This window comes from Nocardia sp. NPDC058244 (genome assembly GCF_042882065.1).
GTDB lineage: Bacteria > Actinomycetota > Actinomycetes > Mycobacteriales > Mycobacteriaceae > Nocardia.
Genome location: NZ_JBHVWX010000004.1, coordinates 1 through 109,041, shown reverse-complemented (window position 1 = coordinate 109,041; position 109,041 = coordinate 1). Strand labels below are relative to the sequence as shown.

The 109,041-nt window shown below is 70.5% G+C and carries 113 protein-coding genes, 1 rRNA gene and 1 pseudogene (1 of these 115 only partly in view); 56 read left to right on the top strand and 59 right to left on the bottom strand.

The genetic code is table 11. From position 1 onward, the window contains the following. Positions 1–673: the 3' portion of a hypothetical protein gene (locus ACFVW6_RS13560; protein WP_378827973.1), read on the top strand. Its footprint begins 119 nt before the window's first position; only the last 673 of its 792 coding nucleotides appear in the window; its start codon lies off the left edge, out of view; it ends in the stop codon at positions 671–673. 21 nt (positions 674–694) lie between these two features. Here the strand turns inward: ACFVW6_RS13560 and ACFVW6_RS13555 are convergent, their stop codons facing one another. The 6 genes from ACFVW6_RS13555 to ACFVW6_RS13530 form a co-directional block, all read right to left on the bottom strand. Further along, positions 695–1,759, bottom strand: a complete 1,065-nt coding sequence (locus ACFVW6_RS13555; protein WP_378827975.1) for a zinc-binding dehydrogenase — start codon at positions 1,757–1,759, stop codon at positions 695–697. Positions 1,760–1,833: 74 nt separating this feature from the next. Next, positions 1,834–3,066: an MFS transporter gene (locus ACFVW6_RS13550; protein WP_378827977.1), complete on the bottom strand. Its 1,233-nt coding sequence runs from the start codon at positions 3,064–3,066 to the stop codon at positions 1,834–1,836. 155 nt (positions 3,067–3,221) lie between these two features. Continuing rightward, a complete protein-coding gene (locus ACFVW6_RS13545) occupies positions 3,222–4,106 on the bottom strand; it encodes an intradiol ring-cleavage dioxygenase (protein WP_378827978.1) in 885 nt (294 codons plus the stop codon). Continuing rightward, complete coding sequence (locus ACFVW6_RS13540) at positions 4,103–5,176, bottom strand: maleylacetate reductase (protein WP_378827980.1); 1,074 nt, start codon at positions 5,174–5,176, stop codon at positions 4,103–4,105. The genes ACFVW6_RS13545 and ACFVW6_RS13540 overlap by 4 nt, the downstream gene beginning before the upstream one ends. Next, complete coding sequence (locus tag ACFVW6_RS13535) at positions 5,176–5,580, bottom strand: nuclear transport factor 2 family protein (RefSeq protein ID WP_378827981.1); 405 nt, start codon at positions 5,578–5,580, stop codon at positions 5,176–5,178. Before ACFVW6_RS13535 ends, ACFVW6_RS13540 begins: the two co-directional genes overlap by 1 nt. Further along, positions 5,577–6,464, bottom strand: coding sequence for an NAD(P)-dependent oxidoreductase (locus tag ACFVW6_RS13530; RefSeq protein ID WP_378827982.1), 888 nt, complete (start codon positions 6,462–6,464; stop codon positions 5,577–5,579). Before ACFVW6_RS13530 ends, ACFVW6_RS13535 begins: the two co-directional genes overlap by 4 nt. Before the next feature lie 385 nt (positions 6,465–6,849). Here ACFVW6_RS13530 and ACFVW6_RS13525 point away from each other — a divergent pair, with 385 nt between their 5' ends. Further along, positions 6,850–7,593 (top strand): helix-turn-helix domain-containing protein, encoded by a 744-nt coding sequence (locus tag ACFVW6_RS13525; protein ID WP_378827983.1) that lies wholly within the window; start codon positions 6,850–6,852, stop codon positions 7,591–7,593. Positions 7,594–7,615: 22 nt separating this feature from the next. On the opposite strand, the gene ACFVW6_RS13520 is transcribed toward ACFVW6_RS13525, so the two are convergent. Both ACFVW6_RS13520 and ACFVW6_RS13515 read right to left on the bottom strand, forming a co-directional pair. After that, positions 7,616–8,824, bottom strand: coding sequence for an acetyl-CoA C-acetyltransferase (locus ACFVW6_RS13520; protein WP_378827984.1), 1,209 nt, complete (start codon positions 8,822–8,824; stop codon positions 7,616–7,618). Between the two features lie 18 nt (positions 8,825–8,842). Continuing rightward, entirely contained in the window at positions 8,843–9,622 is a 780-nt protein-coding gene (locus ACFVW6_RS13515) for an IclR family transcriptional regulator C-terminal domain-containing protein (RefSeq protein WP_378827985.1), read from the bottom strand. A 254-nt stretch (positions 9,623–9,876) separates the two neighbouring features. On the opposite strand from ACFVW6_RS13515, the gene ACFVW6_RS13510 reads away from it, so the two are divergent. Together ACFVW6_RS13510 and ACFVW6_RS13505 are read left to right on the top strand one after the other, a co-directional pair. Further along, positions 9,877–10,623: a CoA transferase subunit A gene (locus ACFVW6_RS13510; RefSeq protein WP_378827986.1), complete on the top strand. Its 747-nt coding sequence runs from the start codon at positions 9,877–9,879 to the stop codon at positions 10,621–10,623. Continuing rightward, on the top strand, positions 10,620–11,273 hold the full coding sequence (locus ACFVW6_RS13505) for a CoA transferase subunit B (protein ID WP_378827987.1): 654 nt from the start codon (positions 10,620–10,622) through the stop codon (positions 11,271–11,273). Before ACFVW6_RS13510 ends, ACFVW6_RS13505 begins: the two co-directional genes overlap by 4 nt. A 60-nt stretch (positions 11,274–11,333) precedes the next feature. On the opposite strand, the gene ACFVW6_RS13500 is transcribed toward ACFVW6_RS13505, so the two are convergent. Then, on the bottom strand, positions 11,334–12,194 hold the full coding sequence (locus ACFVW6_RS13500) for a hypothetical protein (RefSeq protein WP_378827988.1): 861 nt from the start codon (positions 12,192–12,194) through the stop codon (positions 11,334–11,336). Positions 12,195–12,477: 283 nt separating this feature from the next. Here ACFVW6_RS13500 and ACFVW6_RS13495 point away from each other — a divergent pair, with 283 nt between their 5' ends. Further along, positions 12,478–13,704, top strand: a complete 1,227-nt coding sequence (locus tag ACFVW6_RS13495; RefSeq protein ID WP_378827989.1) for a lipase family protein — start codon at positions 12,478–12,480, stop codon at positions 13,702–13,704. A gap of 2 nt (positions 13,705–13,706) precedes the next feature. Here the strand turns inward: ACFVW6_RS13495 and ACFVW6_RS13490 are convergent, their stop codons facing one another. Genes ACFVW6_RS13490 through ACFVW6_RS13440 form a run of 11 tightly spaced genes read right to left on the bottom strand, consistent with a single transcriptional unit; the run spans position 13,707 to position 23,680 of the window. Further along, positions 13,707–13,913, bottom strand: coding sequence for a hypothetical protein (locus ACFVW6_RS13490; RefSeq protein WP_378827991.1), 207 nt, complete (start codon positions 13,911–13,913; stop codon positions 13,707–13,709). A gap of 4 nt (positions 13,914–13,917) precedes the next feature. Next, a complete protein-coding gene (locus ACFVW6_RS13485) occupies positions 13,918–14,511 on the bottom strand; it encodes an SRPBCC family protein (protein ID WP_378827992.1) in 594 nt (197 codons plus the stop codon). Between the two features lie 5 nt (positions 14,512–14,516). Next, positions 14,517–15,074: a hypothetical protein gene (locus ACFVW6_RS13480; RefSeq protein ID WP_378827993.1), complete on the bottom strand. Its 558-nt coding sequence runs from the start codon at positions 15,072–15,074 to the stop codon at positions 14,517–14,519. 25 nt (positions 15,075–15,099) lie between these two features. Beyond that, positions 15,100–16,374: an MCE family protein gene (locus ACFVW6_RS13475; protein WP_378827994.1), complete on the bottom strand. Its 1,275-nt coding sequence runs from the start codon at positions 16,372–16,374 to the stop codon at positions 15,100–15,102. Further along, a complete protein-coding gene (locus ACFVW6_RS13470) occupies positions 16,371–17,453 on the bottom strand; it encodes an MCE family protein (protein ID WP_378827995.1) in 1,083 nt (360 codons plus the stop codon). The genes ACFVW6_RS13475 and ACFVW6_RS13470 overlap by 4 nt, the downstream gene beginning before the upstream one ends. Then, entirely contained in the window at positions 17,450–18,544 is a 1,095-nt protein-coding gene (locus ACFVW6_RS13465) for an MCE family protein (protein WP_378827996.1), read from the bottom strand. The genes ACFVW6_RS13470 and ACFVW6_RS13465 overlap by 4 nt, the downstream gene beginning before the upstream one ends. Continuing rightward, the gene (locus ACFVW6_RS13460) at positions 18,544–19,608 is read right to left on the bottom strand and encodes an MCE family protein (protein ID WP_378827997.1); all 1,065 of its coding nucleotides are present in this window, start codon (positions 19,606–19,608) and stop codon (positions 18,544–18,546) included. Before ACFVW6_RS13460 ends, ACFVW6_RS13465 begins: the two co-directional genes overlap by 1 nt. Further along, a complete protein-coding gene (locus ACFVW6_RS13455) occupies positions 19,608–20,633 on the bottom strand; it encodes an MCE family protein (RefSeq protein ID WP_378827998.1) in 1,026 nt (341 codons plus the stop codon). The genes ACFVW6_RS13460 and ACFVW6_RS13455 overlap by 1 nt, the downstream gene beginning before the upstream one ends. A gap of 1 nt (position 20,634) precedes the next feature. Beyond that, positions 20,635–21,999, bottom strand: a complete 1,365-nt coding sequence (locus tag ACFVW6_RS13450) for an MlaD family protein (protein ID WP_378827999.1) — start codon at positions 21,997–21,999, stop codon at positions 20,635–20,637. 9 nt (positions 22,000–22,008) lie between these two features. Beyond that, positions 22,009–22,872, bottom strand: coding sequence for an ABC transporter permease (locus ACFVW6_RS13445; protein ID WP_378828000.1), 864 nt, complete (start codon positions 22,870–22,872; stop codon positions 22,009–22,011). A gap of 1 nt (position 22,873) precedes the next feature. Next, positions 22,874–23,680: an ABC transporter permease gene (locus ACFVW6_RS13440; RefSeq protein WP_355277173.1), complete on the bottom strand. Its 807-nt coding sequence runs from the start codon at positions 23,678–23,680 to the stop codon at positions 22,874–22,876. A gap of 181 nt (positions 23,681–23,861) precedes the next feature. On the opposite strand from ACFVW6_RS13440, the gene ACFVW6_RS13435 reads away from it, so the two are divergent. Continuing rightward, entirely contained in the window at positions 23,862–24,572 is a 711-nt protein-coding gene (locus ACFVW6_RS13435; protein WP_378828001.1) for a TetR/AcrR family transcriptional regulator, read from the top strand. Here the strand turns inward: ACFVW6_RS13435 and ACFVW6_RS13430 are convergent. Further along, entirely contained in the window at positions 24,564–24,779 is a 216-nt protein-coding gene (locus tag ACFVW6_RS13430; RefSeq protein WP_355276739.1) for a hypothetical protein, read from the bottom strand. The two genes, ACFVW6_RS13435 and ACFVW6_RS13430, sit on opposite strands and share 9 nt — an antisense overlap. Before the next feature lie 11 nt (positions 24,780–24,790). Continuing rightward, on the bottom strand, positions 24,791–25,864 hold the full coding sequence (locus ACFVW6_RS13425; RefSeq protein WP_355277171.1) for an oxygenase MpaB family protein: 1,074 nt from the start codon (positions 25,862–25,864) through the stop codon (positions 24,791–24,793). A 364-nt stretch (positions 25,865–26,228) separates the two neighbouring features. Between ACFVW6_RS13425 and ACFVW6_RS13420 the strand changes: the two genes are divergently transcribed. Both ACFVW6_RS13420 and ACFVW6_RS13415 read left to right on the top strand, forming a co-directional pair. Beyond that, a complete protein-coding gene (locus ACFVW6_RS13420; protein ID WP_378828003.1) occupies positions 26,229–27,044 on the top strand; it encodes a DUF1684 domain-containing protein in 816 nt (271 codons plus the stop codon). Next, on the top strand, positions 27,041–28,063 hold the full coding sequence (locus ACFVW6_RS13415) for an LLM class flavin-dependent oxidoreductase (RefSeq protein ID WP_378828004.1): 1,023 nt from the start codon (positions 27,041–27,043) through the stop codon (positions 28,061–28,063). Before ACFVW6_RS13420 ends, ACFVW6_RS13415 begins: the two co-directional genes overlap by 4 nt. On the opposite strand, the gene ACFVW6_RS13410 is transcribed toward ACFVW6_RS13415, so the two are convergent. Then, positions 28,064–28,381: a GYD domain-containing protein gene (locus ACFVW6_RS13410; protein ID WP_357348338.1), complete on the bottom strand. Its 318-nt coding sequence runs from the start codon at positions 28,379–28,381 to the stop codon at positions 28,064–28,066. 127 nt (positions 28,382–28,508) lie between these two features. Continuing rightward, complete coding sequence (locus ACFVW6_RS13405; RefSeq protein ID WP_378828005.1) at positions 28,509–29,147, bottom strand: TetR/AcrR family transcriptional regulator; 639 nt, start codon at positions 29,145–29,147, stop codon at positions 28,509–28,511. A 183-nt stretch (positions 29,148–29,330) separates the two neighbouring features. On the opposite strand from ACFVW6_RS13405, the gene ACFVW6_RS13400 reads away from it, so the two are divergent. The 3 genes from ACFVW6_RS13400 (at position 29,331) to ACFVW6_RS13390 (ending at position 31,386) form a co-directional block, all read left to right on the top strand. Further along, positions 29,331–29,771, top strand: coding sequence for an anti-sigma factor (locus ACFVW6_RS13400; protein WP_378828007.1), 441 nt, complete (start codon positions 29,331–29,333; stop codon positions 29,769–29,771). Between the two features lie 94 nt (positions 29,772–29,865). Next, positions 29,866–30,666, top strand: coding sequence for a SigB/SigF/SigG family RNA polymerase sigma factor (locus ACFVW6_RS13395; RefSeq protein WP_378828009.1), 801 nt, complete (start codon positions 29,866–29,868; stop codon positions 30,664–30,666). Between the two features lie 111 nt (positions 30,667–30,777). Further along, entirely contained in the window at positions 30,778–31,386 is a 609-nt protein-coding gene (locus ACFVW6_RS13390) for a hypothetical protein (protein WP_378828011.1), read from the top strand. Positions 31,387–31,428: 42 nt separating this feature from the next. Here ACFVW6_RS13390 and fadD11 read toward each other — a convergent pair whose 3' ends face one another. The 7 genes from fadD11 to ACFVW6_RS13355 are packed head-to-tail and all read right to left on the bottom strand — an operon-like array spanning position 31,429 to position 40,032. Beyond that, positions 31,429–33,228, bottom strand: a complete 1,800-nt coding sequence (gene fadD11 / locus ACFVW6_RS13385) for a fatty acid--CoA ligase FadD11 (RefSeq protein ID WP_378828013.1) — start codon at positions 33,226–33,228, stop codon at positions 31,429–31,431. Between the two features lie 21 nt (positions 33,229–33,249). After that, a complete protein-coding gene (locus ACFVW6_RS13380; protein ID WP_378828015.1) occupies positions 33,250–34,182 on the bottom strand; it encodes an alpha/beta hydrolase in 933 nt (310 codons plus the stop codon). Next, positions 34,179–35,060: a short-chain dehydrogenase/reductase gene (locus ACFVW6_RS13375; protein WP_378828017.1), complete on the bottom strand. Its 882-nt coding sequence runs from the start codon at positions 35,058–35,060 to the stop codon at positions 34,179–34,181. Before ACFVW6_RS13375 ends, ACFVW6_RS13380 begins: the two co-directional genes overlap by 4 nt. Next, positions 35,060–36,520 (bottom strand): flavin-containing monooxygenase, encoded by a 1,461-nt coding sequence (locus ACFVW6_RS13370; RefSeq protein ID WP_378828019.1) that lies wholly within the window; start codon positions 36,518–36,520, stop codon positions 35,060–35,062. Before ACFVW6_RS13370 ends, ACFVW6_RS13375 begins: the two co-directional genes overlap by 1 nt. 2 nt (positions 36,521–36,522) lie before the next feature. Further along, a complete protein-coding gene (locus tag ACFVW6_RS13365) occupies positions 36,523–38,043 on the bottom strand; it encodes an aldehyde dehydrogenase family protein (RefSeq protein WP_378828021.1) in 1,521 nt (506 codons plus the stop codon). A 28-nt stretch (positions 38,044–38,071) separates the two neighbouring features. After that, a complete protein-coding gene (locus ACFVW6_RS13360) occupies positions 38,072–39,133 on the bottom strand; it encodes a PDR/VanB family oxidoreductase (RefSeq protein ID WP_378828023.1) in 1,062 nt (353 codons plus the stop codon). A 5-nt stretch (positions 39,134–39,138) separates the two neighbouring features. After that, positions 39,139–40,032: a metal-dependent hydrolase gene (locus ACFVW6_RS13355; RefSeq protein ID WP_378828025.1), complete on the bottom strand. Its 894-nt coding sequence runs from the start codon at positions 40,030–40,032 to the stop codon at positions 39,139–39,141. 97 nt (positions 40,033–40,129) lie between these two features. Here ACFVW6_RS13355 and ACFVW6_RS13350 point away from each other — a divergent pair, with 97 nt between their 5' ends. The 5 genes from ACFVW6_RS13350 (at position 40,130) to ACFVW6_RS13330 (ending at position 46,080) form a co-directional block, all read left to right on the top strand. Further along, positions 40,130–40,744: a TetR/AcrR family transcriptional regulator gene (locus tag ACFVW6_RS13350; protein ID WP_378828028.1), complete on the top strand. Its 615-nt coding sequence runs from the start codon at positions 40,130–40,132 to the stop codon at positions 40,742–40,744. A gap of 107 nt (positions 40,745–40,851) precedes the next feature. Next, positions 40,852–42,144, top strand: a complete 1,293-nt coding sequence (locus ACFVW6_RS13345) for a TetR/AcrR family transcriptional regulator (RefSeq protein WP_378828030.1) — start codon at positions 40,852–40,854, stop codon at positions 42,142–42,144. After that, positions 42,141–43,082 (top strand): SDR family NAD(P)-dependent oxidoreductase, encoded by a 942-nt coding sequence (locus ACFVW6_RS13340; RefSeq protein WP_378828032.1) that lies wholly within the window; start codon positions 42,141–42,143, stop codon positions 43,080–43,082. The genes ACFVW6_RS13345 and ACFVW6_RS13340 overlap by 4 nt, the downstream gene beginning before the upstream one ends. Beyond that, on the top strand, positions 43,072–44,712 hold the full coding sequence (locus ACFVW6_RS13335; RefSeq protein WP_378828035.1) for an AMP-binding protein: 1,641 nt from the start codon (positions 43,072–43,074) through the stop codon (positions 44,710–44,712). Before ACFVW6_RS13340 ends, ACFVW6_RS13335 begins: the two co-directional genes overlap by 11 nt. Positions 44,713–44,733: 21 nt before the next feature. Then, a complete protein-coding gene (locus ACFVW6_RS13330) occupies positions 44,734–46,080 on the top strand; it encodes a lipase family protein (RefSeq protein WP_378828037.1) in 1,347 nt (448 codons plus the stop codon). Positions 46,081–46,102: 22 nt separating this feature from the next. Here the strand turns inward: ACFVW6_RS13330 and ACFVW6_RS13325 are convergent, their stop codons facing one another. Then, positions 46,103–46,564 carry a VOC family protein gene (locus ACFVW6_RS13325; RefSeq protein WP_378828039.1) on the bottom strand — a complete coding sequence of 154 codons (462 nt, stop codon included), beginning with the start codon at positions 46,562–46,564 and terminating at the stop codon, positions 46,103–46,105. Between the two features lie 122 nt (positions 46,565–46,686). Between ACFVW6_RS13325 and ACFVW6_RS13320 the strand changes: the two genes are divergently transcribed. From ACFVW6_RS13320 to ACFVW6_RS13310, 3 genes are read left to right on the top strand one after another with little or no spacing between them, the layout of a single operon-like run. Beyond that, a complete protein-coding gene (locus ACFVW6_RS13320; RefSeq protein WP_378828041.1) occupies positions 46,687–47,661 on the top strand; it encodes a helix-turn-helix transcriptional regulator in 975 nt (324 codons plus the stop codon). Positions 47,662–47,695: 34 nt separating this feature from the next. Beyond that, positions 47,696–48,571, top strand: coding sequence for an alpha/beta fold hydrolase (locus ACFVW6_RS13315; RefSeq protein ID WP_378828043.1), 876 nt, complete (start codon positions 47,696–47,698; stop codon positions 48,569–48,571). Positions 48,572–48,585: 14 nt separating this feature from the next. Then, the gene (locus ACFVW6_RS13310; protein WP_378828045.1) at positions 48,586–49,344 is read left to right on the top strand and encodes a MerR family transcriptional regulator; all 759 of its coding nucleotides are present in this window, start codon (positions 48,586–48,588) and stop codon (positions 49,342–49,344) included. Between the two features lie 89 nt (positions 49,345–49,433). Here the strand turns inward: ACFVW6_RS13310 and ACFVW6_RS13305 are convergent, their stop codons facing one another. After that, positions 49,434–49,949, bottom strand: a complete 516-nt coding sequence (locus tag ACFVW6_RS13305) for a universal stress protein (RefSeq protein ID WP_378828047.1) — start codon at positions 49,947–49,949, stop codon at positions 49,434–49,436. Positions 49,950–50,104: 155 nt separating this feature from the next. Between ACFVW6_RS13305 and ACFVW6_RS13300 the strand changes: the two genes are divergently transcribed. Then, positions 50,105–50,992 (top strand): helix-turn-helix domain-containing protein, encoded by an 888-nt coding sequence (locus ACFVW6_RS13300; protein WP_378828049.1) that lies wholly within the window; start codon positions 50,105–50,107, stop codon positions 50,990–50,992. A gap of 67 nt (positions 50,993–51,059) precedes the next feature. Here the strand turns inward: ACFVW6_RS13300 and ACFVW6_RS13295 are convergent, their stop codons facing one another. Further along, a complete protein-coding gene (locus ACFVW6_RS13295; protein WP_378828051.1) occupies positions 51,060–51,977 on the bottom strand; it encodes an alpha/beta hydrolase in 918 nt (305 codons plus the stop codon). Positions 51,978–52,143: 166 nt separating this feature from the next. Between ACFVW6_RS13295 and ACFVW6_RS13290 the strand changes: the two genes are divergently transcribed. The 3 genes from ACFVW6_RS13290 to ACFVW6_RS13280 all read left to right on the top strand — a co-directional run bounded on the left by ACFVW6_RS13290 (position 52,144) and on the right by ACFVW6_RS13280 (position 54,437). Further along, positions 52,144–52,713, top strand: coding sequence for a TetR/AcrR family transcriptional regulator (locus ACFVW6_RS13290; RefSeq protein ID WP_355276692.1), 570 nt, complete (start codon positions 52,144–52,146; stop codon positions 52,711–52,713). A 73-nt stretch (positions 52,714–52,786) separates the two neighbouring features. Further along, positions 52,787–53,809, top strand: coding sequence for a medium chain dehydrogenase/reductase family protein (locus ACFVW6_RS13285; protein WP_378828055.1), 1,023 nt, complete (start codon positions 52,787–52,789; stop codon positions 53,807–53,809). 31 nt (positions 53,810–53,840) lie between these two features. Then, the gene (locus ACFVW6_RS13280) at positions 53,841–54,437 is read left to right on the top strand and encodes an ABC transporter permease (protein ID WP_378828057.1); all 597 of its coding nucleotides are present in this window, start codon (positions 53,841–53,843) and stop codon (positions 54,435–54,437) included. A gap of 50 nt (positions 54,438–54,487) precedes the next feature. Here ACFVW6_RS13280 and ACFVW6_RS13275 read toward each other — a convergent pair whose 3' ends face one another. Continuing rightward, on the bottom strand, positions 54,488–55,288 hold the full coding sequence (locus ACFVW6_RS13275; protein WP_378828059.1) for an alpha/beta fold hydrolase: 801 nt from the start codon (positions 55,286–55,288) through the stop codon (positions 54,488–54,490). Between the two features lie 146 nt (positions 55,289–55,434). Here ACFVW6_RS13275 and ACFVW6_RS13270 point away from each other — a divergent pair, with 146 nt between their 5' ends. Then, entirely contained in the window at positions 55,435–55,632 is a 198-nt protein-coding gene (locus tag ACFVW6_RS13270; RefSeq protein ID WP_355276684.1) for a three-helix bundle dimerization domain-containing protein, read from the top strand. An 80-nt stretch (positions 55,633–55,712) separates the two neighbouring features. After that, the gene (locus ACFVW6_RS13265) at positions 55,713–56,702 is read left to right on the top strand and encodes an Acg family FMN-binding oxidoreductase (RefSeq protein WP_378828062.1); all 990 of its coding nucleotides are present in this window, start codon (positions 55,713–55,715) and stop codon (positions 56,700–56,702) included. Between the two features lie 3 nt (positions 56,703–56,705). Here the strand turns inward: ACFVW6_RS13265 and ACFVW6_RS13260 are convergent, their stop codons facing one another. Then, a complete protein-coding gene (locus ACFVW6_RS13260) occupies positions 56,706–58,388 on the bottom strand; it encodes a SulP family inorganic anion transporter (protein WP_378828065.1) in 1,683 nt (560 codons plus the stop codon). Positions 58,389–58,597: 209 nt separating this feature from the next. Here ACFVW6_RS13260 and ACFVW6_RS13255 point away from each other — a divergent pair, with 209 nt between their 5' ends. The 3 genes from ACFVW6_RS13255 to ACFVW6_RS13245 all read left to right on the top strand — a co-directional run bounded on the left by ACFVW6_RS13255 (position 58,598) and on the right by ACFVW6_RS13245 (position 61,966). After that, positions 58,598–59,242 (top strand): response regulator transcription factor, encoded by a 645-nt coding sequence (locus tag ACFVW6_RS13255; protein ID WP_355276678.1) that lies wholly within the window; start codon positions 58,598–58,600, stop codon positions 59,240–59,242. Positions 59,243–59,281: 39 nt separating this feature from the next. Next, on the top strand, positions 59,282–61,021 hold the full coding sequence (locus ACFVW6_RS13250; RefSeq protein WP_378828068.1) for a GAF domain-containing sensor histidine kinase: 1,740 nt from the start codon (positions 59,282–59,284) through the stop codon (positions 61,019–61,021). 87 nt (positions 61,022–61,108) lie between these two features. Further along, positions 61,109–61,966, top strand: a complete 858-nt coding sequence (locus ACFVW6_RS13245) for a universal stress protein (RefSeq protein WP_378828070.1) — start codon at positions 61,109–61,111, stop codon at positions 61,964–61,966. A 6-nt stretch (positions 61,967–61,972) separates the two neighbouring features. On the opposite strand, the gene ACFVW6_RS13240 is transcribed toward ACFVW6_RS13245, so the two are convergent. After that, positions 61,973–62,680: a hypothetical protein gene (locus ACFVW6_RS13240; RefSeq protein ID WP_378828072.1), complete on the bottom strand. Its 708-nt coding sequence runs from the start codon at positions 62,678–62,680 to the stop codon at positions 61,973–61,975. A 309-nt stretch (positions 62,681–62,989) separates the two neighbouring features. On the opposite strand from ACFVW6_RS13240, the pseudogene ACFVW6_RS13235 reads away from it, so the two are divergent. Together ACFVW6_RS13235 and ACFVW6_RS13230 are read left to right on the top strand one after the other, a co-directional pair. Further along, positions 62,990–63,409, top strand: a pseudogene (locus ACFVW6_RS13235) (MgtC/SapB family protein); the annotation flags it as partial. 76 nt (positions 63,410–63,485) lie between these two features. Further along, positions 63,486–64,067, top strand: coding sequence for a TerD family protein (locus ACFVW6_RS13230; RefSeq protein ID WP_365015390.1), 582 nt, complete (start codon positions 63,486–63,488; stop codon positions 64,065–64,067). Here ACFVW6_RS13230 and ACFVW6_RS13225 read toward each other — a convergent pair whose 3' ends face one another. Then, complete coding sequence (locus tag ACFVW6_RS13225) at positions 64,068–64,922, bottom strand: AraC family transcriptional regulator (RefSeq protein WP_378828074.1); 855 nt, start codon at positions 64,920–64,922, stop codon at positions 64,068–64,070. It lies immediately after the preceding gene. 144 nt (positions 64,923–65,066) lie between these two features. On the opposite strand from ACFVW6_RS13225, the gene ACFVW6_RS13220 reads away from it, so the two are divergent. From ACFVW6_RS13220 to ACFVW6_RS13210, 3 genes are all read left to right on the top strand, one after another. Next, positions 65,067–65,603, top strand: coding sequence for a carboxymuconolactone decarboxylase family protein (locus tag ACFVW6_RS13220; RefSeq protein WP_378828077.1), 537 nt, complete (start codon positions 65,067–65,069; stop codon positions 65,601–65,603). A 120-nt stretch (positions 65,604–65,723) separates the two neighbouring features. Continuing rightward, the gene (locus ACFVW6_RS13215) at positions 65,724–66,059 is read left to right on the top strand and encodes a hypothetical protein (RefSeq protein ID WP_355276665.1); all 336 of its coding nucleotides are present in this window, start codon (positions 65,724–65,726) and stop codon (positions 66,057–66,059) included. Between the two features lie 28 nt (positions 66,060–66,087). After that, the gene (locus ACFVW6_RS13210; RefSeq protein WP_378828080.1) at positions 66,088–66,600 is read left to right on the top strand and encodes a DUF1990 family protein; all 513 of its coding nucleotides are present in this window, start codon (positions 66,088–66,090) and stop codon (positions 66,598–66,600) included. 7 nt (positions 66,601–66,607) lie between these two features. On the opposite strand, the gene ACFVW6_RS13205 is transcribed toward ACFVW6_RS13210, so the two are convergent. Then, positions 66,608–67,645, bottom strand: coding sequence for a beta-ketoacyl-ACP synthase 3 (locus tag ACFVW6_RS13205; protein WP_378828082.1), 1,038 nt, complete (start codon positions 67,643–67,645; stop codon positions 66,608–66,610). A gap of 89 nt (positions 67,646–67,734) precedes the next feature. Here ACFVW6_RS13205 and ACFVW6_RS13200 point away from each other — a divergent pair, with 89 nt between their 5' ends. Then, entirely contained in the window at positions 67,735–68,316 is a 582-nt protein-coding gene (locus ACFVW6_RS13200) for a TetR/AcrR family transcriptional regulator (RefSeq protein WP_355276659.1), read from the top strand. Here ACFVW6_RS13200 and ACFVW6_RS13195 read toward each other — a convergent pair. After that, on the bottom strand, positions 68,313–69,209 hold the full coding sequence (locus ACFVW6_RS13195) for an alpha/beta hydrolase fold domain-containing protein (protein WP_378828084.1): 897 nt from the start codon (positions 69,207–69,209) through the stop codon (positions 68,313–68,315). The two genes, ACFVW6_RS13200 and ACFVW6_RS13195, sit on opposite strands and share 4 nt — an antisense overlap. A 60-nt stretch (positions 69,210–69,269) precedes the next feature. Beyond that, entirely contained in the window at positions 69,270–69,818 is a 549-nt protein-coding gene (locus ACFVW6_RS13190; protein WP_355276655.1) for a YaeQ family protein, read from the bottom strand. 55 nt (positions 69,819–69,873) lie between these two features. On the opposite strand from ACFVW6_RS13190, the gene ACFVW6_RS13185 reads away from it, so the two are divergent. Continuing rightward, positions 69,874–70,308 (top strand): hypothetical protein, encoded by a 435-nt coding sequence (locus tag ACFVW6_RS13185; RefSeq protein ID WP_378828088.1) that lies wholly within the window; start codon positions 69,874–69,876, stop codon positions 70,306–70,308. Here ACFVW6_RS13185 and ACFVW6_RS13180 read toward each other — a convergent pair. From ACFVW6_RS13180 to ACFVW6_RS13155, 6 genes are all read right to left on the bottom strand, one after another. Beyond that, positions 70,302–70,643, bottom strand: a complete 342-nt coding sequence (locus ACFVW6_RS13180; protein WP_355276651.1) for an MmcQ/YjbR family DNA-binding protein — start codon at positions 70,641–70,643, stop codon at positions 70,302–70,304. The two genes, ACFVW6_RS13185 and ACFVW6_RS13180, sit on opposite strands and share 7 nt — an antisense overlap. A 40-nt stretch (positions 70,644–70,683) precedes the next feature. After that, complete coding sequence (locus tag ACFVW6_RS13175) at positions 70,684–71,202, bottom strand: hypothetical protein (protein WP_378828090.1); 519 nt, start codon at positions 71,200–71,202, stop codon at positions 70,684–70,686. A 110-nt stretch (positions 71,203–71,312) separates the two neighbouring features. After that, the gene (locus ACFVW6_RS13170) at positions 71,313–72,188 is read right to left on the bottom strand and encodes a metal ABC transporter permease (protein WP_378828092.1); all 876 of its coding nucleotides are present in this window, start codon (positions 72,186–72,188) and stop codon (positions 71,313–71,315) included. A gap of 10 nt (positions 72,189–72,198) precedes the next feature. Further along, positions 72,199–72,930, bottom strand: a complete 732-nt coding sequence (locus tag ACFVW6_RS13165; RefSeq protein WP_378828094.1) for a metal ABC transporter ATP-binding protein — start codon at positions 72,928–72,930, stop codon at positions 72,199–72,201. Next, complete coding sequence (locus ACFVW6_RS13160) at positions 72,927–73,871, bottom strand: metal ABC transporter substrate-binding protein (protein WP_378828096.1); 945 nt, start codon at positions 73,869–73,871, stop codon at positions 72,927–72,929. The genes ACFVW6_RS13165 and ACFVW6_RS13160 overlap by 4 nt, the downstream gene beginning before the upstream one ends. A gap of 67 nt (positions 73,872–73,938) precedes the next feature. After that, positions 73,939–74,313, bottom strand: a complete 375-nt coding sequence (locus ACFVW6_RS13155; protein ID WP_355276642.1) for a cupin domain-containing protein — start codon at positions 74,311–74,313, stop codon at positions 73,939–73,941. A gap of 58 nt (positions 74,314–74,371) precedes the next feature. On the opposite strand from ACFVW6_RS13155, the gene ACFVW6_RS13150 reads away from it, so the two are divergent. Together ACFVW6_RS13150 and ACFVW6_RS13145 are read left to right on the top strand one after the other, a co-directional pair. Continuing rightward, positions 74,372–74,848 carry a MarR family transcriptional regulator gene (locus ACFVW6_RS13150; RefSeq protein WP_355276640.1) on the top strand — a complete coding sequence of 159 codons (477 nt, stop codon included), beginning with the start codon at positions 74,372–74,374 and terminating at the stop codon, positions 74,846–74,848. A 187-nt stretch (positions 74,849–75,035) separates the two neighbouring features. Next, positions 75,036–75,266, top strand: coding sequence for a hypothetical protein (locus tag ACFVW6_RS13145; protein ID WP_355276638.1), 231 nt, complete (start codon positions 75,036–75,038; stop codon positions 75,264–75,266). Here the strand turns inward: ACFVW6_RS13145 and ACFVW6_RS13140 are convergent, their stop codons facing one another. Continuing rightward, the gene (locus ACFVW6_RS13140) at positions 75,267–76,691 is read right to left on the bottom strand and encodes an amidase (protein ID WP_378828100.1); all 1,425 of its coding nucleotides are present in this window, start codon (positions 76,689–76,691) and stop codon (positions 75,267–75,269) included. Between the two features lie 99 nt (positions 76,692–76,790). Then, positions 76,791–77,486, bottom strand: a complete 696-nt coding sequence (locus tag ACFVW6_RS13135) for a hypothetical protein (RefSeq protein ID WP_378828102.1) — start codon at positions 77,484–77,486, stop codon at positions 76,791–76,793. 106 nt (positions 77,487–77,592) lie between these two features. On the opposite strand from ACFVW6_RS13135, the gene ACFVW6_RS13130 reads away from it, so the two are divergent. From ACFVW6_RS13130 to ACFVW6_RS13085, 10 genes are all read left to right on the top strand, one after another. After that, positions 77,593–78,858 (top strand): ATP-grasp domain-containing protein, encoded by a 1,266-nt coding sequence (locus ACFVW6_RS13130; protein WP_378828104.1) that lies wholly within the window; start codon positions 77,593–77,595, stop codon positions 78,856–78,858. Then, a complete protein-coding gene (locus ACFVW6_RS13125) occupies positions 78,855–79,679 on the top strand; it encodes a hypothetical protein (RefSeq protein ID WP_378828106.1) in 825 nt (274 codons plus the stop codon). Before ACFVW6_RS13130 ends, ACFVW6_RS13125 begins: the two co-directional genes overlap by 4 nt. Beyond that, positions 79,676–80,767 carry a PLP-dependent cysteine synthase family protein gene (locus tag ACFVW6_RS13120; RefSeq protein WP_378828108.1) on the top strand — a complete coding sequence of 364 codons (1,092 nt, stop codon included), beginning with the start codon at positions 79,676–79,678 and terminating at the stop codon, positions 80,765–80,767. Before ACFVW6_RS13125 ends, ACFVW6_RS13120 begins: the two co-directional genes overlap by 4 nt. Continuing rightward, positions 80,764–82,074 (top strand): MFS transporter, encoded by a 1,311-nt coding sequence (locus ACFVW6_RS13115; protein ID WP_378828110.1) that lies wholly within the window; start codon positions 80,764–80,766, stop codon positions 82,072–82,074. The genes ACFVW6_RS13120 and ACFVW6_RS13115 overlap by 4 nt, the downstream gene beginning before the upstream one ends. After that, positions 82,064–83,005, top strand: a complete 942-nt coding sequence (locus tag ACFVW6_RS13110; protein WP_378828112.1) for a hypothetical protein — start codon at positions 82,064–82,066, stop codon at positions 83,003–83,005. Before ACFVW6_RS13115 ends, ACFVW6_RS13110 begins: the two co-directional genes overlap by 11 nt. Continuing rightward, positions 83,002–84,054: an ABC transporter ATP-binding protein gene (locus ACFVW6_RS13105; RefSeq protein WP_378828114.1), complete on the top strand. Its 1,053-nt coding sequence runs from the start codon at positions 83,002–83,004 to the stop codon at positions 84,052–84,054. Before ACFVW6_RS13110 ends, ACFVW6_RS13105 begins: the two co-directional genes overlap by 4 nt. Beyond that, positions 84,051–85,139 carry a FecCD family ABC transporter permease gene (locus ACFVW6_RS13100; RefSeq protein ID WP_378828116.1) on the top strand — a complete coding sequence of 363 codons (1,089 nt, stop codon included), beginning with the start codon at positions 84,051–84,053 and terminating at the stop codon, positions 85,137–85,139. Before ACFVW6_RS13105 ends, ACFVW6_RS13100 begins: the two co-directional genes overlap by 4 nt. Before the next feature lie 33 nt (positions 85,140–85,172). Further along, complete coding sequence (locus ACFVW6_RS13095; protein WP_378828118.1) at positions 85,173–86,150, top strand: ABC transporter substrate-binding protein; 978 nt, start codon at positions 85,173–85,175, stop codon at positions 86,148–86,150. Next, on the top strand, positions 86,147–86,701 hold the full coding sequence (locus ACFVW6_RS13090) for a GNAT family N-acetyltransferase (protein ID WP_378828120.1): 555 nt from the start codon (positions 86,147–86,149) through the stop codon (positions 86,699–86,701). Before ACFVW6_RS13095 ends, ACFVW6_RS13090 begins: the two co-directional genes overlap by 4 nt. A 96-nt stretch (positions 86,702–86,797) precedes the next feature. Beyond that, positions 86,798–88,201, top strand: a complete 1,404-nt coding sequence (locus tag ACFVW6_RS13085; RefSeq protein ID WP_378828122.1) for an AIM24 family protein — start codon at positions 86,798–86,800, stop codon at positions 88,199–88,201. Here ACFVW6_RS13085 and ACFVW6_RS13080 read toward each other — a convergent pair. Next, positions 88,177–89,460, bottom strand: coding sequence for a hypothetical protein (locus tag ACFVW6_RS13080; protein ID WP_378828124.1), 1,284 nt, complete (start codon positions 89,458–89,460; stop codon positions 88,177–88,179). The genes ACFVW6_RS13085 and ACFVW6_RS13080 overlap by 25 nt on opposite strands. Positions 89,461–89,524: 64 nt before the next feature. Then, on the bottom strand, positions 89,525–90,826 hold the full coding sequence (locus ACFVW6_RS13075) for a hypothetical protein (protein ID WP_355276612.1): 1,302 nt from the start codon (positions 90,824–90,826) through the stop codon (positions 89,525–89,527). Positions 90,827–91,245: 419 nt separating this feature from the next. On the opposite strand from ACFVW6_RS13075, the gene ACFVW6_RS13070 reads away from it, so the two are divergent. The 3 genes from ACFVW6_RS13070 to ACFVW6_RS13060 all read left to right on the top strand — a co-directional run bounded on the left by ACFVW6_RS13070 (position 91,246) and on the right by ACFVW6_RS13060 (position 94,702). Continuing rightward, the gene (locus ACFVW6_RS13070) at positions 91,246–92,391 is read left to right on the top strand and encodes an acyl-CoA dehydrogenase family protein (RefSeq protein ID WP_378828127.1); all 1,146 of its coding nucleotides are present in this window, start codon (positions 91,246–91,248) and stop codon (positions 92,389–92,391) included. A 234-nt stretch (positions 92,392–92,625) separates the two neighbouring features. Beyond that, positions 92,626–93,081, top strand: coding sequence for a DUF4254 domain-containing protein (locus ACFVW6_RS13065; protein ID WP_355276608.1), 456 nt, complete (start codon positions 92,626–92,628; stop codon positions 93,079–93,081). A gap of 244 nt (positions 93,082–93,325) precedes the next feature. Beyond that, positions 93,326–94,702 (top strand): metallophosphoesterase, encoded by a 1,377-nt coding sequence (locus tag ACFVW6_RS13060; protein WP_378828130.1) that lies wholly within the window; start codon positions 93,326–93,328, stop codon positions 94,700–94,702. A 1-nt stretch (position 94,703) separates the two neighbouring features. Here the strand turns inward: ACFVW6_RS13060 and ACFVW6_RS13055 are convergent, their stop codons facing one another. Then, positions 94,704–95,216 (bottom strand): Rv3235 family protein, encoded by a 513-nt coding sequence (locus ACFVW6_RS13055; protein ID WP_378828132.1) that lies wholly within the window; start codon positions 95,214–95,216, stop codon positions 94,704–94,706. 84 nt (positions 95,217–95,300) lie between these two features. Next, positions 95,301–96,143: a DUF72 domain-containing protein gene (locus ACFVW6_RS13050; protein WP_378828134.1), complete on the bottom strand. Its 843-nt coding sequence runs from the start codon at positions 96,141–96,143 to the stop codon at positions 95,301–95,303. 106 nt (positions 96,144–96,249) lie between these two features. Here ACFVW6_RS13050 and ACFVW6_RS13045 point away from each other — a divergent pair, with 106 nt between their 5' ends. The 5 genes from ACFVW6_RS13045 (at position 96,250) to ACFVW6_RS13025 (ending at position 101,145) form a co-directional block, all read left to right on the top strand. After that, entirely contained in the window at positions 96,250–97,503 is a 1,254-nt protein-coding gene (locus tag ACFVW6_RS13045) for an MFS transporter (protein WP_378828136.1), read from the top strand. Continuing rightward, positions 97,500–97,694, top strand: a complete 195-nt coding sequence (locus ACFVW6_RS13040) for a hypothetical protein (protein ID WP_378828138.1) — start codon at positions 97,500–97,502, stop codon at positions 97,692–97,694. The genes ACFVW6_RS13045 and ACFVW6_RS13040 overlap by 4 nt, the downstream gene beginning before the upstream one ends. Before the next feature lie 77 nt (positions 97,695–97,771). After that, positions 97,772–98,317 (top strand): YceI family protein, encoded by a 546-nt coding sequence (locus ACFVW6_RS13035; protein WP_378828140.1) that lies wholly within the window; start codon positions 97,772–97,774, stop codon positions 98,315–98,317. Between the two features lie 27 nt (positions 98,318–98,344). Then, positions 98,345–99,547 carry an Ig-like domain-containing protein gene (locus ACFVW6_RS13030; RefSeq protein ID WP_378828143.1) on the top strand — a complete coding sequence of 401 codons (1,203 nt, stop codon included), beginning with the start codon at positions 98,345–98,347 and terminating at the stop codon, positions 99,545–99,547. A gap of 134 nt (positions 99,548–99,681) precedes the next feature. Continuing rightward, the gene (locus ACFVW6_RS13025; RefSeq protein WP_378828196.1) at positions 99,682–101,145 is read left to right on the top strand and encodes an LCP family protein; all 1,464 of its coding nucleotides are present in this window, start codon (positions 99,682–99,684) and stop codon (positions 101,143–101,145) included. A 38-nt stretch (positions 101,146–101,183) separates the two neighbouring features. On the opposite strand, the gene fadD32 is transcribed toward ACFVW6_RS13025, so the two are convergent. Next, on the bottom strand, positions 101,184–103,067 hold the full coding sequence (fadD32, locus tag ACFVW6_RS13020) for a long-chain-fatty-acid--AMP ligase FadD32 (RefSeq protein WP_378828145.1): 1,884 nt from the start codon (positions 103,065–103,067) through the stop codon (positions 101,184–101,186). A 118-nt stretch (positions 103,068–103,185) separates the two neighbouring features. Continuing rightward, on the bottom strand, positions 103,186–104,406 hold the full coding sequence (locus ACFVW6_RS13015; protein ID WP_355276591.1) for a KasA/KasB family beta-ketoacyl-ACP synthase: 1,221 nt from the start codon (positions 104,404–104,406) through the stop codon (positions 103,186–103,188). 257 nt (positions 104,407–104,663) lie between these two features. Between ACFVW6_RS13015 and ACFVW6_RS13010 the strand changes: the two genes are divergently transcribed. Continuing rightward, positions 104,664–105,656 carry an acyl-ACP desaturase gene (locus ACFVW6_RS13010; RefSeq protein WP_378828148.1) on the top strand — a complete coding sequence of 331 codons (993 nt, stop codon included), beginning with the start codon at positions 104,664–104,666 and terminating at the stop codon, positions 105,654–105,656. Positions 105,657–105,681: 25 nt separating this feature from the next. Here the strand turns inward: ACFVW6_RS13010 and ACFVW6_RS13005 are convergent, their stop codons facing one another. The 4 genes from ACFVW6_RS13005 to rrf form a co-directional block, all read right to left on the bottom strand. Next, positions 105,682–106,962: a diguanylate cyclase domain-containing protein gene (locus ACFVW6_RS13005; protein WP_378828150.1), complete on the bottom strand. Its 1,281-nt coding sequence runs from the start codon at positions 106,960–106,962 to the stop codon at positions 105,682–105,684. A gap of 44 nt (positions 106,963–107,006) precedes the next feature. Then, entirely contained in the window at positions 107,007–107,816 is an 810-nt protein-coding gene (locus ACFVW6_RS13000; RefSeq protein ID WP_355276585.1) for an SAM-dependent methyltransferase, read from the bottom strand. 86 nt (positions 107,817–107,902) lie between these two features. Next, on the bottom strand, positions 107,903–108,547 hold the full coding sequence (locus tag ACFVW6_RS12995; RefSeq protein ID WP_378828153.1) for a YdcF family protein: 645 nt from the start codon (positions 108,545–108,547) through the stop codon (positions 107,903–107,905). Between the two features lie 196 nt (positions 108,548–108,743). Next, a 5S ribosomal RNA gene (gene rrf / locus ACFVW6_RS12990) occupies positions 108,744–108,860 on the bottom strand. Positions 108,861–109,041 lie beyond the last annotated feature (181 nt).

Genomic DNA, 109,041 nt, shown 5'->3' with positions numbered 1-109,041 from the left:
CGGCCGCTACGGGTTCGCCGAGGTGCTGCCGGAGCAGACCCTCGACGAAGTGCTCGCGAGCCCGCTCGACGCCCGCCGCGCGGCCCTCACCACCATGAAGACCAGACTCGGCCACGCGGGCGTCTACGCGATGGTCCGGCACGAACTCGCGTTGTCCGAACGCATGGCGCGCGTCGGCGTCGCGGCGAGCCGGGGCCGGACCAAGCACTCGGTGGTGCGGCTCGAAGTCCCCGGCCTGTCCGCCACGCGGTTCGCCACCTGGTTCGACAACCTCGTCGCCGACAACGCCGAGACCGCCATGGTCGACGCGCACCCGGACCACTACCTGCTGCGCAGGCTCGACAACGGCAACCAGGAGGTCGTCGAGACCACCGGTGGTTCCCCCGCCGCCTCCCGCTTCGTGGTCGACTACCACCGGACCGACTCGCTCACGATCCCGGTCGACCCCGAGTACCCCGTGCAGATCGCCGGTGTCGCCCTGCTCGACGACGGCCTGGCCATCGGTGGCGTCCGCCACCAATTCCGCGACCGTGACGGTGTCCTCGGCGCGAAGCTGACCGTGCAGTTCCCCGGCACCGTGCCCGGCAGGCTGATCACCCAGCACGAGTGGCACCTGGCCTGCGAGTTCAGCAACTGGATCATCGCGGCCGCCCCGTTCACCACCCTGTCGTGACGAACGGGGCGGGGGTCGCGGTCAAACTCCGGGATCGATGAGGATCTTGCCCTCCACCCGGCCGGTGGCCAGCCGGTCGAGCGCGGCGGCGAGCTGCGCGAGTCCCACCGGGGCTTCGGCGAATTCGGTGCCGAGCACCGGACGCTCGGCCAGGATGCGCAGCGCGGCGGGCAGATCGGTCTCGCAGACGTGCGCCAGCGTCGTGTCGAGCGTGATCTCCCGGAAGATCATCGAGTGCAGGTCGAGGGCGGGGTGCTCCTTGGGGATGCCGACGGCTTGGACGCGCCCGCCGTCGACGACCATGTCCAGCGCCGCCGCCAGCTGACCCGGCGCGCCACTGGCCTCGATGACGACATCGGGCTTGCGCCCGCCGAGCGCGTCGACGACATCGCTGCCGAGGGTCGGTGACGGGGTGAGCGTGCGGTCGGCGCCCAGCCGCATCGCCCGGTCGAGGCGGTGGCCGGGAAAGTCGACGACGGTGATGTCGACGTCACCGAGGTCCCGCAGACCCGCGAGGACGAACGAACCGATCGCGCCCGCGCCGATCACGACGACCCGGTCACCGTCGCGCGCACCGGCCCGGCGGGCCGCGTGGATGCCGACGGCCAGCGGCTGGGCGAGCCCGGCGTGGTCGAGCGGCAGCCCCGCGGGCAACGGCCGCAGCGTCTTCGACGGCACCGCGACGTATTCGGCCATGCCACCGTGGACATTGAGACCGAGCGTGCGGTACCGCGCGCACTGATTGGTGCGGCCTTCACGGCATCGGCCGCAGTCGCCACACCACACCCCGGCACCGCTGGCGACCAGGGTGCCCGCGGGCAGTTCGGATCGCGGGTCCGCGTCGACGATCTCGCCGACGAACTCGTGGCCGGGAATCAGCGGCCCGAGGTGACCGCTGTGCGGGTGACGGCGCTGCACGGGAAAGGTTTTCGGCCCGGCGGTCCACTCGGCGGCGTCGGTCCCGCAGATCCCCGACCGCAGTACTCGGACGAGGGCCTCCCCCTCGCCCGGGACGGGGATGCCGACTTCCTCGAGCCGGATGTCGCGGGGGCCGTAGTAGACGGCGGCTCGCATGGTCGATGGCACAGCGTGTCCTTCTGGTCGAGAGCGTGGATCGGAGGCGTGATCCGGGCCGGTCGACCGGCCCGGATCACGCGGTGTCACACCGTGGCGGGTGCGTCGTCGCGGGGATCGGTGATCGGCGGGGCGACGACCTCGTCGGTGACGGTCCCGGTGCGCGGCAGCAGCAGGGCCACCAGCGCCGCGAGGCCGAAGAAGCCGGCGCACACGATCAGCCCGCCCTGGAAGCCGATGCCGGTGGCCAGGCCGGCCAGGGCGAAGGGCGCCAGCGCGGAGATACCGCGGCCGACGTTGAAACAGAAGCCGGCGCCGGTGGCACGGGCTCTGGTCGGGAACAGTTCACCGAGGTAGGAGCCGAACAGGCCGAAGAAGGCGGTGAACGCGCCGAACAGCGGCCCCATCCACAGCAGGGCGGTCTCCTGGGTGGTGAGCGCGTAGATCGGCAGCGTCAGCGTGACGCCGAGCAGGGTGATGATGATCGTGCGGTGCCTGCCGATGTGGTCGGCGAGGTAGCCGAAACCGTTGTAGCCGGCGAACATTCCCAGATTCAGCATGGTGACGAACAGGGCGACCGAGGTCGACGGCAACCCGCGCTCGGTGGTCAGGTAGGTGGGCAACCAGGTCATCGCGCCCCAGTAGCCGAACAGCGCCAGGGCCGCCATGAGGGTGCCGAGCAGGGTGCGGCGGCGCAGCGAGGAGCCGAGCACATCACGCACCGAGACGACGTCGTCGGCGTTGCCGGCCTTCTGCGCCGCCCAGGTGGCGGACTCCTGGAAGAAGATCGCGACGACGGCGATCGGGAGGACGACCGCGCATCCCGAGACGAGGAACATCAACCGCCAGTCCGGCAGGAACCAGCCCGAGATCGTCGCGGCCATCGCACCGCCCGCGGGGAAGGCGCTGATCACGAAGGCCGCGGCGCGACCTCGATGCCGCTCGGGCCAGGTCTCGACCACATAGGCCGAGACCACGCTCCACACCGCGCCGAGCCCGATCCCGGCGAGGAACCGCAGCAGCAGGAACACCTCGTAGTTCGGGACGGCGTAGATCGCGGCGGTGAAGACACCGAAGATGCTCAGCGCCGCCAGCAGCGCCTTCTTGCGCCCGAAGTTGTCGGCCACATAGCCGCCGAGGACGCTGCTGACACCGATGCCGATCAGGGTCGCGGTGGCGAGCAGGCCGCCCTGGGTGATGGTGATGCCCAGGTCCTTGCGGATGGATGGTAGCGCCATGGAGAGCAGGACGATCTCCAGGGCGTCGAACAGGTAGGCGAGGAAACACCCGCCGAGCACGATCCAACGTGTACGTCGCATCGTTGTACCTCCAGTGTGAGCTGCTGGGGTCGTGCCCGGGCAGCGGTGATCTTCGAATCGCAGGGAGCAGGTGCTCGCTGCTGAGGGGTTCCGGCGCCGCGCGGCGGAACCGTTCGATCCGGACCGCGACGGGTCCGGACAGGTGTGACGAGGCGCTATCGGCCGTCGTGTGGGGCGAGCACCAGGTCGAAGGTGATGCTCGTCCAGCCGCCCTGCGGATGGGAACCGTCGGGGGCGGGGGTGTCGGGGTGATGCACGGCGTCGACGATCAGGTTCTCCTTCACGCCGAACACCGCGTCGCAGTCCAGGTAGGGGTCACCGGCGACGAAGATGTGGGTGATCAGCGACCGGAAACCCGGTGCGGTGACCATGAAGTGCAGATGCGCGGGCCGCATCGGTCCGCGGGCGGTGGCCGCCAGCAGATCGCCGACCGGACCGTCGTGCGGAATCGGGTAGGGCGCGGGCAGCACCGACCAGAACCGGTACTCGCCGTCCGCGCCCGACCGCAACCGGCCACGTCCGGCCGAGCGGCCGTCGGGGTATTGGACGTCGTAGAAGCCGTCGGCATCGGCCTCCCACACCTCGATCCGCGCGCCAACGATCGGCTCACCGCCGACCGAGCGCACCGTCCCCGAGACGTAGCAGGCGAGACCCGCCGCGCCACGGGCGATGTCACCGCCGAGCGGTACCTCGGGGGCGTCGTCGACGAAGAACGGGCCGAACACCGTCGATTCGGTGGCGCCGGGCGCGGCGGCTTCGTTGATGGCGACGGTGAGCATGGACAGGCCGAGCACGTCGGACAGCAGGATGAACTCCTGGCGCCGATCGTCGGTGAGATGACCTGCCCGGGTGAGGAATTCGATCGCGGTAGTCCACTCGGACTCGGTCAGCCGGATCTCGCGGGCGAAGGAGTGCAGGTGGCGCACGAGGCTGTGCAGTACGTCGCGCAGCCGGGGATCGGGGGTGGCGTCGAAGCTGGCCAGTACCTCCGCGGTGACGGCACCCTCCCGATCGGTGGCGACGACCTGGTCGCCGCTCATGACGCGAGCTCGGCCGGGTCGGATCCGGCCCACGCCCCGGACAGGATCGCGTGCACTCCGTCGGAGGTGACCGGCGTCGGGTTGTCGGCGGGGGCGATCGCCAGGATGTCCTCGATCACCAGCTCGAGGTCGGCTTCGTCCAGGCCGAGGGCGCGCAGTCCCGCGGGCACACCGAGGTCGGCGCCGAGGTCGCGCAGTGCCGTGACGACATCGGTGCGGCCGAGGGCCCGGCCGATCCGGTCGACGGCCTCGCCCGCTCCGGGAGCGTTGTAGGCCAGCACATACGGGAGGACGATCGCGTGCGTCTGCGCGTGCGGCAGATCGAACGCGCCGCCCAGCACATGGCAGATCTTGTGGTGCAGGCCCGAACCGGCCACGGCGAACGCCGATCCGGCGAGATAGGCGCCGAGCAGGAGCTCACCGCGAGCGGCCAGCCCGGTCGGGGCGGCACCGATCGTGGTGAGTCCGGCGATCAGGTGACGGATGCCGTCCTCGGCGACCGCGCTGGAGATCGGGCTGCGCCGGGGCGCCCAGAACGCTTCGACGCAGTGCGCCATGGCGTTCAGCCCGCTGGCGACCGAAAGGTCGACGGGCAGGGTGAGTGTCAGCTCCGGGTCGTAGATCACGGTGCGCGGCAGCACCCGGCGCTCGATGCCGGTGGTCTTGCGGCCACGCTCGGTCATCCCCCACACCGGCGTCACCTCGGAACCGGCATAGGTCGTCGGGACGGCGAGCACCGGCAGCCCGGTCGTCAGCGCGACGGCTTTGGCCGTGCCCGTGGTGGAACCGCCGCCCACCGACAGCACCAGATCCACGTCGGCTTCGGCGGCCGCCTTCCTGGCGAGTTCGGCGACCTCCACCGGAACATGCGGACGGACCTCGGTGAAGGTGGCCGCCACGCGGTCGGCGAACGGCGCGCACAGCGCGGTGGCGATCTCGGCTTCCGCACCGGAGGCGATGAGCAGGATGCGGTCGGCGCCCAGCAGATCGAGTTCACCGAGCAACCGGGTGCGGGCCACGCCCGCGCCGAACACGACCCGGCCGGGCAGGCCGTCATAGGTGAAGGCCATCAGCGGATCTCCCCCGGGATGACGGTCGGCCAGTAGGTCAGCAGCAGCCACCGCTCGCCCTCGCGCACCCACACCGCGACCGACCGATTGGCCAGTTGCTTGCGCACTCCGCCCGCGGTGATGTCGGCGCGCATCTCCCCGGCGACCACGACGGTGTCACCGACCACGACGATCCGGTCGACCGGATGGTCGATGCGGTGGTAGACGTAGTGTCCCGCACGGAGTTTGGCCAGGTAGCTGTCGAGCGTGTCGACCTCGGCGTTGGAGTGGGTGTAGAGCAGGCCGGGATGGGCGAGGGCGGCGAAGCCGTCGATGTCACCGGCCACCACGGCGGCGTAGCGGGCGTCTTCGAGCGAGCGGATCGTCGATTCGATCTCGACGGTGGCGAGGGTGTCGCCGGTCATGAGCGTGCTCCTGTCTGCGGTGGGGTGGAAAGGATTTCGCGCGGCACCACCTGGTTGCGCCGCAGCGCGGTGAGGACCTCGGCCATGTCCGCCTGGGCCAGCCCGCCCGCGACGGCGTCGTCGAGGACGGCCATGGCGGCCTCGGCGCCGGGCAGCGTCAGCTGTCGGCGGTGGGCCAGCGCCAGCGCCAGGCCGAGGTCCTTGCGGATGAGCGCGACCGGTGCGGCGACCGGAGTCGATGCCGGTGCGAGGAAGGCCTGCTGCTTGTAGCCGACGTAGGGCGCCCCGGCCGCGCTGTTGCGCAGGATGTCGTAGAACGTGGCCGGGTCGAGCTCACCGGCTTCGGCGAGCAGAACCCCTTCCGCGACAGCCTGACTCAGTCCGGCCAGGACCGCGTTGACCGCGAGCTTGGCCGTCGATCCCGCGCCGACCGGACCGGCGTGGAACTGCGCCGAGGTCATCGCGGCCAGCACGGGTCGCGCCCGCTCGAACTGTGCGGCGGTGGCGCCGACCATCGTGGTGATGGCGGCGGTCTCGGCCATCGACACGCTGCCCGAGACCGGTGCGTCGATCACCGCGACCCGTGGCAGGGCGGCGAGTTCGCGGACGACGTCCGGGCCGACGGTGCCCATCACGATGTGCAGGTGGCCGGGCGCGGCGGCGCGCAGGTCGTCGACGACCAGGGCGCGGGTGGAGTCGCCGTCGGGCAGCATGCTGATCGACAGCTCGGTCCCGGCCAGCGCGGCGGCGGTGTCGGCGCGGGTGACCCGCGCGAGCTCCGGCCCGGCCTGCGGGTCGTAGGCGAGAACGGTGTGCCCGGCCGCGGCCAGGTGCGCGGCCATCGGCCTGCCCATGCGGCCCAGGCCGGCGAATCCGATCAGCACGGCCGTGTCTCCCCCGCTGTGGCACTCGTCGCGCCGATCCGGCGAGCGGTCGCGGACAGTGGTGGCGGACAGATCGACCGTGGTCGCGCAATCGGGAATGACACGGGTCTCCTTCGTCGTCGGTGACGGGGAACGGGGCGAAAGCCACCGCGAATGTGTTCAGTATCATTAAACACTTGGCGAGTGATGTCAACCACTACGCAACAGGCCGCCCGATCGCCGCGCACGCGAGCCGACCTCGAAGATTACCGGCGACCTTGCCGGAATCGCCCGCCACCGGCACGATCTCACCGTTCACCGCAGCGGTCGGTAGTGTTCATAGAAAGTGAACACGTAGCGTTCACTGGTAGTTGATTTGTTTCGGCGAGTGGACAGAGGTGCGCTGATGCAGGACAGGATCGGGCCGGCGTTGAAACAGGCGCGCCTGGATCGGGGGCTGAGCCTGCGCGGGCTGGCGGCCGCGGCGGGGATTTCGGCCAGCCAGCTGTCCCAGATCGAGAACAACAAGTCCCAGCCGTCGGTGAGCACGCTGTACGCCCTCGTCAACCACCTCGAGGTCTCCCTCGACGACCTGCTGGGCATCCGGCACGGCCGCCTCGCGCCCACCGGCCAACCCGCCACCGGCTCGCCCGTGCACACCGGCCGGAGCGAGGTCGTGCAGCGCGCCGCCGACAACCCGGTCCTGGAGATGGCCAACGGAGTCCGGTGGGAGAAACTCGCCGTCGACCCGGACGCGGACACGGACGCACTGCTGGTCACCTATGAACCGGGTGCCGCGAGCTCGGTGGACCGAATGCCGATGCGGCACTCCGGAACCGAGTACGCCTACCTGTTCAGCGGGGAGTTGACGCTGCTGCTCGACTTCGACAGGTACACGATCGGCGCCGGTGACTCGCTGTGCTTCGACTCGACCCGGCCGCACATGTACGTCAACCAGGGCGACGAGCCCGCGCGCGGCGTGTGGTTCGTCGCGGGCCGCCACGAGTCCGGGCCGAGCCGGGCCTGGGTCGCCGCACAGCTCGGCGAACTCGACCCCGAGGCACCGGTCCGCGTGACGAATGCCGTCGACGCGCTGGATCTGCTCGGCGCCGCCGCGTCGCGACGGCCCCGGCGCGGCCGCGACAGCTAGTCGCGACCGGCCGTCGGATCGGTCAGAGGCGTTCGAAGACGGCGGCCAGCCCCTGGCCGCCGCCGATGCACATGGTCTCCAGCCCGTATCGGCCTTCCCGGCGGGACAGTTCCCGCAGCAATGTCGCCAGGATTCTGGCGCCGGTCGCCCCGACCGGATGACCGAGGGAGATCCCCGAACCGTTGGGATTGACGCGCGGGTCGTCGGGCTCGATCTTCCAGGTCCGCAGCACGGCGAGGGTCTGCGCGGCGAAGGCCTCGTTGAGTTCGATCACGGCCAGGTCGTCGAGCGTGAGATCCAGCCGGGCGAGTGCCTGCTCGGTCGCGGGCACCGGCCCGATGCCCATGGTGGCGGGCGGCACGCCGGCGACCGCCCACGACGCGAGCCGCGCCAGCGGGCGCAGCCCGAGAGCCAGCGCGCGCTGCGGTGTCGTCACGACGCACAGCGCGGCACCGTCGTTCTGACCGCTGGAATTGCCCGCGGTCACGGTGGATTCGGGATCGACCGCCGCCCGGATCGGGCGCAGCCTGGCCAGCGAGTCGAGGTCGGTGTCGGCGCGCGGATGCTCATCGGCATCGACCAACAGCGGTTCCCGCCTGCGTTGCGGCACGGCGACAGTCACCAGCTCGTCCGCGAAGCGGCCCGCGCGCTGCGCGGCGACGGCGCGCTGGTGCGACTGCACGGCGAGCGCGTCCTGATCGGCACGGCTGATGCAGTACTGGGCGCGCAGGTTCTCCGCGGTCTCGATCATGCCGCCGTCGACCCGGAAGTTCTTGCCACCCGCGGTGATCCGCGCGCGGGCGAGCCGATCGTGCAGCACTGGGCCGTCACCGCGGATACCCCAGCGGATGTCGTCAGCGTAGAACTCGGCGCGGCTCATGGACTCCACACCGCCGGCCAGCACGAGATCACTGCCGCCGGACTGCACCTGCATGCACGCCTGGAGCACGGCCTGCAAACCCGATCCGCACCGCCGGTCCACCTGGATGCCGGGCACGCCGATGCCGAGGCCCGCGTCCAGCGCGGCGACGCGACCGATCGCCGGCGCCTCGCCGTTGGGTGAGGCCTGACCGAGGATGACGTCGTCGACGGTCTCGGCGGCGAGTCCGGTGCGCGCGATCAGTTCGGTGATCACGGTCGCGGCGAGTTCCTGCGGGGCGATGTCTTTGAAGACACCGCCGAATCGGCCGACCGGGGTGCGCAGGGGTTCGCAGATAACAGCTTCGGGCATGGATCTTCCTCGTGGAGGTCAGGTGTTGGATCGGATCTGGGTCAGGTCGTGCTCGATCGCGGCGCTGGTCTCGAGCAGGGCGGGGATGAGCGAGGCGCGGACCTCGCCCAGGGTGTAGCGGGCGGCCTGGGTCGAGATGTTCACCGCGGCGACGACGGTCCCGTGCTGATCGCGAATGGGCGCCGCCATCGAGCGCAGCCCCTGTTCGAGCTCCTGATCGACGACGCAGTAGCCGTCGGCGCGCACCTGCGCCAGCTCGGCGCGCAGCTGCCGCTGCGTGGTGACGGTCGCGTCGGTGAGGGCGGTCAGCTCGACGGTCGCGAGGTAGTCGGCGAGCGCGTCGTCGTCGAGATCGGCGAGCAGGACCCGGCCCATCGAGGTGGCGAACGCGGGGAATCGGGTACCGATATTGATCGAGACGGTCATGATCCGGCTCACCGGAACACGGGCGACGTAGACGATGTCGGCCCCGTCCAGGATCGACACCGAGGTGGACTCGCGCACCTTCTCGGCCAGCGCCTCGAGGTGCGGGCCCGCCAGGTCGGGCAGGCTCAGGCTGGACAGGAAGCTGTAGCCGAGCTCGAGCACCCGTGGCGTGAGCCAGAACTGGTTTCCGTCGGTGCGCATGTAGCCGAGTTCGACCAGGGTGAGCAGGAAGCGCCGCGCGGTGGCGCGGGTCAGCTCGGTGGCGGCGGCGACCTCGCTGAGGGTGCGGCGGGGGTGCCCGGCGTCGAACGACCGGATGACGGCCAGGCCGCGCCCGAGGGACTGCACGTGATCCGGCGACGGTTCTGTCATGGCTGCCGTAACTCCTTCTCCCTGTCGGCCCGATGGCGTCCGCCCCGCGGCGGTCGTCGGTGCATCGGGCCGGGCCCGAGGCTACGTCGCGACGGTCCGATCGCAGGCTCGGCATGCACGAAGGACGGATGTTCACATTGCGAACGCATGTCCGCATATCGAACACGCTACGTCCATCGCTCCGCTCGCCGCAAGTGTTCGCTATACGAACATAGGTGCGCATAGCGAACATCTGGTCTAGCATCGCTCCTGTGATGGACAAAGTCATTGCGACGGCCGCGGAGGCCGTCGCCGATATTCACGACGGCGCGTCGTTCGCGGTCGGCGGATTCGGGTTGGTCGGTGTGCCCCAGGTCTTGATCGACGCCGTCCTCGCCCACGGCGCCACCGATCTCGAGGTCGTCAGCAACAACTGCGGCACCGCTGGCGTCGGGCTGGGAGTCCTGCTCGAGGCGCACCGGATCCGGCGCACCACCAGCTCCTATGTCGGCTCGAACGCCGAGTTCGCGCGCCAGTTCCTGGCCGGGGAACTCGAAGTGGAGCTGACGCCGCAGGGCACTCTCGCCGAGCGGATGCGGGCGGGTGGAGCCGGGATTCCGGCGTTCTACACCCCCGCGGGCGTCGGCACCCAGGTCGCCGACGGCGGGCTGCCGCTGCGCTACGACGGCGCGGGCGGCATCGCGCTGGCCAGTCCCGCGAAGGAGACGCGGGTCTTCGACGGCGTGCCCTACGTGCTCGAACACGCGATCGTCACCGACTTCGCGCTGGTCCACGCATGGAAGGGCGACCGCCACGGCAACCTCGTCTACCGGCGCAGCGCCCGCAACTTCAATCCACCGGCGGCCGCGGCAGGCCGCGTCACCATCGCCCAGGTCGAGAACCTGGTGGAACCCGGCGAGCTGGATCCCGACGAGGTGCACACCCCCGGCATCCACGTGCAGCGCGTGGTACACGTCGGCCGGATCGAGGTCGGCATCGAGAACAGGACGGTACGGCCATGACGTGGACACGCCAGGAACTCGCGGCCCGGGTGGCCGCCGAATTACGCGACGGCCAGTACGTGAACCTCGGCATCGGCATGCCGACCCTGGTGCCCAACTACCTGCCCGCCGACGTCACGGTCGTCCTGCATTCGGAGAACGGCGTGCTCGGGGTCGGCCCGTATCCGACCGAGGACGAGGTCGATCCCGAGCTGATCAACGCGGGCAAGGAGACGATCACCGTCCTGCCCGGCGCCTCGTACTTCGACTCGTCCCACTCGTTCGGGATGATCCGCGGCGGCTGCGTCGATGTCGCCGTGCTCGGCGCGATGCAGGTCAGCGCTCGCGGCGATCTGGCGAACTGGATGATCCCGGGCAAGATGGTCAAGGGCATGGGTGGCGCGATGGACCTGGTCCACGGCGCGAAACGGGTCATCGTGATGATGGAGCACCGGTCCCGCGGTGGCGAACCCAAGATCGTCGAGCGATGCACGCTGCCGCTGACCGGACTGAGCTGCGTGCACCGCATCATCACCGAGATGGCCGTGCTGGACGTCGGCCCCGACGGGTTGGTGCTGGTCGAGACCGCGCCCGGCGTCAGCGAAGCCGAGGTCCGGGCCGCCACCGGAGCGGATATCACGGTCGCGCTCGACGTCGCCACGGCGCGCTGACCGCCGGGGTCACCCTCGACGGCGCGGATGCGACGACGGTGGCCCGACGTGCCCGCGACGTCAGCGCAGGTACGCACCGATCCAGTTGCCGAACTCGCAGGCCAGGTGCCACTGATGTTCGGCGATGTAGAGCTCCGGCACCGCGGCCGGGAAAGCGACCTTGAGCTGCGCGCGGAACCCGCCACCCGGCTCGTCCCGGAATTGGTGGCAGACCCCGCCGATGACCTCGCCGTCGTCCACCGAGGCGATTCCCGCGACCGCGAGCGGATAGCCGGGATCGACCGGGACCATCACCCGGGCGGGATCGGTGTAGTCGACCAGGAATCGGCTGGCCAGCATCGCGCCACCGGTCACTTCGACGACCTCCTGACGGCCGTCGGGCAGGGTGGCGATGATGTAGTGGTCCGGGCACGCGTCGGTCCACACCGCCCGGTTGTCGCGCACCCGAGCCTGGTCGAACCAGTCCACGAAGCCCTGGGCGGTGCCCCGCTCACTGGCGATCTCGGTGGTCGCCACCACCCAGCGCCCACCGGAGGCCGCCAGCGCCGCCCTGGTCCCGGCCTCGGAGGCGACCAGCTCACCGGCCAGCAGTTCCCGCAATCCGTTCTCGCCGATCAGGATTCGTGCTCGCGCCAGCGCCACCCTGGCGGCGGGGATGTCGTCCACCTCGACCGCGAAGCGCGCGATGAGCGAGTCCAGCTCACCGGCCAGCAAACCCGCGTAGTCCTGGCGCAACCGCGCGGCGGCGACCGACAACCGCCGCCGTTCCCACTCGACCACTCGCGCCTGATCCACGACGGCACCATCGATGTAGGTGCGCACGACCCCCGCGGGTACGGCCGGCGCCGCGAGACTCCCGCCCGCGCCGACATAGGCCGCCGCCGCGGTCACCGCCGCCGTGGTCCCGGCCGCGCGAATCATGAAACTTCTCCTGGTCAGCATCGACCATTCCCTTCGGATACCCGCTGTCCGCGCCGCACCGCGGCCGCACGACAGCCCTTCAGTTAAAGCAAGGCAAACTTGCGTTAAGACAGCATCCGTTAGCTGGGCCACACTGTCAACAGCTAGCTATCGATAAACGCCACGAACATTTGCGTTTACCGAACCGGCATCGGCGAGGGCCTTTCCGCTACCGGGGCCCGTGACTCATCGAATGCACTACGCTCGCTCGAACTAGAACAGGTTCCAGGGGTGGGAGCGGGCGATGCGGGTAGTGGAGATCGCGGCGATGCGGGCGGCGGTCGCCGGTGCGGCGTTCGCGCTGATGGTCGTGTGGGCGGGCGGGGCCGCGGCAGTGCCACTGCCGGAACAGGATTCGTTCTATGCCGAGCCCGGTGGTCTCACGGAGGCTGCCAACGGGAAAGTGCTCGCGTCCCGGGTGATCGAACCGGAGTCGTTCGGGCAGCCGCTGCCCGCGCACGCGTGGCAGGTGCAGTACAAGACGGTCGACAATCATGGGGCGCCTCGCGCCTATATCGCGACGGTTCTCGTGCCGCAGCGTGAATGGACCGGAAGTGGTCCGCGTCCGCTGCTGTCGTACCAGGTCGCCGAAGACGGTGTCGGCGCGAAATGCACTCCCTCGTACGCGCTGCGCGGCGGGCTGAACCGCGTTCCGAGCAACGCGTACACCGAGACCGGCATGATCCGGTTCGCGCTGGAACAGGGGTGGGCCGTGGTCGTGCCGGACTTCCAGGGGCCCGACTCCGATCTGTTCGGCGCCGACGGGTACGCCCGCGGCGTGCTGGACGGCATCCGCGCCGCCATGGCGTTCACGCCCGCGGGGATCGATCCCGCGGCGCCGATCGGGCTGTGGGGATACTCCGGCGGGGCGCAGGCCGGCGCCATCGCGGCGCAAGCGCAGCGCACGTATGCCCCGGAGCTCCGGGTGACCGGGGTGGCGCTGGGCGGGACCGTCGCGGATCTCGAGGCCACCCTGTCCGGCTTCAGCGGTAGTGCCCTCGGCGGCGCCGTCGTGATCGGACTGGCGGGGTTGAACCGGTCCTACCCGGACGCCGATATCTCCCGGTACCTCAACGAATACGGCCGCGGCATCATGGCCGCCGTCGACGCGGAGTGCCTGACCGACGCCGCCGTCGCGTATCCCTTTCTCGACGCGGCGGCGCTGGAGGCGTGGCCCGGATCGATCACGAACAACCCCGAATTGAACGCGGTGGTGCGGCGTGCCAGCCCCCGGTACCGCCCGGGCGCACCCACCGCGCCGACCCTGATCTACCACGCCGTCGCCGACGAATTCGCCCCCGTGGCGGCGGCCCGGGCCCTGGCCGGGAACTACTGTGCCACCGGCATTCCCGTCCAGGTCGTCGAGCACCCGATCGGCGAGCACGGCACCGAAGCCATGGTCGGACTGCCGACGGCCCTGACCTACCTGGCCGACCGTTTCGCCGGCAAGCCGGCGGCGAGCACCTGCTGAGGTCAGGTCATCGTGGTCCGGTCGGACACTCCCCGCCAGCCACAGGGCAGACCGCAGGTAGCGACCACCTCGGTCACGATGTGGCCGTCGACGAAGGTGGCGACCACGTGGGCTTGCGCCGGGTATCCACAGGCGCCGCAGGTGCCGAAGTAGTTGAGGATCTCCTGGCTGACCCCGGCGGCGTAGTTCGGCACCGGATTCACGGTCACCCCCTCAGCGGTAGTAGTTCGCCCATCGCCCGAGGACGACCTGGACGAACGGACGGAGGAAGGGAGCGGTCCAGCTCAGCGGCACGAAGGCGAAGACAGCCGGACGGCCTGCGATCGTCCAGCGGAGAAGCGTTGCGCCGTCGGGTGTTTCGGTGAGCTGGAAATCCATGGTGTAGGACTCGACGAACAGCGGGATCGAGGTCTTGACGGCGGCCACGCTCAACCGGGTGTGCGGATCGCGGCGGGTGACCTGTTCCGCGGCGGCGAAGACGATGGCGTCGAGGGTGCGGACGGTGCCGGGACCACGCGCCTGGTCGCGGTAGCTGACGCCGTCGATCATCGGGATCCAGGTGAAGGCCCCGTCTTCGAGGGCGGACCACACCTCCCAGGGCATGGCGGGAAAGTACTGCTCGACCGTCATCTGGAAGGTCGGGCGCCGGGATTCCAGCAGCCGGATCGTCGGGTCGTCGACCGGCGCGATCTCGGTGGCGCGCAGGCGGACGGCACGGCGCTGCAGGACGAGGAGGACGACGAGACCGCCACCCGCGGCCACGAGGAGCGCGCCGAGCGCGGATCCGAGGAGAACGAGCCACATCACGGGTGTCACGGGGCGGGGCGCAGCAGGGGCGAGGAGACTTTGCTGGTCAGCCATCGGTCGCCGGACTTGGTCAGCGACAGGGTGATCGACAGCTGACCGCGCCGGGGCTGCTGTTGCGTCCCGACACTGGCGATGGACTGGTCGACGACGACGATCGCCTCGGCGGTGTCGGTGCCGCTGGTGGCGATCGCGCAGTCGACGGTGCCCGCCGTCGACTGCACCCGGCCCTGGACCAGCACCTCGCGCAGATCGGCACTGGTGGACTCGAATTCCTGTTTCCACCCGCCGGTGGCCCGATCGAGCACGGCGGCGAAGTAGGCATCGAGATCGGTGGCGTTGTAGGTCGACAGCACCGAGCCGTAGGCGCAGGCCGCCGCCCGCGCCTCGGTGCGCGCCCGGTCGAGTTCCCCGGCACGGTGGTGCTGCCAGCCGAAGTACCCGCCGGCGGCTGTGCCGCCGATGCCGAAGGCGACGGCCAGGGCGACCACGATCGAGGTGGTGCGCTTCCGGCTGCGCGATGGTGGTGCCGCGGCGGGGGCTGTCGATTCGTCGGTGTCGGTCATGGGGTTCCTTTCGGTAGCGGGGGCGTCAACGGCCGGGCAGCGGCGCGGACCGCTCGTCGCCGGTGCTGCCCGGCGGCGGTCCGGCGGTGTTGTCGGGCGTCGCGGGCCGTGGCGCGTTGGCCGACCCGCGTACCTGCTGCGCGGGATCGCTGGTGACGCAGTAGTTGTAGAGGCGGACGGTGCCGTCGGAGACGGTGGCAGGCGAGACCGGGATGGTGTCGTACTCGCAGAACGGTCGCGGCCAGATGTCCACCATCGTGTGGAAGGCGTTGTCGTGCGCGGGAACTCCGAGCAGCGCCGTGCCGGTGCGCAAGGCCGGGAACAGCGCCGTCAGCGCCGGTGTGCGCAGCCGGGCCGCCCGGGTGATGGCCCGCAGGTTGGTCACCAGGTTCGTGATCGGGTCGGTGGTCTCGGCGACCACGCCGCCCAGCGTCGCCAGCTGTCCGGGGCCGAGGTCGAGCAGGCGCCGCAGCTCCTGGTCGGCGGCGGCGAACTGCCCGAACAGCACGCCCGACCCTTCGACGAGCGTGCGCAGGTCCGGCTGGGCGTGCGAGGTCGTCTCCGCGATGACCGACAGCTTCTCGACGAGGTTGCGGGTCTGCGGAAGCAGTTCCGTCATCCCCACCATGGCCTGGCTGATCCCGCTGATCACGGTGCGCAACTGGTCCGGCCCACCGGCCAGCGCCCTGTCGAGTTCGGCGACGATGACGTTGAGCCGCTGTGGATTCAGGCCGCCGATGAAACCGGCCGTGTCGGTGAGGAACTCGTCGATGGTGACCGGTGTCGCGGTCCGGTCCCGCTCGACGATCGCGCCGTCGGACAGATACGGGGCGTCGTTGGAATCGGGCCGGAAATCGAGGTACTGCTCCCCCGCGGCCGACAATCGGGCGACGACGACAGCGCCGCCCGCGGGCACGTGATACCCGGCATCGATATCGACGACGGCGGTGACGCCGGTCCCGGACAACTCCAACGAACGCACCGTCCCGACCCGCACGCCACGGAAGGTGGCATCGGAATGCTCGAGCAGCCCACCGGAGCCGGCCAGTTCCACCCGGACGGTGAAGCTGTCCCGCCGCGGGTCGACCCGGATGACATCGACGAGCAGATATCCGCCGCTCACCAGCAACGTCAGCACCAGGCCCACCGCCGCGATGCCGTTGACGTGCTGTTTCGCCCAGCCTGCGGCCCGGAGCAGGTATTGCGCGGCGACCTCGAGTGCCACACCGGCGAACCAGATTCCGACGGTGAACACGAGCGCCAGCGTGAACCGGACGCTGCCACGGGGGTACTCGGTCATCGCCCACCACCCTGCAGCCGGCCGATCACCCGGGCGAGGACTTCGGCGAGGCTGCCGACGAAGGCGCCGGGGTCGGATCCGTCGGGCAACCTGCTGCCCTGCGGGTCGGTCAGGGCGCCGACGCTGAGATAGGAAATCGTCGCCGCGACCGCGAGGCTGGTGCCCTGGGTGGTCGCCAGCAGCGACGGGTGCAGCGCGTGCAGCTGGTCGAGCGCGCCGGCCAGGTTGTCGCCCATCTGGGTGAAGCCGGTCATCAAGGCCTGCACGCTGTCGAAGAGGCCGACGAAATCCGCGCTGCTGGTGGCCGTGAACTCACCGAGCGCGCCGAGGGTGGTCGAGACATCGGCGGTGAGCTCGGTGATGGCGCGATTGTTCTCGGTGAGCACCGAGATCAGCGGCGGGAAGGTGTCGGCGGCCTGGCCGAGCTCGGCTCTGCGCTGGTTGAGGGTGGAGCTGAGGGCGTCGAGACCGCGCAGGACGGCGTCGATCTGACCGGTTCGCTCGTTGAGCGCGGCGAGCGTGGCGGTCAGCTCGGTCAGCAGGTGCGCGAGCTGCGGACCGCGGCCCGCGAACATCGAGTTCGACTCGCTGGTGATCCGGGCCACCTGGCTGAGCGCGCCGCCATTGAGCAGCATCGACAGCGACATCATCAGTTCCTCGACCGAGGCGCCCGCCGAGGTGTGGTCCCGATCGATCACGTCGCCGTCGGCGAGCATCGGTGTGCCGGAACGGAGTTCGGGCAGCACGATCGCGACGTAGATGTCACCGAGCGGGGTCGGCTGGCGGAGCTCGGCCCGTGATCCGCGCGGCAGCCGGACATCCGCGCGGATCTCCAGGTCGACGGTGGCCACGAAATCGGTGGTGTCGAGGCCGGTGACGACGCCGATGTCGGTCCCGCCGGTCTTCACGTGCGCGCGATCGGGCAGGTTCAGCGCGTTGTCGAACAGCGCCCGCACCGTGTAGGTGGGGCCGTCGAGGCCGGGCTTGGGCAGCGGCATGGAGTCGACGGTCACCGTGCAGCCCGCGACCGAGCAGGCCGCCAGCGCCAGGATCACCGCGCGGGCGAGCCGGGGCCTCATCGGGTCAGTCCCAGCAGTGCGGCGAACAGTCCGAAGTCGGGCCCGAAGTCCTGGAGCTTGCCGGTCCGGCAGCCGTCGGCCCTGAGCTCGACCCGCTGGCAGAACAGCGCGAGCAACTCGTTGTCGAGCAGGCTCTTGTCCGTCAGCAGGTGCAGGCGCACCGCCTTGGCCTCGGGACTGACCGCGTTGCCGAGGTTGTCGAGGAACAGCGGTGCGATGTCGACGATCTCGGTGAGTCCGCGGGCATGGTCGCGCATCTGCGCGGTGATCGTGATCAGGCGCAGCAGCGCGTCGGTCAGCGGTTGCCGGTTCTCGCCGACGACGGCGCTGGTGTTGGCGACGAAGTCGTTGATCTGGGTGAGCACGGCCTGTAGTCCCGGGGACTGCTCACGCATCAGCGTGACCAGCTGGGTGAGCCGGGCGCTGAAGTCACGGACGGTCGCGTCGTTGTCGGCGAGGATCTGGGTGACGTCGTTGAGCCGGACGATCGCGTTGGCGATCTGGTCCTTGTTGGCCAGGGTCACGTCGAAGGCGCCGGCGAGCGCGTCCAGGGTTTCGCGAATGCGGTCACCGTTCCCGTCGAGCAGCGGGAACAGCACCCGGCTCGCCATCGGACCATCGGAGTTGTTGCCCGCCAGCGCCTTTCCGATGTCGTCGAAGTTGCGCAGGATGCGGTCCAGCTCGACCGGGGTCCTGGTGCGGGCGAACGGGATGTGGGCGCCGTCGGACAGGGTGGGGCCGCCGGTGTAGGCGGGGGTGAGTTCGATGTGCCGGTTGGTGATCATCTGCGGGGAGACCAGCGCCGCGATCACGTCGGCCGGCACGTCGACCTCGGGGTCGACGACCATGTGCACCTGCACGTACTCGCCTTGGGGGACCAGCGCGGTCACCCGGCCCACCGGCATGCCGAGGACGGAGACCTCGTTGCCGACGTACAGGCCCGCGACATTCTCGAAATCCGCCGTGATGGTCTTCTCGCGGCCGAGCAGCCGGTCCGGCAGCGAGGTCAGGCTGTGCGGCAGCGCCGAGCAGCCCGACAACAACAGGGCGACGGCGGCCACGACGGCCAGCCGGACGAATCTCGTGCGCATCAGCGGCACCCCTCCACGGCCTGAACGGCACACAGCCAGTTGTCGGGGAACATCCACGGCAGGTAGAGCTCCCCGTACGGGCCGTTGCCGAGGGAGTTGTTGAACTGCCGCAGCGTGACCGGCATGATCTGGAACAGGTTGTCCAGGTTGGCCTTGTTGTTCTGCAGGCCCGCCGACATCGTGTTCAGATCGGCGATCAACGGCGCGAGCTGTCCCCCGTTGTCGATCCCCATCGCCTGCAGGTCCTTCGAGACCGCGGCGATACTGTCGAGCAGCTGGGTGACCAGGGTCTGCCGCCGGGCGACCGCGTCGCCGATGGCCTGGCCGCGGGTCAGCAGCAGGAGAACGGCATTCTGGTTGTCGGAGACCACGCTGGAGACCTTGTCGATATTGCGCAGCAGCTGCTCGACCTCGTCCCGGCGCTCGCTGATCACCTGGGCCAGCGAACCCACCGAGTCCAGCGCCGCCGCGGTCAGCTGCGGCGAGTCGCCCATCTGCCGGGCGAGCGCGTCCAGTGATGCCCGCAGGGCCACGGGGTCCACCCGCTCGAGGTGCTCGAAGGAGTGGGTGTACTTGTCGTCGTTGACGACCTTGGCCAGGTTGTAGGGAACTTCGGTCCGGTCCAGGGGAATTCGCTTGCTTTCTGGTGCCGAGGGCGCGCCCGGATCGAGTTCGACGTGCATCCGGCCCAGGATGGTCGACATCTTGATCGCGGCCCTGGCGTCGTCGCCGACCCGGATGCCGTTGTCGATCGAGAGCGCGGCCTCGATCCGGTCGCCGGCCAGTCGCGTCGACTTCACCGTGCCGACTTCGATGCCCGCGATATCGACACTGTCGCCGGCCCGGAGCCCGGCGGTCTGGGCGAATTCGGCGTGCACGGTGCGGTTGCCGAGGTCGAATCGGGTGAGCGCGCTCGAGCCGAACAGCAGTACCAGCACCGCCGCGCCCGCGCCCAGGCCGAGCCACCAGTGGCGATTGTCCGCGAAGCTCGGTATCGCCTGCCACAGTCGCCGCGCCGTGGGCAGCAGCGCGCGCAGACGCTCGGATGGTCGGGTGAACGTCATTACCGGCATACCTCCGAATGGGAATTGCCACCGATCTGGGTCAACATCCCGGGCGGCAGCACCACACCCCACAGCGAGACGTCGAGACTGCAGACATAGGAGTTGATGTAGGTGCCGTTGCCGCTGATCCGGGCGAGGCCGGCCAGGACGAACGGCAGTTCGGCGGCGGTGATGTCGAGTCGCGCGCCGTTGGCGATCAGCAGGCGCACGCCCTCGTTCGCGGACTGCTGCGCCTGCGCGAGCCCGGGCCTGATCCGGGCGATGAGATCGGCGAGCTGCCTGGTCGACCCCGAGGCCTGCTCGACCGCGGACGCGAGCGTCGTGCCCTGCTCGTAGAGCTCGACGGTGAGGGTGCGCGACTGGGTGATCAGTGTCTCCAGCTCACCGCTGCGGTTGGCCAGACCCTCCACCACCCCACCGAGATTGGTGATCACCTGGCCGAGGATCTCGTCCCGGTCGCGGAAGGTACTCGCCAGCTGCGCGGCCTGGGTGACCAGCGCGCTCAGCGATACCCCGTCACCCTGGAGGGCCTGAATCAGGGTGTGCGACAACGAGTTGATGTCGTCGGGCTCCAGGGTCGCGAACAGTGGCTCGAAGCCCGCCAGCACCGTGGACACATCGAAGGACGATTCGGTGCGCTCGTAGGGAATGGTCCCGTCCGGCGGCAGCCGGTCCCCGCCACGGTCCCCGGCGGCCAGCGCGACGTACCGCTGCCCGATCAGGTTCTGGTAGCGGATCAGCGCCTTGGTCGTGGTGGTGAGCTGATGGCGTGACTGCACGCGCAGCACCACCGACGCGCGGCGGTCGGCGTCGAGTTCGATGGCATCCACTCGGCCGACACGGATTCCGGCCATGCGGACGTCGTCGCCCACCCGCAGACCGAGCACATTGCCGAACGTCGCGGTGTAGCGGACGGTGTCGCCGCTGACTCCGCGCTGCAAGGTCGAGAAGATCGTGTAACTGGCTACCAGGGCCAGCCCGACGAACAGCGTCAAGATCAGCAGGGCGGTGCGGGTTTTCATCATGTCAGTTCCCCCTCGGCGGTGCGTCGGCGTAGGTGACCTGGACTGCCCCGTCGGCCAGGACCGGCGTGAGCAGCACCAGTTGCGCGGCGTTCGGCGGTCGCCCGACGAGCGCCTCGATGGCTTCGACGCCGTGCAGCGACGCCGGTGCGGTGGCCGACGCCGGGGCGGCGGGGCCGGGGACGACCGCGTTCGGTGTCAGGCCGGGGATCGCCGGGACGCCGGGGAGCACGGGCGGTGGGCCCGCCGCTTCCAGCCTGCCCGGCAGCAGCTGGGTCGGAATGTGCTGCTCCGGCGCGGTATACGGCACCGTCGCTCCGCCGCAGCGCGGCCCGGCGAGACTGCCGTATCGGGGGCAGTCCGCCGCGGTGTACTGGGTGAACGGGGTGAAGCTGACGTCGACGACCCAGCGCATCTGCCGGTCGGGTCCCCAGTTGAAGACGGTCGCCAGCTTGCTCAGCGCGGTGTCGAGATTGGCGACCGCGGTGCCGATGGCACCGGAGTCGGCGGCCAGCGCGCCGAAGGTCTCGTGCAGCCCGCCGACCAGTTCGGGTCCTGCGTCCGGATTGCGCTCGAAGAGGGTGTTGGTGACACCGACCGCGCCGCGCGCGGCGGTCAGCAGCGCGATCAGGTTCGCGCGTTTCTCGGTGAGGGTGCGCGCCGCGGTCACCGACGAGACGAGGGTGTCGACCAGCTGCGGCGCGGACTCGTTGACCGCCGACGCGGCGGCGCCGAGATCGCCGAGCAGGTCGCCGATCCCCGGTGTCGCCCGGACCTGGGTGGTCCAGGTGTCGAGTCGTTCGATGGTGGAGCCGGGCATGCGGTAGCTGGGGTCGAGCGCGTCGGCCAGCGTGCCGAGGACGGTGGCCAGCCGGATCGGATCGATGGCGTCGAGCACGGTCCGCAGGGTGGTCAGGGTCGTCTGCAACTGGGCGCCGACCTCGCTGGTGTCCTGGGTGACGGTGGCGCCGTCGCGCAGCGGGTCCGGTGCTGGGCCGTTGTCGACGAGTTCGACCGCCGTGACGCCGAAGATGTTGTTCGGCACCACCCTGACGGTGACCGTGGCGGGAATGCGCTGGGCCAGTGCGGGTTCGATGCGCAACCGCACCTCCTGACGCTCGCCCCGCGCGGCGATGTCGGTGCCGGCGACCTGGCCGACCAGCACCCCGCGGAAGGTGACGTCGGCGCGCTGGGGGACGCCGTCGCCGGTGCTGGTCATCCGGGCGGTCACCTCGACGGTGTCGAGGAACTCGCCGTTGTAGCGCAGGCCGAGCAGGTAGACGACCGCGGCGAGGAGCACCGCGATGAGCACGCCGAACAGGCCGAGTCGCAGCGCACTCGGGCCGCGGCCACTGGGATCGAGGATCATGGCCGCCGCCTATCCCGTGATCCGGATGCCGGGGTCGATCCCCCAGATCGACAGGGAGAACAGGAGATTGACGAACACGACGGTCACGATGGTCATCCGGATCGCCCGGCCGGAGGCGACTCCGACCCCCTCGGGTCCGCCCGCCGCGGTGAAGCCGTAGTAGCACTGGATGAAGGTCGCCACCGCGGCGAAGACGATGATCTTGAGGATCGAATAGGCCACGTCCACCGGGTCGAGGAACTGGTGGAAGTAGTGGTCGTAGGTGCCCAGCGTCGTCCCGCCGAGGAAGGCCACGGTGAATCGCGTCGCGAGGTAGGCGACGGCCAGGCCCGCGGTGTAGAGCGGCACGATGGCGACGACCGCCGCCAGCATGCGCGTCGTGATCAGGTAGGGCAGCGGCCGGATGGCGATGGACTCCAGGGCGTCGATCTCCTCGGAGATCCGCATCGAGCCCAGCTGCGCGGTGAACCGGCAGCCGGCCTGGGCGCCGAACGCGAGGGTCGCCAGCAGCGGCGCCAGTTCCCGCGTGGTGGCGAATCCGGAGATCGCGCCGGTCAGCGGGCTCATGGTGAGCAGGTTCAGCGCGGTGTGCGACTCCATGCCGACGGTGATCCCGCCGAAACCGCAGAGGATGACCACGACGCCGATCACCCCGCCGCCGACGATCAACGAGCCGTTGCCGAAGCTCACGTCGGTGATCAGCCGCAGCAGCTCCTTCCGATAGTGCCTGAGCACGAAGGGAACAGCCGCGACCGCCTGCAGGAACACCAGTCCCTGATGGCCGAGCCGCACCGGCACGGTCGCCGGCGCGGTGGCGGCGGCGCGCAGCCGGGAGAGCGGCCGCAACAGTGGTGGAACGTAACCGGACGCCATCTCAGAGCACCTTCGACGGGAACACCGCGTTGTAGAGCTGGGTGAGGATGATGTTGGCCGCGAACAGGACGATCGCGGAGTTGACGACCGCGGAGTTCACCGCGTCGGCCACGCCCGCCGGTCCGCCCCGGGTGTGCAGCCCGGTGTCGCAGGCGATGATCGCCGCCAGCGCGCCGAAGACCGCGGCCTTGACCATCGCGACGACCAGATCGGCGGCCACCGCGAAGGAGGCGAAGGTGCCGACATAGGAGCCCGGCGTCCCGTCCTGGATGTAGACGTTGAACACGTAGCCGGTCGCGAAACCGACGAACACGACCAGCCCGCACAGCAGGGTGCTGATCACGACGGCCGCGGCCAGACGCGGGGCGACCAGGCGGCGCACCGGATCGACGCCCATCACGACCATGGCGTCGATCTCCTCCCGGATGGTGCGCGAACCGAGATCCGCGCAGATCGCCGACCCCACCGCGCCGGCGATCATCAGCGAGGTCACCAGCGGGGCGCCCTGGCGGATGATGCCGAGCCCGTTGACCGCGCCGATGAAGGTGGTCGCCCCGACCTGGCTGACGAGCGAGCCGACCTGGATCGACACCACGACGGCGATGGGAACGGCGACCAGCAGCGTCGGCGTCGCCGACACACTGGCCATGAACGCGCACTGCTTGACGAATTCCGTGGCCGGAAAGCGCCGGGTGACCAGCGCGCGGATCAGTTCGGCCAGCGCCCGCCCTGTCATCAGGACCTGGCGCCCGGCCGTCTCGACGGCCCGTTGCGGGTGGTCGCGCCAGTAGGTCAGCCCGAAGGTGATGACCTGATCACGGGCATCTTCGCCCGGTGGTGGAGCTGTAGTCGACGACTGCTGCACGATGGTTCACTCTCCGCGGACATTTTCTACGGTGAAGTAGTTAGGAATTACTACGCTAGAGTAGATATATGGACACTGACGGCGCCGACAACGCGGCACCCTGCCGGTGGGGGATCATTTCTCGATGAGCATCGAAGAGGACACCGACGGCGTCTGGCGGATCGCTCCGCCGCGCCCGGCCCGGCCGCGGCGCCGCAACGGACCGCGACTACCGCCGGAGGAACGCCGCGAGCAACTGCTCGACGCCGCCCGCGCGGTCGCGGGCCGGGACGGCTTGGCCGAGCTCACGATGCAGGCGGTGGCCAAGCAGGCCGGCGTCGCCAAGCCCGTGCTGTACGCGATCTACCCCACCGCACCCCAGCTGCTCGACGCCCTGCTGCGGCGCGAACACTCCCGGGGCATCGCCCAGGTCCTCGAGGCCCTGCCCGCCGGCTTCGACGACGCCGACCCGGACGTGGAATTCGAGGAGGCCGTCATCGCGTTCCTCACCGCCGTCCAGGACGATCCGGTGCGCTGGCGGTTGATCCTCATGCCCGCCGACGGCGCCCCCGCCTCCTACCGCGGCCTGCTCGCCGGCGCCAGGGAGAAGGTCGTCGCACGCTGCGCCCAGCTGCTCGAGACGGGCATCGCGCGGCGCGGTGGACCCAGGGACGTGGATGTCGAACTGGCCGGTCGCGTCATGCTGGGGTTCATCGAATCGCTCGGCCGACTGGTGCTGTCGAATCCGGAACTCGCTTCCCCCCAGGCACTCCGGCCCACCGTGCGGGCGCTGACCAGGACACTGCCCAAGGCCGAGAACGCGCGGACGCCACCCGAGCATCCGGCGTCACCGTAACCGGATGTCGGAGATCAGCAACGGCGGCCAGGCGATGATCTCGCCGATCGCCGAGAACAGCTTGTCGAAGCCGTGCAGTTCGGCGAGGTGCTCGTGGTGATAGCCCAGCCAGAACAGCCCGATCAGGAAGTACGGCACGCCGAAGGCGATGCCGAGGAAGATGAGCTGGCGCAGGCTGATCCGATAGCCGAGCAGTTCTTTGATCATCACCGCTCCCCTTACGCGATCTCGCCGAGCACGGCCTGCGACTCGATCAGCCCCTGGTCGTCCGGCGCTTCCCCGCGACCGAAGACCCTGGCCCGCTGCTTGTCCCGCAGTGCCTGATGGGCCTGTGCGGGAATGTCGTAGCCGTAGCGCTCCTGTGCCTGACGCGGGGTCATCGTGGTCGCGTTCACCGGCGGGATCTTCAGCAGTACCGGACCGGCCACCGGCACCGACATCGGCGAGATCAGCCGCAGCAGCTGAATCTGCAAGCGCGCGTTGAGACTCACCACCGTGAACGCGACGCTCATCGGCGTGGTGACGAGCGCGTCGAGCAGCCTGCCGGTCGGTAATCCGGCCATCTCCCGCATCCAGCGCGGCATGGTGGCCAGGGTGCCCCGGCGCAGGAAGGCGTAGACGATCTTGAAGATCGGCCGGAGCGGCAGCGGGATCTCCGGCATCATCACCTCCGCCCGCAGCAGGTGCCGCATCGCCTTGCGGGCGATGTCGGACCCGATCAGCTGCGGGCGCATCCGCTCGAAGTACTCGCTGATCCCGGCCCTGGTGCGCGGCACGTCCGCCGGGTCGCAGGTCTGGAGTTCCGCCGCCCGCGCGCACTCCGCCCAGTACTGCAGCTCGTCGGCCTCGCTGAGCCGGCCCGGCCCGTACTTCTCGTAGGCGACGAGGATGGAATGCCATGCCGTCAGGTGAATCCACAGCTGGGACTGCGGATCGTTCGCGTCGTAGGACCGCTGGGTGACGGGGTCGACGCCGATCCCCTTGGAGTGGATCTTCACCAGGATGTCGGCCGCGTGCGCGGTGGACCGGCTGTCGGCGAACATCACCATGGCGAAATACCGCAGGGTGCGGTCGTAGCGGGTACGCGGCCGGTCGTAGATGGCATGGGTGGCGTCCACCGAGGCGACCAGCGCCGGGTCCAGCTCCTCGATCACCACCGCCCGCTGGAAGCCGACCGTCAGGCTGGTCGGGTAGCTCCAGACCTGCCACGCGACCGACTCCGGACCGAAGAAACCGTAGTCCTCCGCGGGCGTCAGTGGGGGTATCGACAGCCACTCACGCAAGGACGCCATCGTTGCCATCGCGAGCTCCAATCCATTTACTACTCATGCGTAGAAGTATTACTACGCGTGAGTAGAAACGATAGACCCACGATGGACGCCCAGTCAACGGTTCGAGCGGAAAAAGTCACCTACTGACCCAGACAGCTACGGGACGTATGTACCACTAGAACATGCTGCACTAGGCCATAGTTGACCAAGTATCCGCTCAACCTCCCCCGGAGTCCGCCTGGAATTGCGGGGAGTCTTGCCTACCAACCCAGACAGATCGACTATCGACGGTCATACCGCGGCAGCGCAGGGCCGGTCGGTCGAATTGTGTTCGGGCTGAGTGGAATCCTGTCCGTCGGCCCCCGCATCGGATTCCATCGATGACATGGCTACCCAGGCGACCGAGACCGACGCGTTCACCAGCGAGTGGCAGGAGTGGCACCGCCGACAGGAGGCGCTCCTGTCCGATCGGCACGGATTCCTGGCCATCACGAGTCTGCACTGGCTCGGCGAGACTCCCGAACGGTTCGACGACGCCCCCGGCGCCTGGTCCACCGGCGCCGACGGCGTGGTGGTCGTCCTCGACGAAGGCGAAGAGCTCAGCATCGACGGCGAGACGGTGCGCGGCCGGTACGCGTTCGGCGTCATCCCCGAGCGCGGCGGCGTGAACGCCGCCTGGGGTGACGCGGTGATCGAGGTCGCCAAGCGAGGCGGCAACGACATCGTGCGGCCACGGCATCCGGACAACCCCCTGCGCACGGCTTTTCGTGGTACACCCGCCTTCGCGCCGGACCGCGCATGGGTGGTGACCGGCCGCTATGTGCTCTTCGACGCGCCACGGCCGACGACGGTCGGCGCGTCGGTGGAGGGGCTCGAGCACGTCTACGACGCACCCGGACAGGTCGAGTTCGAGATCGACGGTCAGCCATTGCGGCTGACCGCGTTCCCCGGCAAGAACCCCGGGGACCTGTCGGTGCTGTTCACCGACGCGACCTCCGGCGTCACCACCTACGCGGCGAACCGGGTCGTGCAGGTGCCGACGCCTGCGGCCGACGGCACGGTGGTGCTCGACTTCAACCGCGCGGTGAACCTGCCCTGCGCCTACACCGATCTGGCGACCTGCCCGCTGCCCCCGGCGGAGAACCGGCTGCCGATCGCGGTCGAAGCGGGCGAGCAGATCCCCTACGAGCGCCGGGGATGAGCACGCCGCGGATCAGCTCGCTGGCGTTTCTGACCCCGGGCAACTACCTCGACGAGGATCCGTACACCGGCCTCGAGGACACCCTGCGGCTGTTCGAGTACGGCGAGCGTCTGGGGTTCGACGGCGCGTGGGTCCGGCAGCGGCATCTCGAGCACGGGGTCGGTTCGGCGGCGGTGTTCCTGGCCGCGGCGGCCCAGCGCACCAGCCGGGTGGAGTTGGGCACGGCGGTCATTCCGATCGGATACGAGAGCCCGTTCCGGCTGGCCGAGGACCTGTCGCTGGCCGACGTACTGTCGCAGGGGCGCCTGCAGCCGGGGTTCAGCGCGGGGACACCGCCGCATGCCGACCTGATCGGCGATCTGGTCTTCGACGGCGACTGGCGCACCTTCGACCTGTCCTACGGCCGGGTCGCCCGGCTGGTCGAGAACCTGCGCGGCCACTACCTGGGCGACGCCGACACCGTCATCCACTCGCCGGGCAACACCCAGCGCCCCCGGCTCCAGCCGCACAGCCCCGGCCTCGCCGATCGCGTCTGGTACGGCGGCGGGAGCACCCGGTCGGTGCGCTGGGCCGCGGAGAACGGGCTGAATCTGCTCAGCGGCAATATCGTCTTCGGTGATCGCAGCGACAACTTCGCGACCGCCCAGCGGGGCCTGATCAGCGACTACCGCGAGCGGATCGATCCGGCGCGACCGGCGCGCGTCGCGGTCGGCCGGGTCGTGGTTCCGTTCGACAGCGCCGATCGCGCGACCCGCGAGCGGTACCGGGCCTACGCCGCGAGCCGCCACGAACGCACGCTCGGACCGCAGGGCGAGCGGCGGGTGCTGTTCGCCCCCGATGTCGTCGGGACCGCCGAGCAGATCCTCGACCAGCTGCGCGCCGATCCGGTGCTCGCGCTGACCACCGAACTGCGCCTGGAATTGCCGTACGAGTTCCATCGTGCGGACTACGAGCAGATCCTGCACGACACGGTCACTCTGATCGCTCCCGAGCTCGGGTGGAAACCCGCGCTCGGCTAGTTACTCCGGCGGTCGATAGGTGACATCCAGCCCCGTCGCGGCATCGATCTGCTCGGGGGTGAGCAGGCCGACGGTGTGCGAGACGGCGGCACCGGCGGCCGCGGTGCGGATCGCGAGCGCCGCGGCGGCCACCTCGTCGGGGACGTCACCGATCACGAACAGATCGTCGTCGCCGAAGGCGAAATAGCAGGCTTCCACCCGCCCGCCGACGCTCTCGACCATCTCGGTGATGGCCGCGCGGCGAGCGCTACCACCCTGTGCGAGGAGGCCGTTGGCCCCGTCTTGCAGATAGCTGACCCGCCACATGTACTTCGGCATACCTTCGAGCCTCCTCGGACTGGGACGCGATCTCGGCGTCAAAAGCCTAGGTCACGACGGGGCGCGACACGGAAAGGCGCGGCCGCAATGATGCGCCACCGTGACGATGGCGATACGCGTGTGAGCGCTAGTCCGCGCGGGCACCGGTGCCGTGCAGGGTGAGGGTGTCGTCGATGCAGCGCGCGATGAACGCGTCGTCGAGCGGCTCGTCGCCGACCAGCAACCGGAAATACAGTGGCGCGGACAGGGTCTCGAGCACATCGCGCGGCCGCACCGTCGCGGGCAGTTCTCCGCGCTCGACGGCCTTGGTGATCACCTGGGAGCTTCGTTCGAAACGATCGTTCCAGAACTTGCGGCGGGCGGCGTCGACCTCGGGATCGGCCGAGAGCGCGATGGTGGTCCCCACCAGCCGCGCGATGCCGGGGCGGGTGATCAGGTGGGAGATCTGCTCGGCGAGCACCAGCAAGTCGGTGCGCAGGGCGCCGGTGTCGGGCGCGGGGTTGCCGACGGCGGCGAGCTCGGTGACCGCCTCGGCGATCAAGGCGGTGCGGGTGCCCCAGCGGCGGTAGATCGTGGTCTCGGCGACCCCGGCGCGGGCGGCGACGTCACCGATGGTCAGACCCTCGATGCCGTGCTCGGCGACCTGCTCCAGGGTGGCCGTCAGCACGGCTTCACGCACCCGCGCCGAGCGTCCCCCGGTCCGCTTGCGCGGGCCCGGTACTGCCACCGGCTGCTCGTCGTCGGTCTCGGGTGCACGCTGCGCCATGCTCCCAGTTCTACTCGACGACGGCGGCGTGCGCGGCCACGGCCGCGTCGACGTGCGCCCCGATGATCCCGCGAATGCGTCTAGGCTCGGCGAACGGCGATTGGCCCGGCGTGGTGTGGGTACGCGCCGGGTGGAGCTCATCACACGGGAGTTCACCGGTCAGCGACGACGAAGGGAGGCGGCGTGCGGAACGGCAACCAGGACGGCGCGCCGCGATCGCGGGCCGTCGGCTTCACAGTTCCGGCCGAACTCGACCAGTTGGCCATGGCGCACGCTCTCGCCGAGACGATCCTGCTCATCGAGGGATTCGCCCTCGACGAGGTCACCGACCTGCTGCTGGCCCTGGACGAGGTGGTCACCGCGCTGGTGCTGGCCGCTGTCCCGGGTTCACACCTCGAGTGCGTGTTCACCGGGCGCGACGGCGCGCTCGGCGCACGTGCCTCCACCCTCGCGCGGACGCCCTCGGCGATCGACGAGAACGCCTTCGGCTGGCACGTGGCGGCGACGCTGACCGACGCGCTGGCTACGGAGTACGGCGAGTACGACCCGGCACGCGACGGCTACCCGACGACCATCGAATTCGGCTGGATTCGCCGAGCTCACAGGCCTGCGCTGCCCGAGTAGCCCGCCGCCGAGGCATAGCCACGGTGGTGCTGGGTACCCCATTGTCATCCAACTCCGCCCGGAAGCGAGGCACGTGGCGATGACAGTGGAAACGATGACGGCAGCCGAGACGGGTGTCCGGCGATCCCGGTCCAGCGGCGACAGCTACGACAACATCGAACCCTGGTTCGAGAAGCTGGGGGCGCTCCCCCCCGACGACGAACACCACGAGGCCCTGCGGGCCGAGGTGATCCGGCGGTGCCTACCGCTGGCCGACCACATCGCCCGCAAGTTCACCGGCCGTGGCGAGGCGTTCGACGATCTGGAGCAGACGGCCCGGGTCGGGCTCGTGCTCGCCGTCGACCGGTTCGACGTCACCCGGGGCTTCACCTTCCTGTCCTTCGCGATCCCCACCATCATGGGTGAGGTCCGCAGGCACTTCCGCGATCGCACCTGGGCCGTGCACGTCCCGCGCAGGCTCAAGGAGATCCAGCTGCGGATCGGTCCGGCCACCGAGGAACTGTCCCAGCGCCTCGGCCGGATGCCGAACGCGCCCGAGCTGGCCGCGGAACTCGAGGTCGAGCTGGACGAGGTCACCAGGGCGCTCGTGGCGAGCAACGGCTACCAGACCAACTCGATCGACGGGATCACCGACGACGATCGCGACAACCCGGCGCCGCCGATCGCCGACACCCTCGGCGCCGACGAACCCTGCTACGAGCTGACCGAGAACGCCATCGCGGTGGCGCCCCTGATCGCCGCACTGCCCGCGGAGAGCAAGCGGGTGCTGGTGATGCGGTTCTACGAGAACCTGACGCAGAGCCAGATCGCGGAACGCCTCGGGGTGTCCCAGATGCAGGTCTCACGCATCCTGGCCAAGACGCTGGGCGACCTGCGCGAACAGGCGCTGGGCTGACATCCCATAGCCACCGCACGGTGTGAGCGAGGCCGCTCACATCCCGGTAGCGCCTGGTCGTCCGACCACGATCTGCACGGTGACGGATGTGGACTCGGGAAGGACATCACGGTGGCTGGACGGCATCGAGCAGTGAGCAAGCGCGGCAAGGCCTTGCGCGGACTTCCCGTGGCGGTCGCGCTGCCCGCGGCGATCGCCTTCGGCATCGGGCCGGGCGCCGCCCAGGCCGCGCCGGTGGAGACCGTCTCCTACACCCCTGACCTGCCGGATTTCGCGGCCCCGCAGGCCGAGGAGGCCGCGTTCGAGACGGCGGCGACGGACCTCGAACACCGTGCCGCGCAGCCGATCTCCTTCGTCGATGACGAGCCGTACCTCGGTGCCGACACGGAAACGGTTGTTCCGCAGCAGAGCATGGACGCCCGGCCGATCGCGACGGCGGCCCCGATCGCGAGCCCGATCGAGAACGCCACCTTCCTCGGCTCGACGGCCGGGCAGGTGATCGGCGGCCTGGCCGGTGCCGGGCTCGGCGCGGCGGGCGGCGCGGCGCTGGCCACTCCGCTGGCGGTCCCCACCGCGGGCCTGGGCGTCCCGGTCGGCGCGGTCGCGGGCGGCATCGTCGGTGGTGTGGTCGGTACCTATGCCGGTTACTACGCCGGCGCCTACCTCGGCACCCTGGTCGCCCAGCAGGCACCGCAGATCATCCCCAACGTGCTGCCCTGACCGGCGTGCGGTGGCGGGCCCGGGTGGCCCGCCACCGGACGGCTATACCGGTTGCTGGACCTGGACGGGCGGGTTGTCGGCGTAGAGCTCGGCGATCTCGGCCGTGTATTTCTCGGCGATCACCTTCCGCTTCAGCTTCATGGTCAACGTCACCTCGTCACCACCGGCCTCCCAGAACACCGGCAGAATCCGGAAACGCTTCACCTGCTCGACCCGCGACAACTTCGCGTTGCCCGCCGCCACACCCGCCGCGATCTCCTTGACCACCTCGGGATTCACCGCCAACGCCGCAGCCGAGGCATCGGGCAGATTGTGCTGGGCCGCATACGGTTCCGCGCTCTCGGCATCGATGACGATCAACGCGGTGTTGTAGGCCCGACCATCACCGATCGTGGCCATCGCACCGATCAACGGAGTCGCCGCCTTGATCGCGTGCTCGATCGTCGTCGGCGACATGTTCTTACCGGACGCGTTGATGATCAGTTCCTTCTTCCGATCGACCACCCGCAGATACCCGTCGTCATCGACGGTCACCACATCACCGGTACTCAGCCAGCCCTCGGCGTCGACAGCCTCGGCCGTCTTCTCCGGTTCACCGCGATAGCCCTTCATCACCAGCGGGCCCTTCACGAGCAGTTCCCCGTCCTCGGCGATCCGCGATTCCATGCCCGCGAGCAGTCGCCCGACCGTCCCGAGCCGGGTCTCGCCCGGCGCGCTGACACTGCAAATGCACGACAGCTCCGACATGCCCCAGATCTCCGAGATCGGCACCCCGAGCCCGGCGAAGAAACCCAACGTCTGCGGCGGGATCGGCGCCGCGCCCGAGAGCGCGAAACGCAGCCGATCGAACCCCAGCTTCGCCCGCAGCTTCGACAACACCAGCTCGTCGGCCTTGGCCCACTCGGCGGCGACCTCGTCGGGAACCGGCTGTCCGGCCAGCTGATACCCACTGCGCTTGGCACCCACCGCCAGCGCCCACTGCATGCCCTGCTTGCGCGTCTCGTCGGGCTCGTTCGCGACGACGAATTCGATAGCGGCCTTGAGCTTTTCCCACACCCGCGGCACCGCGCCCCAGATGGTCGGGCGCAGATCCGCCAGCGCGGCCGCAATCAGCTTCGGGTCCGACACCGCGGTGACCTGGGTGCCGAACACCTCCTGGAGATACAGCGCGGTGAGCCGGTCGGCGATGTGCGCGCTGGGCATGAACGAGGTGATCGAATCACCGAACTCGAAACCGAGCACATCACCCAGGCCATAGGCCTGGAACATCAGGTTCGCGTGCGTGGTCTCCACACCCTTGGGGTTCCCGGTGGTGCCCGAGGTGTAGATCAACGTCGCCACATCACCGGGCTCGACCGCCCGCCAGGACGCGTCGAAGTCGAAATCCGCTGCGCCGCCTGCGATCATCTCGGCGACCGGCACCGTGCCCTCGACCGCGTCGTCGAGACAGACGATGTGGTCCAGCGGCACCCCGCTGTCACGCAGTCGCGGCACGTACTGCGGCTCGCAGATCACCACGCGCGCGCCCGCGTTGCCGAGGACATGGGCGAGTTGCTCGGCGGAGAGCGTGTTGTAGACCGAGAACGACGTCGCGCCCACATGCTGAGCACCGACCTCGAGCGGATAGAACTCGACGCGATTGCCCATCATCAACGCGACGGTGTCACCGCGCCGCACGCCCAGCGCCGCCAGACCCGCCGCCGCGGCACGCACACCGTCGGCGTACTCGCGCCAGGTTATGGTCTGCGCGTCACCCGGAGTACGCAACGCGACGGCGTCGGGATCGATGGTCGCGTTGTACTGGAAAGCGGCACAGAGGGTTTCGAAACGTGGTGTCGACATAGTGTGTGGTTCTTCCGTGTATCAGACCGCGGTCGCGGCCGGTGATTCGAGCAAGGAGGTGACGAAGCGACCCGCGGCGCCGAAGGCGAAGCGGGCCTCGGGAGCCAAGGCGGGCATGACCTGGAAGACGTGCATCTGGTCCGGCCACACCTGGAGTTCGCAGGCCCCGCCGACCTGCCGGAGGCGATCGGCCAGTTCGATCGCGTCGGCGGCGAAATACTCGGCCCCACCGGTCTGGATCAGCGTGGGCGGCAGCGTCATGCCCCGTTCCGGCCGCAGTTCGAGGCGATCGCTGGTGAAGTGCGCGACCGCCTTGACCGACAGCGCGTAGGAGATCACCCCGTCGCGATTCCGGTCGCCGGTATGGGCGATCCGCAGACCGAGGTCGGCCATCGGCGAGAACAGCACGAGGCCAGCGGGGCCGGGGATCCGCAGCCGGGCGTTGGCGAGGGCTAGATCGGCGGCGAGGAATCCCCCGGCCGAATCGCCCGCGACCACGATCCGGTCCGGCGCGAACCCACGGCGCAGCAGCCACCGGTACGCCCGCGCCACGTCGAGCTGGGCGCACGGGCTCGGATGTTCCGGCGCCAGCCGGTAGTCGGCGACGAACACCGGGGTGCGGGTCGTCGTCGACAGGCGCGACGCCACCCCGCGATACGCGGCGACCGAGCCGGCGACGAAGCCACCGCCGTGCACGTACAGGATCACCGCGTCGAGGCGATCGGTCTTGGGCCCGGTGACGAACTCACCGCGGACCGCGCCGTCGTCGACCCGGTGCACCGACGTGCCCGCCAGGCTCGGCCCCACCACCCGCATCGCCGCCTCGATCACGAATCGGGCCACCGGCAGGGTCGCGGTGTTGACCGGGAGCGCGGCGGCCAATGGCTTGACCGTGTGTTCGGCCACCAGCCGGGTTGCCCTGGTCCGCAACGAGCCCCGGTCCGGCGCGGTCACCGGCCGCTCCGCCGCTCGACCCGGTCGAGCAGGTCCTTGACCTTGCCGCTGCCCGCGAGCTGCGCGTCGAGTACCACGTTGACCAGGCCGCGCAGCAGCGCGTAGGGCTCCCACCCGCTGGGGGCGATGGTGCGGGCGGCGCGGCGCGCGATGCCGTCGGCGATCACGGTCGCCGCGTATGTCGCGCTGATCCGGACGTTCAGCGGCCACGGCAGCAGCTCGTCGAGTTCCCGGCCGAGATCGTCCTGGTCGAGCATCGCGTGGGTCATCTCGGTGTCGACGACGCCGAAGTAGGCGATGCCCGCGCTGGCGCCCGCCGCGGCGAGTTCCACCCGCAACGCGCGCCCGAACTGCTCGACCGCGGCCTTGCTCATCATGTACGGCGACCCGGCCATGCCCGGCGCGAACGACGCGCACGACGAGACGACGACCACGTGCCCCGCGGCGGCGACGATGTGGTCGAGGGCGGGATGCACGGTGTTGAAACAGCCTTCGAGATTGATCGCCATCACCCGGTCGAAATCCGCCGGGTCCATCGTGCGGACGGTGGCGGGCTTCGGCGTGACCCCGGCATTGGCGACGACGACATCCAGGCGGCCGAAATAGTCCACCGCGAGCTGTGTCGCGTCGGCCATCGCCCCGCGATCACGCACATCGGCCACGATTGCCAGCGCCCGGGAACCGAGACGCTGCGCGGCAGTCTTGACGGCGATCTCATCGATATCGACGAGCGCGACGAACGCCCCACGGTCGATGAGGATTTCGGCCAGCGCGAGCCCGATGCCCTGACCCGCGCCGGTGATCAGGACCACCTTGTCGCGGACATCGAAGGACCGGCGACCGAGCAGGTTCGACGGAGTGAGCGCGGTGATGTCCATCAGGCACTCACCTCGTAGGACGAGGCGTCGAACACGCTGGTGCGCTTGCGGTATTCGAAACTCCAGCTCGGGTAGAGCCCGGCGTTGCGACCGTCCGCGGTCGTGTAATAGCTGTCACAGCCACCGGTGAGCCACACCGTGGACGCGCTGCGCCGGTGCATCTCCTCGACGAAGCGGTCCTGGACGTCCTGGCGGACCTCCACCCGATGCGCGCCCTTGTCGTGCAGCGTCCGCAGCGCGTCGACGATGTAGGCGACCTGGGATTCGATCATGAACACCGCCGACTGGTTGCCCACCGCGCCGAACGGGCCCAGCGTCAGGAACAGGTTGGGGAATCCGGCGATGGCGGTGCCGAGATAGGTCCGGCGCTGCTTGCGCATGACGTCGCCGACCGACATCCCGTCACCATCCATGACCCGGTCGAAGAACGAGGGCGCCGGATCGAAGCCGGTGCCGTAGATGATGGTGTCGACCGGGATCTCGACCCCGGCGCGGGTGACGACGGAATGCGGCCGCACCTCGGCGATGCCGTCGGTCACCACCTCGACGTTGTCCCGGTCGAGCGAGGGCAGGTAGGCGTCGGAGAAGATCGCTCGCTTGCAGCCGATCATGTAGTCCGGCGTCAGCTTCGCCCGCAGCTCCGGATCGCGCACCTGACGGCGCAGCTGCCAGCGGCCCAGCAGCTCGTACGGGTGCCGGAAGCGGTTGTCGACGAAGCCGACCAGGCCGAATCCTTCGATCGCCGCGTACCAGGCGCTGCGAATCGCTCTGCGCGCCAGCGGCACCCGACGCAGGACGAAGCGCTCCAGATCCGGGATCGAGCGGTCCATTCGCGGGATGATCCACGGCGCCGAGCGCTGGAACACGGTCAGCGCCGCCACCTTCGGCTGGATCTCGGGCACGAACTGGACCGCCGAGGCGCCGGTGCCGATCACCGCGACCCGCTCGCCGGTGAGGTCGTGGTCGTGGTCCCAGTGCAGGGAATGAAAGGTCTTGCCCGCGAAGGTGTCCAGGCCCGGCAGCGTCGGGTACTTGGCCTCGGCGAAGATGCCGGTCGACGAGATCAGGTAGTCCGCGGTGAGCGCACCCCGCGAGGTCTCGAGGTGCCACAGCGAGCGATCCTCGTCCCAGCGGGCCTCGAGCAGTTCGGTGTTCAGCCGGATCCGTGGCACGACATCGAATCTCGTCGCCACGTCGCGCAGATAGGCGAGAATCTCCGACTGCTTGCCGTAGGTCCGTGACCAGTCGGGATTGGGCGCGAAGGAATAGCTGTAGAGCTGGGACGGCACATCGCAGGCGCAGCCCGGGTAGGTGTTGGCCTGCCAGGTTCCGCCCAGATCCGCGGCGCGTTCGAGGATCGTCAGATCGTCGAATCCGGCCTCGCGCAGTTTGATCGCGAGCGCGATGCCGCCGAATCCGGCACCGATCACGACGATGTGACGGTGTTCGGTTGCTGCCATGATTACCGATTCCTTCCGTGCAGCACGGTGACCAGGCGATCGACGAGGGCGTCGGTGGTCTCGCCGCGGGTGAACGTGGTCAGCGCGGGCGGCATCGCGAAGCGCTGACGGGTGGTCGCCTTGGCGTAGGTGAACTCCTTGAGTCCGTCCTCGCCGTGCACGCGGCCGAAGCCGGAGTCACCGACGCCGCCCAGCGGCAGGCGCGCGATGGTGGCATGGGCGACATAGGCGTTGATGGAGGTGCCGCCCGCGCGGATCCGGTCGGCGATCCGCCGGCCGTTGCGCCGGGAGAAGACGGTGCTGCCCAGCCCGTAGGGCCCGGCGTTGACCCGCTCGATCGCCTCGTCCATGTCCCGCACCCGGGTGACGGTGAGGGTGGGGCCGAAGGTCTCCTCGGTGACGGCGAGCGCGTCCTCGGGAACCCCGACCAGGATGGTGGGTTGCACGAACTGACCGTCGATCGCGTGGGCGCCCCCCAGCAGGGCCCGCGCGCCGCGTGCCAGCGCGTCCTCGATGTGGTGGCGGATGATCTCGATCTGCTTGGGCATGGTGATCGGGCCGATCTTCGCCGCGCCGGTGCCCGCCCGCAGATCCGTCGCGCGGTCGAGGAGTTCGGCGAGGAAGTCGTCGTAGACGTCGGTGTGCACGTACACCCGCTCCACCCCGAGACAGGTCTGGCCCGCGTTCGACATGCCGCCCCACACCGCGGCGTCGGCGGCCGCGGCCAGGTCGGCGTCGGCGTCGACCACGAGCGCGTCCTTGCCACCGAGTTCCATCAGCACCGGCGTGAGCGTCTCCGCGCACGCGGCCATGACCCGCTTGCCCGTGGCGGTCGAGCCGGTGAACCCGATCTTGCCCACCCCGGCCCGGCACAGGGCGGCGCCGGTCTCCCCGAGGCCCGTGATCACCTGGAACACCGGCTGTTCCGGCACCACCGCCGCGAAACGCTCGGCCAGCCAGTGCCCGACACCCGGGGTGTACTCGCTCGGCTTGAACACCACCGCGTTGCCCGCGGCGAGGGCGAACGACACCGAACCCAGCGGCGTGAACACCGGATAGTTCCACGGCCCGATCACACCGACCACCCCGAACGGGCGGTACTCGAGTGTGCATTCCTGATTCAGGGCGAGCAGCCCCGGGCGGACCGCGCGCGGGCCGAGCACCCGGCGCGCGTTGCCCGCCGCCCAGGCCAGATGTTCGAGCGCCATGGCGATCTCGAGCCGCGCGTCCGAGCGCGGCTTGCCCATCTCGGTGTGGATGAGCTCGGCGAGTTCGGCCCGCCCCCTGGTGATCTCGGACCGCCAGGCATCCAGTCGCCGGGCCCGCTCACGGAAGCCGATCCGCGACCACCAGTCCGCGGCCCGGCGCGCGTCGGCGACCGTGGCCGCGACGTCGGACGCGGTGTGGATCGGATACGTGCCGACGACCTCGCCGGTCGCCGGTGAGACGACGTCGAAGGTCGAGTCCTCCCGCGCGGTAACAGAATTCACAGATTCCGCGGAAGAGAGTGTTGTTCGCCCCATGGACGACCCTTTCTCGTTCATGCCCTGCTCAGAGATCGAGGACCAGGGATTCGCCTGCCGCGCGGGACACGCAGGTCAGCATGTGGTCGCCGCGCTCGGCGTCGAGGAGTTTGCGGTCGCGGTGGTCGACCTCGCCGGCCAGGACCGCGACCTTGCAGGTGCCGCAGAAGCCCTGCCTGCACGAGTACACGGCGTCCGGCTGGACCCGGGTGATGGCGGACAGGGCGGTCTCGTCCGCGCCCACCCGGACCGTGGCCCCCGATCGCGCCAGCGTGATCGCGAATTCCCGACCGTCGACCACCGGGGCCGCGGAGAACCGCTCGGTGTGCAGCGAACCCGTCGGGTTGACGGTGAAGGCGTGGCGGTGCGCGGCGTCGAGGACCGGCGGCGGACCGCAGACGTAGATCGCCGCACCGGGCGCGGCCCGGCCGAGCAGTTCGCCGACGTCCGGGGTGCCGAACTCGTCGTCGGGGCGGATGTCGATCCGGCGACCGCCGAGAACGGCCAGTTCGTCGAGGAACGGCATGGTCGCCCGCGAGCGCCCGAGGTAGATCAGCTGCCAGCGCGCCCCCGCGGGGGCCGCCGCCCGGACCATCGGCAGGATCGGTGTGATCCCGATCCCGGCCGCGACGAACAGGTACGACGGCGCGGCGATGAAGTCGAACGCGTTGCGCGGGCCGCGGATTCGCAGCGCGTCGCCCACGGCCAGCCGGTCGTGCACCTCGATCGATCCGCCCTCGCCGTCGGCGATGCGGCGCACCGCGATCCGGTAGCGATGGCGATCGTGCGGGTCACCGCACAGCGAGTACTGGCGTTGCTTGCCGGAGGGCAGCACGATGTCGAGGTGCGAGCCCGGCCGCCACGGGGGCAGCGGCGCGCCGGTCGGCGAGGTCAGGGTGAGACAGGTGACGTCGACCGCCACCGGCTCGATTCCCGCGACGGTCACCGGAATCTCGAAGCCGGTGTGCCGCACCGGGTTCGGTCGCGAAATGAGCGATGCCGCGCGCCCGGAGACGAACAGCTGCCGATAGCCGTCGGCGACGGCGCCGATCGCGCGCAGGGCGGCGGGCGGGGTGTACCGCTCGGTCATCGCCGTCACTGCTCGGCCGCCCGCGCCGCGGGCGAATGCGCGAGATAGCGCAGCGCGCGATCCATGGGCCCCAGCTGGGACGGATGGAAGCCCGGTCGCAGGTAGCGCGGGATCTCGGTGAGGAACAGACCGAAATTCGGCATGATGCCGCGAGCGGTCGCCCGCACCAGCTGCACCGGCCAGAACGGGCCCTTCTTCGGCGACGGGTCCTTGGCGTAGAGGTAGGCCGAGGACAGGATGAAGGTCGCGAGCAGACTGGTGCTGGCTGCCACCGCGGTGCGCGCCTTGCGCGCGTAGCCGCCGTCGACGTACATGTAGGCGTCGTAGACCACGCTGCGGTGCTCGACTTCCTCGGCGCCGTGCCAGCGGATCAGATCGAGCATGGTCGGGTCCATGCCGAGGTCTTCGAACTTGTCGTTCTCCAGCAGCCATTCGCCGATGACGGCGGTGTAGTGCTCCATCCCGGCGAACAGCGCGAGCCGCTCCTTGAGCCATTCCTCCTTCGCCCGGCCGGTCAGGCCGTGGTCGCCGAGGATGCGATCGACGAACCAGGCGAAGGTCTTGACCATCGAGTCGACGTCGAGGCCGATGGCCTGGAGGTGATCGCGCGCGCCGGCGTGACTGCTGGCGTGCATCGTCTCCTGGCCGACGAAGCCCTGCACCTCTTCGCGCAGCCGCTGGTCGTCGATGTAGGGCAGGGCCTCGGCGAGCGCCTGGGCCATCGCCCGTTCGCCTTCCGGCAGTACCAGGTGCATGACATTGATGACATGGGTCGCGAAGACCTCGCCCGGGATGTAGTGCATCGGCACATCACCGAAGTCGAAGTGCACGTCTCGCGCGTGGATCGCGTGCGCTTCCTCGCGGTGATGACGCCTCGTTGCGTCAGCGGAGTGAGCCATGCCTCAACCGTACGATGCAACACAAATGATTGCAATGTTGCAGCAACAAATTGTGTGGATATGTTGCACCGAGCCCCGAGTTGCTACCGTGGTTCCCATGACCGCGGCGTCCCCCACCTCGACGAACACCCCCGACACCGACGATTCCGCGGCGGCGCGCATCCTCGACGCGGCGCTGGTCCAGTTCGAGCAGGTGGGCGTCAAGAAGACGACGATCGAGGACATCGCCCGCCAGGCCGGCGTCGACCGGGCGACGGTGTACCGCCGGGTCGGCTCCCGCGACGACGTGGTCACCGCGGTGTTCGCACGGGAGGTCGCGCGGGTGCTGGCCGACCTGCGGAGCCTGCCGGGCAAACACGACAACCTCGACGACCTCGTCGCCGACATCCTCGTCACGGTCGTCGGCCGGTGGCGTGATCACCCACTCGTGCAGCGGCTGCTGGTCCTCGAACCGGACCGGGTGATGCCGCACCTCACCACCGACAGCGCGTCGACCTTCACCATGTCGATCCTGACCACCGAATCCATGCTGCGGGAAGCGATCTCGGCCGGGCTCCTGCCCGAGACACCGGACCTGCTCACCCGCGCCGAGGTGCTGTGCCGGGTGGTGCACTCGATGATTTTGGCCCCTTCCGGCCTGCTCCCCTTGCGGACCGACGAGGAACTCGACGCCTTCGCCCGCACCTATCTCGTGCCCATCGTCACCCGCTGACCCCCGCCGACTGACCCCACCGTCCGGCCGAACGGCCCGACGGCGCCTCGCGCCGGATCATTTCACTGGTCTATCAGTATTCAGATTCCAGTGGTATCTTGATTCGCATGGCACGGATGACCCGACCGGAAAGCCAGGCACGCACGCGCGAGGCGCTGGCCCGGACAGCTCGCGACCTGTTCATCACCGACGGATTGGCCAACACCTCACTGGCGCGCGTCGCCGAGGTCGCCGGCTATTCCAAGGGTGCGGTGTACTCCAACTTCCGCAACAAGAACGAGCTCTGCCTGGAAGTTCTCGAGCTGATCCACACCGACGTGCTGCGCGATCTGGAGGCCCTGCGGGCAGGGTCGAACTCGGCGCCCGAACTCCTCGCCGCGCTCGCCTCCTGGGCACGGGCGCGGATCGAGAACGTCGCGCTGACCCGCCTCGGCGTCGAGCTGGCGCTGGCGAGCCGCGACGACGCGCAGCTGCGCGACCAGCTCGCCGCCAAGCTCGCCGCGGTGCGCACACAGCTCGCCACCCTGCTCGCTCCGGTGACCGCGAACGCCGACCCCGACCTACTGCCCGCGCGCACACTGGCGGCGTTCAGCATGGTCACGGGCCTGAGCGTGCAGCGTACCGTCGACCCGACCATCTCCGCCGATCAGGTCGGCGACGTGCTGCCGAGCCTGTTCACGACGAAGTTGAAAGATGTTCAACTCGAAACCGGCGAACCAGAAGTTGAAAAAGTTTCAAAACGCGGCAAGCGTACCGATCGCAGCGACGATTCCCGCGCCGCGCTGCTGGACACCGCGATCGCCGTCTTCGGTGCCAAGCGATTCGACGAGGTCTCCACGACCGAGCTCGCACGGCAGGCGGGCGTGGCGATCGGCCTGATCAACTACCACTTCGGCGGCAAACGCGGCGTCTACCTGGCCGCGGTGGAGGCCGTGTACACCGACTTCTGGGACCGCCTGCAAGCGCTGCGCGGACCGGCGGTCTCCCGCCTCATCCAGGGCCTCGATCTCTACTTCGACCACGCCGAGCGCTACCAGGGCTCGCCGCTCGCACTCAGCGCGCGGGCCACCGATCCCGACCTCCAGGCCATTCACGACCAGCACTTCGACCGGCTCATCGTCGCCCTGCTGCAGGAGGTGTCCGGCGGGCCCGGCACCGCGCTGGTGCGCACCTCGGTGGCGGGCTGGCTCGCCTTCGTCGAGGGCGCCGTCGCCGATTGGCTGCGCACCGGCGACCTGAGCCGGGTGCAACTGCGGGAACTGCTGGTCGGCAATTTCTTCACCACCGCGCAGGCGGTGCTGTCGCTGGATCCCGGCACCCCACTGTCCTCCCGCGCGATCACCGCGCTGTTCGACCACGTCCAACCACTCGACGACGAGAAGACGGAGCACGACCGATGACCACCTCCCTCGACACCGGACCTACCAACCGGCTCGCCGCCGGGCCACTCGGCCGCGGCGTCGCCTGGCTGATCGGCCCACGCGGACTGAAGGATCCGGCCCGGCTGCGCCGCGCGGTGGCGGGCAGGGTCGCCGTCGTCACCGGCGCGTCCTACGGCCTGGGCGAGGCCACCGCCCGCATCCTCGCCGACGCCGGGGCGACCGTGGTGCTCGGTGCCCGCTCGGTGGATCAGCTGGAACTGATCGTGGGCGAGATCAAGGAAGCCGGTGGCACCGCCGTGGCCATCCCGCTCGACCTGGCCTCGGAGGATTCCGTCGCCGCCTTCGCCGAGCAGGTGCTCACCCAGTTCGGGCAGGTGGACTTCCTGGTGCACAACGCGGGTAAGTCGCTGCGCCGCTCGATCCACCTGTCCTACGACCGCCCCAAGGATCTCGCCACCACATCAACGGCGAACTACCTCGGCCCGATGCGCCTGACTCTGGCGCTGCTGCCCAGCATGCGCGAGCGTGGGTCCGGCCACATCGTCAACGTGTCGACGGTGGCGGTCATGTTCCCGGTTGCCCCGAAGTGGGGCTTCTACCTGTCCTCGAAGGCAGCGTTCGACATCTGGATGCGCGCGGTCGCGATGGAGGCGCGCACCGACGGCGTCACCCTGACCACGCTCTATGCCGGTGCGATGTTCACCAGGATGAGCGCGCCCAGCGGCTGGATCTCCGCGATGCCGGGGCATTCCGCCCGCGAGGCCGGCTACATCGTCGCGCGGGCGGTGGTGCGCAAGCCCCGGACGTTGACCCCCGCCTACGGGCGGCCGCTGGCCGTGGTGTCGGCACTGCTGCAGAACCCGCTCGAGATCGGCGCCGGGTTCCTGTACCGCTTCCTCGGCGACACCCCGGCGTCGCTGGCCGGCGCGGCGAAGGGCTCGGGCGATGTCGCCTGACCCGGCCGGATTCCGCTGGCGCGACGCCCTCGTGCCGCTCGCCGCCTCGGGCGCGCTGAGGCCCGTCGGGATCGGCACCGCGCTGCGTATCGGTGCCGCGTATCGGCAATACGGCCCGTCCCTCGCCACCGTGCTGGCGATCTCGGCGGCCCGCTACGCCGACCGCACGGCTGTCGTCGACGATCGGGGCGCGATCACCTATGGGGCGCTGCAACGCCGTACCGAGGCCATCGCCGCCGCGTTGCACGCGAGTCACCCCGGCGCGCGCACTCTCGCCGTGCTGTGCCGCAACCATCGCGGGTTCATCGAGGCCACCATCGCCGGGGCCCAATTGGGTTGTGAGCTGGTTTTTCTCAATACCGACCTGCCCGCCGCCCAGCTCACGCCGATCCTCGCACGGCACCGCCCCGACATCCTGATCCACGACGCCGAATACAGCCACGCCGTCGTCGCGGCCGGATTCGCGGGGGCGAGGGTGCTCGCGGACACCGAGGACGCCGACCTTCTTTCGCTGGATTCACTTGCGCACCAAGAGTATCCGGCCCCACCGCGAGTTCGCGACACGGTGAAGATCACCTTGCTCACCTCGGGCACCTCGGGGCTGGCCAAGGGTGTCTCGCGGCCGATCAGCCAGCGGGTGCTCGCCGAGATGGTCGCGACCTCGATGTCGGCGACCCGCTTCACCTCCCGCGACGTGATGGTGCTTGCGCCGCCGTTCTTCCACGGCTTCGGGCTCGCCGTGCTCACCGGCGCGCTGGCACTCGGCGCGACCGTGGTCACCCGTGCCCGGTTCGACCCGGAGCGGGCGCTGGCCGATATCGAACGTCATCGCGCGACGGTGTTCGTCGGTGTTCCGGTCATGATCCAGCGGTTGGTCGCCGTTCCGGACCAGCGGCGACGCGAATTCGACACCGGCTCCCTGCGATTGGCCGTCACCGGCGCCGCCCCGATCGCGCCGGCGACGATCAGCCGGTTTCTCGCCGCGTTCGGCCCGATCCTGGTGAACGGATACGGCTCGACCGAAGCCGGGGTGGTCTCCATCGCCACCGCCGAGGACCTGGCCGTCTCCCCCAAGACCGCGGGCAGGCCCGCCATCGGGGTGTCGGTCCGGATCCTGCGCGCGGACCGCACCGTCGCCGCGGCCGGTGAAACCGGCACGATCTTCGTGCGCGGCGGGCTCGGCTACCACGGCTACGTTCCCGACCCGAACGCGACGACGCCACGCAAGGAAGTGATCGACGGCTTCGTCAACACCGGCGACATGGGCCATCTCGACGCCGAGGGCAGGCTCTACGTCGACGGACGAGATGACGACATGATCGTCTCCGGCGGCGAGAACATCTATCCCAAGGAGGTCGAGGACGTCCTCGCCGATCATCCGGCGATCGGCGATGTCGTCGTACTCGGCGTGCCGAGTACGGAATTCGGCCAGGTGCTACGCGCTTACCTGGTGCCGGCGCCCGATCAGGTCGTGCCGGCGGACGACGAGCTCAAGTCGCATATCCGCGCCCGCCTCGAGCGCTACAAGGTACCCAAGGAATTCGTTGTGCTGGAACAGATTCCACGCAATCCCAGCGGCAAGATCCTGCGCCGCCTGCTGGCCGAACACCCCGGGCCCGGTTCCCGGTAGCTGTCGACAAGGAGTATCCCCATGCGTATTTCCGGCACATCGCGGTGCCTCGCCGTGCTCGTCGCGGCGGCCCTGTCCGTCGGCGGCTCCGTACTCACCGCGTCGCCCGCCGTCGCCGCGCCGTGGACGGGCGACTTCTACCTGCCACCCGACCCATTGCCCGATGCCGCCCCCGGCGACATCCTGCGCAGCGAACCGATCCAGTTGCCGCTGTCGCTGCCGATCGGCGGCGTCGTCACACCGGCGCGCGCCCAGCGGATCATGTACCGCAGCAACGACACCCACGGGAACCCGGTCGCGGTGACCGGCACCTACTTCGAGCCGAGCGCGCCGTGGACCGGGCCGGGCGACCGGCCGGTGGTCGCGGTCGCGCCGGGTACCCAGGGACAGGGCGACCAGTGCGCGCCGTCCAAGACCTTCGCCGAGCTGATCCACTACACCTTCCCGCTCGACCTCTGGGTCAACTACGAGGTCCTCACCGCCTACACCCTGCTCGCGCGCGGCATGTCCGTCGTGGTCACCGACTACTACGGGCTCGGTACGCCCGCGATGCACGACTGGATCAACCGCCGGTCGCAAGCGCACGCGGTGCTCGATGCCGCGCGCGCGGCCAAGAAGCTGCCGGGCACTTCGCTGACCGCCGGATCGCCGGTGGCGCTGGCGGGTTACTCCCAGGGTGGCAGCGGCGCGGCGGCAGCGGCGGAGCTGCAGCCGACCTACGCACCGGAACTCGAGGTGCGCGGCAGCGTGATCGGCGCGCCGCCCGCCGATCTCCTGGCCACCGTGCACTCGGCCACCATCGAGGGCGGGCCGCTCGGCAACGCCGCGCCCAGCGGGGCCGCGCTCGGCCTGTTCGGCTACATCGCCAACGGCATCGCGGCCGACTATCCCGAGGCCGTGCCGGAGATCGACCGCATCGTCAACGCCGACGGCAAACGCATGATGGCCGAGGTCGCCACCACCTGCGTCGCCGAGATGGGGCTGCGCTACATGTATCGCGGTTCCGCCATGTTCACCACCAGCGGGCGCACCCTCGTCGAGGACATCCTCGCGTCACCGACGCTGCTCGCCATCCTCGACGAGCAGCGCATCGGCCGCCTGACACCCGGTGCGCCCGTGCTGATCTCGAGCTCGACGGGCGACGACGTGATCCCCTATGCCCAGGTCAGGCAGCTGGCGGCCGACTGGTGCGGCAGCGGCGCGACCGTCCAGCTGTCGAAGGTCGACTGGCTGCCGCCGCTCCTGCCGAGCACCAATCTGGGACACGACCTGGGCATGCTCCCCTACCTCGTCGAGTCGGCCGGGTGGCTCGGCGATCGCTTCGCCGGCGTACCGGCCGCGTCGAACTGCGCGCGCCTGCCGGACTGACCGAGGGCCCGGTTCGGTCCGGTCAGTCGAGGCAGAATTCGTTGCCTTCGGGGTCGGCCATGACGAGGAAGCCGAAGCTCATCGGGGGCTCGGGTTCGAAGCGGCGCAGCCGGGTCGCGCCGAGGGCGACCAGTCGCGCGCATTCGGCTTCCAGGGCGGTCATCCGCTCCTCGCCCTGGAGGCCGGGAGCCGCGCGGACGTCGAGGTGGACGCGGTTCTTGGCGACCTTGCCCTCCGGCACCTGCTGGAAGAACACGCGCGGGCCGTCCCCCGCCGGGTCTTCGATGGCCGAGCGGGTGTTGCGCTGCTCCGCCGGAACGCCGAGCCGGGCGAGGAATTCGTCCCAGGCGGCGAGCGGGTCGGCGCCGTCCGCCAGCTCGACTCCGGGCGGGCCGGGATGCACATAGCCGAGCACCTCACGCCAGAAGGTCGACAGCGCCTTCGGATCGGCGGCGTCGAAGGTGACCTGGAATTGGCGGCTCATCGCGATTGCTTCCTCTCGTCGGTTCAGCGGATGGTCCCAGTCGAGGTCGACTGCGTCCCTGCGGACACTCTCGCACCAATAGCGGACAGATCAGGTCCGCTATCTCTGGCACGCTGAGAAACGTGAACAGCGACAGCGCGGAACGCGGCCAGACCGAGCGGGTCCTCACGCTGCTCGGTCTGCTGCAACAGCGGCAGGTGTGGACCGGTCCCGAGCTGGCCGAACGGCTCGGGATCACCACCCGCACGGTCCGCCGCGATGTCGACCGGCTGCGCGCTCTCGGCTATCCGGTCCAGGCCGGTCAGGGGGTCGGCGGCGGCTACCGGCTCGGTCCCGGTCAGGAGCTGCCGCCGCTGCTGCTCGACGATCAGGAGGCGATCGCCACCGCGGTCTCGCTGCTGGTCGGCGCGGGCGGGGCGGTCACCGGCGACGGCGCGCTGCGGGCACTGACCAAGCTCGACCGGGTGCTGCCGACCCGGCTCCGGCACGAGGTGCGCGCGCTGACCGGCTCGGTGGAGTCGTTCGGCACCGGGCACACGCCGGTCGACCCGGACGCGCTGATCACCCTGGCCAGGGCCTGTCGGGACGAGGTCGAGGCGGGGTTCGGCTATCCGTCCGCCGGCGCGACGCGACACAGGCGGGTCGAGCCCTATCGCCTGGTCGCCTCGGATCGGCGCTGGTATCTGTTCGCCTACGATCTCGACCGCGCCGACTGGCGCAGCTTCCGCGTCGACCGGATGACCGAGGTCGCCGCGCGCACCTGGCGGTTCCGGCCGCGCCCCGCACCCGACGCGGCGACCTACGTGCAGGAGGGCGTGGCGAGCCGGGTCTATCCGAAGCAGGCGCGCTTCCTCGTGCGCGCGGACGCCGACACCGTTCGCGCCCAGCTCCCCGGCTCGACCGCCGTGGTGCGCGAGCGCGACCGGACGTCGTGCGAAATCCTCAGCGGTGCCGCCGATCTCGACATCCTGCTGGTGCGGATACTGCTGCTCGGCCACGACTTCGCGGTGCTCGATCCCCCGGAGCTGGCGGCGCGCTGTCACGCGCTGGCGGACCGGCTGCGGGCGGCGGGCACCACGATCCCGGACGGAGCTTGACCTTGACCCTGCGTCAGGGTCACAGAGTGATCGCATGACGAATATCTGCGACCACGCCCCGCCGATCGGCGGGTTCCAGGAGATCGACGGCCGACGCCTCTTCGTGTTCCGGTCCGGTACCGGTGGGCCCGCGGTCGTCTTCCTGCCGGGCGCGAGCGCCGTCGGCCTGGACTATTTCGGTGTCCAGCAGCAGGTTTCGCAGTTCACCACCGCCGTCGTCTACGACCGTGGCGGCACCGGGTACAGCGCCGCGCTGCCACTACCGCGCACCGCGGCCGCGGTCGCCACCGAGCTGCGGGAACTGTTGCGGGTCCAGAACATTCCCGGCCCGTACGTGCTGGCGGCCCACTCCCTCGGCGGGTTCTACGCGCATCGGTTCGCGCAGCTGTACCCGGGCGAGGTCGCGGGGCTGGTCTGGCTCGACGCCCTGCACCGCGACTGGGACGACCACGTGCCGCCCGAGGCGCGCCTGGCCGCGACCGAGCAGCTGGGTCCCGACCTCGCCCAACTCGCCGAGCTGCGGCCTGCCATGCGCGCCATGCGGGCCGAGCTGCTCACCGGCTATCCGGCCGCGATCAGGGACGCGCTGCTCGACGCCAAGGGCAGCGACGCCTGGCTGCGCACCGGGATGGCCGAACGCCGCACTCTCGTACCGCTCGCCACCGAATTGCGGGAGGGGCCGGGGATTCCGGACGTGCCGGTGGTCGCGCTGACCGTGGTCTCCGACGATCCGGCCCAGCGCGACCTCGACGCCGCCAAGACGCGGATGGACGCGGCGCTGGTCGGTGCCGTCTCGCACGGCGAGCAGCGCGTGCTCACCGATACCTTCCACCACCGGCTCTGTTTCGACCGGCCGGACGCGGTGGTCCGGGCGATCCGGGACGTCGTCGACCGGGCGGCCCGCCCCTAGACTCGGCGGCGACGATGTTCGACGACCCGAGGGGACCGGTGCTCACGATCGGCCAGCTCGCGGCGACGGCCGGGGTGACCGTGCGCGCCGTGCGCCACTACCACCACGTCGGCCTGCTGCCCGAGCCGCAGCGCGACGCCTCGGGCTATCGCCGCTACGGCGCGCAGGCGGCGGTGGACCTCATCCGAATCCGCACCCTCGCCGACGCCGGGGTGCCGTTGTCGCGCATCGACGCGCTGCTGCACGCCGAGCCCGCCGAGTTCGCCGCCGCCGTCACCGCCATCGACGACGAGCTCCGACGCAGGATCGACCAGCTCACCGACTACCGCCGCCGGATCGCCGCGCTCGACAGCGGCGAGAGCCTGGTGCTGCCCGCCGAGGTGGTCGCCCTGCTGGACCGGATGCGCGCGCTCGGCATCGGCGAGCGCCGGATCCGCCTCGAACGCGACGCCTGGATCCTGTTGCAGGCCATCGACCCGCGCGCCCTCCCCCGCCGCGTGCGCGAGAAGAACGCCGACTTCGACGACCCGGCGACGACCCGGATGGTGCTGGCCTGCGACCGATCCGTCGACTGGGACCCGCGCGACCCACGCCTCGACCAGCTCATCGACGAGCTGGACGCCTGGGAGATCGCGCACGAGAGCGACACCGGCCGCCCGGCGAACCGCCTCGTCACCGCGCACATCGCCGAGGCGTCCCCAGCCTGGCAGCGCATCGTCGAAACGCTCGCCCACCGCGCCGAACAGCGTCGGACCTCGCCGCGCGACAGCTGATCCGGGCACGGTCGGGGCCGTGATCGGCGCTACATGCGCGGGCGACAGTGGGCGGACGACACAGGCGGTGCGGCGGTGGCCGACCGAACTCAGTCGCCGGGGCCTGCCGGGACCAGCAGGACCGGGCGGTGCGCGTGGTGGACGAGGTGGGCGGAGACCGACGCGCCGAGCAGGCGTTCGATGAGCGACGGGAGTCCGTGCCGGGGCGCGCCGATCACGATCATCGACGCGTCGTAGGTCTCGGCGAGGGCGTCCAGCAGGTGCGCCGGATTGCCGCGGCGCGCGTAGTAGGTCCAGTTGCCCGGCAGTTCGGCGAGCCGGGCGCACGCGGCGGCGCGTTCCCGCTCGACCGTTTCGGTGACGGCCCGCTCCCAGTCGGCGGCGTCGGGATCGGTGGGCAGATCGTCGGCGTCGATGACGTGGACGACGTGCAGGTGAGCGCCGAGCCGGGTGGCCAGTCCGATCGCGACACCGAGGGCCACGTCACTGGCCCGGTGCCGGTCGTAGCCAACCACCAGGTGCGTGGCCGCCGCCGTCGGACCGGCGGGACCGTCCACCCGCAGCACCTCGCTCCGGTCACCCGGTGGTTCGGAACCGTCGGTCATCGGTCCTCCTGAGAAGTCCGGCCGGGCCCACCGAGGCGGTCACCCGCTACCCACCCACCATCATGCGCTCCGCGGCCCGGCGGCCGGGTATCCGCGCCGGACGGGGGTACCGCCAGACCCTCCATCCCGCACGACAACCGCCCTAACCTGGAGGGATGGAGTTCGCCGAGGACATCAAGGAGTTCCTGACGACCCGCCGCGCCAAGATCGTGCCGGGACAGGTCGGGCTGCCGACCAGCGGGCGACGCCGGGTCGCCGGGTTGCGCAGGGAGGAGGTCGCGCTGCTGGCGGGGGTGAGCGCGGAGTACTACATCCGGATCGAGCGCGGGCGCGTGGACGGGGTCTCCGACGACGTGCTGCACGCGATCGCGAGTGCGCTGCGGCTCGACGAGGCCGAGACCGAGCACCTGTTCGATCTCGCCCGCGCCGCCACCACCCGGCCGGGGCGCAGGCGCGGCCAGGCGCCGAAACGCGAACAGGTGCCCGAGGGGATTCTGGCCCTGATGGATTCGATGACCGCGCCTGCGGTCGTGCAGAACGGCTGCCTCGATCTGCTCGGCGCCAACACACTCGGCCGCGTCCTGTACGGGCCGGTGTACGAACGGCAGACCGGCACCCCGAATCTCGCGCGGTTCCTGTTCCTCGACCCGCGCGCGAGCGAGGTCTTCCCGGAGTGGGAGCGCGCCATCGACGAGGTGGTCGCGCTGCTGCGGGTGGAGACGACGCGGGCGCCGCAGTCGACCGCGCTGACCGGGCTGATCGGCGAACTGGCCACCCGCAGTACCGAATTCCGCACCCGCTGGGCTGCCCATGACGTGCGGGTTCATCGCCGGGGCAGCAAGACGTTCCGGCATCCCGTCGTCGGCACGCTGCCACTGCGCTACGAGGCGCTCGAGATCGGCGGCACGGCGGGCCTGACCCTGATGGGTTTCACCGCGGTACCCGGCTCCACCGCCGACGAGGCGCTGCGGCTGCTGTCGAGCTGGGCGGCCACCGAGCAGACGGCCGCGACCACACCGGTGTCCCCGGCGATCGACGAGTAAGCCCTTCGACGACGCGAAAACAGCGCAGCGGCGGAGAATTCCGCCGCTGCGCTGTTTCGGTGTGCGCTCAGTTCCGCGCGGCCAGGTTCTCCTGGAAGAACGGCGTCGCCTCGGTGACGGCCCGCTCGACGTACTTCGGCACGTCGTAGAAGTCCATGTGCGCGGCACCGTCGACGACCACCAGCCGCTTGGGGCTGCGCACCCGCGAGTACAGCCCCGCCGAGGCCCACAGCGAGCCTGCCTCGCTGCCCGCGATGATCAGGATCGGCTGCGTGAGCAGGTCCTCCACCAGGTGGAACGCGTCGAAGCCGAAGATCTTCGAGATGCTCTTGGTGAACAGCTTCTTGTTCTGCGCGTTGGGGTGCTGCGCGCGCGGGGTCAGGTAGTAGTCGCTCGCCTCGACCAGGTCGCGCGGCGTGTTCTCGTCCGGCTGGGCGGGCACGTACGGGATGTAGGCGGGTTCGGCGCCCTGCGCCTCGGCGGTGCGCTGCCCGGCGACGGCGTCCAGGGTCGGCGCCGCGGCGGAATCGGGGTCGGTGCCCAGCCAGCCACGGCGGTAGGACGAGCCGATGTCGATGCCGCTGACGGTGGCCAGCGCCTTGATCCGGTGGTCGGTCTTGGTCGCGGCGACGGAGTAGCCGCCACCGGCGCAGATGCCGAACACGCCGACGCGCTCGGCGTCGATGTAGCCCAGCGACTGCAGGTAGTCGACCGCGGCGCGGACGTCCTCGACGCGGGCGCCCGGGTCCTCCAGGAAGTGCGGTTCGCCGCCGCTCTCGCCCTGATGCGACGCGTCGTAGGCCAGTGCGACGAAGCCCTGCTCGGCGAACTTGCTCGCGTAGAGCCCCGCGGTCTGTTCCTTCACGCCGCCACCCGGATGCACCGTGATGATCGCGGCGTAGCTGCCGGCCGGGTCGAAATCGGCGGGCAGGTGCAGGTTGCCCGCGATGTCGATCGGCCCACTGGGGAACTTGACGGATTCCATGAAAACTCCCTGCTCGAGACGGTGCTCGACCGATCGGTGCGAGCCTCGATCTCTACAGTGCCGCGCTGCGGACGGGCGCGGGAGAGCCGGTTTATAGGGGGTACCGGCTGTTCCCCCCACCGGTGGGAGTTGACGCTCCAGAAAGAGTGAGTGTACAGTCACTCACATGAGCAAGAGCGGAGCCACCCTCTCCAAGTCGGACGTGCGGCGCGATGCCGTGGTCGACGCCGCGATCGTCGAGTTCGCCAGGACCGGCTATCACGGCACGCCGATCAGCACGGTGGCGGCGACGGCTCAGATCTCGCCCGCGTACGTGTTCAAGCTGTTTCCCGGCAAGGTCGCCCTGTTCGTCGCGGCGCTCGAGCGGTGCTTCGACCGGATCGTGGCGGCCATGTCGAGCGGTGCGGCCAGGTCCACCGGCGAGAGTCCCGAACAGATCCTCTACGACATGGGCGGCGCCTATGCCGAGCTCATCGGCGACAAGAGCCTGCTCATGCTGCAGGTGCACGCCCAATCCGTCGCGGACGTGCCGGAGATCGGCGCGGCCCTGCGCGACGGGCTGGCCAGGGTGACCGAGCTGGCCAAACAGCGCTCGGGCGCCGCGGACGAATACGTCCAGCGCTTCATCGCCTTCGGCCAGCTCTGCCACCTGATCACCACCCTCGGCCTCGACGGCGACAACAGCGCCTGGGCGCAGATCGTCACCGCGGGCATCCGCCACCCGAAACCCCACTGACCGGCAATGCCCCGCCCGGGGCATTTTTTCGGACCATCGAGTGATTGACCAGTCACACACTAGGAGTATCGCCATGTCCACCACCGCCACCGAAATCGTCCTGCCCGGCCGCGTCGAACCAGCGGGCCTGCTGATCACCCGGCGCGAACTGCCCGCGCCCACCGCCGGCCAGGCGCTCGTCCGCGTCGAGGCCAGCGGCGTGTCCTTCGCCGAGCAGCAGATGCGGCGCGGCAAGTACTACGACCAGCCGCCGTTCCCGTTCGTGCCGGGCTACGACCTGATCGGGACCGTCACCGCGGTCGGGACCGACGTCGACCCGGCCCTGGTCGGCACGCGGGTCGCCGCGCTCACCAAGATCGGCGGCTGGGCCAGCCACGCCGTGCTCGAGGCGGCCGACCTGGTGCCGGTACCGGCCGCGCTCGACGCCGCCGAGGCCGAGACCTTCGTCGTCAACGGGATCACCGCCTGGCAGATGCTCTTCCGGACCGCGAAGGTCCGCGCGGGACAGACGATCCTGGTGCTCGGCGCCAACGGTGGCGTCGGCTCGACCCTCGTGCAACTGGCCCGCGCCAACGGAATCCACGTCATCGGGACCGCCTCGGCCCGCCATGCCGAGGCGGTGCGCGCCCTCGGCGCGACCTGGGTGGACTACCGCGGCGAGGTCGCGCGGCAGGTGCGGGCGCTCGCCCCCGGCGGGGTGGACGCCGTCTTCGACCATGTCGGCGGACCCGGGATCGCCGACTCGTTCGCGCTGCTCGCACCGCACGGCACGCTGGTCTCCTACGGCACCGCGGCCACCAAGAACGACGAGGGCGATTCCCGGCTGCCGGTGCTGAAGCTGTTCGCCCGGCTGCTGCTGTGGAACGCGTTGCCCAACAAGCGCAACGCGCACTTCTTCAACCTCTGGGCGGGCAAGCGGAACCGCGCCGGCTTCCGCGCCCGCATCGCCGCGGACCTGGGACAGGTCTTCGCGCTCGCCGTCCGTGGCGACCTGCGCGCCCAGGTCGCCGCCCGTATCCCGCTCACCGAGGCCGCCCGTGCCATGGAACTCGCCGAGTCCAGCACGGTCGTCGGCAAAGTCGTCGTCGTCGCCTGATCCGTTCCGTCCCGCACCCAGGAGATCTGTGATGTCCCAGCCCGTTTCGTCCGCCGAAGCCCGACCGTCCACCCTGCGCGTCCTGCTCGACAACCGGCCGTCCTACCTGAGTTTCGGCCTGGCCTGGCTGCTCGGCCACGGCGCCTACGCCCTGTCCCACGGCGCCGATCCGCTGCTGCGCCTGCCCGCGGCCGTGCCGACCGCGCTGCTGATCGCGGGGCTGCTGATCGCGATGGTGATCACCAGCGTCGTGACGATGCGGGCGCAGCGGGGCGCCACCGGCGCCGACGCGGTCGTCGGCAACCTGCTCGCGGTGTCCTGGCTGGTCGGATTCGGCGCGCTGTTCCTCGTGATCACCGCGCTGAGTTCGGCACTGGCCCAAGATGATCTGAAGATGCTGCTCTGGCCGACCGGTTCCGGTCTGATCGTCGGCCTGCTCTACCTCGCGGGCGGCGCCGCCTACCGTGACGTGCTGCAATACGCGCTCGGCGCCTGGCTGGCCCTGACCTCGACGGCCGCCCTGTTCCTCGACGGCGCGAGCCCGTACTGGGTGCTGGCCCTCGCGGGCGGCGGCAGCTATCTGACCGCCGCGGCCGTCGAACCCCGCCGACGGGCCATGGCCGCCTGACGTTTTCGCCCGATCGCCCGCCCGGACCCACCGGGCGGGCAATCGGTGGTTCAGCCCGCTGCGGCCTGCTCGACGACCTCGGCGACCACCTGCGGCTGCGCGACCAGGGACGCGTGCGACGCGGGGACCTCGCTGGTCCTCGCCCCGATCCGGCCCGCCATGAAGCGCTGGGACGCGGGCGGAATGACCCGGTCCTCGCCCGAGACCAGGTACCAGCTCGGCAGGTTCCGCCAGGCGGCGGGCCCGGACAGCTCGAGATTGGCGGCGACGGCGATCGAGCGCTGATGGGCGATCATGTCGGCGGCGGTCGCGTCGTCGACGTCCTGGGCGAACACCCGGTGGAACGACGCGGGATCGACATAGCCGTCGAGGCTCTTGCCCGCGAGGCCCTGCGGGTCGTCGACCAGTGCGAGTTGCAGGACCGGGGGCAGCAGCTGGCTGCCGGGGAAGCGGATCGGGTCGAGCAGGAGCTGGGTCGGCTCGCCCTGCGTCGGGGCGAAGGCCGCGATGTAGACCAGGGCGGTCACGTCGGGATCGTCGACATTGGTGATCACCGCGCCGCCGTAGGAGTGGCCGACCAGCACGATCGGCCCGTCGATGCCCGCGATGGCGCGTTCGACGGCCGCCGCGTCGTTGGCCGGGCCGCGCAGCGGGTTGTCCGGCACGACCACGCGATAGCCGTCGGCGCGCAGGGCGGCGGCGACACCGTCCCAGCTGGTGGTGTCGGCGAACGCGCCGTGCACCAGCACCACGGTCGGGTGCTCGGCGGCCAGGGCGGGCGCGGCGGTGAGCACGCAGGCGCTCAGCCCGGCGGCCAGCGCGAGGGCCGTGCTCGGTCGGATTCTGCTCATGATCGGTCTACCTCTCCCGGCGATCTCGGATTCAGATGACGTGCGGCACGGATCTCTCCTGTCCACCATCACCGCTGCGGCAACATCTGGCAAACAATCCGCGCGATCTGGTTGACCCTCGGTCGACCCCGGCTGACCATGAAGTCATGGCCACCGATGAAGCTCAACAGATCGACGAAGTCGTCGTCCGCCTCACGCAGCGATATCCCAGCATCGCCCCCGAGTTCATCTCCGACACCGTCCACACGGCCTACGACCGGTTCGCCGACGTGCACGTCCGCGACTTCGTCCCGCTCCTGGTCGAGCGCCGCGCCAGCCGCAGCCTGTCGACCCCGCCCACCTGAGCCGATGAGTGACTTCGGTCCCCCGCGAAAGTGCGCAAAGCCCGTTTCGGCCGTCCGGATCCCGGACCAGGCTGGATGACATGACCGAGCAAACGGTTCCTCCGATCCCCGACCACCCCACGGTGCGCGCGGCGATCCGGCTCGGGTGCCGGGCGCCGTCGGTGCACAACACCCAGCCGTGGCGCTGGGTCTTCGACGGCACCGCGCTGGAGCTGTGGCGCGACCCCACCCGCGTGCTCACCGAGGCCGACCCGACCGGACGGCAGGCCGTGATCAGCTGCGGTGCCGCGCTGCACCATGTGCGGACCGCGTTCGCCGCCGCCCACTGGCACACCGAGGTCACCCGGCTGCCCGATCCCGACCGCCCGGATCTGCTGGCCCGCATCGCGTTCGCGCCGTGGCCCGATCCGCCGATCGGCGAGCTGCGCCGCGCGGAGGCGATCGACCGCCGCTACACCGACCGGCTGCCGATGGCGGCGCCGATCGGCCTGTCCTCGGTGATGTCCACCGTCGGTGGACTCGTCGCGCCGCACGATCTCGACGTGGATGTGCTGCCGGAGGACACGCGTCCCCGGTTGACCACCGCGTCCGAGCAGGCCGACGCCCTGCGCACCTACGACATGCAATACCAGGCCGAACTGCGCTGGTGGGCGGGACATTCCGAGAAATCCGACGGCGTCCCGCCGACCGCGCTCGCCTCGGAATCCGAGCGGGCCAGGGTGGGTGTCGCACGCGCGTTCCCGGCACCGGGTCGCTCGGCGCGACGCGGCGAGCTCGACGACGATCACGCGCGCCTCGCCGTGCTGTCCACCGGTGCGGAAACGACGCTGGACTGGCTGCGGGCGGGCGAGGCGCTCTCGGCGGTGCTGCTCGAGTGCACCGCGTCGGGCCTGTCGACCTGCGCGCTGACACACATCACCGAACTCCCCGCGAACCGGCGCCTGCTGGCCGGCCTGGCCGGGCGGCCGGGCGCCCCGCAGGTCGTCGTCCGGATCGGCATCGCGCCCGGGGACGAACAGCATCCGCCCACCCCGCGGCGGCCGCTGACCGAGGTGCTCACCGAGAAGTAGCGGTCAGGCGTCGGCCCGGAAGGCCTCGATCGCGGTGGGCAGGGTGGGAAACAGCAGGCCGGGACCGATGCGCTCGGTGAGACCGGACGCGTCCAGATCGTCGCGCAGATCCTGTTTGACCCGCGCCATCGCGAAAACCACCCCGCGAGAGGTCAATTCGTCGCGGACCTGCTCCACGGCGTCGAGCGCGGTGAGGTCGACCTCGACATTGGCTTCGGCGTTGAGCACGAACCAGCGCACCGGTTCACCGCTGCGCTCGGCCCACCAGTCGACCGCGGCCAGCGCGCGCTTGCGGAAGTCCTCGGCGTTGGCGAAACACAGCGGCGCGTCGTAGCGGTACACCACCAGTCCGGCCAGGGGTGCCGCCTCGGGGTAGTCGTCCACGTCGTGCATGCCGTCGAGGCCGGGGACGAAGCCGAGGACGGCGTCGTGGCCGCGGGCGATCCGGCGCAGCAGGTCGAACACCGACAGCGCGATCGCGACGAGCACGCCGTAGAGGACGCCGAGCACCAGCACCGCGGCGACGGTGCCGAGCGCGATGAACAGCTCGCTGCGGCGGAACCGGGCGATCCGGCGGAACTCGCGCACGTCGATCAGCCGCAGCGCCGCGTAGACGACCAGCGCGCCCAGCGCCGCCGAGGGGAATTGGGCCAGCAGCCCGGTCGCGCCGAACAGCACGACCAGCACCGACACGAGGGTGACCAGGGCGTAGAGCTGAGTGCGCGCGCCCATCAGGTCGGCGATGGTGGTGCGGCTGCCGCTACAGCTCACCGGGAAACCGTGGGTGAACGCGGTGGCCACATTCGTCGCGCCGAGACCCGCCAGTTCGGCGTTGGCCTGCACGCGCTCGCCGTGCCGGGCGGCGAAGGCCCGCGCGGTCAGCGCGTTGTCGGAGAAACCGACGACGGCGATGCCGACCGCGGGCAGCAGCAGGGCCACCACATCATCGAAGGCGATGGCGGGCAGCCCCGGCACCGGCAGACCGGCGGGCACCTCCCCGACGACATCGATGCCGAAGCGCTGCAACGAGAACACCCCGACCGCCAGCGCCGCGGCCAGCACCGCGATCAGCGGGCCCGGCGCGCGTGGCGCCCACCGCGCCATGATCAGCAGGGCAGCCAGGACGGTACCGGCCAGGAGCGCGGTGGCCGGATGCCACTGCGCGAGGTTGGACACGAACGATCGCACCTGGTCCAGGACGGACTCCCCCTCGACCGGCACGCCGGTGACGGACTCCAGCTGACCGGCGATCATCAACCCGGCGGTGCCGGCCAGATACCCGACGAGGACCGGCCGGGACAGCAAATCGGCCAGTACCCCGAGCCGCGCCAGCGCCGCGACCAGGCACAGCACGCCGACCAGCAGCGCCAGCAGCGCGGCCAGCGCCGCGTAGCGGGACGGGTCGCCCGCGGCCAGCGGGGCCAGCGCGACCGCCGTCATCAGCGCGGTCGTCGACTCGGGGCCGACCGAGAGCTGTCGCGAGGTCGCCAGCAGCGCGTATACCGCCAGCGGCCCGATCGTGGCCCACAGCCCGACCACCGGCGGCAGCCCGGCGACCGTCGCGTAGGCCATCACCTGGGGGATCAGATAGGCGGCGACGGTCACGCCCGCGACCACGTCCGAACGCAGCCACGCGCGCCGATAGTTCCGGAACTGCCGCAGACCGGGCAGTGCGCGCTCCAACACAGTGCGAACATTGTGCGCCGTCGCGGCCGCGCGCGGCGCCGACGTCACCGGATCGGGACGCGAGTCCCACTCCCGGAGGACCTTCGGCCCTGCCCCCGGGCACCCACCGGGGGCAGGCTCGAAGCATGATCGGCTACCTGCGGTGTCCCCCGCCGGCGACCACGGCGGACAATGGAACGCGACGGTCGGTCTTCGAGAGAGGGTCAGCGATGATCACGGTGTTCCTGGTCGACGATCACGAGATCGTCCGGCGCGGCGTTGGTGACCTGATCGCGCTCGAATCCGATCTCGGGGTGGTCGGTGAGGCGGGTACCTGCGCGGAGGCGCTGGCCCGCATTCCCGCGCTGCGACCCGACGTCGTCGTGCTCGACGTGCGCCTGCCCGACGGCAACGGCATCGAGCTGTGCCGCGAACTGCTCTCCGCCGACCCGGCGCCGCGCTGCCTGATCCTCACCTCGTTCACCGACGAACAGGCCATGCTCGACGCGATCCTGGCCGGCGCCAGCGGCTACGTGGTCAAGGACATCCGCAGCCTGGAGCTGATCAATGCCGTGCGCGAGGTCGGCCACGGCAAATCGCTGCTGGACAACCGGGCCGCCGCCGCGCTGATGGCCAAGCTGCGCTCGGAGGCGGCGGAGAAGTCCGGACCGCTGGCGACGCTCACCGAACAGGAGCGCACGCTGCTGTCGCTGCTCGGCGAGGGCCTGACCAATCGGCAGATCGCCGCGCGCATGTTCCTGGCCGAAAAGACGGTCAAGAACTACGTCTCCCGGCTGCTGACCAAACTCGGCGTCGAGCGTCGCACCCAGGCCGCCGTCATGGCCGCCGACCTGGACCGACCGCCACGCGCATGACGTCGGCCACGGCGCCCCTGCCGTGGAAGAATGCCCGGCATGGACGACGAATCGGCGGCCGCGGGCCGGCCCCCGGTGACCGAGACCCTGTCCCAGCTGCGTCTGCGTGAACTGCTGACCGAGGTACAGGACCGGATCACCCAGATCGTCGACGTGCGCGACCGGATGGACCGGTTGATGGAGGCGATGCTCGTCGTCACGGCGGGCCTCGACCTGGACAACACCCTGCGTACCATCGTGCACACCGCGATCGAACTCGTCGACGCCCGCTACGGCGCGCTCGGCGTGCGTGAGACCGACAAGACCAGCAACCAGCTCGCCGAGTTCGTCTACGAGGGCATCGACGACCGCACCCGCGTGCTGATCGGCGACCTACCGCGCGGGCACGGCGTGCTCGGGCTGCTCATCGCCGAGCCCAAACCGATTCGGCTGACCAACCTTTCGGACCACCCGTCCTCGGTGGGGTTCCCCGATCGGCATCCGCCGATGCGCACGTTCCTCGGCGTTCCGGTGCAGGTGCGCGGCGAGGTGTTCGGCAACCTCTATCTCACCGAGAAGGCCGACGGGCTCGAGTTCACCGAGGACGACGAGGTGGTGGTGCAGGCGCTGGCCGCCGCCGCCGGCATCGCGATCGAGAACGCCCGCCTCTACGAGCAGTCGCGGGTCCGCCAGCAGTGGCTGGAGGCGATCCGGGACGTGGCCACCGAACTGCTGGCGGGCAGCCCGTCCGAGGACGTGCTCGAGCTGATCGCCGAACGTGGCCGCTCCCTGACGAATTCGGCGTGCACCTTCCTGGCCCTGCCCGAGGACCCCGATGTCCCGTCCGAGGAGATCACCGAGCTGAGGGTGGTCGCGGCGGCCGGTGCCGACGCCGGTGTCCTGGTCGGCAGGGCCATTCCGCTGACGGCGAGTTCGCCGGTGGCGGCGGCGTTCCGGTCGGGCCTGCCGGTCACCTCCGATGCCCCCGCCCACGATCCGGTCTTCGACTCGATCGCCGACTTCGGGCCGGCGCTCACCCTGCCGCTGCGGGCGAACGGCCTGGTCACCGGGGTCCTGACCACGGTGCTCCCGGCCGGGACCACCCCGCCCAGCGACGAGGACCAGGCGCTGATGACCACCTACGCCGACCAGGCGGCGGTGGCGCTGCAACTGGCCGCGACCCAGCGCCGGATGCGCGATCTGGACGTCTACGCCGACCGCGACCGGATCGCCCGTGGGCTGCACGATCACGTCATCCAGCGGCTGTTCGCGGTCGGCCTGTCGCTGCAGGGCACGATGCAGCGGGTCCGGACGCCGGAGGTGCGGACCCGCCTGGACGAGACCATCGACGACATCCAGGCGATCGTGCAGGACATCCGGTACTCGATCTTCGACCTGCAGTCCAACACCACCACCGACTCCTCGCAGTACCGAAAACGGCTGCACCACATCATCACCGAGATGACCGCCGAGACCGGGCTGCGCACCACGGTCCGGCTGGCCGGGCCGGTCACCGTGCTCGAGCCGCCGCTGTCCGATCACGTCGAGGCGGTGCTGCGCGAGGCGGTGAGCAATGTCGTGCGGCACGCGAAGGCGAACGCGGTCGCGGTGGAACTCGTGGTGCGCGACGAGGTGACGATCGAGGTCGCCGACGACGGCATCGGCATCGCGCCCGAGGTGACCCGGCGCAGCGGACTGGCCAATCTGGCCGCCAGGGCCGCGGCCGCGGGCGGCGTCTTCACCGCCACCGCGCGGCCCGAGGGCGGCACGCTGCTGCGCTGGTCGGCCCCGCTGGACTGAGGGACCAAAGTCCCTGCGGCCCAGGTCCTGCGACCCTGTCCCGGCCCGGCGTCCGGGGCGCAGGGTGGACTCGAGAGAGAGGCCGTCATGTCCCTTCCCGAGTACCCGGGCCGCCCGGTCGTCGCCGGTGTCGACGGTTCGGCGCAGTCGCTGATCGCGGTGCGCTGGGCCGCCGACTACGCCGTTCACCACGGAGCACCGCTGGAGCTCGTCTACGCCGTCGAGATCCCGATCGACTACGGGCCGGGACTCAGCGGGCCGCTCTTCGACGGTGCGGCGCTCTACGCGCACGGCGAGTCCGTGGTCGCGGAGGCGGCGGCGCTGGTCGCCACCGACCGGTTCACCGTCGGCACGTCCGTCGAGGTCGGGGACGCGCGCGCGGTGCTGCGGGACCGCAGCGAACGGGCCGGGCTGGTGGTCGTCGGCTGCCGGGGACTCGGTGCGGTGCGGCGCACGCTGCTCGGCTCGGTCAGCACCGCGATCGCCCGGCACGCCGCGTGCCAGGTCGCGGTGGTGCCGGAGGCACCGGTCACCGCCGGTGCGGTGGTCGTCGGTGTCGACGGTTCCGGGGTCAGCGCGGACGCGATCGCGGTCGCCTTCGACGAGGCGAGCAGGCGCGGGGTCCGGGTGATCGCGGTGCACGCCTGGTCGGAGTTCTTCCGCTACGAATCGCGGGCGACGATGCGGGCCGAGGCCGAGGCGGAGCTCTCGGCGAGCCTGGCGGGCTATCGCGAGAAGTATCCCGAGGTGTCCGTCGAGCGCATCGCCGTGGAGGACCGCCCCGCCAGAGCGATCCTCACCGCCGCCGCGGGCGCGCAGCTGATCGTGGTCGGCAGCCACGGCCGCGGCGGTTTCGCCGACGCCGCGCTCGGCTCGGTCGCCCAGGCCGTCCTCCACGGCACCACCTGCCCGCTGATCATCACCCGCCCGGAATCCCCGCGCTGATCGGGGTCACCGCGAGCCGGTGTGCGGCGGCGGCCGGTGCTCGTCCTGCGCCACCGCGCTGCCGAGGTCGGCGAGGAATGCCTTCCAGGTGTACAGCTCGACGCCGGCCCGGCGCGCCGCGTCGTGCGCGTCGGGGCCGAATCCCGTCGCCGCGGGGTTGCTCGACGCGATGGCGTCGATGGCGAGGGTGCGGTGTTCGGTCACCAGGCTGAGCACCTCCCCCGCGGTCAGCTCGTATTCCTTCGTGATCACGACCCGCCTGGTCCCGGCCGCGACGGCGCCGAGCACCACCTCGTAGGCCCGTTTCGCGATCCGCCCGAACCCCTCCACCCCCGCGTGCCGGGCCAGGCCGTTCTCGATGAAGATCCGCTCACTCGTGCGCGCGCTCGCCACGTCCGCGTGCCGCAGCGCGAACAGCAGGTCACCGAGCGAGCCGAGGCCGATGCCCAGCACGTCGGCACGGTGATAGGTCTGATGGGCGATCGGACTCGACCGGGTGCCCACCACGAAGTCGACCTCCGGGATCTGCGCGCAGACCGCGTCCAGATCCGCGGCGGTGAACTCGGCCCCCGACCGCTCCAGGCACACCACGATCGCGGGCCCGCACGTCGGCGTCCGCTCGACGATCAGGACCTGCTCACCCTCGGGCCGTGTCCGGTAGGTGGCGCCCCTCGACTCCTCCACCTTCTCGGCGATCCACTCGCGGGTGTCCATTCGCTTCCCTCCCGGCCATGGCTCCCCTGCGCCCACCCCTCGATTGTATGGCGCGAAACATGTTGGTAATCAAAAGAACTCGATCGTTACCGATATTCGGGTTGCGGAATCCGGTAACCGGGGGTTTACTGGGCCCCGATCGGCACCCGGCACCGCCGGGTGCGCGGGTACACGCCGTGAAGTGGGCGAAAGGAGGTGGTTGTCGTGTCCGACGGAAGTCATCGAACTGTGCTGTCCCTCGTTCACCCGGCGATCGTCTCCGCGACTGCGCGGTAGCGACGCCACCACCCGCCGAAAGGTGTGGTCGTCATGTCGACTCTGGAAATGCTGCTTCGTCTCGGCGCGGGCATCGGTCTCGGTGCGCTGATCGGGATCGAGCGGCAATATCGCGCCCGGATGGCCGGGCTGCGGACCAACGCGCTCGTCGCCGCGGGATCCGCCCTCTTCGTCCTGCTGTCCGCCAACGGTTTCCACGGCGCCGACGCCGACCCCACGCGGGTGGCGGCGCAGATCGTCTCCGGCATCGGGTTTCTCGGCGCCGGGGTGATCCTGCGCGACGGTGTCAATATCCGCGGGCTGAACACCGCGGCCACGCTGTGGTGCGCGGCGGCGGTGGGGGCGCTCGCCGGTGCGGGCATGTACGCCACCGCGGCGGCGGGCACGGTCGCCGTCGTGGTCACCAATGTCGCACTGCGGGCGGCGGGGCGCGCGGTGGACCGGCAGCCGGAGCCCGAGACGGCGGGTGAGCATGTCGGGTGAATTCTGTTGCCCTGCACCCCGCTCCGCGAGTCCGTAGCCTGGAATCGTGATTACGCTGAAGAAGGAAGACGGCGCGGCCGACCTCGCCGGCATCACCAAGATGAGCGTGGGGGTGAGCTGGGACCCGTCGGCCGGATCCAGCGGCGGCCTGCTCGGCATCGCCCGGCGCAAGCGCGGCGTCGACCTGGATCTGATCGCCATTCTGCTGCAGGGCGGGGAACCCGTCCGGTTCGCCGGGCTGGATTCGCTGAATCCGCTGGGCAACGGCGCGGTGGTGCACACCGGTGACGAGCAGACCGGCGCCGCCACGGGCGACGACGAGACCGTGCACGTCACCTTCGCCGAGGTCCCGCCCGGCATCGACGCGATCGTGTTCGTCGCCGCCGCCTTCAAGAAGGGCTCCTCGTTCGAGAAGGCCAACAACGTCTCGTTCAAGATCTACGACGCCACCGGCGCCGACAGCCAGCCGGTCGCCGACATCTGGCCCTCGCTGCTCGGCCAGGAGAACGCCAACGCGATCGCCAGGGCGTTCCGCAACGGCCCGGTCTGGCAGCTGGAAGTGCTCGACCGCAAGGGCAAGATCAAGCAGGGCGACCGTCAGGCCCTGCTCCGCTTCGCGATCCAGTAGTCAGTCGCCGAGCTCGGCCAGCCAGGCCGTCGGCGACCGGCCGATCCGCTGGGTGAAGACCCGTGACAGGGCCGAGCTGTTGGCGTAACCGAGCTCGGCGGCAACGGCTTTCACCGAGTGCCCGGCCTGCAGCCGCAGCTGGGCGAGCGCGAGTCGCCACGCGGTCAGATAGTCCAGCGGGGTCTGGCCGAGGACGGCCCGGAACCGCGCCGCGAAGGTGCTGCGCGACATCGCCGCGTGCCGGGCCATGCTCGCGAGCGTCCAGTCGCCGCCCGGCGCCTCGTGCAAGGCGAGCAGCGTGGGGGCGAGCTGTGGGTCGGCGATGCCGGTGAGCAGACCGGGTGGCATCGCGACGTCGTCGGGGTGATCGAGCAGCCAGCGCAGCAGTTGCAGGAGCACCACTTCGAAGAGGCGATCCGCGAGCACCCGGTGCCCGCACCGATGCCGGTCGATCTCACCGAACAGCAGTTCCAGCGCCTGATCGAGCCCGTCGACCCGCGCGAGGGGGACGACGATCACCGGCGGCAGCGCCCTGGCGAGCGGATGCTCGGCGCCGCCGTCGAAGTCCACGGTGGCACAGGCGAAATCGGTGTCGCCACAGGCGTCGGTATGGAAGACGTGCGCCAGCGGCCGCGGATAGAACACGACGCTCGGCTCGGCCACCTCCAGCCGGTGCGTCGCGCCGAGCGGATCGCGATGCTCGACGGTCAATCGCCCGGCGCGGATCAGATGCAGGAACCCCCGCCCCCGCTCGGCGCCGAATCGCGTGACGCCGCACAGCGGTCCGGTGTGCAGCACGTGCGCCCGCACCCGGAACTGTTCGAGCAGTGGGGACAGCCGATCGACCGAAGACATCCCCCAAAGTTAGACGATCCGGTAAGCATCACGGACTTTTGGTATCTTTTCGGCCGATGTCGACGACGAAGCTGGAGGCATGCCCAGGCATCCACCGGAGCCGATCGGTCCCGGTGGCAACCCCCGCACCACGGAGGAATCACCATGTCGCACGTCTCGCTCATCGCCCGGACCGACACCACGGGCGGCACTCGCGAGCTGCTCGATCAGATCGACGGCGCCTTCGGCACCACCCCGGCCATGTTCCGGGCGGTGGCGAATTCGCCCGCGGCACTGCGCAGTATGTGGGGGTCGTTCACCGCGCTCGGCGCGGGCACCTTCGGCCCGGCCCTGACCGAGCTGATCGCGGTGGCCGTGGCCAATCGCAACAGTTGCGAATACTGCCTGGCCGCGCACACCGGCCTCGGCCGCAAGGCCGGGCTGTCCGCCGACGCGCTGTCCGCGGCACAGGTCGGCGCCGCCGACGACCCCAAGACGGCCGTGCTGCTCGGGCTCGCGCTGGAGCTGGTCGAGCAGCGCGGACACGTCGGCGACGAGCACGTCGAGCGGGCGCGCGCACTGGGCTGGACCGACGCCGAGCTCGTCGAACTCATCGCGCATGTGGCGCTGAACCTGTTCACCAACTACGTGAACGTGGCGCTGCGCGTGCCGGTCGACTTCCCGGTGGTCGCCCTGCGGTAGCCCACCCGCGATCCGCCGGGCGGGCGACCCGCCCGGCGGATCGGAGTGACTTTGCGAAGTTTGGTCAAGGGCACTCGATTTCCGTGTTCCCTGAATAGTTGCTGAGTTACCGTTTCCCGCATGGACGACATCGAGTTGGATTTGCCGAGCGTCGCTTCTGCCCATAACGCCGGACGAATTCTGGAAATCGGCGCGGTCGGTCTGCGCAACCCACTGCCCGTCGACGGTGAGCGGACACACGCCTACGTGTCCTGCGTCGACGGCACCACCCTGCGCCTGCCGGATTCGCTGCAGAACTGGGCGATGCAGACCCTCGCGGCGAACTACGACCTACGCTCCACCGGCCTACCCTCGCTGTTCCCGTGCCGCTTCGAATTCGGCATCCGCGACGGCGCCGCCTACGCGATCCCGGTCACCGAGCGGCGCGCCAAGCGCACCCCGCAGCCCACCGCCTGACACCGCTCGGCGCTCTATCGTCGACGGTATGCCCGCGGCACTCACCTATCACCCGGCGGGGGCGACCCGCCCCGCCGAGGAATCCTGGACGGCGGAACTCCCCGGGTTCCGCCGGTTCGAGACCTCGGTGGTGATCGGCCACGGCGACCACGTCTGGACCGCCGCGACCGACACGATCCTGCGCTGGGGCATCAAGCGCCGCAGCGGGTTTCGCGTGGCGCCCGACACCCCGGTGGAGACCGACGCCGACTACCGGATCACCGCGGGCTTCGGCCCGATCGTCGTGCACGAGCCGGTACGGGTGGTGGCGGTCGTCGACACCGGCGACCGGTGCGGCTTCGCCTACGGCACCCTGCCCGGCCACCCGGTCACCGGCGAGGAGGCGTTCGTGGTGCATCGGCGCCCCGACGGTGCCGTTGTCCTCACCCTGCGCTCGCTGACCAGGCCCGCGCGGGCGGGCTGCTGGCGCGCGGCGTTCCCGATCCTGCTGCTCGCCCAGCGTGTCTACCGTCGCCGGTACCTGCGCGCGCTGGTGCGCTGAGCACCGCTCAGGCGATCGGCGGCAGATGCACCACCTGACCGGCGTAGGCCAAGCCCGCGCCGAACCCGAGCAGCAGCGCGGTGTCGCCCGGCTTCGCGCCGCCGGAGCGCAACAGCTGTTCCATCGCCATCGGGATCGAGGCGGCGCTGGTGTTGCCGGTCTCGATGATGTCGCGCGCGACGGCCACCGACTCGGGCAGCCCGAGGGTGCGCACCAGCGCGTCGGTGATGCGGATATTGGCCTGGTGCGGGACGAACGCGTCGAGGTCGGCCGCCGCGACACCGGCCTGATCGAGCGCGGCCCGGCACGCCTTCTCCAGGAACGTCACGGCCCAGCGGAACACCTCGGTCCCGTTCATCCGGATGTACGGGCGCACCGACGTGCCGCCGTTCGCCTCCGCCGCGGCGACCTCGGCGAAGTACTCGAGGAAGTCCTTGTCCTGCTTGATCGCCGAGGTCCGGCTGCCGTCCGAACCCCACGCGACCGGGCCGATCCCCTCCTGCTCGGCCGCGCCGACGACCACCGCGCCCGCGCCGTCGGCGAAGATGAACGCGCAGCTGCGGTCGGAGGTGTCGAGCAGATCCGACAGCCGCTCCACGCCGATCACCAGGACCTTGCGGGCCTGACCGGAACGCACCAGGTTCGCGGCGTCGCCCAGGGCGTAGCAGAAGCCCGCGCACCCGGCGGAGATGTCGTAGGCGGCGGTGTCGTCCATGCCGAGCTCGGTGGCGACGACCGCGCCCGCCGACGGGCCGAGCACCATCTGCGACGAGGTCGCGAGCACGACGACATCGATCTCCGCGGCCGCGACGCCCGCCGCCGTCAGCGCGTCGCGGGCGGCCGCGACGCTCATCCCGACGATGGTCTCGTCGGGCTCGGCCCAGTGCCGGGCGGCGATCCCCGAGCGGGTCTTGATCCACTCGTCGGAGGAATCGATGGCCTCGACGATCTCGGCGTTGGGCACAACCCGGCGCGGGCGATACACGCCGAGGCCGAGAATTCCCGTATGGGTGACCGGAACTGCGGTGGCGATGGGGGTGGGCATGGCATCCTCTCCATATGAACCGATCGGTTCACGCTGGAATAGGTCTAACATGGACCGATCGGTTCAATCAAGGGTTGGGAGGAGATCGGATGGCAGCCGGACCACGCGCCCGACTGATCGAACACACCATCAGCACCGTCCAGCAGCACGGCGTCCACGCGGCCGCGCTGAGTGAACTGCTCAAGCGCAGCAACACCTCACGCAACTCGCTGTACCAGCACTTCCCTTCGGGCAAGGGCGAATTGGTGCAGACCGCGGGCCGGATCGTCTCGCGCCTGGTCTACTCGCACGTGAGCACCATGGCCGACGCGTTGCAGACGGCGCCGTCGGTCCAGCAGTGGCTCACCGACCTGCTCGCCTTCTGGCGCATCCCGTTGGAGAAGTCCGACTACAGCGCCGGCTCGTTCATGATGGCCGCCGCGCTGGACGAACTCGACCCGGCCGTCCAGTCCATCGCGGGCCAGGCCTTCGCCGAGTGGACCGCGCGCCTGGCCGACGGCATCGTCGCGACCGGCATCGAACGCGCCACCGCCGTCTCACTGGCCGGGTTCCTGCTCACCACCATCGAGGGCACCATCGTGCACAGTCGCGCGCTCAAGTCCCCGCACCCGTTCGATCAGGCCGTCACCCAGCTCACCATCCTGCTCAACCTGCACCTGTCCCAGCGCTAGAGGTGGGCGCGCAGCGTCTCGACGATGGTGCGGCGGGCGGCGGCGCCCTCGGGGGTGGGGGTCAGCGGATAGACGTGGACCAGGCCGTCGGCCTCGTGGTAGTCGACCTCGACGCCCGCCGCGCGCGCCTTGTCCACCAGCAGCCGGGTGTCGGGGTTGAGGATGTCGTAGGTGCCGCTGAACACGGTGAGCGGGCCGAGGCCGGTGTGGTCGCCGAACAGCGGGCTGACCATCGGATCGGTCATCGGCAGCTCGCCGCTCCACAGTCGGCCGAAGACCAGGCCGCCGTCGCGGCCGAGCCAGGGATCGAGCGGCAGCACCTCGGTGATCTGCGGATTCTCCAGCGTGAGGTCGAGCGCGGGTGAGATCAGGATCGTCCGCGGCAGGGTGATCGACCGGGTGTCGCGCAGGTGCAGTGCCGTCGACAGGGCGATCTGGCCGCCCGCCGAGTCACCGGCAACGAAGGTGGTGCCATGCCGCTCGGCGCTGGCGGCGACGATCTCGGCGAAGCGCGGAATCACCTGGGCGGCGGTGCCCGCCGGGATCAGCGGGTAGATCGGCACCGTGACGGTCAGCCGCAACTGGGCGGCCAGCCGGGCCGCGAGCTGCCAGTGCTGCGGCGCGATCTCGCCGACCCAGCCACCACCGTGCGCGTAGACGAGCCCGCCGCGCGAGTCGCCGGTGGCCGGGGTCAGCGTGTAGACCGGCCAGCCGCGATCCTCGAGCTTCGACACCACGACGCCGCGCAACCGCTTGGGCGGGGCATAGTCCACCGGCGCCGCGCTCAGCTTGCGGACGTGCTCGCGCGCGGCCTCGGCGTCGATGTAGTTCCGGTTGCGCCGGGTGATCCGCAGGAAGGCGGGGAGCACGATCCGGCTCATCACACTGGGCACCGGCAAACCTCCTGGTCGATCGTGGCGAACCGAGGATAGGCCACCGCCCCGGATCGCGGGTCAGACCTGGCCGAGCCGATGCTCGGTGACCTCGCCGCGCAGGCTGGTCCCGTTGAGATCCAGGTACAGCACACCCTCGGTGACCGACAGGCTCAGGGTGTTGCGGCGATCGATCAGCGGCACGGCCTCGTCGATGAAGGCACGGTCGATGCCATAGAGGGGGATGTCCTCGGCGCGGTGGATCTTCTTGCCCGCGTACTGCGCCAGCACCTTCGCCGGATCGCGATGGGTGTAGACCGCCGCGCGACCGGCCAGCTTGCTGCCGCGATGCACGCGGTCGGCGTCCGGCGCGCCGACCTCGATCCAGGCGGTGACCCGGCCGGTGAGGTCGCGGATCTGCACGGCGGGTTCGTCGGTGGCCGAGATGCCGCCCTCGCTGAAGACGATGCCCTCCTCGTACTGCAGGCAGTAGGCGAGGATGCGGGTGAGCATGTACTCGAGGGTCTCCGAGGGATGACGGGCGACCCGCAGCTCGAGGTCCTCGTAGACGCCGCGGTCGACGTCGGCGAGCTGGACGGCGAAATGATGCAGGGTTGCGCTGAGTGCCATAGGAGTTCCGAGACTACCGCTTGCGCTCGTCCGCCCCGACGGCCAGCATCTCCGCATGCGAATCACTCATGTTTCAGCAATAGCCGCCACGTTCCTCGCCCTCGGCGCGGGAACCGCTGCGGCAGCACCGAATCCGGCCGATACTCCGCGCCAGGCCATCGCCCGCGCCTACATCGACGCGCTGGTCTCGCACGACGCGAGCGCGGTGCCGTTCACCCCCGACGCCACCCGGGTCGAGGTCGGCTTCCAGACCGGGTACTCGGGCCCGCAGCTGAGCGCGGATCTCGAGAACGGACCGCAGTACCGGGTGATCCAGGGCGTGCGCGAGCTCACCATGTCCGAGTCCGGCGACACCGTCACCACCCGCTACCTGCTCGACACCGGCATCGCGGGCGTGCGGCTGACCACCGTCGAGATCGTCGAGACCTTCGTCATCCCCGACGACGCCATCCGCACCATCGAGGCCGACATCAGGCCGGTCGGCTACTGATCGGCGGCCTCGAGCAGGGCCCGCGGTGCGGCCAGCCGCCACGAGTCGGTGACGATCGCCGTCAGTTCCGCGCGATCGTCGAGGGCGGCCAGCCGGACCCGGACCCACGGGTTGCCCGACTCGTGCGCGGCGATCCAGAACTTGTCCGGTTCCGCGACGACCAGTTCGTCGCGGTCCACGATCGGGCAGCGCACCGCCATCGAGGTCTCGTCCTCGGGCAGGGTAAGGAACAGCTTGCCCGCGACCTTGAAAATCGGCATGCCCCAGGCGAACTGCTCCACCGTCTCCGGTAGCGCGGCGACGATCGCCCGGACGTCCTCCCCAGTGGCCTTCATGACCGTCATCCTGCCAGCAGGCCCCGACATCTGGCCGGGCTCACCGCTCGGCCAGCAGCGCCTTCCACCGCGCCCCGACCGGCCGGGCGACCGGAACGGCCCAGGCCGGGAGCGTCGCCCGGCGGCAGAACGCCACCGGTTCCACGGTGGCGGACACCCCGAACCAGGCGGTGGACGCCGGCCGGTCCAGCAGCGTGACGACCGCGACCGACACCACCACGGCGGGCAGCGTGAGCAGGCCGAACAGTGCCACACCGGCGATCAGCGCCGCCCCGTACCAGCCCAGCGCGTGCACGTACCGGCTGCGGTTGGCGAATTCGCTCGTGAGCACCGCGAGCAGCACCGTGCCGATCGCGGCGGCGTAGGCGAAACCCTCGTAGCGCAGCAGCAGGGCATCGGCGGGCAGCAGTTCCGTGGCCGGAATGGTGACCAGCGCGAGGCCGGTGCAGTAGACGGCCTGCCACACCGCCAGTTGCTGGGCCCGCCGGACCTCGCGCGGACGCCCGTCGGGCGCGTCCAGCGAGAGGGCGACGGAATCGAGAATCCCGAGTCCGAACATCGAGCGACCTTTCCCGCGTGCCGCCACGGCCGACGGCCGGGGGCAACTGGAACACGTTCCAGGTCACATGGTGCGACGCGGCACGGTTCCGCGCGGTCGATTCGCCGAAATCAGGGCGCGACGGCCACTTTCGCGCGTGCCCGCGCGGCGGTCAGCCTGCGGCCGATGACGCCGTGCCGCGGCGCGAACAGGTAGACCAGCGAGAAGGCCACGCCCTGGGTGACCACCACCATGCCGCCCGCGGCGGTGTCGAGGTGGTAGCTGAGGTAGAGGCCGGTCACCGCGCACACCACCGACACCGTCGGCGCGATGATCAGCATCCGGGCGAACCGGTCGGTCAGCAGGTACGCGGTCGCGCCCGGGATGATCAGCATGGCCACCACCAGCACCACGCCGACGGCTTGCAGCGCCACCACCGAGGTCAGCGCGAGCAGCGCCAGCAGCGCGGTGCCGAGGATCCGGGGGTTCAGCCCGATGGCGTGCGCGTGGGTGGCGTCGAAGGCGTAGAGGGTGAAGTCGCGGCGCTTGAGCACCAGCGCGGTCAGCACGATCGCGGCCAGGATCATGATCTGGATCATCTCGCCGCGGCTGACACCGAGCAGGTTGCCGAACACGATGTGGTTCAGGTCGGTCTGGCTCGGTGTCACCGATACCAGGACCAGGCCGAAGGCGAACAGCGTCGTGAAGACGATGCCGATCGCGGCGTCCTCCTTCACCCGGCTGGTGTCGCGGACGACGCCGATCAGCGCGACCGCGAGGAAACCGAAGATCACCGCGCCGACCGCGAACGGCCAGCCGACGATGTAGGCCAGCACCACGCCGGGCAGCACCGCGTGCGAGACGGCGTCACCCATCAGCGACCAGCCGATCAGCACCAGCCAGCACGACAGCACCGCGCACACCACCGCCGCGGTGACAGTGGTCGCGAGCGCGCGCACCATGAACTCGTAGCGCAGCGGGTCGAGGAAGAATTCTTCGAGGCTCATCGGTACTTCCTCACGCGTCCACGTCGAGCCCGAAGGCCTTGGCCAGGTTCTCCGGTCGCAACACCACATCGGGGTCGCCGTGCTCGAGCACCCGGCGGTTGAGCAGCACCGCCTCGTCGGCCAGTGCCGGGAGGGCGTGCAGGTCGTGGGTGGAGACCAGGATCGTCGCGCCGTCGGCGGCGAGTTCGCGCAGCAGCGCGGTGATTGTGGCCTCCGAGCGCTTGTCGACGCCGGCGAACGGCTCGTCGAGCAGCAGGATCGTCGCCTCCTGGGCGATGCCGCGGGCCACGAAGGCGCGCTTCTTCTGGCCGCCGGAGAGCTGACCGATCTGACGGTCGGCCAGCTCGGTGAGCTCGACGCGGGCCAGCGCCTCGGCGACGGCGGCGCGATCGGCCCTGCTCGCCCGGCGGGTGAAGCCCATCTTCCCGTAGCGGCCGGTCAGCACGACATCGCGCACCGACAGCGGGAAGGTCCAGTCCACGTCCTCGGACTGCGGTACGTAGCCGAGGCTGCCGGCCTTGCGGGCCGCGACGGGCGCGCTGCCGTTGATCAGCACCCGGCCGCGGTCGGGGGTGACCAGGCCCATGATCGTCTTGAACAGCGTCGACTTGCCCGAGCCGTTCATGCCGATCAGGCCGCAGACCCGGCCGGATTTCAGGGTCAGTTCGACATTGTCGAGGGCGAGCACGTCACCGTAGTGAACGGTGACGTCCTGGATCTCGACGACGGGCGCGGTGGTCATTTCGGGGCTCCGGCGAGTGCGGTGGCGATGGTGTTCGCGTCGTGGCGGATCAGCTGGAGGTAGGTCGGCACCGGGCCGTCGGCCTCCGAGAGCGAGTCGACGTAGAGGGTGCCACCGAAGCGCGCGCCGGAGGCCTCGACCACCCGTTGCATCGGCGCGTCGGAGACGGTCGACTCGCAGAACACGGCGGGCACGCCGCGCTGGCGCACGAAATCGATGGCCGAGCCGATCTGCTGCGGGGTCGCCTGCTGTTCGGCGTTGACCGGCCAGATGTACTTCTCGGTGAGACCGGTGTCGCGGGCCAGGTAGGAGAACGCGCCCTCGCAGGTCACCAGGGCCCGCTGCCCGGCGGGCAGGGTGTTCACGGCGGCGACCAGGTCGGTGTGGACGGCGGCGAGCTGGGCCTTGTAGGCGGCGCCGTTGGCGCGGTACTCCGCGGCGTGACCGGGGTCGAGGTCGGCGAAGGCGCGGACCATGTTGTCGACGTAGATCTGCGCGTTCACCGGCGACATCCACGCGTGCGGATTCGGCTTGCCGCGGTAGGCGTCCTCGCCGATGTCCATCGGGGTCACGCCCTCGCTGACCACCGCGTGCGGCACCGTCAGATCGGCGACGAACTGGGCGAACCAGGCCTCCAGGTTGAGCCCGTTGTCCAGGATCAGATCGGCCTTGGCCGCCTTCTTGATGTCACCCGGCGTCGGCTCGTAGCCGTGGATCTCGGCGCCGACCTTGGTGATCGACTCGACCCGTAGGTGCTCGCCCGCGACATTGCGCGCCATGTCGGCGAGCACGGTGAAGGTGGTGAGCACCACCTTCTTCCCGTCGTCGGAGGCGGTGGCTCCACCGCACGCGGTCAGCGCGAACGCCATGACACTCAGCACACACGTCGCGACGACTCGACGCCGCGACGAACCCGGCGCGCGGTGAAACCCAACCTTCATTCCAGAATTATATTGTTCGGGTTACCGAACTTTCAAGTTCAACGCCTGGAACAGACGCTGTGACGGTTCAGGATGCCCAGGGCGGAACGAAAGTCGAGCCATCGGGCAGTTCCGCGGAGAACCCGACGCGCACCGTCACGAGCAGCACCGCGGGCTCGGCGGCCGCGTTGGTGAGGCCGATCATCGACCCGGCGGGCGCGACGGCGGCATCGCCCGGCCGCAGCGGCGCCGAGTCGCCGTCGATGGTGATCTCGACCTCGCCCGCGAGCAGGTAGAAGGCCTCCTCCCCCAGGATGCGGTGCGGCACGCCCACCGAATCGGGCGCGACCTCGGTCTGCCAGACGCAGAGTTCGGCACTGCCGGTGCCGGGGCGGATGAGCGAGGTGAAGCGGGCGTTGTGGATCTCGTGGACCTGAGCGTCTTCGGAACGGGTGACCGGCATGGGCGCCTCTTTCAGATAGTCAAGCAACTTGTCTATATGGTCAAGTAGATTGACCATCATGTCAAGTGCCAGAATGACGGCCGTGCACCGGAACCCGCCGCCCGCCACCGATCTCCCCCTGTTGCTGCTGGCGGCGGCGAGCGAGGTGAGCGCCGCGATCCAGGACGGAGTGACCGCCGCGGGCTTCACCGACATCCGCCCGGCGCACGGCTTCGCGTTCGTCCGGATGGCACCCGACGGCGCGACCGTCGGCGAGATCGCCGAGCACCTGGGCGTCACCAAGCAGGCCGCGAGCCAGCTGGTCGACGAGCTGGTCACCAAGGGTTACGCCGACCGCAATCCGCACCCGCGCGACGCGCGCGCCCGCCTGATCACCCTCACCGATCGCGGCTGGGCCTGCACCAGGGCGGCCGACGCGGCCGCCGCCGCCTTCGCCGCGCACTGGGTCGACACCCTCGGTCCGGCGATGTTCGCGCAGACCAGAAATGCCATCGCCAGGATGGTCACGCCCGGCCGGGTCCGCCCGTCGTGGTGATCATGACGAAGTGATGACGAGTAGCCGTTAATCCGAAGAACAGGATTTTCAAAAGAACCCGCGTACTGTCGCGTCGCGCGGCATACTCGGCAGCGAGCGGTGACGCGCCACCGCGGCATCCGGACCATCGGACCGGACGCGCCTCGTCACGTCAGTCACCGTTTCCCACCCTCCCGACAGGATCGTCATGTCAACCCTTGCCACCGTCGCCACGGTCGACACCATCACCCGCCACAAGTACGAGCGGCTGCAGTACACCGGCTCGGCGGGTGTCATCGACTCGCTCGAGGACCCGCGCCTGGTCGGCCGCTGGCACACCGAGTTCCCCGGCTGGCACGGCGAGCACTGGGCGTTCGAGGCGGGCACCGCCAGCCCGGGCCGGCTGCGCCCGATCAATGTCGCGGTGCGCCAGAGCTGATCAGGCCGCGCCCTCGGCCGCCGTCCGGTCGACGATGCGCGGGAACGGGCTCGCCGCCTCCAGCTGGTAGGCCAGGTCGAGCAGCGATCGCTCGTCGCCCCGCCGGGCGGCGAGCTGGATCGAGCCGGGCAGCCCGTGTGGGAGCAGCCCATGGGGCAGCGACACCGCGGGCCCGCCGCCCACATTGTTGAGCGGCGTGAAGCCCACGTAGTCGACCAGTTTCGTGAACAGCTCGTCGAAGGGCTGGCCCGGCGCCAGCTCGCCGATCCGCGGCGCCGGATGCGACAGCACGGGGGTGAGCAGCACGTCGACGTCGGTGAAATGCCGGTCGTAGGTGGCGGTTCCGGACCGCAGCCGCCAGGTGGACGCGGCGACACCGAGCGGATTGCGCTTGGCCAGCCCGATCAGACCGCTGGTGAACGGATCGAGTTTGCCCGCGTCGAAGTGGTCGCGGTGCCCGAACCGGAACGACAGCGTCATCGCGGCGGCCATCATCGCCCAGTACCGCTTGAAGTCCTCGACGAACCGCGGCTCCACGTCGAGCCGCATCTCGACGACCTCGTGGCCGAGGCCGGCCAGGATGGCCGCCGCCGAGGCGAGCACGGCGGCATTGTCGGGGTGTACCGGGCGGCCGAGCACGTCCTCGCTGATCAGCCCGATCCGCAGCCGCCGCGCACTCGGCCCCTCGACCAGGCCGATCGGCGCCAGCTTCGGATTCGCGCCGAATCGTTCGACGGCGGCCAGATAGTGCGCGGTATCGCGCACCGAGCGGGTCACCACACCCTCGGCGACCAGGTGCACCGGCAGTTGCCGAGCGCCCGGCTGGTCGAGCAACCGGTTGCGGGTGGGCTTCAGGCCGACCAGGCCGTTGGCCGCGGCCGGGATCCGGATCGAGCCGCCGCCGTCGTTGGCGTGCGCGATCGGCACGACGCCCGCCGCGACCAGTGCCGCCGAACCGCCCGAGGACGCGCCGGCGGAGTACTCGATGTTCCACGGATTGCGGGTCGGCGCCCGGCCGGTGAACTCGGTGCTGGCGGTGAGCCCGAACTCCGGCAGCGTCGACTTGCCGATGACGACCACGCCCGAATGCAGGAACTGCGCGCCGGGCCCGCTGGTCGCGGTGGCCGCGCGCGGCGTGAACGCGGCCGACCCGTGGCAGCTGGGCAGCCCGGCGATATCGGTGTTGTCCTTGACGAAGGCGGGCACGCCGGCGAACACGCCCGCGGTCTCCGGCGCCGACGCGGCCCGCTCGAAGCAGGCCACCTGCACCGCGTCCAGGCTCGGGTCCACCCGCCGGGTCCGCGCGATCGCGGCCTCGAGCACCTCCGCCCGGCCGACCTCCCCCGCCCGCAACGCCGCGGCGACCCCGACGGCATCCAGCGTGCCGAGGGCATCATCGGTGAATCCGTGGACGGTAGTGCTCATAGCCGCAGCGTAATGCGATCCGGTGGCCATTTGCGGCGGTAACGAATTTCCTCGAGAAACCCTTAGAGTCCCGTGACCAGCGAGCCACGGGACCCTCGCCTACTTGGCGGGTGGGGTGAAGGGCTGGTTGATCGTGGTGAAGTACTGGATCGCCGCGCCGAGCGCGACCGGTGCGGTCACGAAGATCTGTCCGGCGACGGTGCCGAGGGCGCCGATGGCCAGCACACCGCCGATACAGCCGACCGCGGCGGCGGGCAGGAACGGGCCGAACAGTCCCACGATGGTGGCCGAGGCGACGGTGGCGCCGATGATCCCGCCGAGGACGCAGCCGACGGCCGCGCCGCCGAGTCCGCCGACGAGGGTGCCGATCGAAGCACCCAGGGAGATGGTGCTGGTCATGCGGGACCAGGCGGCCTGTTCTCGGTCGTATTCGGACTTCCAGGGTGCCTTGTCCTCGAAGGGCAGCGCGACCGGCTTGTAGACGGCTTTGTCCATGTCCAGCTGCGGGGTGAGGGTGGCGGTGCGGCCGGTGATCTCGGCGGCGATCGGGAACTCGAAATCGTCGACCGCGAAGGTCAGCGGTGTCGCGGCTACGACGGTTCCTGCCAGGTCGCGCACCTGCAGCGCGCCGTCCGCGACCACCAGGCCGCCCTGCTCGACCTCGATGATCGACGCGGTCTCGGTGGCGTGGGCGGTGAACGCGACCGGCCGCTCCGGCGCCTGCGCCTGCGCGGTGCCGGTGGCCACCGTCAGGGCGGCCAGCGAAAGCACGGCGGGCACAACGAATTTCCTCATCAACATGCGATTTTCCTCATCATTTTCCGGTCGAGCGAGCGCTCGACTGTCGCAATCCTAACGATAATGGTTATCATTAGCACCTTGCTAGAGGCTGGGAGGCTACGTGGGACATCTGCTGATGGTGGAGAGTTGGGTCGGCTCGATGAGCACCCTGCTCCCGGCGGGAATCCGGGAATCCGGACACAGATTCAGCTTCCTGACCAGGGATCTCGCGCACTATCTCCGGCCGGGCACACCGTCGCCGCACCCCCTGCTGGCCGCGGACAACGTGTTCACCGCCGAGACCAACGACGAGGCCACGCTGCTGCCGTACGTGCGAAAACTGCACGAGGTCTTCGGTTTCGACGGCGTGCTCACCTCCTGCGACTACTACCTGCCGACGGTCGCCGCGATCGCCGCCGACCTCGGCCTGCCCGGCGCGGGCCGCACCGCGGTGGCCGACGCGTGCGACAAGGACCGGACCAGACAGATCTGCCGGGCCGCCGGTGTCGCCGGACCCGACTTCGCGGTCGCCCAGGAGTGGGACGAGATCATCGGCGCGGCAGCCGGTCTCGGCTATCCGCTGGTGGTGAAGCCGGTCGACCTGTGTGGCGGGATGTTCGTGCGCCGGGTCGAGGACGAGACCGAACTGCGGGCGGCGGTGGACCGGATCGCCGGTTTCCCGGTGAACGCGCGCGGACAGCGCCGCTCACCGCGGGTGCTGCTCGAAGAGTGCGTGGACGGACCGGAATTCAGTGTCGAGACGGTGACCGTGGGTGGCCGCACCACGGTGATCGGGGTGACCGACAAGCAGCTCACCGGCGCGCCCGCGTTCATCGAATCGGGGCACATGTTCCCCGCCGCGCTGCCTGCGGCCGAGACGGCGGCCGTGGTCGAGCTCGCGCTGGCGGCCGTCGCCGCGCTGGGTCTGGACGCGACCGTCGCGCACACGGAGATCAGACTCGGCGCGCGTGGCCCGCGGCTGATCGAGGTCAATCCGCGCCCGGCGGGCAACCGGATCACCGAACTCGTCCGGCGCGTCACCGGAATCGACTTGGCGGCAACGTATGCCGAGGTGGCCGCGGGTGGGACCCCGGATCTGACACCGCGTCCGAGCGACGTGGCGAGCGCGGCGGTCGCGTTCGCGGTGCCCACCGGGACCGGCGAGCTCGACGGCGTCGACGGCGCGGCGCACTGGGCCGACGACCCCCGGATCGTGGAGTACACCCTGGCCGCACCGGGGACGCGGGTGCGGCCCGCGACCGACAACAACAGCTACCTCGGTCATGTCATGGTCACCGACACGGAGCCCGGCGGCGCGGGCGCACTGGCCCGGACGCTGATCGGGGACCTGCGCTTCGCGCTCGCCACACCGGACGGTGCGGCATGACCGTCGCCGCCTGTCCCGCCTCGGTCGCCGAACTCACCGAGTGGGCGCGCACCGGGCTGCTCGGGCCCGACGCCGCGTCCCTGCACGCCTCGACCGCGTTTCGCACCACCTACGGCACCCGTCATCCGGGCCGGACCCGCGGTTACCGCAACGAGGTACTGAGCATCCGGCTCGGCGCGGCGGTCGGCTCGTGCGGGCTCGAACCCGGCACGGCCACCGCCGAACTCGTCGACGACTGCGTCGCGGCCCCGATCGCCGAGCTGCTCGCGCATCCGCGCGCCGAGGTCAGGATCGCCGCGCTGGACGCCTATCTGATGCACGCGCGTCCGCATCCGCACGCGGCGGGCGCGGCGGGCCGACCGGTGCGCATCGACGGGCCGACGTCGCTGACGAAATCCCGGCACCGGGCCGCCGCCGTGGTCGATCTGCTGCCCGCCGGGGTCGGCGAGGTCCTGGTCGTCGGGGTGGTCGGCTCGCTGCTCGCCGAACTGCGGGCGCGGGCGATCGGGTATCTGCCGTGCGATCTCGCTGGCGGCGTCACCGAGTGGGGCGAGCCCGTGTACGAGTCCGTCGCGGCGGCGCCGACCAGCTACGACGCCCTGCTGATCACCGGAATGACCCTGGGCAACGGCAGTTTCGACGCGCTGCGGGCCGTCGCCGTCGAGCGCGGGCTACCGCTGGTGATGTTCGCGCAGACCGGAAGCGCGGTGCTGCCGTGGTTTCTCGGCGCGGGCGTGCACGCCGTCTCGGCCGAGCCCTATCCGTTCTTCTCCCTCGACGGCGGACCCAGCACCGTCGTCACCTATCGAGAGCGCTCATGACGACACCGCAGCCAGCCCTGCTCCAGCTGATCGGCGGCACGCCCGTTGTGCCCGTGCCCACCGAAAACAGCTGGTACACCGCGAAACTCGAAGCCGCGAGCGTCGCGGGCATGAAGGCCCGCGCGGCCGCGTCGATGCTGCGGGGCGCCGCGGCGCGCGGCGAGCTCGCGCCAGGGGCGACCATCATCGAGTCCACCAGCGGCACCCTCGGCCTCGGCTTGGCGCTGGCGGGCAAGGCACTCGGGCATCCGGTCCTGCTCGTGGTCGACGACGAGCTGGAACCCGAACTGCGCTCGCTGTTCTCGGCCTACCGGATCGGGCTCGACGTCGTGCGCACGCCGCACCCGACCGGCGGCTGGCAGCGGGCCCGGCTGGACCGGCTCGCCGAACTGCTCGCCGCGACACCGGGCGCCTACTGGCCCGACCAGTACGACAACCCCGACAACGCGGGCGGCTATCAGGCCATGGGCGCGGAGATCCTCGACCAGGTCGACGCCGTCGACGTGCTCGTCGCCTCGATCGGCTCGGGCGGGCACTGCGCCGGACTCACCCGCGTGCTGCGCACCCGATGGCCCCACCTGCGGGTGATCGGGGTGGACGCGGTCGGCTCCCGCATCTTCGGCCAGCCCGACCGGCGCAGGCTCATGCGTGGTCTCGGCAGCAGCATCCTGCCCCGCAACGTGGCCTACGCCGACTTCGACGAGGTGCACTGGGTGGGGGCGCGCGAGGCGGTCGCGTCGTGCCGGGGGCTCGCGGCATCGACCGGGATCGCGGGCGGCTGGAGCACGGGGGCCGCCGCGCTGGTCGCGGGCTGGGCCGCCGAGCGCGCGCCGGCGGCCCGGGTGCTCACCGTGTTTCCCGACGGTCCGCACCGCTACCTGCGCACCATCTACGACGACGACTGGTGCCGGGCGAACGATCTGCTCGGCGAGTGCGCGCACGCACCGGCCGAGCTCGCCTCGCCCACCGGGTCCGAGGTCACCGGCTGGGGCCGCTGCGCGGTCGTGCGCGATCCCGCCGCGGAGGTGGCGCGAGTCGCCGACAGTGTCGCCGGCACACCGGATTTCGGGGCGAGGGCCGCCGGATGAGCGGGCTCGCCACCTTCCGCGCGATGCCGGGCGCGGTGCGACTGCTGCTGGTGAACCACCTCGTCGGGCATATCGGCTTCTACCTGCTCGTGCCGTTCCTGGCGGACTATCTCCTCGACGACCTCGCCCTCTCGGCCGCCGTCGTCGGTGTGGTGCTCGGGGTCCGCAATCTGAGTCAGCAGGGCCTGTTCCTGGTCGGTGGTTCGGCGGCGGATCGGCTCGGCGCGCGTGGCGTGATCATGACCGGGCTCGCCATCCGGGCGCTCGGCTTCGCGCTGTTCGCCGTCGGCGGGTCGCTGCCGGTGGTGCTGGCCGCGTCGGTGCTCACGGGTTTCGCGGGCGCGCTGTTCAATCCGGCGGTCCGCGCCTTCATCGCCCGCGACAGCGGTGCCCGCTCCGCGCAGGCGTTCGCGCTGTTCAACGTGTTCGGCAACGCGGGCTCCGCGATCGGCCCGGTGCTCGGCACCGTGTTGATCGCGGCGGGTTTCCGGCTGTCCGCGCTGGTCGCGGCGTCGATCTTCGCGGTGCTCGCGGTAGTGCAGTGGCTGTTGCTGCCCGCCCGTCCGGTGCCGCGGCACGACGGTGGGGTCGGGGCCGACTTCGCGACGGTGTTCACCGATCGGCGCTTCTGGGCGTTCACCCTCGCCCTGATGCCGATGTTCGCGTTGCAGAGCCAGATCTATTTCGTGTTCACCCTGCAGGCCCAGGACAGCGCGGGGCCGGGGCACGGTCCCGCCGCAGTGGCCGCGCTGTTCGTCGTGGAGACGATCGCGGTGGTGGCGTTGCAGGTGCGGGTCACCACGGTGCTGGCGCGCCGACCGCATCGTGGGCCCGCGATGACGCTCGGGATGGCGGTCATGGGGCTGTCGTTCCTGGTGCCGCCCGCCGTCGCGGGACTCGTCGCGACGGCCGGAGACGGCGTGGCGGGCACGGTGATCCGGGTCGCGCCCGTGGTGGCGGCCGCCGTGCTGCTCGCCCTCGGGGTGACGGCGGTGCAGCCGTTCGTGAACGAGGCGATCGGCCGCTTCGCCGGGAATCGGCTCACCGGAACCTATTTCGGCGCGTTCTATCTGGCGTCCGGGGTGTTCACGGTCGTGGGCACCTCGGTCACCGGCGCCGTCCTCGACCGGTCGGGCGGGTCGCTGGCCTGGCCGCCCGCCGTGCTCTGCGCCGCCGCCGGACTGCTGTCGGCGCTCGCCGTCCTGCGGCTGCACCGGCGCCGGGTGCTGCCCGGCCCCGGCGAGCCGACGGCGGAGCCCGCTGTCGACGACACCGCGGCGAAAGACGGTGCCGCCGATGTCCACTGACCTCACCGCCACCGGGATCGGCGTCGGGCGCGCCTACGGCAGCTGCGGGGAACTCCTGCAGGGCGTCACCGCGCGGGATCGGCACTTCCTGGTCACCCTGCCCATCCGGCGCGGGTCCGTGGCCGTCTTCGAACCGGGCGGCGACGACATCACCGTGGTGCCGGAACGGAAATCGAAGGCACGCGGGCTGGCGAGCGCGATGGTCGCCCGATCCCGCGTGCTGCGCGGCGGCCGGCTGACGCTGCACAGCGAGCTGCCCGAGGGCAAGGGACTGGCCAGCTCCACCGCCGACCTCGTCGCCACTGCCCGCGCGATCGCCGACGCCGAGGGCCGCACCGTGCCCGTCGACGAACTCGAGGCCGACCTGCGCGCCATCGAACCCTCCGACGGCGTCATGTACCCGGGCACCGTCGCCTACTTCCATCGCGAGGTCAGGCTGCTCGCCCGGCTCGGCACCCTGCCGCCGTTGACCATCGTCACCGGCGACGAGGGCGGCGCCGTCGACACCGTCGAATTCAACCGTGCCGGACCGTGTTTCGGCTCGGCCGCGAAACACGAGTACGACCGGCTGCTGAGCGAGCTCGGCGTCGCGGTCGCGCGCGGCGACCTCGCCGGGATCGGGGCCGTCGCCACCCGCAGCGCGGTGCTCAGCGCGACGCTGCGGGACCGGCCGCACCTGGACGCCACGATCGGCGCGGCGCGCGCGATCGGCGCGCTCGGCGTCGTCGTCGCGCACAGCGGCACCACCACGGGCATCCTGCTGGCCGACCGCGATCCCCGCCTGCGCGCGCAGGTCCTCGCCGCGCGGCGGATCTGCGACAGTTTCGCCTGCTCGGTCACGGTGCACCACTCGTGGCGGCCCACGGCCGACACGCCCCGCGACCGCGTCCATCCCTCGCCCCACCCCCGAGCAGAGAGCACTCCGCGATGATCACCGTCGACCAGATCCGCTTCACCTACGACGGCCGAACGACGCTCGACGGCATCACCTTCCAGGTCGAGCAGGGCAGCACGATCGGGCTGATCGGGCCCAACGGGTCCGGCAAGTCCACCCTGCTGCGGCTGATGTATCGCGCGCTGCGCCCGGCGGGCGGGACCGTCGTGATCGATACGACGCCGGTCGAACAGCTGCGCGGGCGGGCGCTCGCGAGCAGGCTCGCCGTGGTCGCCCAGGAAGCACCGCCGGATACGCCGGTCACCGTGGCCGAGACGGTATTGCTCGGCCGCTCGCCGTGGGTCGGTGCGTTCCAAGGGTATTCACGGGCCGACCGGGTCGCCGCCGCGGCCGCGCTCGAGCAGGTCGGGGCCCGCGCGCTGGCCGACCGCCGGTTCGCGACGCTGTCCGGCGGCGAACGTCAGCGCGTCCTGATCGCCAGGGCGCTGGCCCAGCAGGCCGATCACCTACTGCTCGACGAACCGACCAACCACCTCGACATCCGGTACCAGCACGAACTGCTCGGCCTGGTCCGCGGCCTCACCGCGACCACCACCATCGTCGTGCTGCACGAGCTGAACCTGGCCGCCCGCTACTGCGACCGACTCGTCCTGCTCGACAGCGGCCGCGTCGCCGCCGCGGGCACCGTGCCCGACGTCCTGACCCCGGATGTCCTCGAACCCGTCTACGGCATCCCGGTCCGCCGGACCACCGCGTTCGGCGCGATCCAACTCCTCTTCGGCCCGACCGACGAACCGCCAACCACCCCACCCGGCGAGTCGACCGCCACCCCAACTGACAGGCCGACCGCCGAATCGACCGACACACCGACCACCGAACCGACCGCCACCCCACCCGACACACCGACCGCCGAACCGGCGACCACCCCAGCCGACAGGTCGACCGCCACCCCGGCCGACGCTCACGCAGCCGTTCCGGCCGACAGATCGGCGCAGGTGCCAGGACCCGGCGCCGACCACTCCTTCCGCTCCGCACCCAGGGCTGACACACCGTCGCCCGCGACCCGAGAGGCGGCCGCGCGATGACCGCGACACTCACAGCGGCCCCGGCCGTCGACGATCTCGACCACACCCGGCATCGGGGCCGCGCGCTCCTGTTGGGTACGGGACTCGGCGTCGCACTCGTGGCGACCGTGCTGGTGGCCGCGGGGCTGGGGCCGGTGGCGGTGCCGCCGGGCACGGTCGCGCGGATCATCGGCCACCACACCATCGGGTATCCGGTGACCGCCGACTGGACCGCCGCGCAGGACTCCATCGTCTGGCTGGTGCGGGTACCCCGGGTGCTCCTCGGCGCGCTCGTCGGGGCGGCGCTGGCGATCACCGGCGCGGTCTTGCAGACCGTGGTGCGCAATGTGCTGGCCGATCCGCACATTCTCGGCGTCACCTCCGGTGCCTCGACCGGTGCCGCGGTGTACCTGCTGTTCGGGATCACCGCGGCGACCACGGCGACGGCCTTGGCGGCGAGCGCGTTCGCGGGCGCGCTGGCGGCCACGGCGCTGCTGTTCCTCCTCGCGCGGATCAACGGGCAGCTCACCTCACTGCGGCTGCTGCTCGGCGGCGTCACGATCGGCTACATCTTCTCCGCGGCGACCAGCTTCCTGATCTTCGCCTCCGACCGGCCCGAAGGCGCGCGGACCGTGCTGTTCTGGCTGCTCGGCTCGCTCGCGCCCGCCGCGTGGTCGTCGGTGGCCACCACGGTGGCCGTCGTCGCGGCCGCCACGGTGGCGGTGCTGCTGCTCGCGCCACGCCTGGACGCGCTGGCCGCGGGCGACGACACCGCGCGCACGCTCGGCGTCGCGCCGAACCGGATCCGGTTGCTGGCGTTGCTGATCGTCGCGCTGGCCGTGGGCGCGGTGGTGGCCGTCGCGGGGGCCATCGGCTTCGTCGGGTTGATCGTGCCGCACGTCGCCCGGCTCTGCGCGGGGGCGGCGCACCGGCAGCTGCTGGTGGTCAGCGGTCTGCTGGGTGCGTTGTTCCTGGTCGTCGCAGATGTGGCCGCGCGGACGGTGTTCGCGCCGCGCGAGCTGCCCATCGGCATCGTCACCGCGGCCGTCGGCGCGCCCCTGCTGCTCGTGCTCATCCGCCGCCTCCAGGCGCCCTCCGCTTCCTGAATTCTTCGCTCCACGAAAGGAAAACCGATCACCGTGTTCTCAGGTGTCCGTCCGTCGCACCGCGCGACGCTGCCCGTGCTCGCCCTGCTCACCAGTGCCGTCGTCGCCGGTTGCGGTACGCCCGCACCGGCCACCATCCCGGCCGCCGACGGCTTCCCGATGACGATCTCCAGCTGCGGCCGCGACGTCACCTTCGCCGCGCCACCGCAGCGCGTCGTCACCGTCGGGTCCATCGCCGCACCGCTGATCGCCGCGGCGGGCGCGGCCGACCGCATCGTCACCCGCACCTTCGAAGCCGCCGCCTTCCCCGGCGAATACGGCGAGCGGCTGCGGGGCATCGAGATCACCGCGCCCACCGCGGAACTCGCGCGCGAGGAGATCATCAGCCGCTCCCCCGACCTGGTGGTGAGCGTCGAGGGCCTGTCGGTGACCCCCGACGACCTCGCTCAGGTGAACATCCCGCTGATCGTGACCCGCGGCTACTGCCGCGACGCGGCGGGCACCTTCGAGGACGTGTTCGCCGATATCGCGCTCTACGGCAAGCTCTTCGGCACCGCGAGCGCCGCCGACGCCGAGGTCGCCGCGCTTCAACGCCGCGTCGACGCCGTCACCCAGCGGCATCCGGCGGCCGCCACCCGCACCCCCGCCGCCGCGCTGATCATCTCCCGCGACGGCGCCCAGCTGAAGGCCTACGGCGCCAAGAGCACCGTCGACGCCCAGATGAAGATCCTCGGCCTGGAGAACATCTACGGCGGCATCGACAAGCGCAACTTCGAAGCCAATACCGAGACCCTGATCGCCCGCGATCCGGCGGTGATCATCCTGCTCACCCAGGGCGACCAGACGCCCGACGCGATCCGCACCGCACTGCGCCAGCGCCCCGAACTCGCCGGACTGCGCGCGATCCGGGAGAACCGGATCATCGTGGCGCCCTTCGGGTACACCGGGCCGGGACCGGTCGCGGTCGAGGGGCTGGAAGTGCTCGACCGGGAACTGGCGGCGCTCCGATGACCAGCGCGACCACCACCGGCTACCTCGTCCGGCCCGCCGGACCCGCCGATCTGGCGGGCGCGCGCAGCGTCATGCTCGACACCTTCTATCGCGTGTTCGGCATCGGCTACCTGCCCGAATACCACCAGGACGTCATCGATCCGGAGACCGAGTACCTGCGCGATCCCCGCCATCGGCTCTGGGTCGCCGAGCACGACGGCGCGATCGTCGCGACGACGGCGATCCGGGCGCAGGGACCGGCGCACCCACCGCATCCGGCCGAGCTCGCCCTGGCCTATCCCGACGCGACCACCGCGCAGCTGTTCCGGGTCTACGTCCGGCCCGAACACCACCGGCGCGGCCTGGCCACCCGGCTGGTCGAGGCGGCGGTCGAGCACGTGCGGGCCACACCGTCGTTCGAGCGGCTGTACCTGCACACCGACGCGCGGACACCCGGCGCGCTGGAGTTCTGGCGCACCTTCGGCCGGGTCGTGCACGACGCGCGCGGCCCGCACGACGGCTTCCAGACCGTGCACCTGGAAATCCCGCTGGACCGGGAACAGCCGCGCTGACAGGGGCAGCTGGCGCGGCGGCGGCGCACACGGCACTATCGAGGCCGTGGAACGATTTCGAATCGGACAAACCACCCAGTCTTGGGTTGTGGTGTCGTGACCGCGCTGGCTCCCGGCGAGAACCGCCCCGCGCCCGGTGACGAACTGACCGTCACCGTGGCGAGCTCGGCCCCGGTCGACGTCTCGGCGCTGTTGCTCAACAGCGCGGGCGTCGTGCGTTCGGACGCCGATTTCGTCTTCTTCAATCAGCCGACCGGACCGGGCGTCGTCTACCGGCACGGCAACGGCGGACCGGACGTGGTGCAGGTACGGACCTCCGCGCTACCCGCCGACGTGGACAAGGTGGTGGTGACCGCGAGCCTGGACGGCCGCGGTCCCGCCACCTTCGCCGCCGTCGGCGAGCTGACCACCACGATCGGATCGTCCTCGGGCACACTGACTTTCCCGATCCCCCGGCTCACCACCGAGAGCGGCGTGGTGTGTGTCGAGATCTACCGGCGCGGTGACGCGTGGAAGGTCAGGGCGATCGGTCAGGGCTACGACGACGGGCTCGCCGGCATCGCCTCGGCGTTCGGCGTGAACCTCGACGACGAACCCGAACCGCCCGCACCCGCCCCACCGCCCGTTCATCCACAGAGCCCCCCACCCGCTTATCCCCAGAGCGCGCCGACCGTGGCGTTCCCGTCCGGTCAGCCGACGCCCGTCCCCCCTCCGCCGTATCCGGGAACACCCGCCCAGCAGTCCCCGTTCCCTTCCCAGCAAGGAGCCCCGCCCGTGCACAGCGACCTGTTCGACCCCTCGCACGCCGAGGTCAACGGCCTCGGGATCCAGAAGCAGGGCGGCAAGATGATCAAGGTCGGCCTCAACGGCGAGGTCATGGCCAGGGCCGGCTCGATGGTGGCCTACCAGGGCGACCTGCAGTTCCAGGCGCTCGGTTCCGGCGGCATCGGCCGCGCCATCCGCCAGCACCTCACCGGTGAGGGCGTGCCGCTGATGAAGGTGACCGGCCGCGGCGACCTGTTCGTCGCCAACAGCGCCGCCGACGTGCACATCATCGACCTCGACGGCTCCGACGGCCTCACCATCAACGGCGCCAATGTGCTCGCCTTCGACTCGACCCTGCGCTACGACATCGGCCGGGTCCAGGGCGCGGCCGGCTACGCGTCCAACGCGGGCCTGTTCAACTGCGTGTTCACCGGCCGGGGTCGCATCGCCATCACCACCCACGGCACCCCGGTCGTCCTCACCGTCGACCAGGCCACCTTCGCCGACCCGAACGCCGCGGTCGCGTGGTCGTCGAGCCTGCAGACCGGGATCAAGCGCAACGACTCGTTCGGTCTGGGCAGGCTGATGGGCCGCAGCACGGGTGAGGCGAGCACGCTCGCGTTCAGCGGGCGCGGCTTCGTCATCGTGCAGCCGTCGGAGCTGCCGCCGGGCGGCTTCGTCGGTGGTACCGGTGGTGGTCAGCAGGCGGGTCACTCGGGCGGCATCTTCGGCTGACCGCCGGGTCGGCCCGGGTCGGCGGCAGCGCGCAGCCGCCACCCGGCCAACGCCGCGCAGCCGAGGATCACCACGGTGGCCGCGGCCAGCGGTAGCTCGGTGCGGGTGGTGACCGCGTAGGTGTCGGGCGTGTACGCCGTCCAGCCCGGCTCGAGGTCGGACTGCCAGGTGGCCCGGCTGTTCTCGAAGAGCCGGGCCACCACGGGCAGCACCGACATCCCGATGACCGTCAGCGGCGAGACCGGCAGACAGGCGCCGACCGCGAACCCGATCGCGGCGGGCAGGACGAACCGGAACGCCAGTTCGGCGACCGCCGAGCCGCCCACCAGCGCGGACACCAGACCGCCCAGCGTCACCAGCGCGCACAGCCCGATCCCGGCGACCGGCACCCGCCACACCGTGCCTGCCAGCGCGCCCGCCGCCAGCACGCCGATCTGGATCGACAGCCCGATCCGGTCCGGCCCGACGCCGACCACGGGGTCGACGGCGATCGCGGCCGAGATCGCCAGGATCGTCAGCACGTAGACGGCCTCGGCCCGCGGCAGCCACCAGCTCACCGCGACCACCGCGGCGACCGCCACCACGGCGACGGTCACCGACGGATTGCCCGGCAGCACCCCCACCAGCCAGATCAACGCGCCCGCGCCCAGCGGGACACCGGCGCCGACGGCCACCGCGCGCCCTGCCGACACCGGCTCGATCCGCTCCCGGCCCACTACGAAACCCGCCGCCAGCAACGCGATCAGGGCGGCGACCAGCAGCGGCCAGCTGTCGGGCAGGTCGGGCACGGTGCGGGTGCTCAGATAGTCGGCGTAGCGCCGCGACAGCTCGACGCTGTCATCGATACGCGCCCCGTAGAGCACCGCGATCATGGACCCGACGACGAACCAGGTCTGCCCGCCGGGCCGCAGCACCGCGGCCGCGATCAGCAGACCGGCCCCGATACTGCCGAGAACCCATTGCTCGGACCAGGTTCCGGCGGACTGTAGCGCGGCGATCGCCACGACCATCGCCAGCCCGGCCATCCCCGCGGCCACCGCGACCAGATACCGCGCCCGGAACCGGCCGAGCAGCACGACGACGCCTACCGCGACGACGGCCGCGATCACCGCCGCCGACGCGGGCCCCGACCCGAACCAGCTCGCCCGCCCGTCCCGGACGACGACGGCGAAGTTCGTCCGCGTGTGGCCGATGACGTATCCGCTGAGGTAGCCGCACAGCAGACCGACCGCCCCGATGACGAACGCACGCCCGTTCATTCGCAGCACGATAGCCGCCGACCGTGCTCGGCGAGCACGAATCAGCGGCGCGATGCGCCGGTGGTCAGGACCCCGCGCGCTCCTTGCGGGCCTGGCGGCGGGCCTCCCGCATCGCGTTGAGTTCCTGTTCCAGGCTCTCCGCGATACGGAACTGGCCGGTGTCGTAGACGTTGACCGGCTCGATCGCCTCGTAGCCGAAGTTGGCTTCGGCGAAGGCCTTTTCGACGCGCGCCTCGATATCGGAGATGGTGCTCTTGCGGGCCGCCGGCACCGAATCGGTGGACTTCACCGGCTCCGCGGGCTTGACCGCCTCGACCGGCTCGGGCGCCACGACCGGGGCCTGCGAGACGGTCTTCTTGGCCGCGGCCTTGTCCGACCCCGGCTTGCCGATGCCGAACCGCTTGCGCTTCTCGGTGGGCTTGCCGTTGCCGTTGGCGATCGGCTCGGTGGGCGCCCAGGCGGGTTCGCGGGTGATCGGCGCGGTGGCGGCGGCCTGGTCGGCGGCGAACGCCTCGGCGCGGGCCTGACCGGTCATCGGCGGCTGATAGGTGAGCCGCACACCCTCGCTGGACTGCCGGTTGAGCATGCTCTCGGCCGGGTCGGGCATGTCCCTGACCTGGCTGGTCGCCCGGGTGATGGCGAGGCCGTACCTGGCGCTGGCGGCGTCGTGGATGAGCAGCGCGACACCGATCATCACCGGCGCGACGGCGTGCACCGCGGCGTCGTACCAACGACCGTCGCGCACATACGGATAGGTGTTGAGGGTGACGGTGAGCCCGAGCAGCGCGATCTCGGCCAGGGCGACCTGACGCCGGTTGTCGATGACGCCCCACTCGGCGACCTTGTTCGTGCCGACCATGATGATGATCAGACAGACGCTGATCATGGCCTCGAGCAGGTAACTGAACCAGTACAGCGGATCGCTGGGGCCGCCGGGGGCGATGTTGTGCTGCACGTTCACGGCCGACCACAACATGCCGGCGCCGACGACGCCCGCCAGCGCCTTGAGCGACCACGACCGATGCCGGTACAGCGAAGCCAGCTTCGCGTGCGGGCTCGATTCGCGCCGCTGGGCGGCCATCGCCTTCCTGGCGAGCAGCAGATCTCGCATGTCGGCCTTCTCGATCGCTTCGGTGGTGCTCCTGGCCCGGTCGGAGGCCTGCGCCATCGCTTGGGTGTGCTTCCAGCGCTGTTCGCGATCCTGTTCACGGATGCGTTCGGCGAGTTCCCGCTCCGCGCGCAGCTCGTCCTCGGACAGCGCGTCGGTCAGCGCGGGATCGAATTGGTAGGCGAGGCGCCCACGCGCCCGTTCCACTCGCTGGGCGAGCTGACTGACATCGTCCTCGACGGGAGACTCGATGGTCATGCCTGACCACCGCCCCGGCATCGCGAAGGCAGACGGGTGACCACACGTGTGAACGGCACACGCCATTAATAGTCCATACACCCTCCGGTGCGAAACCGATGCTCCGACACCGCTCCCCATTCCCGGCGCGCCGCGAGCGACACGCGCAGGCGATACCGGTCGGTAGCCCGACCCCGAAAGATAATCGCCGACTTCGGCGCGGACCACTGTTTTCGCACCTTCGGTGCCGATCCGTTGTCGAACAATGTTCGCGGACAACGCGAATCGGGCATGCGTTATACGCCGTCAAGGTACGGTTCCGATTCGGCCTCGCGCCGGAAAAAATTCATTATTGCCACTTCGCCAATAGTGGTCCACACTGTATCTGTAACCACTGGTCACCCCTGAGCCAGTGCTGTGCCGAGCCGTAAGGAGACTCGATGGCCGTGAACCGGTCCAGCTGGATGAACGAGGACCTGGACGCCCTGCGCGACCTCGCCCGTGCCTTCATGGCCAAGGAACTCGTCCCCAACATCGACAAGTACCGCGAGCAGCACCACGTGGACCGGGACCTGTGGAACAAGGCCGGTGAAGTGGGCCTGCTGTGCCTGTCGATCCCGGAGGAGTACGGCGGCGGTGGCGGCACCTTCGCGCACGAGGCCGTCCTCATGGAGGAGCAGGCCCGCGCGGTGGACACCTCGTGGGGCGTCAGCCTGCACAACGGCATCGTCGCCCACTACCTGCTCGCCTACGGCACCGAGGAGCAGAAGCAGCAGTGGCTGCCGAAGATGGCCAGCGGTGAGGTCGTCGGCGCGATCGCCATGACCGAGCCCGGCACCGGCTCCGACCTGCAGAGCGTCAAGGCCAAGGCCATCCGCGACGGCGACGAGTACGTCATCAACGGGTCCAAGACCTTCATCACCAACGGCGCCCAGGCCGATCTGATCATCCTGGTCGCCAAGACCGACCCCACCCAGGGCGCCTCGGGCGTCTCGCTGGTGCTGGTCGAGGCCGATCGCCCCGGTTTCCGCCGCGGCCGCGTGCTCGACAAGATCGGCCAGAAGGGCCAGGACACCTCCGAGCTGTTCTTCGAGGACGTGCGCGTCCCGGTGACCAACCTGCTCGGCACCCAGGAGGGCCAGGGCTTCATCCAGCTGATGCAGCAGCTGCCCCAGGAGCGGCTGATCGTCGCCCACGGCGCGGTCGCCGGCATGGAAGTGGCGCTGGAGCACACCCTGCGCTACACCAAGGAGCGCGAAGCGTTCGGCCGCCCGGTGTTCGGCTTCCAGAACACCAAGTTCAAGCTGGCCGAGGTCGCCACCGAAGCCCGCATCGCGCGCGTGTTCATCGACGACTGCATCGAGAAGCACCTGCGCGGTGAACTCGACATCCCCACCGTCGCCATGGCCAAGTGGTGGACCACCGACAAGGCGATGCAGATCGCCGACACCTGCCTGCAGCTGTTCGGCGGCTACGGCTACATGAACGAGTACCCGATCGCGCGGATGTGGGTCGACAACCGCGTCCAGCTGATCTACGCGGGCACCAACGAGATCATGAAGGAGATCATCGCCAGGAGCCTGTAATACTCCTGCGCACAGGTGGACTCGACCGGTCGCGACCGGCAGCGATACTGCTGCTCGCGGCCGGTTTTCGCCGTTGAGCTGCCATTTCGTGACCTATCCGGACCTGCGGCGGAGACGAATGTCCTTCGGAAGCGGTGCAAACGGGGCGACGAGGACGGTGCGGCGACAGTGGACACGGACGGCGGTTCATCGGGTGCTCCCGGACAGGAACCGGTACTGCCGGACCGTGCGCACATGATGCAGGCGGTGTGCGGGTTCGCCGGCGACGGCGATCCCGTCCTGCTCGCCGCGCACGAACTGGCCGGCCTGCACGAACGCCGCGAACAGCTCGTCCCCGGCGACACCAGCGAGATCGACTGGGCGCGGGCACGTCTGGTCTGCGAGATCGACCGGTGGGTGGTCATCCGCTCCCCGCGGCCCGACACGACGGCGCCGATGCACACCGAGAGCATCGGCGCCGTCGTCGATCGGATGGCCCACTTCGCCGCGCTCACCTATCGCGCGCTGGCCTGCGGCGCGGAGTCCGAACTGCGCGCCGCGCAGCTGCGCCTGCACGAACTGGCCTGCGGCTACGACGATCTCATCGTCGAGGTGGCCAACGGCGCGCGCAGGCTGCCCGACGGCCCCGACGGCGACGCACCGGAAAGCGGTGGCGCGCAACCAAGCCGGAACCGCCCGCGCACCGAATAACAGTCGGTGCGCTGCCCGAGACCGGCCACGGAACCGGCGCACCACAGCTCCACGGCCGCGCCCGGGTTCACACCCACCCTCCCCCAGGTCCGGCGCGGCAGACGGGCCCCGTTCTTCGGGCGGCGGGGACCGTTCCAGCTCCGGCGATTTCGCCACGACCGCGGTGGCTGACGGCCACATCGGCGTCCACGCGCGTTCAACCGGCACCCGTACCGTCCCCGGTAGACGGCGAACGGAGCTCGGCGTGGATCCTCGACTGCACACCGCATGGCTGGTCAACGCGGCTTCCGGCGCGGCGGCGGCCACCGTCCGCGCCCCGCTGGCCCGCCCGCGCGACGCGGTGCCGACGCGCGATCGCCTGGTCGCCACCGACCTCGAGGTCGTGACCGTCACCCACGACACGCTGATCCTCACCTGGACCACCCGGCGCCGCGACCGGTCCGGCATCCCGCGCCCGGCGGCCGCCGACACCGAGGTGCGGCTCGCCCCGGCCGAGGGCACCGCGGCACCGGTGCCGGTCTTCGCCGATCCCCGCCGCACCGCGTACCACTACGCCGAGGTGCGCGGGCTCGAACCCGGTCGCCGCTATCGCTTCACCGCCCACTCCGACGGTGTCCGCGCCGTCGCGGGCCGCACCTGGGTGACCCGCAGGCCCGGCACACCCGAGGTCACCGGGGTCGTGCGGACCGCGCCACCGCCGCCGGGACGGCTGCTGCGGACCATCGCGCTCGCCAACGACCTGCACTGGGGCGAGGACCGCAGCGGCCTGATCGTCGCCGGCCTGCCGCCCGGTCTGCGCCACGACGACGGCCACTACCCCGAGGTGATGGCCGACGCCCTGCTGCGCGATCTGCGGCGACCCGAACGCGCCGCCGACCACCTCGTCATCGCGGGCGATCTCACCGACAGCGGCACCGCCGAGCAGTCCGCGGGCATCCGCGCCCGCCTCGACGCCTGGGGCCGTCACGGCCGTGACTACCTCGTGTGCCGGGGCAATCACGATGTCGCGCGCGGCCGGGAGGACCACTGGGGCTGGGTCTTCCACGCCCACCAGCGCCCCACCTGCCACGAACTCGGCGGGCTGCGACTGATCGGGCTCGACACCACCCGCGGGCGCGGCGCGGGCGGCACGCTGCGCGCCCCGCAGCTGGCCCACCTGCGGGAGATCCTGGCCACCGCCCCCGACCAGCCGACGCTGATCTTCGGCCACCACCCGGTGACCCGCTATGCGGCACTGAGCAATCCGGGCGGCCCCGGCTTCGTCCTCGACCGCGCGAGCGCGCACGCCCTGCAGGCGATCTACCAGGCCGCGCCCGGCGTGTTCCTGCACCACAGCGGGCACACGCACCGGAACCGGATGAGCCGCCCCGATTCCGGCCTGGTCGAATTCCTCGAGGTCGCCGCGGTCAAGGAGTACCCGGGCGGCTACACCCTGCTGCGGATCTACGAGCACGGCTACACGGCGCACTTCCATCGCATCGCCGCGGCGGCCGCGCTGGCCTGGACCGACCGGACCCGCAGGCAGTACTTCGGCCTGCAACCCGACCACGCCCTCGGCACGCTCGCCGATCGCAATCACCGGGTGGCGCGCGACTTCTCGGGGATCGGCGCGCGCCGCTGACTCAGAACAGCCGCAACGCCACCAATCGCCACCGGTCCCGGACCGATTCGATCCGCCCCGCGACGGCGAAGGTCCGGTCGCCGCGCTGATAGGAGGCGAAGACCTCGGCGCCACCGGGATCGGCGGCGGTCACCCGCACCCGCGTCAGCGCGGCGGCCCCGAGTTCCCGGCCGGGCACCAGGTCCTGGGCGAGCATCGTGCGCACCGCGGCCAGCACCAGCGGATCGCTGACCGACCGCAGCTGGTCGACCTGCCTGCGCCGGTCGACCACCTCGAGCACGAGCCGCACCACCTGTTCGGCGAATCGCTCTGCCCCGGTACCGGATTCGACTCGGCCACGCCCGCCCTGCACGCAGGACGCGCGCACCGCCCGCCGCACCCCGTACGGCACCCCGCCGGAATGTCGGCGGCGCTGGACGGAAACCCGATGCGGCACACGCACATCCGCCCCCTGATCGGCGAGACCCGGCTCGCAATGCGGTGCCCGCGACAACGACAGTCGATCCGTAGACATCACTCGTCCCCTTCGAGTTCGCCCACCCACTCCCCAGTGCTGGCGCACAGCATGCCACGAGGGTCCGACAGGTGTGCGCGGAATTCAGAACAGGGTCATCGGCCCGTCGGGCGCCGGCGTCGGCTGTGGCGGCAGATCGGGCACGACGGCGCCGACCGCGTCGTGGAAGCGCCGGGCCAGGCCGCGCGCGGCGGCGTTGTCGGGGGTGTGCACGAAGACCGTCGGCGACCGGCCCTCGCGCAGCCACTGCGCGACGGTCTCGACCCACGGCGCCCAGCCCGCGACGGTGCGCTCCTCGTCGGCGCGACCGTGGTAGCGCACGATCGGGTACTCCGTCAGCGCCCGCATCCGCCGGGGCACCCGGGGCTTCTTCGCCCGCGCCTCGTCCTCCGACGGGTCGCCGGGCGGTCCGTCGAACAGCACCGTGGTGTCGAAGGGCACCCATTCGGCGCCGATCCGGCCCAGCACCCGTTCCAGCTGTACCGCCGCCCGCTCGTCGGTGAAGAACGCCGGATGCCGCACCTCCACCGCGCAGCGCAGGCCGCCGGGCAGCTCACGCTGGAACCGGGCCAGCGCGCCCAGGTCGGTGGGCCCGAAGGACGCGGGCAGCTGGATCCACAGCGCGTGCACCCGCGCCGCCAGCGGGGCCATCACGTCGAGGAAAGCCCACAGCTCGCCCTGCGCGTCGACGAGCCTGCGCTCGTGGGTGACGGCGCGCGGTGGCTTGAGCACGAACCGGAAATCGGGGGTCGTCTGGCGGACCCAGGACTCGACCGTCGCGGCCGACGGGGTCGCGTAGAAGGTGGTGTTGCCCTCGACGGCGCCGCAGTACCCGGCGTAGGTCCGCAGCCGCTCCCCGGGTGCGAGCTGGCGCTGCTGCCACTGTGGGTGCTGCCACATCGCACACCCGACCCGCAGCTCACGCACAGGCCGACCGTAGTACAGCGATCGGCCGCGCCTAAAATGAGACCGGTTGCCACCATTCGCCCCCGTGCGCGTCCCCCGGTGCGCGCAACGACGGAAAGGGCCTGTGATGGCGATTCTCACCAGTGAACGGCCCGGTGCTGTCACCGGCTCTCGCACCCGCGCCTGGCTCGGCGTTTCCGCGGCGATGGTCGCGATCGCCTGGGGCGGCAACGAGTTCACGCCGCTGCTGGTGATGTACAAGAGCCACGGCCTGCCGCTGACGGCGGTCGATCTGCTGCTGTTCTACTACGTCCTCGGCATCGTGCCCGCGCTGCTCATCGGCGGCCCGCTGTCGGACCGGTTCGGCCGTCGCCCGCTGATGCTGCCCGCCCCGCTGATCGCGGCCGCCGGGTCGCTGCTGCTCGCGGTGGGCGCCGCCTCGGTGCCGCTGCTGGCGGCGGGCCGGATGCTGTGCGGCGTCGCGCTCGGCCTGGCGATGGCCGTCGGCGGCAGCTGGCTCAAGGAGCTGTCCCAGCCGCCGTACGCCGCGGCGGCCGCCGGAGTCGGCGCGCGCCGCTCGGCGATGAGCCTGACCGCGGGTTTCGCCCTCGGCGCCGGGGTGGCCGGGGTGCTGGCGCAGTGGGGTCCGCTGCCCGATTCCACCGCCTATCTCGTCAACGCGGCGCTGTGCGTCGCCACCTCGGTCTGGCTGGCCAGGTCACCGGAAACGGTGACGCGGCAGCCGAACCCGGGCAGGCTGCGCGACGATCTGACGATCCCCGCCGCGGGCCATCGCCGATTCCTGCGGGTCGCGGTGCCGATCGCGCTGTGGCTGTTCACCGCCAACGCGACCGCCTACGCGGTGCTCCCGACGCTCATGCTGCCGCGCGTGCAGGGTGCCCCGATCGCCTTCTCCGCGCTGGTCACCATGGTGACGCTGGGCTGCGGATTCACGATCCAGTCGGTCGCGCGCAAGATCGACCGGCCCGGTACCGCGCGCGCCGGTGTCGTCGCCCTGGTGCTGCTCACCGCGGGCATGGTGCTGGCGTCGTGGACCGCGGCCACCCTGAGCATCCCGGTGACGCTGCTGACCGCCGTCGTGCTCGGCAGCGGCTACGGCATCGGCCTGGTGGCCGGGCTCCAGCAGATCGAGCGCATCGCGGGCCCGGGCGACCTGGCCGGGCTGAACGCGGTCTTCTACTCGGTGAGCTACCTCGGCTTCGGTGTGCCCGCCGTCCTGTCGGCCCTGCACGGCGGCTTCGGCTTCGGCTACCCGGCCATGTACCTCGTCGTCGCGCTGATCGCCGCGGCCAGCCTGGCGCTGGTCGCCGCGAACTACCGCGAGCCACGGGCGGCCGGGAGCGATACGGTCGAGCCGTGAGCGCCGACCCGATCGAGACCCTGCGGCGCTGGGCCGATTCCGGCGCGATCTGGCGGGTGGTGGCCCGGCGCGCCGACGCGGTGACCATCGGCCTGTTCGAGTGCACGGGCGGTCAGGAGGTCGACCGGTTCACCTCCACCGACCCGGCCTTGCTGCGCTTCCTCGGCGATCGCAGCAGCAGCGAGGACTGACGCGGGGTTAGGCTGGGTGCCGTCATCGCTTCACGTCACGACGGCCGTCCGGCCGGTCCGCTCAGTGAGGAGAGATCATGTCGACACCAACCACGGGATTGGCCGCGGGCACCTGGGTCATCGACCCGAGTCACTCGGCCCTGGAATTCGCCGTGCGACACCTGATGGTGAGCAAGGTGCGCGGGCGGTTCACGATCTTCTCCGGCACGCTCGTCATCCGCCCCGACGGTTCGGCCGACGCCGACGTCGAGATCCAGGTCGATTCGGTCACCACCGACAATCCGCAGCGCGACGACCACCTGGCCACCGCCGACTTCTTCGACGTGTCCCACTACCCGCTCGCCACCTTCACCGCCACCGGGTTCCGGCCCACCGGCACCGAATTCGACGTCACCGGCGATTTCACCATCCGTGGCACCACCCGCCCGGTCACCCTGGCCGTGGAGTTCCTCGGCGCGGGCCCCGGCATGACCGACGCGCCGGTCGCCGGTTTCACCGCGACCACCACCATCAACCGCCGTGATTTCGGGATCACCACCGAGATGCCGATGGCCAACGGCGGCGCCGTGATCGGCGACAAGATCACCATTTCGCTCGATGTCGAGGTCGGCCTCCAGGGCTGATCGGACACCGGGGCACAGGAGGGGCGAATGTCAGGACGTCGATTGCGGGCCGGGCTCGCCGCGGGGCTCGCGCTGCTTCTCGCGGCCTGTGGCTCCACCGATTCGGGAACCCAGTCCACCGCCCCACCCGACCCGGTCATCACCGTCGCGCCCGCGGCGGGCGCGACCGACGTCGACCCGCTGGCGCCGGTCCGGGTCAGCACCAGCGACGGCAAGCTGACCTCGGTCACCATGACCAACGAGCAGGGCCGCGCCGTCGAGGGCATCTTCACCCCCGATCAGACGGCCTGGAAGCCCGCCGAACCGCTCGGCTACGGCCACACCTACACCGTCGGCGCCGAAGCGCTCACCGTGATGGGCACCGTGGGACCGATCACCTCCTCGTTCTCGACCCTCGCGCCGAACAACCAGACGAAGGTGTACTTCCGCACCACCGGCGGCGCCGCGCTCGACCCCGCGGACAGCTACGGCGTCGGCACCGTCGTCGTCGCGCACTTCGACGAGGACGTCCCCGACCGGGCGACCGCGCAACAGCAGCTCAGCGTCACCACCGACCCACCGGTCACCGGCTCCTGGTACTGGCTCGACAACCGCAACGCGCACTGGCGCCCACAGAACTACTACACGCCCGGCACCAAGGTCACCCTGGCCGCCGACATCTACGGCAAGGATCTCGGCGGCGGCCTGTACGGCCAGGAGGACACCAGGACCAGCTTCACCATCGGCCCCTCGCACGTCTCGATCGTCGACGACAACGACAAGCAGGTGCGGGTATACGAGAACGGCACCCTGATCCGCACCATGCCCACCTCGATGGGCCGGGGCGGCAGCGAGGTCATCGGCGGCAAGACCATCACCTTCTGGACCCAGCCGGGCACCTACACCGTCATGGACAAGGCCAACCCGGTGATCATGGACTCCTCCACCTACGGCCTGCCGGTGAACTCCCGGCTCGGCTACAAGGAGACCATCGGCTGGGCGACCAGGATCAGCACCGACGGCATCTACCTGCATCAGCTCGACGACACCGTCTGGGCGCAGGGCAATACCAACGTCTCGCACGGCTGCCTCAATCTCAGCGGCGAGAACGCGAAATGGTTCTACGACTTCGCCCAGCCCGGCGACGTGGTGGAGATCCGCAACACCGGCGGCGCGCCGCTCGAGGTGTGGCAGAACGGCGACTGGAGCGTTCCGTGGGAACAGTGGCAGGCAGGTAGCGCACTGCGGTGAACCGAACACACGACACCCCGGCGCCCCCACCGCGCCGGGACACACCCGGATATGGACCACAGCGCGTCGGCCGACCGGCTCGCCACGCCGAACACCACGACCGCCGTGGCGGTTTCCGGCGCGCGGCGCTGATCATGGCCAGGATGCTCGGCGCGACGACCGCGCTCGCCGTGCTCACCGGCACCGGCCTGGCCTGGTCGGCCAAGCAGGACTTCGATTCCGGCTTCACCCATTCCACCGCGCTCGGCGAGGACGCGCCGCGCTCGGGCGGTGGTGCCGTCAACATCCTGCTGATCGGCCTGGACACCCGCAAGGATCTCGACGGCAACGACCTGCCCAAGGAGATCCTCGACCAGCTGCACGCCGGCGACGGCACCGAGGGCGGCTACAACGCGAACTCGCTGATCCTGCTGCACATCCCGGCCGACCTGAGCAAGATCGTCGCGTTCTCCATCCCGCGCGACGACTACGTCCCGGTCTCCGGCATCCCCGGCTATTCGCAGATCAAGATCAAGGAGGCCTACGGCCTGAAGAAGGCCGCGGTGCAGGCGAAGCTGATCGAGCAGGGCGAGAAGGACCCGGTGGTGCTCGAGCGGCGCGGCCGGGAGGCGGGCCGCGCGTCGATCGTGTCGACCGTGCGCAATCTGGTCGGGGTCCCGATCGATCGGTTCGCCGAGATCTCGCTGGCCGGGTTCTACGACCTGGCGACCGCGGTCGGCGGCGTCGACGTGTGCCTGAACAACGCGGTCGACGACAGCGCGTACTCCGGCGCGGTGTTCCCGGCGGGCCGTCAGCACCTGAACGGCTCCGACGCGCTGGCCTTCGTCCGGCAACGCCACGGCCTGCGCAACGGCGACCTGGATCGCACGCACCGCCAGCAGGCGTTCCTCACCTCGGTGGCCAAGTCGCTCAAGGATTCCGGCACGCTCACCAATCTGAGCAGGCTCTCGCAGCTGATGGACGTGGCGCACAAGGACGTGGTGCTCTCCGACGGCTGGAATCTGTTCGACTTCGCCCGTGAACTGGGCGCCGCGGGGTCGCTGCCGGTGGAGTTCCGCACGCTGCCGGTGGTGCGCTACGACGTGATCGACGGCCAGGACGTCAATATCGTCGACCCGGCCGCGATCAAACGGGAGGTGCGGGCGGCGTTCGGGCAGGAGGTGGCGGCGACCACGACCCCGGCGCGGACGCCGACCAGTGTCGTCGACGTGCACAATGTCGGCGGGGTGGCCGGTCAGGCCGCGACCCTGTCGGCCGCGCTGACCGCCCGCGGCTACCGGGCGGGCGAGATCGGCAACGGGACCACCGGGGACGGTCCCACCTCGGCCCTCACCTACGGCCCCGGCGCGGCCGAGGACGCCAGGGCGCTCGCCGAAACCCTCGGCGGGCTACCGGTTTCCGCGTCCGCCACCGTCGAGGAAGGCCATGTCCGCGTGGTCGTCGGCGCCGATTTCACCCTGCCCACCGAGCTGGCACCGACCACCACGACGACCACCACCCCGACGACGACCGTGCCCGGCAACTCGACGATGCCGCTGCCCGACGCGGGAAAGCCGGTGACCACCACCATCGGCAGCACCATCCCCTGCGTCAACTGATCGCGGTTCGGCCACCGGAACCCGGGGGCCGAACCGGCTCACTCCTCCGGCGCGTCCGGGTAGGCGTCCTGACGGTGCCCACCGCGCAGCGTGCCGTCCAGATAGGCCGCCTTGCAGGCCCGCCGGGCGATCTTGCCGCTCGACGTGCGCGGGATCGACCCCGCGGGCACCAGCAGCAGATCGCGGACCGTCACCCCGTGCCTGCGCGCGATCGCCGCCCGCACCGTGTCCACGATCGGCGCCGGATCGAGTTTCGCCGCGCCGGTACCGCGTTCGGCGACGACGACGAGCGCCTCGGCCATCTCGTCGGTGATCCCGCCGGCCTCGAGCACGGCCGCGGGCAGCTGCCCCGCCTGCACCGAGAACGCCGCGACGAACCCCGGCCGCAGCGCGGTGCTCGACTCCTGGGCCGAGTACTCGAGATCCTGCGGATAGTGATTGCGGCCGTCGACGATCACCAGGTCCTTCACCCGGCCGGTGATGAACAGCTCGCCGTCGTGGTACGCGCCGAAATCGCCGGTGCGCATCCACCGCGCGTCGTCGGGCGCGCCCTCGGCCCGGCTGCCGACGGGATTGCGGGCGAGCACCCGGTTGTGGAAGGTCTCCACCGTCTCCCCCGGCCTGCCCCAGTACCCGATGCCCATGTTGTCACCGTGCAGCCAGATCTCCCCGACCTCGCCCTCGCGACGCTCGATGCCGGTCTCCGGGTCGACGATCACCGCCCACTGCGACCGGGCGACATACCCGCACGACACCTGCGCGACCGCGTCGTCGGCGTGCTCGTCGACCTCCACCATCCGGCCCGCGTTGAGCTGCCCGCGATCGACGTAGACCACCCTGGCCTCGTCGTCGCGCTTGGTCGCCGACACGAACAGCGTCGCCTCGGCCATCCCGTAGCACGGCTTGATCGCGGTCTTGGACAGCCCGTACGGCGCGAACGCCTCGTTGAACTTACGCATCGAGGCCACCGACACCGGCTCGCTGCCGTTGATCAGGCCGATCACATTGGACAGATCCAGCGACTCGTCGCCCTTGGGCAGGCCACGCACCGCCGCGTGCTCGAACGCGAAGTTCGGTGCCGCCGAGTAGATCTCGGCGCCGTCGGCCTGGGCCGCCAGTTCCTTGATCCAGCGCGACGGCCTGCGTACGAACGCGCTCGGCGACATGATGGTGATGAACTTGCCGCCGATGGTCGGCAGGATCACCGTCAGCAGTCCCATGTCGTGGAACAGCGGCAGCCAGGTGACCCCGCGCGCGTTCTCGGTGATGCCGATCGCGTCGATCATCTGCAGCAGATTGGTGCCGACGGCGCGGTGGGTGATCTCCACGCCCGCGGGTACCCGGGTCGAGCCCGAGGTGTACTGCAGGTAGGCCACGCTGTCGATATTGATGTCGGGCCTGCGCCAGCGCGTGCCGACCGTGTCCGGAATCGCCTCGACCGCGATGATTCTCGGCCGCTGCGCGGCGGGCTGTTCACGGAAGAAGTTGCGGACTCCCGCCGCCGCGCTCGCGACGGTCAGCACCGCGGCGGGCTCGCAGTCGCCGAGCACCGCGTGCAGCCGGTCGCTGTGGCCCTGCTCCTCCGGATCGAACAGCGGCACCGCCACATTCCCCGCGTACACCGCCGCGAACAGCGCGACGACGTAGTCCAGGCCCTGCGGTGCCAGCACCGCCACCCGGTCACCGGGCTCGGTCACCTGCTGCAACCGCGCGGCCACCGCGCGCAGCCGGACGCCGAATTCACGCCAGGTCAGCTCCTGGTATTCCCCCTCCCGCTCCCGCGAATAGTCGATGAAGCGGTAGGCCAGATCGTCCCCGTTGGCCTCGCTGTGTTTGTCGACGAAGTCGATCAGGGTCTGGTCACCGGGAATCCGGATATTGCCCAGTTCGTCCACATAGTCGTCGAAAGTCTCGCCGATCATTCCCTATCCTTTTCAACGCACAATGCCTCGCCGAGAGGCTGAACTCGTGCAATGACGCCGAACAAAGAAGAACTCACAGGCGCCCGGCACAGTACCGGGCGCCCGCGCGTGGCAATCGTCAATACCGCCCGAAGGCGATGGCGACGTTGTGCCCGCCGAACCCGAAGGAGTTGTTCACCGCGTAGTCGATGCGGCCGCGCCTGGCCTCGCCGGAGACCACGTCCAGATCGATCTCGGGGTCCTGGTTGTCCAGGTTCAGGGTGGGCGGGACGATGCCGTCGCGCACGCTGAGCACGGTCAGCACCGCCTCGAGCGCGCCGACCGCGCCGATCGAGTGGCCCAGCGCCGACTTGGGCGCGTACACCGACGCGTGCGAGCCGATCGCCTTGCCGATCGCGTTGGCCTCGGCGGTGTCGCCGATGGGCGTCGCGGTCGCGTGCGCGTTGATGTGGGTGACGTCGGTGCGGCTGATCCCGCCGGTCTGCATGGCCCGCGTCATCGCGCGCGCCGCGCCGGTGCCCTCGGGGTCCGGTGCGACGAGGTGGAATCCGTCGGAGGTGACGCCGGCGCCGAGCAGCCGCGCGTGGATGGTCGCGCCGCGCGCCTTGGCGTGCTCCTCGGTCTCGATCACCATCATCGCGCCCGCCTCGCCGAAGACGAACCCGTCGCGGTCCTTGTCGAACGGCCGCGAGGCCGCCTTCGGATCGCCGTTGCGGGTGCTCATCGCGCGCATCTGGGTGAAGGCCGCGATCGGCACCGCCTGGATCGACCCTTCGACGCCGCCGGTGACCACCATGTCGGCGTCACCCATCACGATCATCCGCCACGCGTTGGCGATCGCCTCCGAGCCCGACGAGCAGGCCGACACCGGCGTGGAAACACCGGCGCGCGCGCCCAATTCGATGCCGACGCAGGCGGCCGGGCCGTTGGGCATGATGGCGCCCACGGTCAGCGGCGACACCTTGCGATAGCCGCCGTTGCCGAGCTTGTCGCGCGCGTAGATCAGGGATTCCGCGCCGCCGAGCCCGGTCCCGACCGAGACGCCGAGCCGGTCGCGATCCACCTCGGGACTGCCCGCGTTGCGCCACACCTCGCGGCCGAGGACCACGGCCATCTGCTCGACATAGGACAGCCTGCGCGCCTCCTCGCGGGTGAGCGAGGCGGCCGGGGAGACCTTCAGGTGGCCACCGATCCGCACCGGCAATTCGAAATCATCGATGAAGGAGTCCTCCAGGACGTCGATCCCGCTTTCGCCGTTGAGCAGACCCTTCCAGGTCGAGTCGACGTCGCCCGCGATCGACGTGGTCGCCGCCAGGCTCGTGACCACGATGTCCGTCATATTTTTCGCTCACTCTCTCTAGCTATGCCACGACTGATCGGGAACCGCTGATGGAGCTGAACTGGTGGAGCGTATATGCAGGCGCCGCGACGCGCCCAAATTCAGAAACAGGCGCTGCCGCACCGTGTCGTTCGGAGGCGCGATCCGCCGGGTCTATTGTCGGTGGGTCGCATTCGACCCAGAGCACCCGGCGACGACGGGCAACACTACCGGACCAGCGCAACTCTTGCTTTTCACTTCATGGAAAGGGCACGAGCGTGGCCAGGAACCTCACCCAACTGGAACTGCTCATCGAACTCGAACCGGTCGCCGCGAGCAACGTCGACCGGCACCTGTCGACGGCGAAGGACTGGCACCCCCACGACTACGTGCCGTGGGACGAGGGCCGCAACTTCGCCGCCATGGGCGGAATCGATTGGGACCAGGAACAATCCCAGCTCTCCGACGTCGCCAAGGCGGCGATGATCACCAACCTGCTCACCGAGGACAACCTGCCGTCCTACCACCGGGAGATCGCCGAGAACTTCTCCAAGGACGGCGCCTGGGGCACCTGGGTGGGCCGCTGGACCGCCGAGGAGAACCGGCACGGCATCGCCATCCGCGATTACCTGGTGGTGACCCGTGGCGTCGATCCGGTGGCGCTCGAGCAGGCTCGGATGATCCACATGACCAACGGCTATTCGGCGATGGCCGTCGTCGACGCCAAGGCAGGCGATACCGACATCAGGGCCGGATCCGTGGCGGGACTGCTGTATTCGGTCGCCTACGTGACCTTCCAGGAACTCGCCACCCGCGTCAGCCACCGCAACACCGGCCGCGTGTGCGACGACCCGATCGCCGACCGGCTGCTCGCCCGCATCGCGACCGACGAGAACCTGCACATGATCTTCTACCGCAATCTCTGCGAGGCCGCGCTCGACCTGGCGCCCGATCAGGCCATCGAGGCGATCAGCATCATCGTGCGTGGCTTCCAGATGCCCGGCGCCGGCATGCCCGGTTGGCGCCGCAACGGCGTCCTGATGGCCAAGCACGGCATCTACGATCTGCGCCAGCACCTGGAGGAGGTCCTGCTCCCGGTGCTGCGCAAGTGGAACGTCTTCGAACGCACCGATTTCGGCGCGCGCGGGGAGCAGGCGCGCGAGGAGCTCGCCACCTTCCTGGACCGGCTGCGCGAGGACGTCGTGCGCTTCGAGGAACAGCGCGACCGCTCACTCGCGCGGGCGGCGAACCGGGAGCGTCAGCTCACCTGAGCGGCACGGCGATCCGGCCCGGCCGCTACCGGGCCGGATCGCGGCGGCTGTCGTGCTTGTGCCGGTACATCGCGGCGTCGGCCGCGTGCACCAATTCGTCCACCGTGCCGGGTAGTTCGTCGAAGTACGCGGCGCCGATGCTCACCCCGACCGCGAGCATGTGCCCGTCCACCTCGAGCGGCGTGGTCAGCACCGACATCAGATCGTCGGCCAGCGCCGACAGCTGCGCGGACCCGGAGCACTCCTCCACCAGCACCAGGAACTCGTCACCGCCGATCCGGGCGGCCATCGCGTCCAGCGGCCGGACGGTGTCGCGCATCCGGTCGGCGACCACGCGCAGCACCCGGTCCCCGACCGTGTGCCCCCACAGGTCGTTGATCTCCTTGAAGCCGTCCAGGTCCAGATAGCAGACCCCGATCGGGGGTTCGGCGTCGGCGAGGCGGTTGAACAGGTGCGGACGGTTGGGCAGGCCGGTCAGCGCGTCGTGGTTCGCGTCGTGCCACAGGCGGTCGGCGAGCTGCTTGCGCTCGGTGACGTCGACCGCGACGCCGATCAGGAAGCGGATGTTGCCGTCGGCGTCGCGCACCGCCGACATCGACAGGTCGATGACGGTGATCTCGCCGTCGTCGTGCAGGTGCTCGGTCTCGGTGCGGAAGCTCTCGGATTCGCCGCTGACCATGCGCTGCAGTTCGACGAAGGCCTCGTTCAGATTCTGCGGGCCGAGGATGTCGGCGACCGTCCGGCCCGGCATCGTGTCCGGGGTGTGGCCGAGCATCTCGGCCATCGTCGCGTTGCAGTTCACCACCCGCCCGGTCATGTCGACCGTGCCGATACCGACCAGGGCGCCGTCGAACACCGCCTCGAAACGCGCTTCCGAGAGTGCCCGCCTGCTCTCGGATTCGCTGGCTGCCGCGAGCACCGCGGCCAGCGTCGCCTCCTGCTCGGCCAGTGCGGCGGCCCGCAGCGCCGCGGTGAAGCCCGCGGCGAAATCGGCGGCGAGGCCGATCGCGCGCTCCCTGATCTCGGGCAGGAGCGGATCGTCCGGCCCGTCGGCCGCGATCTCGACCAGGTCCCCGCAGATCACCCGGACCGAACGGCTGACCGCCGCCGGATCACGGTAGTTGGCGGCGACCAGCATCCGCGCCGTCCGCCGCGCGACATCGGGGTCCTCGCCACCGCGCGCCGCCTCCAGCAGGCCGGTGCACAGCGCCGCGAGCATCTCCTCGATCTGGGAGCGGTTGAGGGTGGGAGCCACAACGCCGTCGAGGGCATCGGCCCACCGCTGCGCCAGCTCCCACGACCCCACTACTCGTCCACCCTGTCATCTCCGAGCACCGCCGGATCGACGGCTCAGTCTCTCCGCGCGACTCCGGCCAACCCGAGCGATCGCCCCGGCTTCTCGTGCTGATCCCGCTCGGACTCCGGCCGCCACAGCGGCAGCTCGACAACCCCGGGGGAAACCATGCCCCAACCCTCGAACAACTCCACGATCGCGTCCCTGGACCGGAATTGGATGCCGACCCTGGTCTCCGTCGCGGAGTGCTCACCCAGCTTACCGGCATCCTCCGGCCGCAGCGCCGAGGTGAGATGTGAAATGGCTATGAAACTGCCCGGTGCGACCGCCTCCCGCAGCGCGGCCACCTTGCCGACCGGATCGTCGGCGTCCTGCACCAGGTGCAGCACCGCGATCAGCAGCAGCCCGACCGGCTCGTCGAAGTCGATCAGGCCCGTCTCCCCGACCTTGGCGATCAGGTCCTCGGACTTGCGCAGGTCGGCCTCGATCGCGCCGGCCCGCGCCCGGCCCGCCAGAATCGTCCGGGAGTGGACGACGGCGACCGGATCGATGTCGACATAGAGCACCCGCGCCTCGGGGTCGATCTCGTGCACGATCTCGTGGACATTGCCCGCGGTCGGAATGCCCGATCCGATGTCGAGGAACTGCCGGATGCCGGCGTCGAGCATGAACCGCACCGCCCGGCGCAGGAAGGCGCGATTGCTCAGCGCGAGCCGGGGCAGATCGGGCACGAGCTCGGTCGCCTTCTCCGCCGCCATCCGGTCGACGGCGAAATTGTGCGAGCCGCCGAGCAGCGCGTCATACATGCGCGCGGGGCTCGGTTGCTGCATATCCACGCCGTCCGGTGCCCACGCAGGCCTGTCCATCACATACCCCTGTCCGCTCGCGGCGACATCACATCCCGCGACAACGCCAGACGCATCGTAGTGCCCGCCACCGACTCAGGCGTGCCCTATCGCTCGTTTCCGGCACCGAACGGTTGCGCCCAGAGCGGCGCGACATCCGGCGTCATGGTCGCGACCACCGGAATGCCCGCGGCCATGAAATTGTCCAGCGCCCGGCGCATGTGGTCGGCGGAGGTGATGAGCACGGCCTTGTGGATGCCGAGAGCCTCCATCAGCTTCGCGGAGAACTCCGCGTTCTGCACGGTCGACCCCGCCTGGGTCTCGGCATAGATCCGGTGCCTGGCGACCCCGCGGATATTGAGCCAGTCCGCCATCACCTGCGCCTCGGTGATCCCGTTGCGCGGGTTGCCGCCGGTGACGATCACCGGGGAGGACGGTGACATGAAGGCCTGGACCAGGGCGGCGTGCAGCCGGTTGCCCAGCTCGGCCCGCATGGTGCCGTCGGGTTGCAGACCGTAGCCGAGCACCACGATCGCGGTCTCGGGTCCATAGGTGTCGGGCAGGTCGATACCGGCGACGCCGGCAATCGAATTCGCCGCGCCGGCGACACCGTCGGCGATGCCTGCCAGCGGGTCGGGCGCGGGCGCGGCGAGCGCCGGTGTGGCGGTGGCCAGCGCGCCGATCAGCGCGGCGGGCAGCACGAGGGCGGCCGCCCCGCGCCGCAGAGACTTGTGAGCGAACAACCAATCCATGGTGACCTCCCGAAGCAACGTCGCACCATGGTGACGGACCGGGCCGGTCCGCACAGACGTTTCTGAAATATTCACAGTTCGGATTGCAATCCCCCGATTCTGGGGGCACGCGGGAGCCTGGACTGCTAGCGAGAGCGGTTGTCCCACAACGCAAAAAGGCCCTCCAACCGAAGTTGGAGGGCCTTTCGCAATGATGTTCCGGCGGTGTCCTACTCTCCCACACCCTGTCGAGTGCAGTACCATCGGCGCAGGTGGCCTTAGCTTCCGGGTTCGGAATGGGACCGGGCGTTTCCCCACCGCTATAACCGCCGTAACTCTATGAAACTGTCACACAGAGAGCCACCCCAAACCCGACCCCTCAACGGGACCGAACTCGGAGAGTCTTCTCGGTGATCTGTGTGTTGTTTCAGATACCGCACAGTGGACGCGTAACACCTTCGATAGTAAGCCCTCGGCCTATTAGTACCAGTCACCTACACACATTACTGTGCTTC

What these genes read in the sequence shown, in the direction of transcription:
- ACFVW6_RS13550 (WP_378827977.1), bottom strand. Translation starts at nt 3,066, where the DNA reads ATGCGACGTACACGTTGGATCGTGCTCGGCGGGTGTTTCCTCGCCTAC.
- ACFVW6_RS13545 (WP_378827978.1), bottom strand. Translation starts at nt 4,106, where the DNA reads ATGAGCGGCGACCAGGTCGTCGCCACCGATCGGGAGGGTGCCGTCACC.
- ACFVW6_RS13540 (WP_378827980.1), bottom strand. Translation starts at nt 5,176, where the DNA reads ATGGCCTTCACCTATGACGGCCTGCCCGGCCGGGTCGTGTTCGGCGCG.
- ACFVW6_RS13535 (WP_378827981.1), bottom strand. Translation starts at nt 5,580, where the DNA reads ATGACCGGCGACACCCTCGCCACCGTCGAGATCGAATCGACGATCCGC.
- ACFVW6_RS13525 (WP_378827983.1), top strand. Translation starts at nt 6,850, where the DNA reads ATGCAGGACAGGATCGGGCCGGCGTTGAAACAGGCGCGCCTGGATCGG.
- ACFVW6_RS13520 (WP_378827984.1), bottom strand. Translation starts at nt 8,824, where the DNA reads ATGCCCGAAGCTGTTATCTGCGAACCCCTGCGCACCCCGGTCGGCCGA.
- ACFVW6_RS13515 (WP_378827985.1), bottom strand. Translation starts at nt 9,622, where the DNA reads ATGACAGAACCGTCGCCGGATCACGTGCAGTCCCTCGGGCGCGGCCTG.
- ACFVW6_RS13510 (WP_378827986.1), top strand. Translation starts at nt 9,877, where the DNA reads ATGGACAAAGTCATTGCGACGGCCGCGGAGGCCGTCGCCGATATTCAC.
- ACFVW6_RS13505 (WP_378827987.1), top strand. Translation starts at nt 10,620, where the DNA reads ATGACGTGGACACGCCAGGAACTCGCGGCCCGGGTGGCCGCCGAATTA.
- ACFVW6_RS13500 (WP_378827988.1), bottom strand. Translation starts at nt 12,194, where the DNA reads ATGATTCGCGCGGCCGGGACCACGGCGGCGGTGACCGCGGCGGCGGCC.
- ACFVW6_RS13495 (WP_378827989.1), top strand. Translation starts at nt 12,478, where the DNA reads ATGCGGGTAGTGGAGATCGCGGCGATGCGGGCGGCGGTCGCCGGTGCG.
- ACFVW6_RS13480 (WP_378827993.1), bottom strand. Translation starts at nt 15,074, where the DNA reads ATGACCGACACCGACGAATCGACAGCCCCCGCCGCGGCACCACCATCG.
- ACFVW6_RS13475 (WP_378827994.1), bottom strand. Translation starts at nt 16,374, where the DNA reads ATGACCGAGTACCCCCGTGGCAGCGTCCGGTTCACGCTGGCGCTCGTG.
- ACFVW6_RS13470 (WP_378827995.1), bottom strand. Translation starts at nt 17,453, where the DNA reads ATGAGGCCCCGGCTCGCCCGCGCGGTGATCCTGGCGCTGGCGGCCTGC.
- ACFVW6_RS13465 (WP_378827996.1), bottom strand. Translation starts at nt 18,544, where the DNA reads ATGCGCACGAGATTCGTCCGGCTGGCCGTCGTGGCCGCCGTCGCCCTG.
- ACFVW6_RS13460 (WP_378827997.1), bottom strand. Translation starts at nt 19,608, where the DNA reads ATGACGTTCACCCGACCATCCGAGCGTCTGCGCGCGCTGCTGCCCACG.
- ACFVW6_RS13455 (WP_378827998.1), bottom strand. Translation starts at nt 20,633, where the DNA reads ATGATGAAAACCCGCACCGCCCTGCTGATCTTGACGCTGTTCGTCGGG.
- ACFVW6_RS13450 (WP_378827999.1), bottom strand. Translation starts at nt 21,999, where the DNA reads ATGATCCTCGATCCCAGTGGCCGCGGCCCGAGTGCGCTGCGACTCGGC.
- ACFVW6_RS13445 (WP_378828000.1), bottom strand. Translation starts at nt 22,872, where the DNA reads ATGGCGTCCGGTTACGTTCCACCACTGTTGCGGCCGCTCTCCCGGCTG.
- ACFVW6_RS13435 (WP_378828001.1), top strand. Translation starts at nt 23,862, where the DNA reads ATGAGCATCGAAGAGGACACCGACGGCGTCTGGCGGATCGCTCCGCCG.
- ACFVW6_RS13430 (WP_355276739.1), bottom strand. Translation starts at nt 24,779, where the DNA reads ATGATCAAAGAACTGCTCGGCTATCGGATCAGCCTGCGCCAGCTCATC.
- ACFVW6_RS13425 (WP_355277171.1), bottom strand. Translation starts at nt 25,864, where the DNA reads ATGGCGTCCTTGCGTGAGTGGCTGTCGATACCCCCACTGACGCCCGCG.
- ACFVW6_RS13420 (WP_378828003.1), top strand. Translation starts at nt 26,229, where the DNA reads ATGGCTACCCAGGCGACCGAGACCGACGCGTTCACCAGCGAGTGGCAG.
- ACFVW6_RS13415 (WP_378828004.1), top strand. Translation starts at nt 27,041, where the DNA reads ATGAGCACGCCGCGGATCAGCTCGCTGGCGTTTCTGACCCCGGGCAAC.
- ACFVW6_RS13410 (WP_357348338.1), bottom strand. Translation starts at nt 28,381, where the DNA reads ATGCCGAAGTACATGTGGCGGGTCAGCTATCTGCAAGACGGGGCCAAC.
- ACFVW6_RS13405 (WP_378828005.1), bottom strand. Translation starts at nt 29,147, where the DNA reads ATGGCGCAGCGTGCACCCGAGACCGACGACGAGCAGCCGGTGGCAGTA.
- ACFVW6_RS13395 (WP_378828009.1), top strand. Translation starts at nt 29,866, where the DNA reads ATGACGGCAGCCGAGACGGGTGTCCGGCGATCCCGGTCCAGCGGCGAC.
- fadD11 (WP_378828013.1), bottom strand. Translation starts at nt 33,228, where the DNA reads ATGTCGACACCACGTTTCGAAACCCTCTGTGCCGCTTTCCAGTACAAC.
- ACFVW6_RS13375 (WP_378828017.1), bottom strand. Translation starts at nt 35,060, where the DNA reads ATGGACATCACCGCGCTCACTCCGTCGAACCTGCTCGGTCGCCGGTCC.
- ACFVW6_RS13370 (WP_378828019.1), bottom strand. Translation starts at nt 36,520, where the DNA reads ATGGCAGCAACCGAACACCGTCACATCGTCGTGATCGGTGCCGGATTC.
- ACFVW6_RS13365 (WP_378828021.1), bottom strand. Translation starts at nt 38,043, where the DNA reads ATGGGGCGAACAACACTCTCTTCCGCGGAATCTGTGAATTCTGTTACC.
- ACFVW6_RS13360 (WP_378828023.1), bottom strand. Translation starts at nt 39,133, where the DNA reads ATGACCGAGCGGTACACCCCGCCCGCCGCCCTGCGCGCGATCGGCGCC.
- ACFVW6_RS13355 (WP_378828025.1), bottom strand. Translation starts at nt 40,032, where the DNA reads ATGGCTCACTCCGCTGACGCAACGAGGCGTCATCACCGCGAGGAAGCG.
- ACFVW6_RS13350 (WP_378828028.1), top strand. Translation starts at nt 40,130, where the DNA reads ATGACCGCGGCGTCCCCCACCTCGACGAACACCCCCGACACCGACGAT.
- ACFVW6_RS13345 (WP_378828030.1), top strand. Translation starts at nt 40,852, where the DNA reads ATGGCACGGATGACCCGACCGGAAAGCCAGGCACGCACGCGCGAGGCG.
- ACFVW6_RS13340 (WP_378828032.1), top strand. Translation starts at nt 42,141, where the DNA reads ATGACCACCTCCCTCGACACCGGACCTACCAACCGGCTCGCCGCCGGG.
- ACFVW6_RS13335 (WP_378828035.1), top strand. Translation starts at nt 43,072, where the DNA reads ATGTCGCCTGACCCGGCCGGATTCCGCTGGCGCGACGCCCTCGTGCCG.
- ACFVW6_RS13330 (WP_378828037.1), top strand. Translation starts at nt 44,734, where the DNA reads ATGCGTATTTCCGGCACATCGCGGTGCCTCGCCGTGCTCGTCGCGGCG.
- ACFVW6_RS13325 (WP_378828039.1), bottom strand. Translation starts at nt 46,564, where the DNA reads ATGAGCCGCCAATTCCAGGTCACCTTCGACGCCGCCGATCCGAAGGCG.
- ACFVW6_RS13315 (WP_378828043.1), top strand. Translation starts at nt 47,696, where the DNA reads ATGACGAATATCTGCGACCACGCCCCGCCGATCGGCGGGTTCCAGGAG.
- ACFVW6_RS13310 (WP_378828045.1), top strand. Translation starts at nt 48,586, where the DNA reads ATGTTCGACGACCCGAGGGGACCGGTGCTCACGATCGGCCAGCTCGCG.
- ACFVW6_RS13305 (WP_378828047.1), bottom strand. Translation starts at nt 49,949, where the DNA reads ATGACCGACGGTTCCGAACCACCGGGTGACCGGAGCGAGGTGCTGCGG.
- ACFVW6_RS13300 (WP_378828049.1), top strand. Translation starts at nt 50,105, where the DNA reads ATGGAGTTCGCCGAGGACATCAAGGAGTTCCTGACGACCCGCCGCGCC.
- ACFVW6_RS13295 (WP_378828051.1), bottom strand. Translation starts at nt 51,977, where the DNA reads ATGGAATCCGTCAAGTTCCCCAGTGGGCCGATCGACATCGCGGGCAAC.
- ACFVW6_RS13290 (WP_355276692.1), top strand. Translation starts at nt 52,144, where the DNA reads ATGAGCAAGAGCGGAGCCACCCTCTCCAAGTCGGACGTGCGGCGCGAT.
- ACFVW6_RS13285 (WP_378828055.1), top strand. Translation starts at nt 52,787, where the DNA reads ATGTCCACCACCGCCACCGAAATCGTCCTGCCCGGCCGCGTCGAACCA.
- ACFVW6_RS13280 (WP_378828057.1), top strand. Translation starts at nt 53,841, where the DNA reads ATGTCCCAGCCCGTTTCGTCCGCCGAAGCCCGACCGTCCACCCTGCGC.
- ACFVW6_RS13275 (WP_378828059.1), bottom strand. Translation starts at nt 55,288, where the DNA reads ATGAGCAGAATCCGACCGAGCACGGCCCTCGCGCTGGCCGCCGGGCTG.
- ACFVW6_RS13270 (WP_355276684.1), top strand. Translation starts at nt 55,435, where the DNA reads ATGGCCACCGATGAAGCTCAACAGATCGACGAAGTCGTCGTCCGCCTC.
- ACFVW6_RS13265 (WP_378828062.1), top strand. Translation starts at nt 55,713, where the DNA reads ATGACCGAGCAAACGGTTCCTCCGATCCCCGACCACCCCACGGTGCGC.
- ACFVW6_RS13255 (WP_355276678.1), top strand. Translation starts at nt 58,598, where the DNA reads ATGATCACGGTGTTCCTGGTCGACGATCACGAGATCGTCCGGCGCGGC.
- ACFVW6_RS13250 (WP_378828068.1), top strand. Translation starts at nt 59,282, where the DNA reads ATGGACGACGAATCGGCGGCCGCGGGCCGGCCCCCGGTGACCGAGACC.
- ACFVW6_RS13245 (WP_378828070.1), top strand. Translation starts at nt 61,109, where the DNA reads ATGTCCCTTCCCGAGTACCCGGGCCGCCCGGTCGTCGCCGGTGTCGAC.
- ACFVW6_RS13240 (WP_378828072.1), bottom strand. Translation starts at nt 62,680, where the DNA reads ATGGACACCCGCGAGTGGATCGCCGAGAAGGTGGAGGAGTCGAGGGGC.
- ACFVW6_RS13225 (WP_378828074.1), bottom strand. Translation starts at nt 64,922, where the DNA reads ATGTCTTCGGTCGATCGGCTGTCCCCACTGCTCGAACAGTTCCGGGTG.
- ACFVW6_RS13220 (WP_378828077.1), top strand. Translation starts at nt 65,067, where the DNA reads ATGTCGCACGTCTCGCTCATCGCCCGGACCGACACCACGGGCGGCACT.
- ACFVW6_RS13215 (WP_355276665.1), top strand. Translation starts at nt 65,724, where the DNA reads ATGGACGACATCGAGTTGGATTTGCCGAGCGTCGCTTCTGCCCATAAC.
- ACFVW6_RS13210 (WP_378828080.1), top strand. Translation starts at nt 66,088, where the DNA reads ATGCCCGCGGCACTCACCTATCACCCGGCGGGGGCGACCCGCCCCGCC.
- ACFVW6_RS13205 (WP_378828082.1), bottom strand. Translation starts at nt 67,645, where the DNA reads ATGCCCACCCCCATCGCCACCGCAGTTCCGGTCACCCATACGGGAATT.
- ACFVW6_RS13200 (WP_355276659.1), top strand. Translation starts at nt 67,735, where the DNA reads ATGGCAGCCGGACCACGCGCCCGACTGATCGAACACACCATCAGCACC.
- ACFVW6_RS13190 (WP_355276655.1), bottom strand. Translation starts at nt 69,818, where the DNA reads ATGGCACTCAGCGCAACCCTGCATCATTTCGCCGTCCAGCTCGCCGAC.
- ACFVW6_RS13185 (WP_378828088.1), top strand. Translation starts at nt 69,874, where the DNA reads ATGCGAATCACTCATGTTTCAGCAATAGCCGCCACGTTCCTCGCCCTC.
- ACFVW6_RS13180 (WP_355276651.1), bottom strand. Translation starts at nt 70,643, where the DNA reads ATGAAGGCCACTGGGGAGGACGTCCGGGCGATCGTCGCCGCGCTACCG.
- ACFVW6_RS13175 (WP_378828090.1), bottom strand. Translation starts at nt 71,202, where the DNA reads ATGTTCGGACTCGGGATTCTCGATTCCGTCGCCCTCTCGCTGGACGCG.
- ACFVW6_RS13170 (WP_378828092.1), bottom strand. Translation starts at nt 72,188, where the DNA reads ATGAGCCTCGAAGAATTCTTCCTCGACCCGCTGCGCTACGAGTTCATG.
- ACFVW6_RS13165 (WP_378828094.1), bottom strand. Translation starts at nt 72,930, where the DNA reads ATGACCACCGCGCCCGTCGTCGAGATCCAGGACGTCACCGTTCACTAC.
- ACFVW6_RS13160 (WP_378828096.1), bottom strand. Translation starts at nt 73,871, where the DNA reads ATGAAGGTTGGGTTTCACCGCGCGCCGGGTTCGTCGCGGCGTCGAGTC.
- ACFVW6_RS13155 (WP_355276642.1), bottom strand. Translation starts at nt 74,313, where the DNA reads ATGCCGGTCACCCGTTCCGAAGACGCTCAGGTCCACGAGATCCACAAC.
- ACFVW6_RS13150 (WP_355276640.1), top strand. Translation starts at nt 74,372, where the DNA reads ATGTCAAGTGCCAGAATGACGGCCGTGCACCGGAACCCGCCGCCCGCC.
- ACFVW6_RS13145 (WP_355276638.1), top strand. Translation starts at nt 75,036, where the DNA reads ATGTCAACCCTTGCCACCGTCGCCACGGTCGACACCATCACCCGCCAC.
- ACFVW6_RS13140 (WP_378828100.1), bottom strand. Translation starts at nt 76,691, where the DNA reads ATGAGCACTACCGTCCACGGATTCACCGATGATGCCCTCGGCACGCTG.
- ACFVW6_RS13135 (WP_378828102.1), bottom strand. Translation starts at nt 77,486, where the DNA reads ATGAGGAAATTCGTTGTGCCCGCCGTGCTTTCGCTGGCCGCCCTGACG.
- ACFVW6_RS13125 (WP_378828106.1), top strand. Translation starts at nt 78,855, where the DNA reads ATGACCGTCGCCGCCTGTCCCGCCTCGGTCGCCGAACTCACCGAGTGG.
- ACFVW6_RS13120 (WP_378828108.1), top strand. Translation starts at nt 79,676, where the DNA reads ATGACGACACCGCAGCCAGCCCTGCTCCAGCTGATCGGCGGCACGCCC.
- ACFVW6_RS13115 (WP_378828110.1), top strand. Translation starts at nt 80,764, where the DNA reads ATGAGCGGGCTCGCCACCTTCCGCGCGATGCCGGGCGCGGTGCGACTG.
- ACFVW6_RS13110 (WP_378828112.1), top strand. Translation starts at nt 82,064, where the DNA reads ATGTCCACTGACCTCACCGCCACCGGGATCGGCGTCGGGCGCGCCTAC.
- ACFVW6_RS13105 (WP_378828114.1), top strand. Translation starts at nt 83,002, where the DNA reads ATGATCACCGTCGACCAGATCCGCTTCACCTACGACGGCCGAACGACG.
- ACFVW6_RS13100 (WP_378828116.1), top strand. Translation starts at nt 84,051, where the DNA reads ATGACCGCGACACTCACAGCGGCCCCGGCCGTCGACGATCTCGACCAC.
- ACFVW6_RS13090 (WP_378828120.1), top strand. Translation starts at nt 86,147, where the DNA reads ATGACCAGCGCGACCACCACCGGCTACCTCGTCCGGCCCGCCGGACCC.
- ACFVW6_RS13080 (WP_378828124.1), bottom strand. Translation starts at nt 89,460, where the DNA reads ATGAACGGGCGTGCGTTCGTCATCGGGGCGGTCGGTCTGCTGTGCGGC.
- ACFVW6_RS13075 (WP_355276612.1), bottom strand. Translation starts at nt 90,826, where the DNA reads ATGACCATCGAGTCTCCCGTCGAGGACGATGTCAGTCAGCTCGCCCAG.
- ACFVW6_RS13070 (WP_378828127.1), top strand. Translation starts at nt 91,246, where the DNA reads ATGGCCGTGAACCGGTCCAGCTGGATGAACGAGGACCTGGACGCCCTG.
- ACFVW6_RS13065 (WP_355276608.1), top strand. Translation starts at nt 92,626, where the DNA reads ATGATGCAGGCGGTGTGCGGGTTCGCCGGCGACGGCGATCCCGTCCTG.
- ACFVW6_RS13055 (WP_378828132.1), bottom strand. Translation starts at nt 95,216, where the DNA reads ATGTCTACGGATCGACTGTCGTTGTCGCGGGCACCGCATTGCGAGCCG.
- ACFVW6_RS13045 (WP_378828136.1), top strand. Translation starts at nt 96,250, where the DNA reads ATGGCGATTCTCACCAGTGAACGGCCCGGTGCTGTCACCGGCTCTCGC.
- ACFVW6_RS13035 (WP_378828140.1), top strand. Translation starts at nt 97,772, where the DNA reads ATGTCGACACCAACCACGGGATTGGCCGCGGGCACCTGGGTCATCGAC.
- ACFVW6_RS13030 (WP_378828143.1), top strand. Translation starts at nt 98,345, where the DNA reads ATGTCAGGACGTCGATTGCGGGCCGGGCTCGCCGCGGGGCTCGCGCTG.
- ACFVW6_RS13025 (WP_378828196.1), top strand. Translation starts at nt 99,682, where the DNA reads ATGGCCAGGATGCTCGGCGCGACGACCGCGCTCGCCGTGCTCACCGGC.
- fadD32 (WP_378828145.1), bottom strand. Translation starts at nt 103,067, where the DNA reads ATGATCGGCGAGACTTTCGACGACTATGTGGACGAACTGGGCAATATC.
- ACFVW6_RS13015 (WP_355276591.1), bottom strand. Translation starts at nt 104,406, where the DNA reads ATGACGGACATCGTGGTCACGAGCCTGGCGGCGACCACGTCGATCGCG.
- ACFVW6_RS13000 (WP_355276585.1), bottom strand. Translation starts at nt 107,816, where the DNA reads ATGGACAGGCCTGCGTGGGCACCGGACGGCGTGGATATGCAGCAACCG.
- ACFVW6_RS12995 (WP_378828153.1), bottom strand. Translation starts at nt 108,547, where the DNA reads ATGGATTGGTTGTTCGCTCACAAGTCTCTGCGGCGCGGGGCGGCCGCC.